This window comes from Nonomuraea sp. NPDC050478, from assembly GCF_044458265.1.
Taxonomy (GTDB): Bacteria; Actinomycetota; Actinomycetes; order Streptosporangiales; family Streptosporangiaceae; genus Nonomuraea; species Nonomuraea ferruginea.
This window is the reverse complement of the sequence record NZ_JBITHT010000001.1, coordinates 1,150,932-1,260,552: the sequence shown is the minus strand read 5'-3', so window position 1 is coordinate 1,260,552 and position 109,621 is coordinate 1,150,932. Positions and strand designations below refer to the sequence as shown.

Genomic DNA, 109,621 nt, shown 5'->3' with positions numbered 1-109,621 from the left:
GTGGAGACTCGGTTATGCGGCGATGGTCTCCTGAGACCTCGCCTTGGTGGCTGCTCGCGGGCCAGCCGGTCCATCTGCACCCAGTTGGCCAGCGTGCCCGCATTGATGCCCAGGTCTTTGGCGACCTGCGCGACGGCGTCATGAAGCGCGGCACTACCTGGTCCTACGTGATCAGAGTCCGAGACCCCGAAACCGGCGAGAGCAAGCCGAAGTGGGTAGGCGGCTTCCTCACCGAGGACGATGCCAAGGCGGCTCGTGACGAAGCACGGGTGAAGGCTCGGCGCGGTGAGTACGTGGACCGCAACACGATCAACGTCCGGGAGTACCTCGACGAGTGGATCGAGGCGCACGCCGTCGAGATCAAGCCCAAGACTCTCGCCGACTACCGGCATATCATCGAGCGATACATCAAGCCCAACATCGGCACTCTGCGGATGCAGGCCGTTCGGGCTTCCGCGATCACCAAGCTGTACCGGGACCTGCGGGCCGGCGGCGGCAAGAACGGGCGGCCACTCTCCTCCCGCACGGGCGACTACGTCCACGCGGTGCTTCGGAAGGCGTTCCGCGACGCCGTACACGTCGACGAGATCCTGTCTTCCAGCCCGGTCGAGAAAGCCAAGCGTCCTCGACGGGAGATCAGCGAGCCCGGCACGGTATGGACTACAGAGCAGCTCAAGACGTTCCTTCCTGCTGCTCGCGATCATCGGCTCTGGCCCTTCTTCCACGTCGCCGCCTACACGGGCGCGCGGCGCGGTGAACTGCTCCACCTGCGCTGGTCCGACGTAGATCTTGAGGGGAAGCAGATGACCATTCGAGGGTCGGCCTCGTTCATCAGCGGCGAGCGCGTCGAGGGCACCACCAAGAGCGGCCGTAAGCGCGTCATGAGCCTCGATGCGCGGACCGTCCAGGTCTTCCGCGCACAGCGCTCTCAGCAGGCTGCAGACAAGCTCCAGCTCGGCCCGGAATGGCGGGGTGCTGACGACTACGTGTTCACGACGGGATGGGGTGAGCCCGTGCACCCCGACACGCTCAGCTCGCTCTTCCCGATCCTGATCAAGCGGTACAACCAGGCGAACCGGCGCACGCCGCTACCGCACGCTCGCCTTCACGACCTCCGGCACATCCACGCCACGACCCTGCTCCTGGTCGGCGTCCCCGTCCATGTCGTCGCGGCCCGTCTGGGTCATGCCGACCCCTCGATCACTCTCCGCGTGTACGCACACGTGATCCGCGCCGCCGAAGCCTCGGCAGCCGACATCTTCGCCGAGTCGGTCGGCGAGGGGAAGAGGGCGCTTGTTAGCAGAGGTGTTAGCAAGATTCCAAGATTGTCCTGACAAACACGAAGGCCCACTCCCAGGAATCCCTGGTAGCGGGCCTTGATGCTGTGCGCGGCCGAGAGGACTCGAACCCCTAACCTTCTGATCCGTAGTCAGATGCTCTATCCATTGAGCTACGGCCGCTCGCTGCGTAAGCAAGCATAGCGGGTTCTGAGCGATGCCTCGAACCAGTTACGGCTTTCATGACCCCGCCGGTTCCTCCTTCTTGGGCCACAGTGTGTAGCTGACCGGCCAGATCAGGGCGATCAGCGGGACCTTGGCCGCCTGGCCGAGGAACATGTACAGCTCCCCCATGCTCCCCGGCTTCCCCACGAGCCAGCCCATGACCAGCACGACCGCCCAGGCGATCCCGTACGCGAGGACGATCCGCAGCCAGAAGATCCACTCGGAGCGGGTTCTGGCTGAGCCGGCCTCGGGCGGACGGGGCGGTGGGGGGCCGCCGGCGTAGCGGTGGTGGAATTTGGCGTCGGCCCACTTGAGGGTGCTGTGGCCGAACACGATCGAATAGGCCAGATACGCGGCCGCGAGGCCGTGTTTGAAGTCCACCGGGGCGCCGCCGCGCATGTCGATGACCGCCGCCGCGAGCAGGATCACGTCCAGCAGGGGGACGCTGATCAGCAGGATGTTGCTGAGGGTGCGGCGGTTCCACAGGTAGCGGCAGGCGAGGCCGAGACCGAGCAGGATCCAGAAGCCGATCTCGCAGGCGATGATGACGGCGACAATCACGATGTCCAGTCTTCCGGCTCGTACAGGGAAAACATCCTCTTGGGGAACGGGCTGTGGATACATCGAAGTGTGTATCCACAGGCCGTCCCGCGAAGGATCGAATTCGCCGCGCGACGTGGTGGGATGTGGGCATGAACCGCGTGGCGCTGGGTGCGGGCCTGGCCTTTCTCGTGGGCCTGGCGCTGATCGAGTCCGGGGCCCGCATCGACCGCGGCGTGCCCGATTGGGTGCTCGCCATCCCGCTGGCGATCACGTGTCTGGCCGTGCTGCTGCGTTACCGGTCGCCGCTGGGCTCGCTCGGGCTGGGCACGGTGGGAGTCGTCCTCGACCTGTTCGTGGGGCCGTCGCTGGGCACGGTGCTCGTCTACACCGACAATCTGTACGCGGCCGCGCTCTACGGGCCGGCCCGGTTCTCCCGCTGGCTGCTGGTGATCACGACGGTGGCGGCGGTGGGGACCGGGGCGGTGACGGGGTTTCTCTGGGCCGACTGGCGGGCGCTCGCGCTCACCGTGGTCCAGCTGGGGCTGATCTTGGTCACGCCGGTGACCACCGCCCACATCCTGCGCCAGCACCGCGACCAGGCGGCGGCCGAGCGGGCCAGGGCCGAGCAGGTGGCGCGGCTGGCGGAGCTCGACCGGCAGGCGGCCATCACGTCCGAGCGGACGCGGATGGCGCGCGAGCTGCACGACATGATCGCTAACCATTTCAGCGCCATCGCCATCCAGTCCACCGCGGTGCTGTCGCGCAAGGACCTCGATGCGGCCACCGTGCGGACGATCATGGAGTCCGTACGGGAGAACAGTGTTCAGGGCCTGGCCGAGATGCGTTCCATGATCGGGCTGCTGCGGCAGGAGGGCGACGAGGGCGAGGCCCTGAGACCTCGGCTGCGCGACGCCGAGGGCCTGGTGGAGCGGTCACGCCAGTCCGGGCTGGCCACCGAGCTGAGCGTCGACGGCCCGGCCCGCGATCTGCCCGCCCCCATCGACCTGGCGGCCTACCGGATCCTCCAGGAGGCGCTGACCAACGCGCTCAAACACGGCGACTCCCCGGCCAGGGTTCATCTGGTGTACGAGCCGGACCAGGTGTCGATCACCGTCGACAACGCGGCGAGCAGCCGGGACGACCGGCTGCCAGGGGCCGGTGCGGGCCTCGTGGGGATGAAGGAGCGGGCCGGTCTCGTGGGCGGGACGTTCGAGGCCGGGCCGCACGCGGACGGCTGGCGTGTCTCGGCGACGCTTCCGGCGCCGGGCCGGGAGGCGACGTGAAGTCCTCCAGGGCGGATGAAGGGCACTGTCGCCTGGACGGACGGTGGCGACGCGGCATACGTCAAGGGGATCGCTGGGCGAGCTCGCAGCCCGGCACACGTCGGTGAGACCGGTGGACGAGGTTGCAGGGCGGCATACGTCGAAGGGGCCGGTGGGGAGATTGCAGCGTGGCATACGCCGGTGGGTGAGCTGGTGAAAGGCGAGGTGGGCCGAGTGGGCATCAAGGTGCTGGTGGCTGACGATCATGCCGCCGTGCGGGCCGGGATCGTGCTGATCCTGGATGGCGACGAGGACATCGAGGTGGTCGGGGAGGCGGCCGACGGCGTGGAGGCGGTCGCCATGGCCAAGGAGCTGCGGCCCGACGTGGTGCTGATGGACATCCGCATGCCCAGGATGGACGGCATCTCGGCCACGGCGGAGCTGGCGGGCATCACCGATGTGCTGATCCTGACGACGTTCGACGTGGACGAGTACGTGTTCGGCGCGTTGCGGGCGGGGGCCGCCGGGTTCCTGTTGAAGAACACGGACGCGGACGCGCTGGTCGACGCGGTGCGCTTGGTGGCCGGTGGTGACGGGCTGATCTCGCCTGGGGTGACGCGCAGGCTGATCAAGGCGTTCGGGGAGCAGGCGCCGGCGCGGCGGGAGCCGGTGGATCCGAAGACGCTGACGCCTCGGGAGCGGGAGGTGCTGGCGTGCATCGGGCGGGGGCTGTCCAACGCGGAGATCGCCGAAGAGCTCGCCATGGCCGAGGCGACGACGAAGACGCACGTCAGCCGGGTGCTCCACAAGCTGGGCCTGAAGAGCAGGGTGCAGGCGGCCATCTACTACTCAGAAGGGGAGATAGGGCCGTAATGTGGGCGTCGTGTCCATGCCGCCGCCTCAGCAGCCACAGCAGCCCCGGTCCACCGGCGTGGTCGTGGGGCTCGCGGTGGTCGGGCTCTTCGCCTACATCGTGGTCAACGTCTTCGTGGGGGTCGTCGCCGTGTCGATGGCCACGAACGTGGTGCTGGCACTGGCGGCCGGTTTCCTGGCCGTCGGCGCGCTCGGGGGCGGGGTGGTGTTGCTGTCGCTGCGCAGGCCGTGGTCCAAAGGGCTGGGCCTGGGGTTGATGATCGGCTGGGGGTTGGTGTCGATCGTGTCGGCCGGCTGGTGCACGGGGCTCAATCCGGGGTTGTACGCCTGAAAGCGGACGTCAACCGGCGGGTTCCATCCTGTTCGTCGGCCAAGAGGGAGAGGGATGACGACACCACCGCCGGACGATCCCGGCAAGCACGATCCGGGCCAGGAGGGGCCGACCCGAAACTTCCGTGACGGGCTACCAGGACAGGTTCCGCCGCCACCGCCGCAGGGAGCGCCGTGGCAAGCGCCGCCCCCGGAGGGTCCTCCCTGGCAGGGCCCGCCGCAAGGCCACGCGCAGGAGCCGCCGCAGGGTCCTCCCTGGCAGGGCTCACCGCACGGCCCACCGCAAAGCCCGCCGCACGGTCCGCCCCATGGCCCGCCGCCCGGGCCCCCGTACGGTCCCGGGATGGGCGGTTGGGCGCCGCCCCCTCCCCCGCCGTCCACCGGCGACAAGGTCGGGATCACCATCGGGATGGCATTCGTAGGCTTGACCGTCTACAGCGTCATCAACGCGATCCTCGGCTTCTTCGTCTTCCTCGGCGCCATCAGCACTCCCGAACACAGCCGGCCCATGCTCATCGCCGGCACCGCGACGCTGGTGGGCCTCGGGCTGGTCGCGGGCCTCGTCCTGGTGCTGATCCGCAGACCCTGGACGCGCGGGATCGGGATGGGGCTGATGATCGGCTGGGCGCTCTGGTCGATCTGCACGGCAGGGCTGTGCACGGGGCTGAACCCTGCACTGTACGGCGCGTGACATGCCGCTGCACGAGATCTTCGTCGGCCTCGGCGTCGCGGTCGCCTCGGTGGTGTTCTTCTACGAGGCCCGCAGCAGGGGCGCGCTCAACGAGCAGTCGCTGGTGGCCGTCACCGGCGCGCTGGTCGGCGGCGCCATCGGCATGCGCCTGGCCGGCTGGCTGGAGACGCTGGACCTGCAGCAGCTGTGGCTGTACGGCTCACGCAGCGTCCTCGGCGGGCTGGCGGGCGCGTACGTCGGAGTCCTGGTCGCCAAGCGGATCATCGGCTACAAGGAGCGCACCGGTGACCTGTTCGCGCCGGCGGTGGCGCTGGGCATGGCGGTCGGCCGGATCGGCTGCCACCTGACCGAGGCCCCGGGCCGGCCGACCGGCCTGCCGTGGGGCGTCCACGCCCCCGCGAGCACGCCCGACTGCCCCGGCTGCCTGACGGGGCAGGCGATGCATCCGTCGTTCCTGTACGAGATCGTCTTCCACCTGGCCGCGTTCGCCGCCCTGCTGTGGGCGCGCAAGCGGCTGACCCGGCCCGGTGAGCTGTTCACGTTGTATGTCGCGGCGTACGGGTTCTTCCGGTTCTGTGTGGAGTTCACCCGGGCCAACGACATCCTGTGGCTGGAGCTGACGGGCCCGCAGTGGTTCCTCCTGCCGGGGATGCTGCTGCTCGGGCTGAGGCTCGCGTACGGGTGGCGACGCGGCTACTACGCTGCCCTCTTCAAGCGAAAGGTCATGACATGAGCACGGGGATGGGTCTCCGAGGCGACCGCATCGTCCGCTACGTGAACGCGTTCTGCCCCCACTGCCACGGCCGCGACCTCGACCGGATCGAGCGGCTGAGCGGCTACCTGGCGGTGCGCGACGGCAAGGTGTGGCTGGAGCGGGGCTGCCGGGAGCACGGGCTGGTGCGCACGCTCTACGACGAGGACCCGGAGATCCTCGCCTACCTGGAGGAGTGGACCGCTCCAACCAAGCAGCACGTGCCGGATCTCGCGGGCAACTTCGATCCGGTGCCGGCGGCGTACCTCAAGGGGCTGCCCGAGCTGCAGACGCAGCACACCTGCATCCTGCTGGAGGACATCGCGGAGGCGTGCAACCTGCGCTGCCCCACGTGCTTCGCCGACAGCTCGCCCGAGCTCAACGGCGTGGTGCCGGTCGCCGAGGTGCTGGCGAACGTCGACCAGCGGCTGGCCAGGGAGAACGGCAAGCTCGACGTGCTCATGCTGAGCGGCGGCGAGCCGACCCTGCACCCCGAGTTGAAGACGCTGCTGCACGAGCTGGCCGCACGCCCGATCACCCGCATCTTGATCAACACCAACGGCGTGCTGATCGCCCGCGACGACGCCCTGCTCGACCTGCTCACCGAGCACCGCGAGCGGGTGGAGGTCTACCTGCAGTACGACGGCTCCTCGGCGGAGGCGTCGAGACACCACCGCGGCGGCGACCTGCGCAGGCTGAAGCGGCAGGCCGTGGCGCGGCTCTCGGAGCGGGAGATCTTCACCACGCTGGTGATGACGGCGGCGCTCGGCGTGAACGACGGCGAGATCGGCGACGTCGTCAAGGTGGCGCTCGACACCCCGTTCGTGGGCGGCGTGTCGCTGCAGCCGCAGTTCGGCTCGGGCAGGTCGGGGACGATCGACCCGATGGACCGGCTGACCCACACGGGCGTGCTCAAGCGGCTCGGCCCGCAGACCGGCGGGCTGGTGACGTGGCGTGACCTGACCGCGCTGCCGTGCTCCCACCCGCACTGCTGCTCGGTCGGCTACCTCATCCGCGACGACTCGCAGCGGTGGCGCTCGCTGGTGGCGCTGATCGGCCACGACCGGCTCAAGGAGAACCTGGGCCTGGTCGCCAACCGCATCGCCGACTCCGAGATCCCCCGCGAGCTGCGCCTGGCGGTGCAGGAGTCGCTGCTCGACCTGCTGTCGGAGCAGTCGTCGCTGTCGCATCCGCAGATCGGCGAGCTGTGGCGCAACATCTGCGAGAACTGCGACCTCGGCGTCTCCACGCTGCTCACGCTGGCCTCGTCGGCGCTGCCGGGCCGGCGCAAGAAGCTGCGCCGGATGATGGGCGAGCGGGTGGTCCGGATCACGATCAAGCCGTTCATGGACATCTCGACCATGATCGAGGAACGGCTCACGCAGTGCTGCGTGCACGTCGGCACACGGTCGGCCCAGGACCAGTGCGCGCCGTTCTGCGCCGTGCAGGCGTGGCCGCAGCTGTCGGCGCAGCGACTGTCGGCGGTGGCGTCCGAACCGCGGCTGCGGCTCCCGCTGGAGGTGCTCCCGTGACGACTCCACCAAGCACGCCGTACGATCCGCTCCGGTTGTGCGTGTACGCGACGATCGCGCTCCTGGCTTGGGTGTTCGGGCCGTGGGCGCTGCTGGCCTTCGCCGGGCTGGGGTTCGCGGGTTACTGGAAGGCGCGGCGGGCCGGGCTGACCCGGAGCAAGTGCCTGCTCCGGGACACCCGGCTGGTCCTCGCCTACCTGGGCGTGCTCGCGCTGGCGGCGGTGACGGCGATCGTGCTGTCCTTCACATGACGGCGAGCAGGTTCACCACGGTCAGGTTCGAGCCTTCCCGCCAGGAGAAGACCGTGGGGACGCCGCCGCCGAACTCGGCCTCGTCAAGGCCCACGACCTCTTCGGTGGTGAGGTCGTACAACGCCTGGATGACCGGCCCGGAGGACAGCCGGCCGAGCACGAACCGGTCGGCGGGCAGGCCTTCGAACACCAGAGGGCGCAGGTCGGCGGGGATCGGCCGGCGGTCCGATCCGTCGGGCCGCTGGCGGAAGGGGCCGCCGTCGAGCACGCCCGCGCACCACTGGATGCCGCAGATCAGACCGCGGGCTCCGCTCGGCACCGAGACGTCGGCCGACCGGCCGGTTTCCAGGTTGACCGTGCGGTTCTGGTTCCGCTCGTGCGACTCGCCCGCGGTGTAGCCGGCGGCCAGCGGCCATGACCTGAGATGGAGGCCGTCGGTGCCCTTGATCTTCTCCGGCTTGCCACCGGTCAGCGGGAGCCGGTAGACGCCGCCCCGCTCGACGGAGAACACGATGTGGTCGCCGGTGATGTCGACGGCGTCCACCTGGGCCAGCTCTCCGGTCAGCTTGGCGACGTGCCCGGACTCGCCGCCGGCTCGCGGCACGTACCAGAAGTCGGCCCATGCGCCTTCGCCGGCGTGAGGCGTCTCGCCCCACCAGACGATGTGATTGTCCCTCGCCTTGACGTCGCGGAAGCGGTAGCCCGGCACGTTGGGCTTCGGCATGCTGGTGACCGTCCGGAACTGCCTGATTCCGGTGTCGAACACCTCCAGGCGATCCGGCTTCACGCCGGGTGCCACGGCGCTCACCAGCACCTCGGCCGGGCTGATCGCGGCCATCGGCTGGTATTCCCGGCCGTCGACGGCCGTGCCCGGCACCGTGAACATCGCCTCGGGCCAGACCTCGGCGGCCTGCTCGACGCCCCGGGTGACCTCGGCCGCCGGTCGCGCCCGCCCGCCGCCGTCGGACAGGACCACCGTCGTGCCTCCCGCCACCAGCACCACCGCGGCGGCGGCCAGCGCCGTCCGCGCCCACCCCTCACGCCGGCGCGACCTGCGGCGGGCGGCCACCGAGGCCGCCAGCGTGGGCTCCGGCTCGGCGTGCCCGGCGGCGGTGTGCAGGGTGCGGATCAGGTCCTCTTCGCTTCTCATCGCGCCTCCTCCAGCGCATGCGTGATCCGGAGCTTGCCCAGGGCGCGCGCGGCCTGGCTGCGCACGGTGCCGCGGGAGACGCCGAGGATCTCCGCGATCTCGTCGTCGGGGAGATCCTCGTAGTAGCGCAGCACGAGCACGGCGCGCATCCGGCGGGGCAGCCTGCCCAGCTCGGCCCAGAGGTCGGCGTCGTCGTACCGGTCGAAGTCGCCGCGCTCGGGCACGGCCGCGACGAGGTCCTCGCGGTGGCGGCGCCGCCAGGCGTTGATGTGCAGCCGCACCATGGTGGTGCGCACGTAGCCTTCGGGGCTGTCCTTCTTGCGCACCCGCGACCACGCGTTGCCCAGCCTGGCCAGCGCCTCCTGGACGAGGTCGGCCGCGTCCTCGGTGTTTCCGGTCAGTACGTAGCCGTACCGGAGGAGAGCGTCACCCCTGGCTCGGACGAACTCGTCGAACGATTGGTCCACGGATCCAAGGACCGTGAGAGGGGCGCTTCTGTTGCATCACTCGGCGGGCACGTGCAGGGAGAGGGTCTCGGCGACGCAGGCGGGGCGGCGCTCGCCCTCGACCTCGATGGTCATCTTGAGCGCCGACAGGTAGCCCGCCGGGGTGCCCTTGACGCTGGTCAGCTCGGCGACGGCGCGGACGCGCGAGCCGACCGGGACGGGGCGGGGGAAGCGGACCTTGTTCAGGCCGAAGTTGACGCCCATCTGGATGCCCTCGACGCGGATCAGCTCGAACATGAACGACGGCAGCAGCGACAGGCTCAGGTAGCCGTGGGCGATCGTGCCGCCGAACGGGCCCTCCTTGGCCCGCTCGGCGTCGACGTGGATCCACTGGTGGTCGTCGGTGGCGTCGGCGAACAGGTTGACCCTGTCCTGGGTGATCGTGCGCCACTCGGTGGGGCCGAACGTCTCGCCGACGCCGTCCTTGAGCTCCTGGATGTTCGCGAAGGTCCGCATGGGCCGAACGCTATTGGGCAGGTGGGACGGCTGCCAAGTTGAGCACCCGGAACTCGTCCGGCTTGTCCCCCTTGGTCGCTCCCCAGTAGAGGATCGTGCTGGGCTCGGACGAGGTGCCGGTGCCGTACCAGTCGGTCGGCTCGTCGAGGCGGCCCAGCTTGTCCGTGGCGAGGTCGTACACGTCGCTGTCGACCAGGAAGCGCTCCAGCGCGGGATAGGCGTGCATCCTGACGCCGCGGACCTGACGCGACCGCGGCGTGCCGGTGCCGTCGGCGCGCTGGATCAGCAGGCCGTCGTCCCTCTGGCCGTGGCACCAGACGGGGCCGCACCTCCAGCCGGTCACGCCCGGCGGCGCGGCCGTGGTCCGGGTCGTGCCGTCGGCGAGGTTCACCAGCCGGGTCTGGTTGTGCTCGAAGCCCTCGGGGCCCTTGGCGACGTCGGCGGCCCAGGGCCACGCGATCAGGTGGAGGCCGTCGCCGCCGGGGACGCGCTCCGGGTCGCCGCCCGCGAGCGGGACGCGCCACACGCCGCCGTCGGTCTCGGACCAGACCACGTGGCCGCCGCCGATGGAGATCCCGTCGAGGTCGGCGTCCTCGCCGGTGCGGGTGGCGAGGAGCCTCGCCGCGCCGCCGGCCAGGGGGGCGGTCCAGATCTCGCGTACGGGGGTGCCGTCAGCCCGTTCGCCGGATCCGGACCAGGCGATGTCGGCGGGGCCCACGGTCGCGGACTGGGGGAAGTACCTCTTCAGGCCCCTGCCTCTCGGCACCTGGGTGACCACCCTGGCCGTCCCGGTCCCGGTGTCGTAGATCTCGAACGTGCCGGCCTTCTCGAACGAGGACTCGGCGGCGAGCAGCACCTGAGTGGCGCTGAGCGCGGTGACCGGGCGGTAGCGCCAGCCGTCGGCGTTGGTCGCCGGCATCGTGAACAGCGCCTGCGGCCACAGCTCCGTCACCGTCGCCGCGACGGGGGCCACGGTGACCATCGCGGTGGCCGCCGGCCGGGAACCCTCTCCTTCCCCCGGGCCGAGACCCCTGACCACCGCCGTGCCCGTACCCGCCACCGCGATCACCGCCGCCGCGGCGAGCACCTGGACCCGCCGCATGGTGCGCCTTCGGCGGAGCCGTGCGACGCCTGCCAGCAGATCCGTGTCGGGCGCGCCCGCCGCGCCTTCGCGCAGGGCCCTGACCAGCTCTTCCTCGGTCCTCACGAATGCCTCCCCTCGAAGACGGCCGGCCGTACCCGGAGCGTGTTGAGCGCACGGAAGGCCAGGCTCCGAACCGTTCCGCGTGAGATGCCGAGGATGTCGGCGATCTCCTGGTCCGACAGGTCCTCGTAGTAGCGCAGCACCAGCACGACACGCTGCCTGCCCGGCAGCGTGGCCAGTTCCCTCCACAACTCACCGGTGGAGTGGGCGTCGGTGTACGAGCCATCGGGGACGTCGTCCGTGATCCGCTCGCGCCGCCGCCTGCGCCACCAGCTCACGTGCTGCCTGGCCATGGTGATGCGCACGTACGCCTCGGGGTTGTCCTTGTTGCGCACCCGCCGCCAGGAGTCGCCCAGCTTGAGCAGCGCTTCCTGTACGAGGTCGGCGGCGTCGTCGGGGTTGCCCGTGAGCACATACCCGTAGCGCAGCAGGGCCGGCCCGCGGGCGCGGACGAAATCCTCGAACTCCACACTTCCATGACGCACGGGGGCGCGGAGCTGTTGCGAAGATCTTTACCTGAAATCATCGCGCACCTGTTCGAGTCCGCGCTACAGTCGTACCAGCGCGAATCGAACAGAGGTTCGGCCTGGTGAGAGGGGGTGTGTCCGGTGACGGTGCTCGCGATGCCCCCTGCTCGGACACGCCATCACACTTTCTTCCCGAATCTAAGACGCCCGCTATATGGCGCAATAAAGTCGGAGAGCGTGGACCCCGTGCGCAATCCTTACGCCCCCGGAGCCGGGCAGCGTCCGCCGGAGCTCGCCGGGCGCGACCGTGAGCTTCAGCAGTTCGAGGTCGTGCTGGAGCGGGTGGCCCGCGGGCGGCCCGAGCGCAGCATGGTCATCACCGGCCTGCGCGGCGTCGGCAAGACCGTGCTGCTCAACACGTTCCGCTCGATGGCCATCCAGCGGCTGTGGGGCACCGGCAAGATCGAGGCCAGGCCCGACCAGTCGATCCGCAGGCCCGTCGCCGCCGCCCTCCACATGGCGATCCGCGAGCTGGCGCCGCGCCACCGCGCGCCGGAGCGCATCGAGGAGTTCCTCGGCGTGCTGAAGGCGTTCGCGATGCGCGACCCGTCCGCCGCCAAGGGCACCTCCCACTGGTCGCCCGGCATCGAGGTGCCGGCCACGCGTGGCCGCGCCGACTCCGGCGACCTGGAGATCGACCTCACCGAGCTGTTCGTCGACGCCGCGGGCGTCGCGACCGACCTGGGCGTGGGCATCGCGCTGTTCATCGACGAGATGCAGGACGTCCAGTCCGCCGACATCTCGGCCCTGTGCGCCGCCTGCCACGAGCTGTCGCAAACCGGCGGCCCGCTGATCGTGGTCGGGGCAGGGCTGCCGCACCTGCCGAGCGTGCTGTCGGCCAGCAAGAGCTACTCCGAGCGGCTCTTCCGCTACGCCCGCATCGACAAGCTCGACCGAGAGGCCGCCGACCTGGCGCTCATGCTGCCCGCGCGCGAGGAAGACGTCGAGTTCACCCAGGAGGCGCTCGACGCCCTCTACGACGCGGCCGACGGCTACCCCTACTTCGTGCAGGCCTACGGCAAGGTCGCCTGGGATCTCGCGCCGCGCAGCCCGATCACGCTCGACGACGTCCGGGTGTCGGCGCCGGAGGCCGAGGAGGAGCTGGCCGTGGGCTTCTTCGGCAGCCGCTACGAACGCGCGACCCCGGCCGAGCGCGACTACATGCGAGCCATGGCCGAGATCGGCGACGAGCCGGTGGCGACCGCCGACGTGGCGGAGTCCCTGGGCCGCAAGCCGTCGAGCCTGTCCCCCGCCCGCGACAGCCTGATCAAGAAGGGTCTGATCTACAGTGCCGAGCGCGGGCTGATCGCGTTCACCGTGCCGCATTTCGGGAGGTTCCTGCGTGCCCAACCGATCTAGACGGCACCCCTAGACCTCTATTGGGTTGTCTAGAGGGGAAGCTAGATAGCCCAATAGAGTTAAATCGTCATGCCCGTCGAAGGGAATCTAGCCCTCTCTAGCGTCAGGCCGATACTGGCGTATACGAGGGCAGAGACTCGCTGTCCGCCTCGACCACCGCCACCCTGACGGCCGGTCGGCGGCCGGCCATGAAGACGGCGAACACCACGTCGTCCTGCTGGTGGTTCTTGAACGCGAAGAACCGCCAGCACAGCTCGCGCCAGCTGTCGTAGGGCTCGGCCGTGGTCAGCTCCGCCCGGTGGGCCCGCCACGTGCCGCTCGACCGCAGCCGCGCCAGCATGATCCCCTCGGCGGGCCCGCGGCGCTGCTCACACGGCGCCCGGTGGCGGGCCCGCTCGATCAGCTCGTCGATCTCGGGCGAGAGCACGGCCAGCACCAGCAGCCCGGCCAGCGCGAACTCCCATGACGGCTGGGCGAAAGCCACCCAGCCGGGCACCGGCGCCCACACCGTCACCACGGCCATGCCGGTCAACGCCATGGTCCTGGCGATCGACCGTACCCCGACCGGAGCCGAGCTGACCTCGCCGAAGCACCCGCAGCCCGCGTCGGGCCGGCGCCTGCGCAGCTCCAGGAGCACGTACGTGGACATGGCGAAGAACGCGACCGTCGCGAAACGGAAGATCGGGTGCGTGGTGAGCAGCAGCCCGGCGGCCAGCACCAGCTCCGCCGCCCCGCACGCCAGCAGAGCCGGGGCCCGGAAGCGGCCGGGCACCAGCACGGCGGGGCCGAGCCTGGCCAGCGCGTTCGGCTCCCTGCCGGACCGTATGACGGCCACCTTCGCCGCCGTGCCGAGGCACAGCAGGACGATCAGGACCGGCAGCTGCGATGCCAGCATGTACCTCACCCCAAGCCGATCTGCGCGTTGAAACACCCTTTGACCAGGTCGCCGCCGAGTTCGACGTACGAGAGGGGCGACAGCTCGGCGATCCGCCCGCGCGGCGAGGTGTCGCACTCGACGCAGCGGTCGCAGAAGCGCCCGGCCAGGCAGCCGCACGCGACGATCGGCACGTTCACCGAGCGGCCGTCGCACACATTGTGCACCTGCAGCAGCGAGCCGATCGCGAGGTAGGGCAGCCCGGCGCAGGACACCCCGGCGTCCGGGCAGCCCGCGTCGGAGCGCTCCACCATGGGGTAGGCCGCGCCCCGCTCGTCCTCGTCGAAGGCGTCGGCCCAGGTGACGGTGCCGGAGATGCGGGAGGTCATGCCGCCGTAGGCGGGCGGCGGCGCCGGCACCGACCGCGCCGGGTAGGCGGGCTGGGAGGTGGCGGGCAGCATGGCCAGCGCCGTGCCGTCCTTCCTGATGCCGATCGCGTCGAACAGGTAGCCCGGCTCGAACTGGGGATGGCGCACCCGCAGCCTGCCGGTCGCGCGGTACGGGATGAGAATGGTCCGGCGGCCCCGGTGCGGCCCGCAGTCAAGCTCGACCGTGACGTCCTTGCGGCCTTCGACGGACATGATCGTGCCGGTGATGCGGATCGTGTCGGCCCAGATGCGCTCGACCACGCGGCCCTCGCGCGTACGCATGACGACCCTGGCCCCGACGGGCAGGTCGGCGGGCGTGACGTCGGCGCCGTGCCAGGCCTTGGCCCACGGCGCGATGACCAGCCGCTCGCTCCCGCCCTCGGGGGTCTCGACGAGGATGAGGTGCGGGCTGACGTCGCGGATCTGCCCGGTGACCGCGCGTAGCGGCTCCCCCTCCGGGCCCGGGCCCGGAACTCCCGGCTCGCGGCCCAGCACCGCGGCGGCCAGCACCCGCCTGCGGTCAACGCTCGGATACGCCATGCGTTCTAGGGTCACACGGCCGGAAGAGAGGTCGCGCCGTACGCCGCAGACAAGAGCAAAATACGCATCCCCCAGTGAAGGAGATGACATCCGGCGTCGAACAATCTGCCACCGACCTTGACGGACCTTTGTCGTCGGCGGGCCGAATCCTGGATTGCGGGTCAGCCTGATCAGGGCTCTGGGCTGCGATTCTGGCCACGATGCAGACGGCCAGGGTGGAAGAAGAGTTCCGCGAGTACGTACGAGCGCGCGGTCCGGCGCTGCTGCGTGCCGCGAACCAGCTCACCGGGCACCCGCTGGACGCCGAGGATCTGCTGCAGAACGCGCTCACCAAGACCTATCTGGCCTGGGACCGCATCCAGGACAGGGCCGCGCTCGACGGGTACGTGCGGCGGGCCATGGTCAACATCAACATCTCGCAGTGGCGGCGCCGGAAGCTGGAGGAGTACCCGTCGGACGAGCTGCCCGAGACGGTCATCGTCACGGACAGTGCCGGCGGCGAGGTGCACGAGCGGCTGGAGCAGGCGTTGCAGGGGCTGCCCGCGCGCATGCGGGCGGCGGTCGTGCTGCGGTACTACGAGGACATGACCGAACCGGAGATCGCCAGGAGACTCGGCATCAGCGTGGGCACGGTGAAGAGCACCGTGTCGCGGGCGATGGCCAAGCTCAGGACTGAGCTGTCACCTCTACAGCCCCCGCCGTAGCGCAGGGCCGCACGACGCTCCGGATCTTGCGGAGCGCGGCCAGGAACCCGTCCAGCTCCTCCCCGCTGAGCAAGCCCGTGAGGAGCTCGTCGACGTCGGCCAGGTGCTGGGGCAGCACCTCCTCCAGCTTCTCCCGGCCGGCCGGGGTGAGCGTGGCGTACGAGGCGCGGCGGTCGGTGGCGCACGCCTCGCGGATGACCAGGCCGTCACGTTCCAAACGATCGACCACGCGGGTCACCCCGCTCGTGGACAGGCCGGTCTGCGCCGCCAGGTCGGTCATGCGCAGCGCCTGCCGGGGCGAGCGGCCGAGCCTGATCAGCGTCTCGAAGTCGATCTCCGACAGGCCCGCGGCGTTGAACACCGGCTGCAATCTGGCCGTCAGCCCTGCGTAAACCTCCGTCAGCAGCCCGATGGCTGTCAGCCGAGGGTCGTTCATGTTGGTCACATCCATACTGTAGACGACGTTAGTTGACGGAGGGAATATTCCTCGTGTAGATGTTTGTTGTCGCAACTGTCCGCACAACAAGCACACTCCTGAAGGACTTCTTCTCATGACCACTCGCACCTGGAACGGCCTGACCATCCCCGTCGCGGGCACCTACGCTCTCGACGTCGCCCACACCCGCATCGGCTTCGTCGTCAAGCACATGATGGTCAGCAAGGTCCGCGGCAACTTCTCCGAGTTCTCCGGCAGCATCACGATCGCCGAGGACCTCCTCCAGTCGACCGCCGAGCTCACGATCAAGACCGAGAGCATCAGCACGGGCGTCGGCGACCGCGACGGCCACCTGCGCAGCGACGACTTCCTCTCCGTCGAGAAGTTCCCCGAGATCACCTTCCGGAGCAAGCGCGTCGTCGCCGACGGCGGCGACGAGTTCAAGGTCGTCGGCGACCTCACGATCCGCGACGTCACCAAGGAAGTCGAGCTCGACGTCGAGTACGGCGGCGTCGGCACCAACCCGTGGGGCCAGCCGGTGTGGGGCTTCTCGATCAGCACCGAGGTGGACCGCGAGGAGTTCGGCCTGACCTGGAACCAGGCCCTGGAGACCGGCGGCGTCCTGGTCGGCAAGAAGGTCAAGATCGAGATCGAGGGCGAGGCCAACCCGGCCGCCTGAGTCCTGGGTTATCCACAGGCTTGAGCCCGCCCTCGACCAGGGGCGGGCTCTTTTCCACAGCCCGTTACCCACAGGCTGTGGATGACTCGCCCCCATGGTGGACGGGTTACCGCTTTGCTGCCTGGGCCGAAGGCCGGTACTCTAACTCTGGCCACACGGCTCCCGAGGAGGATTCGCCTAGTCAGGTCTATGGCGCCGCACTGCTAATGCGGTTTGGGTTTACCGCCCATCCGGGGTTCAAATCCCCGATCCTCCGCTCTTCGAAGGCCCTCTTCCCCTGGACGGGGAGAGGGCCTTTTCGATCTCTGTTGCGGACATCGAAAGCTAGCCAGCCTCGATTCCCGGCAATCGGTCATACCCACGCCCCTGATGGACGGCGGCCATCACCACGCAGCCATCGGCGCGGTCCGCAGCGCAGCCGAACACCTCACCGAGCCCACCCCCGACGATCTGTCGATCTACGGATTTCTGCTGCTCCGCAGAGCCACACCTCCCGCGCCTTCCTCATGTCGAACCGGCACGACAAGGCCCTGCGCATCCTGCGCGCCGCACCCCACAGGAAACCGCCCGCCGCCCCGCTGCCCTCCGGCTGGTACGTGACATCCTGGCAACAGCCCCGATCAGTGTCCGCCGCGAAGCCCACGACTACGCGGCAACCCTGGGAGTCATCGCGTGACCCGACCCGGCCAAGTCCTGTACATCATCGTCTGCGCCGCAGGACCAGCCCCAGACGTCGGGCGCCTCGTCACCCTCGCCCAAGCCGCCGGCTGGACCGTCCAGATCATCGCCACCCCGTCGGCACTCGACTTCATCGACGTTGCCGAACTGGAGAAGCAGACCGGCCGCCCCGTCCGGAGCCAGTACCGCAAGCCGCACGAGCCCAAGTCACCGCGCGCCGACGCCATCATCGTCGCCCCGGCCACCTACAACACGATCAACAAGTTCGCCCAGGGCATCGCCGACACCTACGCACTCGGTGTCCTGTCCGAAGCCCCAGGGCTTGGCATCCCCGTCGTCGTCCTGCCCTTCGTCAACACCGCCCTGGCCACACGCGTCCCCTTCCAGCGCAGCGTCGACCAGCTCCGTACCGAAGGCATACGCGTACTGCTCGGCCCCGGCCAGTTCGAGCCACACCCGCCAAGCTCCGGAGCAGAACGCATCGAGGACTATCCGTGGTCACTGACCTTGGAGAACTTGCCGCATTAATCTCTTATGGATCAAATGGCGGCGCGGCGCACCACCGTACCCCCGGCCCTCCGCCCGCCGGCCGGGCGTGCGACCTGGGGGCCAGTCCCGGACGACGGCGGGACACCGGGCCGGGCAGCGCATGCCGCCCTCCGCCGTACCGACCGAACGCACCGGGTGGGGGTTGCCGCGCCGCAGCCGCACAAATGCAGCCCAAAAGGGCTTAGTTCTCTCAGCCCCGGCCCACCGGATGACGTGGAACTCTCCGTGCTGTCTAGATGATCAATTCCAAGGGGTGCCTGCGGAGGGTGTGGGGGTGGGCGGTCAGGCGTCGGGGTCGACTTCCGGGCGCGTGAACCGCACGGACTTGCCCAAAGACCGGGCGTAGGCGATTTCGGCTCGGGCGCTGTCTCCGATGTAGTCGCCGACTACGAGCACCTCATCAGCGAGCCGGATCTTCGCTCGGTGCAGATCGTCGAGTCGAACCTTCAGCGCCTCGGCCTCGGCAGGATCCGACCAAAGATCGTGCGGCGACTTCATGTCGAAACCCGGCTTGACGACAATCTTCCCGGCCTTGATCTCCCGCAGATCGGCCTCGGTCATCTCGGTCATGAAACGGGTGGAGCCGCAGATCACGACGATACGCGGGAGGCTCAGCTGCTTTTTCGCGTCGGCGAGTTTCTCCTCGGGGGTGAGCGGTTGCCGGCCTGACACTGGTTCCTCCTGGTGGTGCGGTCCAAGGGGTGCCCGCGGACACGAGAACGAGGGTGTCCAATCCTGTCCAGTGCACATCGCAGACGGGCGCCGGCCCCGCCGTACCGACCGAACGCCCCGATCAATGCCCGGTCGCTGGGTCAGCGGTGTCGCCCGTACTGCAGATAGACGATCCCGTTGCTAGAGGCGGTGCTGGAGACCAGGTCGAGCTGGTAGGACTTCGGGACACCGTCGAACAGCCGGGTGCCCTCGCCCGCGACGTAAGGGAACATGCTCACCTGGAACTCGTCGATCAGGTCGAGCCGCATGAGCGACTGCCAGAGGCTGACGCCGCCCCAGACCACGATGTGGCCGTCACCGCCCAGCCTCAGCTTGTCGATCTCTTCTGCCGTGTCACCGGCGGCGACGGTGGTGTTGGCCCAGTCGGCCGTCTTCATGGTCCTGGAGAAGACGACCTTGCGCCCGGCGTTCAGAATGTCGGCGAACGGGTGGTCGGTGGTCGTCATGGCCCGGGCCATGCCTTCGTACGCGGTGCGGCCCATGAGGTGCGCGTGGGCGCTCTGGAGAAAGTCGAGATGCGCCGGGTCGTCGGGCTCGCGGTTCTCGGGCAGGCCGAAGCAGAACTCGAAAAACTCGGTGCCCTCGTCGGCGAGGAAGCCGTCGAGGGAGTAGTTGAACACTGTCGCTATCAGCTTCCGCATGATCAGAACTCCGTGGTCTCGGGTCGTCTAAGACCCACGGGCCGCAACTCTCGCGGGGGCGCGGCGTCCGTGGCCTGTCGCTGATGCTGTAGACGACGCCGCCGCCCGGAATTCATCGGTGCCACGGAATGTCAGGTGGCGGCGGGCGGTGCCGGCTGCGACGGGGTGCGTGGGCTTTGCTGTGCCGGGGCGAACCACGTTTTCGCCGGAGGAAGCAGGAGGAGAGTCACGATGAGCGCGGACCAGGGTGCGGTGAGGACCCACCCGAGGGTGTCTGAAATCAGGAAGTCGATGAAGTCGAGCAAGGGGATGGTGAGCTGAACTGCGATGGTGGCGTGACGGACCCACGGGCGACGGGTGTGCCACTGGTTCGCCAACCAAGCGGCGGCGAGTGGTGGAAGGTAGAAGGGGGCATAGGACAGTCCTTCCACGGATTCACCGGGTTCTAAGACCAGGCCCATAATGAGCAGGACAATGCCGAGCAGGGTGATTGTCGCCTGGAACCAGATCAGGTTCCGCGCGACTTTTACAGACAGGGGCATGCTGGGGTCCTCTTTCAGAGAGTGTTTCGGTGGTTCCGTGCTCCGTGTCCCCTTGACCGTCCCGCGCTTGGCGTCGTTTCGCCGGATGACACTGACCGGAGTGGAAGGCCCAGATCTCGGAGAGAAGCACTGGCCAGCTTAATGACATGCGGCTGTGATCATCGCCGGGCAGGATGGCCACTCATGAAACTTGTGATCACTTTCGTGGCCGGCGCGGCCCTGTTCCTCGCGCCGTTACCCGCACAGGCCGAGTCCGCCGCCAAGAATCCCGTGTCCGCGCTCAAGGCACAGCTCAAGGCCGGGAAGGGCGTCCGGTTCACCGACGCGAGCGCGTTCGTCGGCAGCATCAACAAGGACCCGCTGGTACGCCGTAAGGGTGTCGTCCAGTTCGGCAAGAAGGGCATCGTCGCCTCCGACGTGCGGGGCACGTTCGCCTCGCCGTTGTTCGAGGGGCACACCACCAAGCCCGAGCGGACGATCATCATAGGCAAGGACGCCTGGCGGTCGGGCGGGAGCCTGGCCGAACGCCTCCCGAAGGGCAAGACCTGGTACAAGACCTTCAGCCTGTTCAACATGGGGACCGTCAGCAGCCTGTTCGGCCAGGTGGTGAGCCCGCTCGAACCCGCCACGCTGGCGGAGCTGGTGAAGCGCGGCAAGCGCAGCGGCTCCTCCTACACAGGGACGATCACCTTCGAACGGCTCTCCAACATCTCCCCCTGGTTCAGGGAGACGATTGGGCTGACGCGGTCGACCGAGGCCACCGTCGCCTACACCCTCACCGTGGACCGCAGGGGCCTGCCGAGCAAGCTGAAGACCTCCTGGGTGGCCACCGACCTCGCCGCCATCCCCTCATGGGAGGAGAAGACGGTCGTGACCGAGACCCGCTACACCGGCTGGGGCGCCAAGGTCTCGATCAAGCAGCCGCCCAAGAGTCAGGTCACCAGCAAGCTCGAGGACTGATGCACAGGCCCTCACCCCCCGTCGCGGGGAGAGGGCCTTATCAGTCGCAGTTGGTGCGCGTCTTCTTCACGGTCGTCGAGCCGATGGTCCCTTGCCAGCTCATGCAGGAGCCCATGGCGTACATGTACACCGCTCCGGATCATGATGCGTCCCCGGCTTCCAGAGCGGCTTCTGTGGCTCTGGTCAGCGGATGCTCCGCTCCGAGCTTGCCCCGTTGTAGACGCAGCACCTCGCGGAACTCGACATCGGCGGCCTCAAGGCTGCCTGACGACCTCAACACAGCCGCCAGACTGCGCCGAATGATCAGCGTGTTCGGATGGTCTTCGCCATAGACTCTGGTCGCCATGGTGACCAGGTCACGCAGTTCCGCCTCGGCTTGAGCGAAGTCTCCTTGGTGACGCATGGTTTCCGCGAGTTCGAATCGGATGTCCAGCGTGGTGAGGTCGTCTGCGGCGTGGGCTTGCCGCCAGTCAGACAGGACCTGGCGGTAGACGGCTTCGGCCTCCGCGAAGCGGTCCTGCAACCGGAGGCAGACCCCCAGATTGAGTGCCGTGGCTATCGTGTCGGAATGCTGTTCGCCGAGCACCCGACGGCTGTCGTCCAGCAGGGCTCGCAGTTCCGCCTCCGCACCGGCCACGTCGCCGCTTTCCCGAAGCGTGCGGCCAAGGTTCAGCCGGATGCCGAGGACCGTCGGGTGGTCACTGCCTAGCGCGCCCAAGGCGGCGGCCAGAAGCTCGCGGAGCATGGCTCTCGCTCGTGCGTTGTCGCCGCCGTCTCGTATGGCCCGCGCGCGGTTGTTGCCGATCGACAGAGCTTCGGCGCTGGCTGGGCCGATGGCCTTCTCGGCGACATCAAGGAGTAGTGCGTAGTCGATGGATGCCTGCAGGTAGTGACCGGCCATGTATCTGTACCAAGCCGCCCTCTCCGCCGCCGGCAGGAAGGTGCTGACGAGGCCGGCATCGCGAATCTCCAGTTGCGCCATCAGTTCGAGGGGGGCGGTGCAGTGGCTTGCCAGGAGAGACCACCTGGGCCAATGGTGGGCGTTGTCCGGGACGATCGTGGCCGTCACCTTGTCCAGCGCCACGGCGAGAACCGCCAGGTAGTCCACCAGCACGCCCTGACGCTGCAAGTTCTGTCGCGTGACAGTGCGTACGAGCGGATGCATGGTCAACCGTGATTCCCAGGGATCCGCATTCTCTCTGTGGACTTGCGTTCGCGGTGCGAGATCCAGCGAGATCAATCCCAGGCCGTCGAGCGCTCGCAAGGCGCTCCCTATCCTGTGTGCCGTCGGCCGGGGGAACAAGGTGGTGTCCGCCAGCACTTCCGGCCTGATGACGGCTCGGTAGGGAACAGGTGACACACCACAGCACGAAAGCAGCCGGAGCAGCGGCCGGGCGAGGTCATGACCTTGACGCTCGAGCAGGTCAAGCGAGATCTCCCATGTCGTCGTCAATGCGCGTCTGGCCGACTCCCCCGAGCTTCCTGCTGGCATGTCCACATGTCCCAGTCGTGTGTCGAAGTTGATCCGGTAGGCGTTGAACGATGTGTGGGTGTCTTCACCGGGGAAGGGATCCGTCGCCGCTGCCGCCAGGTAGCGGCCTGCGAGTTCCAGGGCCAGAGGCACTCCTCCCAAGGCGCCGGACAGAGCCACCGCTTCCTGTTCGTCACCTGCGCGGGGAGCGAGATCGGCAAGGACCCGGGCCCCGGCCTCCGAGGTAAGGGGAGGGACGTGGCACATGCGAATCCATGAGGCCCAGCGTTCCGGCCTGCCGTTACGACTGGAAATGATCACGCCGTTCCTGTGCGAAGCGGGCGGTCGCAACCACTGGGTTCCTTCTTGGACACCGCCGCTGGAGCTTCCGAGAGCGGCCGGATCGTCGGCGTTGTCTATGACGAGCAGCCAGGCGTGATCCAGGGAGTTGAGGTATCGCCACAGGACGTCAGAGGGGTGCGCGTGATCGAAATCCTCGTCTCGCGCGCCGAGGGAGAACGCGAGCGCATAGAGCGCGGACCGCATGCTTTCCACGTCGTCCGCGGGAACCCACCAGACCTGGTGGTTGGCCCGGATCGCGCGGTGAGCGAGTTCCAGCGCCAGAGTGGTCTTGCCGACGCCACCAAGACCGTAGAGAACCATGACCCGCGGCTCGGAGGCGACTCCGGGGCGCGGCATGCCGATGAAGTCACCCGCGTGTTCCAGGAGTTCGGCGCGGCCGCGCAGAGCCTGCGAGGCGATCTTCAATTGTGGAACCACGATCGGTGGTGCCGTGGCGGCGACAGAGCGGGCCTGATCCGCGCCGATGAAGATGTTGTACTGGATACCCGATTGCTGCGCGGCCTGCTGGGCCTGATTCAGCGCGTGTGAGGACTGCACGACATGCGGCGACGCCGGTCCACTCTGTGGACTTCCGCCGCGATCACCGTCGGCCCGCATCTTCTGAATTCACTGCCTGTGGGAGTTGTTGGTCTTTTCTGATATTCGGCTGATAGAATTCAAGTATATTGAGCTTTGCATCATGGGCACCGATTTTTCCATGAGCTCGTCGGTCACCGCCGCGTACGCATGAACCAGTTCAGCGTCTTCCACAAGGCGCGCCTCACGCAAGGACGCAGAACGCTTATCATAAATCAACGCAATCACGCGTTCGCGGTCGAACAGCACGAAATCAGAAATGCCCGTCTCATCCAAGAGCGGACGCACGTCGACAGCCTCTACCAGGCGGATTTCCTCACCACACTCGATGTCCGCGAGATAGGCCGCGAACTCGTAATGTTCAAGATAAGGGCTCAGAGGTAGCTCGCACACACGTATGCGAGTCATGGCGATGCCATGTTCGACGGCGTGACCATAGAGCTCTCGCTGACCCAAGACCATCTCACGCACACGCCTCGCCGCCTCATCGTAGTCACCATTCCTGAAGGCATCGTACGCGGAAAAGCCCGACTCGTCGTATTCCTGCAGACATTCGACCTTTACCCAGCTTCTTCGCAGATCCCGAAAGAAGGCCATGAAATCATCCACGCCGCCGGCTGTGGTAGCCAATCGGCGATATTTAGTGGGCGGATATAGCGCCATATATGCTGCCCCTCCCGATCGCAAGCCATACGCGGACGCGCTGGCTGATACGCCGCCAGCGCACTTCACTGTATCGATGCGGGTGCGCTGGCATCGCGCACTTGAGACGCAAAAGCAGCGCTTATTCCTGCGGAATGTTCTCGCGTGCTTTTATCAGGACATGCCGGGGCAGCACTACGATTCCTTCGCCGGGGTCGAGAAACGCGTCGGATGGCAGGTGCGGACGTAACTGCGCGGTCCGCTCCATCCCGATGACCGCGAAGTCACCCGATTCGAGCTCCCAGATGTCGGGACAACTGTTGGCCGCGGCGCTTCCATTACCGCCACCTTCATGTGGAGGCGGGCCGATACGTCTTTTGAACATGGATCCTCCAGACTGCGGTCACGTGAATGCGAGTCTTTTTCATATTAACATCAATCCATTGTCCACGAAAGCCACAGATGGCTTACGCGCTTTAGGCTGAGCTGCCAGCACCATTAAGTAAGGCCTCGAAGCCTATATACCGACAGAGGCCACATGTACCGGGGGCACTATTTCGACCACGCCAGGAGGAGAGCGCGGCGGGGTTCATGACTATCTAGGTGCTGCACGAGTGGCCGGTGGCATCGGCTGCCTACTCGCTCGACTTGTGGAAGGTGTTGCTTTGGTACCCATGCCCCTGGACCGCCTGCTGCGCGTTATCAACGGCCGAGGCGATGATCGTGAGCGTTGCGACAGGTGCTGCGGAGTCTCTTGCGACTGCCAGGAAACCCCGAATATCCTGAATCAATGCGGCGTCCTGCCGCATCACCTCGCGGATCAGCACATGCAAAGTCATCTGGAGATCAGCATCGTCAGGCCGGTCAGCCAGATCGCGCACGGGTGCGGGGGCGTCATGCTCGTCCCGCGTTCCAAAAATCCGCTGAAGCATCTTGCGTCCCCATGCGACGCCGGCCTCGGCGCTTTCGTCTTTGGCCTTATCCAGCACCGCCGCGCCATACGCCGCCACGGCCGCTGTGACGTAGGGTGAGATGTCGCCGACCAGCTGCGTTATGTCCTCGGCCATGTCTCTCCCGCGGCTCGACAGGTCGGATGACGCGACTCGGGTCAGCATCAATGTAACCGGCCTTTTGCTATCAGTCACCGTCAGCCGGAAGGCTTCCTACGGATTTCTGGTCCAGGATTCGGCGAATACGTCTCATGTCGATCACGCCGAACCGAGCCGGTGCAGACCAGCGGCAAGCGCTTGGCCCGCGCCCGCAACCTCACGGTGACCAGGCCGAGATCAACAGTCGCGGATGATGGTCGCATGAGGAGCTCATGCGCGCTGCTGGGCGTCGTGTCCCTGTTGCTCACGTCACCGCCGGCAACCGCCGCTCACGCACAGACTCGTGGATCTCCGGCTGCGGCGATATCCGCGTTGCAGGGCGAGTTCGCCCGCAGGAGCGGCGTGGTCTTCTCGCAGAGAATCCGCCGAGGTTCTGGCGAGGGCGCCGTCCTGACAGTGGCGCACGGCAAACGCCGCTTCGTTCCCAAGACAGGCATGTACGCCGTCGATGTCTCGACGTGCTCCACCTTCGCCCGAGGCGGCGACCCGATCCGCTCGCGAACGGTCCAGGTCGGCCGTGACATCTACTCCCAAGGCGACTGGACCGACGTCCCTCAAGGCAAGAAGTGGGTTCACAGGGAGGACACTGATGCCCTCCGCTGGACTCGGCACCTGATCGAGCCCCTGAACCCGGAGTTCCTGCGATTGATCTCCCCGGGCGCCAAGAGAATATCCACCCGGGACCGTTACGACGGCGTACGCACGACCCGCTATGACGGCTCGGTGCAGGTCGACCACCTCAGCTCTTACTGGGCCGGCCACCTCTACGGGACGGGAGCATGGACAGGAGGCCGCATCAGGTGGAAGCTCTGGCTGGGCCCGGACGACCTGCCCAGGCGTTTCCAGGCCGAGATCATCACCGAACCCTACGGCCCTGAGGAGAAAGCGGACGCCGTACGGATGAACGTCCTTTACAAGGGCTGGAGAGCGCCCGTCCGCATTCAGATCCCGCCCGAGAACCAGGTGGCAGAAGCCGAGTAGAACTACCCGTGGGCATCGGTGGACTCGATGCCGTTGAGGATGATCTCGACGGCGTCGAGGAACTCGTCCTCCCCCGTCGGCTGGTCGGCCTCCAGGACGGCCAGCACGCGGGTGAACGCGGAGTCCCCGCCGAACACCCGGAGCCGGGCGGCGAGGAACTGCGTGCTGTGACCGTCCGCGGCCGCCGCGAAGTGCGCGCTCTGCTCCACGTCGCCGCGCGTGTAGGTCCACAGCAGGGTGAGCACGGTGATCGCGCGCGGGCCTGACAGGTGCAGGTCGCCGAGGCACTCCAGCCCCGTTTCGAGTCTGCGTACGTACGAGGGCAGCAGCGGTTCGGTGGCGACCGGCACCGCCGTCAGCCAGGGGTGGTCCTGGTAGACCCGGCGCAGGTCGAGCACCCAGGCGCGGAGCCGCTCGCGCCAGGTGGCGCCGTCCGGCCGGGGTGGGGTGCCGAGCGCGTGGTCGGCGGCGAGGACGACGAGGTCTTCTCTCGACTCGACGTAGCGGTACAGCGACATCGTGCCGCTGCCGAGCTCTTTCGCGAGGCCGCTCATGGAGATCGCGTCGATCCCGCTGCGGTCGCCGAGTCTGACGGCGGCGTCGAGCAGTTGCGCGAGCGTCCATCGGGGTTTCGGGCCCTTGGTCGTGGCCGGCGCGAGGTTCCAGGCCAGCAGGACCGCTTTCGGGACCCCGCGGAGTTCCGGCACGTCGTCGTGCGCGCTTCCCATGCGGCCATATTACTGCGTAACCCTTGCGCAGCTATACTGCGTAAGCATTACGCTGTACGTATGACAGCACCGCATGCGATATCGGTCCACGACATCCACAAGCGCTACGGGGATCGCGACGTGCTCCGCGGCGTCAGCTTCGACGTCCCCCGAGGTCAGGTGTTCGCCCTGCTGGGGCCCAACGGGGCGGGGAAGACCACGCTCATCCGCATCCTCACGACCCTGATCCGCGCCGACTCCGGCACCGCCCACGTCCTCGGGCACGACCTCGCCCGCGAGGCGCCCCGGGTACGCGAGCTCATCAGTGTGACGGGTCAGTACGCGTCCGTCGACGAGGAGCTGACCGGTATGGAGAACCTGGTCATGATCGGCTGGTTGCTCGGCCGTACCAAGAGCGCGGCGAGCGAGCGCGCCGGGGAGCTGCTCGCGGAGTTCGGGCTGACCGACGCCGCGTCACGTCGCGTCGGCCACTACTCGGGCGGCATGCGGCGGCGGCTGGACCTGGCCGCCGGTCTCATCGACTCGCCGCCGGTGATCTTCCTGGACGAGCCGACCACCGGCATGGACACCCGCAGCCGGGGCGCGCTCTGGGACGTCGTCACCCGACTCGCCGGGCAGGGCAAGACCGTCTTCCTCACCACCCAGTATCTGGAGGAGGCCGACGTCCTGGCCGACCGCGTCGCCGTGCTCGACGCCGGCGCCATCGTCGCCTCGGGCACCGCCGCCGACCTCAAGCGCCAGGTGGGCAGCGAATCGATCGAGCTGGTCCTGGACGACGGGACGACCGTCCGCGAGGTCACCGACGGCGACCCCGAACGCGTCAGGGAAGTGCTCAACCGCCTCCACCACCGGGGCCGGGTCGTCCGGACGTTCTCCGTCCAGGCTCCCACCCTGGACGACGCGTTCCTGGCCCTGACCGGACACACCACCACCGATCGGAAACTCCCCTGATGAGCACCGCGGAACTGGTCTTCACCAAGCGCAGCGTCATCCACTCGCTGCGGAACCTCGACAGCCTCGTCACCGCGATCGTCGCGCCTGTCGCCATCATGCTGCTGTTCGTCACGGTCTTCGGCACCGCGCTCGGCGGCGCCGTCGGCGGTGCGTACGCCGACTACGTCACGCCGGGCGTCATGCTGCTGTGCGCCGGGTTCGGCGCCGCGCTCACCGCGACCTCCGTCCACACCGACGTCTCCAAGGGGTTCGTCGAACGGCTGCGCACCATGCCCATCCGGGCGTCCGGGGTGATCTTCGGGCATGTCCTCGCCAGTGTCCTGCGCAACCTCGTGTCCACCGCCATCGTCATGCTCGTCGCGGTGGCGCTCGGGTTCCGCCCCACGGCCTCGCCGGTCGGGTGGCTCGGCATCGCGGCCCTGCTCGCCGCCTACATCCTGGTCTTCACGCTCATCGCGGCGGCGTGGGGGCTGGCGGCCAGGTCCGTCGACTCGGCCGGCATGTTCAGCTTCGTCGCGCTCTTCCTGCCGTACCTCTCGACCGCGTTCATCCCGGCCGGGAGCCTCCCAGGCTTTCTCCAGGGGTTCGCGGCCCACCAGCCGGTCACCCTCGTCACCGAGTCCCTGCGCGGGCTGGCCACCGGTGCTCCCGTCGCGGAAACGCTGCTGTGGTCGGGTCTCTGGCTCGCCGCCCTGGGCGGCGGCGCGGCGTTCCTCGCCGCGGCGCTGTTCCGGCGCGCGGCGGGGGGGGGGGGGGGGGGGCGGGGCCCCCCCGCCCCCCCCCCCCGGGGGGCGGCCGGCGGGGCTGGGGGGCCCGCCCCGCCGGCCGGACGCACAACCCCCCGGGGGGGGGGCCCCGCGGGGGGGGGGGGGGGGGGGGGCCGGGCGGGGGGGGGGGGCGGGGGGGGGGGGGGGGGGGGGCGCGGGGCCGGCCCCCCCGCCGCGCCGAGGTCAGCGGGCCAGGCCGCCGAGGATGGCGGCCACGTCCGCCGGCCTGAACACGAATCCCGCGTGTGACGTGTCAAGGGTGTGCACGTCGTACGGGTTGCCGGGGGTCAGCGCGTCCGCCTCGGCGATCAGCCTGTCCTGCATGGCCAGGGGAATCGACCGGTCGCCGGTGAGCCGGATGTAGGAGCGGGCGATCGTGCCCCAGGTACCGGCCTGGACGCGGGCGTCGGCCGTCATCACCGCGATCGACTCGTCCGGCTGCAGGATGTTGAGGAAGGCCAGAAACTGCTCGTCGGTGACGTCCGCCAGGGTCGCGGCCTTGAGGTCGGCGAGCAGCTTCGGGTCGGCGGTGCGGTAGTTGGCCCGGCCGGCGCCCACCTCGGCCGGGTCGCCGACGTTGAACGCGGCGAGAGGCGCCATCAGGTTGTCCGCGAACTCGGGCTCCCCCATGTACGCGACGGGGTTGGCCAGGCGGACGCACGACCAGGCGGAGATGTAGACGAGCCGGTCCACCAGCTCGGGGATCGCGTTGCCCACGCCCGAGATGGTGACGCCGCCGAGGCTGGCGCCGACCAGCACCACCGGCCCGTGCTGGGCGGCGCGGCGCACCACGTCGGTGACCAGGTCGACGTTGTCCTGAAGCGTGACGCCCGCCAGTGTCGACGGCTCGGCCGCCCACGCGTCGAGGTCCTGCGGGGCCTGGTAGGCGACGGGGTACTGCGCGTCGAGGCCGTGGCCGGGCAGGTCGACGGCGAGGCTGCGGTGGCCGAGCAGCGCGAGCTCGCGCTGGATGGAGGTCCACATGAACGAGTTGGAGCCGGAGCCGTGGACCAGCACGAAGGTGTTCGATGACATGTTCAGTCCGTTCGCGTTGAGCTGAGGCGGACGCGCGCTGCCGTACGGGCGCGCCGAGCCGCCGATGATCACGGTGGCGGCGCTGAGAGCGCGGCGACCACCGGGTGTGAGAAGCCGACGGGACGGGCGACGGGCGGCTCGCGAAACGCGACGCCACCATCAGATCGCCTCGATGGGGAAACCCGTCTCAGGCAGTGCGCGAACGGATGAACTTCTCAAGCATGATCCTGACCCTATACGAGGAAGCCCCGCCGATCCGGGGCGGGGCTTCTGCTCGTTCACTCCGTGCGCAACGTCTTCCAGTGCGACGGGGTGCCCTCGTACATCACGTCGTTGCAGTCGCAGCTTCCGCAGCCGGGGGTCATCGCGATGCTCCTCCTCGCCCTAAGAGATGGGGCCTTCGTACCCGCAGTGACGATCCCGGACGCTTACGTGACGGTGACGGTCACCGGACCACGGGCCGCCGGGGAATGCTGGAGGCATGGATTCCGAGACGGCACGGCGGATGTTCGCGGGCGCGCGGGTCGCCCGGCTGGCGACGGTGGGCGCCGAGGGCAGGCCGCGCCTCGTCCCCGTAACGTTCGCCGTCCTCGGCGACCGGGTGGTGACGGCCGTCGACCACAAGCCGAAGCGGACCACCGACCTGCGGAGGCTCCGCGACATCGGCGACAACCCGAATGTCGCGCTGCTGGCCGACCATTACGAGGACGACTGGACGCGCCTGTGGTGGGTGCGGGCGGACGGCCGCGCCGCCGTCGCGCCGGACGGCCCGGAGCGGGCCGCCGCGCTGGACGCGCTCGTGGCCAAGTACGACCAGTACCGCGAGCGTCGGCCGGCGGGGCCCGTGATCCTCGTGGACGTCAACCGCTGGTCGGGATGGCGGTACTCCGGGGGGTGAAAGCGCTCAGCCTCGCTCGCCCGGGCGGTCGACGATCACCGACGACAGCAGGGCCGTGCGCCACACCGCGCCCTTGGGCAGGCGGGAGTCGCGCAGCCAGACCGTCGCGGTGCCCAGGTAGCGGTAGGTGTCCGGGTCGAGGATGTCGTACCGGCGGACGTCGCCGCCTCCTTCCCGCCAGATGCCCAGGCCGGCGCGGCCCGCGGCGTCGGTCACGCCGTGTTCGATCCGGACGCCGGGGATGAGGGCCAGGGCCTGGAACATGGCCGCCTCCAGCCGCGGCGGCATCGTGCCGTACCTGCTCAGGTAGAGCGTGATCACGCGGTAGGCGCGGGCATCGGGTGGTTCGGCGTTCCGCGGGACGCCCTTCTCCTGCGGGAAGTCGATCCAGTGGCGGTCGCCCGTGACCTTGGCCAGCAGTTTCCTCGGGTCGGTCGGCAGCCCGCGGAGCTTGGCGTCGTACTGCCCCGGCGCCAGGTCGTCGTCGCCCGGGTCCGGAGGGACGTCGGTGACCACCAGGTCGCCGTTCTCGCCGAAGCCGGCGGTCTGCTTGCCGTCGTAGCGGATCCACCTCTCGTAGGTCTGGGCCGTGTCCGAGGTCGGCTGCTTGTCCATGGACCTGGTGTAGTGCCACTGGGTCGGCGCCGGCCGGGGGGCGTCGCCGCGCTCGCTCGCCACCTTCGCGGCCTGGGCCAGCACCAGGCCGGGGTCCAGCCGCACGGCCGACGACGGGGTGACGGCCGGTTCCGTGACGGAGGGCTCGGACGGCAGGGCGACCACGGCGAGCACGGCCACGGCCGCGCCGGCCGCCCCGACGGTGATCAGGCGGTGCGCCCACGTCCACCTGCGCCGCCGGATCCGGGTCAGGAGCCGCCGCCGCTGCGGGATGGACCACTCCTGGTCCGGCTCGGGCACCTCGGCCCGCCACTCGCGCAGCGATCGCAGGTCATCCATCCAAAGACTCCTCTCGCGTCACGGTGGGGTCGGCTCCGCCGAGCGCCTGGCGCGTCCGGGCTCTGGCCCGGTGCAGGCGGGACCGGACCGTGCCGATGGGGATGCCCAGCGCGCGGGCCACGTCCTCGTAGGACATGTCGGCCCACGCCATGAGTAACAGCACCTCCCGGTCGCCGGGCGACAGCTCGGAGAGGGCCGCCGCCAGCCCGGCCTGCTGCGCCGAGACCCGGTTGTCGACGCGGTCGGCGTACGGCTCGGTGATCTCGTCGACACCGGTGCGGACCAGCGCGCGGTAGAACCGGATCTCCACCCGGCGTTGCCGGCTGACGAGCCGGGCGGCGATGCCGTACAGCCACGGGCGCGCGTCAGGGTGGCTCGTGTCGTAGCGGTGGCGGCGCCGGAAGGCGGTGAGGAAGACGTCGGAGACGATGTCGTCGGCCAGGGACGGGCCGAGTCGCCGGGCGACGTAACGCCGCAGTGCGGGGGCATGCCGGTCGAAGAGTCCGGCGAAGACCTCCGGGTCGTGCCGCGAGCGCCGTATGAGGTCGGCGTCGGCCGTGCCAGACTCTTCGGCGATCACCCGGTGCTCCCGTTCGCTGCGCAGTGCATTCGACGGCTTTCGCCCGTACGACCACCGCGAGTTCGCGAAAAGGAGTGTGAACTACGTCACATACTTGGCTCAGATGCTCAGCGGCACGTGGTGGATCTCGTCGGCCGGATGGCCGGCGCGTTCGTGGATGCGCAGGACCGCGTCCGCCGTGGGCGCCTCCGAGAGGCAGTAGATGACTCCTTCCTCCGGGTCCGCCCAGGCGTGCTCGAAGGTCACTCCCTCCTCGTCCTGGATCTCGACGTCGGCGGAGTGTGCCCGTTTGAGCTGGTCACCGGTGATGCCCGCCATGCCGCGGTGCATGTCGAGGAACTTCGCCATCACTGCCTCCCCACAGGCAAGCTGTCTCCTCCAGCGTAGGTTCGCCCCCGCAGCGGGCACACCAAGTGGGACCCAAGAGGGCGTATCGGGCCACTCGTACAAAACAGCGTGCCCGGCGACGTGGGCCGGGCACGCTGGGTTCGGGTGGGAGATCAGCCGGTTCTCAAGGTGAGGCCGTACGCCGACAGGATCTCGTTGACGGGCTGGTGGTACGTGGTCCCGCCGATGCTGCAGTTGCCGGAGCCGCCGGAGGTGACGCCCTGGGCCTGGCTGCCGGAGATGAACGAGCCGCCGGAGTCGCCCGGCTGGGCGCACGCGCTGGTGCGGGTCAGGCCGGAGACGGTGCCCTGCGCGTAGCGGACGCTGGCGTTGTGCTGCTGGATGGTGCCGCAGCGCCAGCCGGTGGTGGAGCCGGAGCGGCAGATGGACGCGCCGACCGACGCCTGCGTGGAGCCGCGGACGGTCACGAGCGCGCCGCCGGAGCCGCGCACGTACGGGGTGGCGTTGTGGCCGGGAGCGGCGACCCAGGCGTAGTCGTTGCCGGGGAAGGACGAGCCCTGGAAGGTGCCGGTCGGGTTCGTGGTGCGCGAGCCGGCGCGGCCGCAGTGGCCGGCGGTGACGAAGCCGGGGGTGCTGCCGCGGGTGACGGAGAAGCCGACGCTGCACCGGCTGGAGCCGATGTAGAACGCGGAGCCGCCGATGATGTCCATGAACGGCTGCGGGCTCTCGGTGGAGACGGCGACCTTGACCACGCCCTTGTCGACGCCGGCCGCGGCGGCGAGCGCCTCGCCGGCTTCCTGGGTGGCGGCCAGGATGACGACGCTGTTGGTGGTCACGTCGACGTACCAGAGGGAGGCGCCGGTCTTGCCCTTCTGGGCGGCCAGGTCGAGCTGGTCCTTCACGGAGGTCAGCTGGGCCAGGGTGCGGCCGACGACGACCGGCTGGGCGCCCTTGGCCTCGATGGCCGGGGCCTCGGCGGCGTCGGTGGTGGCGACCATGAGCTTGGAGGCGTCGGCGTTCAGCCAGGAGCCGCCGTAGGAGTCGCCTAACGAGGCGGTGAGGGTGGCCTCGGTGGCGGCGGCGCGCTGCTCGTTGGCCAGCCGGGTGACGACCTGCCGCTCGGTGAGCCCGAGGTCGCGTTCGAGCGCGTCGATCACCGACGGCGGGGTTGCCGGGTCCGCCATGGGGGCCGGGTCGGCCATGGCGGGGACGGCGAGGGGGAATGCCAGGCAGGCCACGATGGTGGCTCCTGCCAGCGCACTGCGTTTACCCAACATGCGCACTCCTTGGTGGGGGGTGCTGTCAAGTTATCGGCTGGCGCTGGCAACGACACGTCCTCAAAAAGGCCGTATTTCGGTCTTATGGTTCATGTCCTGAAATATCTAGACACACGGTGAACATTGCGGTCAGCCGGTCCACGTCCGCCGGAGTGGGCGGCTCCGGGCCGAGCGCGCGGCGGACCCTGGTGATGCCGGTGAGGAGCGCCGCCGCGGTGCGCGCCCTGGCCATCGCGTCGGGGTCGTCGCCCAGGAACTCCGCGAGCGGGGTGATGATGGCCGTCCGCAGGCGCTCCCGTACGAGCTCCTGGATCTCCGGGTCGTCGGCGGAGTGGGCCAGGGCGCGCAGGATGCGGCTCTTCGGGTCGGCGTGCATGCGGCGGGCGGCGAACTCCGCGAGCCGGCGCGGCAGCCCCGCCCGGTCGCCTTCGAGGACGACCCGGATCGTCGGCTCGTCCCGCAGGACCTCGCCGAACAGGCCCGCCTTCGACCCGAAGTAACGCCCCACCAGAGCGATGTTGGCGTCCGCCGCCGAGGCGATCATGCGTACGGTCACGCGCTCGTACCCATACTCGGCGAACAGCGCCCTGGCGGCGTCGAGCAGCCGCAGACGGGTGGCCGCACGGTCCCGGGGGCGGGCCTCAGCTCTCATGCCCGGGAATATATCGGCTTGCCGAAACACTAGTAAACAGGCGTATACTTCCATGCGGAATACGAGGGGATGTGGTGACTTGGCGGGCCAAGCGGCGGCCGCAAGCCCCCAGAAGCAGTACACCCACCGCGAGGTCCTCGAGGTCATGGCCGGGCTCATGCTCGCCATGCTCACCTCGATGCTGTCGACGTCCGTGGTGGGCACGGCGCTGCCGACGATCGTGGGGGAGCTCGGCGGCCAGGACCAGTACTCGTGGGTGGCCTCGGCGACCATCCTGACGATGACGGTGTCCACACCGCTGTGGGGCAAGCTGTCCGACGTGTTCGGCCGCAAGCGGCTCTTCCAGGTGGCGCTGGCGGTGTTCGTCGGCGCGTCGCTCGCCGCGGGGCTCTCGCAGAACATGGGCCAGCTCATCGCCGGGCGCGCCCTGCAGGGCGTGGGCGCGGGCGGCCTGGGCGCGCTGGCCCAGGTCATCCTGGGCGACATCGTCTCCCCCCGCGAGCGCGGCCGCTACTCCGGCTACATGGGCGCCGTCTTCGGCGTCTCCACCGTCGCCGGGCCGCTGCTCGGCGGGTTCCTGGTCGACGCCGAGATGCTCGGCTGGCGCTGGTGCTTCTACGTGGGCGTGCCGCTCGCCGTGGTCGCCGCGGTCGTCGTGCAAAAGGTGCTCAAGCTGCCGCACGTCAAGCGCGACACCCGCATCGACATCTGGGGCGCCACCACCATCACGGCCGGCGCGACCTCGCTGATGCTGCTGCTCACCCTGGGCGGCACCGAGTTCGCGTGGAACTCGCCGTGGACCTACGCCCTGGCCGCCGTCAGCCTCGTCTCGCTGGCCCTCGCCGTGCTCGCCGAGCGCACCGCGGGCAACCCGATCCTGCCGCCCCGGCTGTTCCGCAACCGCACGTTCATCCTGACCAGCCTCGGATCGCTCTTCGTCGGCGTGGCGATGTTCGGCGCGATGATCTACCTGCCGCAGTACCTGCAGGTCGTCCAGGGCATGAGCCCGACGGACTCCGGCCTGATGACGCTGCCCATGGTGATCACACTGTTCCTGTCCGGCGTCATCTCCGGCAAGACCGTCACGCGGACCGGCAGGTGGAAGATCTTCCCGGTCGTCGGCATGCTGCTCGTGACCATCGGGCTGTTCCTGCTGTCGCGGCTGCACGTCGACTCCAGCCCGTGGGTCATCGGCCTCGACATGGCGGTGCTCGGCACCGGGCTCGGCCTGACCATGCAGATGCTGATCCTGGCCGCGCAGAACGGCGCCGAGGTCCGCGACATGGCCTCCACGACCTCCGGCGTCTCGTTCTTCCGCTCGCTCGGCGGCGCCATCGGCGTGGCGGGGTTCGGCGCGATCCTGACCAACCGGCTCTACGCCGAGATGCCCGCGGGGAGCGCCAGGCCGTCGCTCGGCAGCCCCGACGAGATCCAGGCGCTGCCCGAGCCGGTCAAGCACCTCGTGCTGGAGGCGTTCACCCGCGGCCTGGAGACCGTCTTCCTCGTGGGCGTCCCGATCGCCCTGCTCGGCTTCCTCGCCGTGGTCTTCCTGAAGGAGCTGCCGCTGCGCGGCGGCGCCACTCCCCCGCCCGCCGCCCCGCCACCCAGCAGGGACGACCTGGTGCTGGCCGGCCTGCTGCTCGAACTCGTCGCCCAGCGCGTCGAGCGCGTGAACGGCCGGCCGTCGGCGCTGCTCACGGCCGTGGCCAAGATGGCGCCGCCGGACGACCGTACCGAGAAGGAACGCGCCAGGGCCGTGGCGCGTGACGTGCTGCGCCCCACCTCGCGCGCGCTCATCGCGCAGGCGGCGCCGCCGGCGCCCGCGAAAGATCTCGTGACAGGAGGGATCCCGCAGTGATCCGCAAGTTCGTCGGCGCCGTGCTGGCCGCGCTGGCGGCCATGGCCGGGTTCTGGCTGATGGTCGCGCCGTTCGCGCTCGGCACCCAGCCCGAGGGCGCGGCCTGGAACTCCGCCACCACGTCGGAGTTCTTCACCGGCCTCGGCGTCGCCGCCGTCGGCCTCGCGGGCGCCGCCGCCTTCGCCGCCGCCATCCACGCCGAGCTCGCCGCGCGGGGCCTGGTGACGGTACGCGAGCGCCAGCGGGAACCGGAGCCCGCCGCTCCCCAGACCTCGTCCGCCGAACTGGCCGCCCTGCTGGCGCCCCTGGTCGAGGCCCTGCGCGAGGACCTCGACGCGACAGACCGCGAGCGGCGGCAGAACGGATCCACGACCCTGGTCGCGTCGGAGGACCAGCGATGAGGGCCAAGCTGGGCGTGACCGCGCTCGCGCTGCTCTTCCTGGCCGGGCTCTGGCTCGTCGCCGCCCCGTTCGTGGTCGGCTACCAGCCCAGGGGCGCCGCGCTCACCGCCGCTACCGTGAACGACCTGTGGATCGGCGGCGCGCTCGCCGGCGGGTCGTTCCTCAGCCTCGTCTGGTACGCGGCCGACCTGTTGCACGAGCTGACGACCCGGCGCGGCAAGCTGCGTCGTAGCGGCTGACCTGCTGGAACGTGTCGTATCGTGGCGGGATGAAGCGTGCTGCCACCCTGGCGCTCGTGGTGCTCGCCTCCGTGGCGTGCGGCGGGCAGAGCCCGGTCGCGTCCACCGGACCGGTGCCGCCGACGACCTCCGAGACGGAGCCGGCGACCTCGGAGCCGACGCCCACCGCCACCGAGCCGCCCTCGTTCGACGCCGAGGTGAGCCAGGTGACCCGCGACCAGTTGCGGTATTCGTGGCGTGAAGGCTGCCCGGTCCACTACCGCGACCTGCGCCTGATCAGGATGACCTACTGGGGCTTCGACGACAAGCCGCACACCGGTGAGCTGGTCGTGCGCAAGACCGTCACCGACGACATCGTGCAGGTCTTCGAGAAGCTGTACGACTGGCGCTGGCCGATCAGGCGGATGGAGCTGATCGACGTCTACAAGGGCGACGACTACGACTCCATCGACGCCGACAACACCTCGGCCTTCAACTGCCGCCAGGCCACGGGGTCGAGCAGCTGGTCCAAGCACGCCTACGGCGAGGCGCTCGACATCAACCCGCGCGAGAACCCGTACGTGACCGCCGACGGCAGGACGGCCCACTCCAACGCCCGGAAGTACACCAAGCGGCCGATGAAGGGCAAGGGCGTGATCAACCCCGGCGACAAGGTGGTGCGGGCGTTCGCGCAGGTGGGATGGCAGTGGGGCGGCAACTGGTCGGGCACCAAGGACTACCAGCATTTCAGCAAGGGCGGCGGCTGAGAGAATCGAGACATGGCTGACAAGGACGGCGACGGCTGGACCGAGTGCGGGCGAGGACACCGCCACTGGGGGCTGCACGGCGCCTCGGGGCTGCTCGCCGTGCACCACGACGAGCTCGGGGTGCCTCACGTGCTGATGCAGAAGCGTTCGGCGTGGAGCCACCACGGCGGCACGTGGGGGCTGCCCGGCGGGGCGCGCGACAGCCACGAGGACGCGGTGGCCTCCGCGCTGCGCGAGGCCCGCGAGGAGGCGGCGGTGGCCAGCGACCTGCTGCGGGTGCAGGGGGTCTACCGCGACGACCACGGCGGATGGGCGTTCGAGACGGTGATCGCGGAGTCGGCCGAGCGGCTGGCGGCGGTCTGCGCGAACGGCGAGAGCGACGAGCTGCGCTGGCTGCCGCTGGGCGAGGTGGCCGCCAGGGAGCTGCACCCCGGCTTCGCCGAGACGTGGGGCACGGTCAGCGGTGCGATCAGCCCGGAGACCCTGGTGCTCGACGTGGCCAACATCGTCGGCGCGCGGGCCGAGCGCGGCTGGTGGAACGACCGGCTGGGGGCCGCCACCCGGCTGCTGGAGGAGGTGTCGGGGCTGCGGCTGTCGCATTCGGTGCTGGCGCAGTGGTATCCGCGGATGGTGGCGGTGGTCGAGGGCGCGGCCAGGGAGGTGCCCGACATTCCCGGGATGCAGGTGGTCGCGGCGGCCGGCAGCGGCGACGACGCGATCGTGGACGTGGTGCGCCGGGCCAAGCCGTGGGAGCGGGTGCTCGTCGTCACCGCCGACCGGGAGCTGAGGGAGCGGGTCGCCGAGCTGGGGGCAGAGACGGCGGGACCCAAGTGGCTGCTGTCACAGCTGCGCGGGTAACACGTCGTCGAAGACGGCCTTGAGCCCGGTCACCTCCAGCACCCGCTGCAGGACCCCGTGCACGCCGGTGAGCCGGAGCGTGCCGCCGCGCCCGCCGACGGCGCGCTGGTGCTCGACCAGCGCCCACAGGCCGCTGGAGTCGCAGAACTCCAGCCCGGAGGCGTCGATCACCACGTCGAGAGGTCCTTCGGCGGCGAGGGCGTCGAGCCGCTTCTTGAAATCGGGAGCCGTCAGCTTGTCCAGGTCACCCCGCAGGCGCACGGTGGCCGAACGCTCCGCCCGTGCCACCTCGATCTTGAGATCCGCCACCACCTGAACGTACACCGGCGTCACCGCAGCCGCTATCGTGGTGTCGCACTGGAGGGTTCGCATAGTGGACGAGTGCAGCCGCCTTGAAAGCGGCCAGGTCAGCGATGGCCTCGTGGGTTCGAATCCCACACCCTCCGCTTCCCGACGAAACCCGCTCACCGGCCGGTGAGCGGGTTTCGTGCCGTCTACCGGCCGGCTCCGGCGAAACCGTCTCCGATGCTGGCGGCGAGCTGCAGGTAGGCGTCCCTGGTCGCCTCCTGCAGCCGGTCCAGGTCGATCTCCGCGCCCTCCTCCAGATGCGGGTCGTACGGCACGCGCACGACGGCCCGGCACCGGGCGGCGAAGTGGCCCTCCAGCTTGTTGATGTCGACGGCCGACTTCGACCTCGGCCTGACGCTGCACAGCACCACGGTCGCGTCGCGTACGAGATTCTCGTAGTGGTGGGCCTCCAGCCAGTCGAGCGTGGCCGAGGCCGCCCGCGCGCCGTCGACCGACGCGGAGCTGACCAGCACGATCTGGTCGGCGAGGCCGAGCACCCCGCCCATCGCGGAGTGCAGCAGGCCGGTGCCGCAGTCGGTGATGCAGATGGAGTAGAAGTTCTCCAGCACCTGCGAGACGGCCTGGTAGTCGGCGCCGCTGAACGCCTCCGACACCGACGGGTCGCGGTCGGAGGCCAGCACCTCCAGCCGCGACGGCGCCTGAGAGGTGAAGGCCCTGATGTCGACGTACCTCTTGACCTGGTCGGCCTCGTTGAGCAGGTCGCGGACGGTGGCCGAGGTCTCCAGCTTCAGCTTGTCGGAGAGCGTTCCACGGTCGGGGTTGGCGTCGACCGCGATCACGCGGTCGCCGCGGATCTGGGCCAGCGTGGCGCCCAGGCCGACCGTGGTCGTGGTCTTGCCGACACCGCCCTTCAGGCTGAGCACGGCGACGCGGTGGTGGCCGGTGGCGACGGGCGTGCGCGCCCTGGCCATCAGCGCGCGGCGGCGCCTGACCTCCGGCGGCTCGCCGGGCTTGATCCAGCCGCCGGACGCCTTGTAGACGATCCGGCGCCAGCCCTTGGAGGGGGCGTTGCGGCGGCCGCGCAGCAGCGTGTCGGGGTCCAGGCTCTCGGCGGTGGGCCTGCCGGTCGCCGGGGGCCTCGGCGGGGCGTTGAAGACGGGCACCGGGGCCGGGCGGTGGCGCGGCTCGGGCTGCCTCGGGGGCTCCTCGGCTCTCGGGGGCGCCTCCTCCGCCGGGCGCGGCTCCTGGAACCTGAGGTGCTCGTCGAACGTGCGGGCCTCCCGGCCGGCGCGGGGCTCGTCGAAGGCGCGCTGGGACGGCTCGGCGAACGGCGGGCTCGGCTGGTCGAAGGTGCGTTGCGGAGGCTCGGGGAAGGCGTGCTGCGTGGGCTCGGGGAGCGACGGGGGCGGCAGCGACGGGAGGGACGGGAGCGTTTCGTCCGGGGTGTGCTGGGTCGCCTCCTCGCGCGCCAGCTCGGCGGCGGGCTCGGGCGGGGCGGGCGTCTCACTGGCCCAGGCCGGTGGAACGGGCCAGGAGAGGTTCTCCTCGGTCTTCTCCTCCACCTTCTCCGGCTCGGGGAAGGACGCCAGCGCGTAGCTGTCGGTGTCGTCCGGCCGGGGCAGCGGCTTGAGCGGGGCGAGGAACGCGTCGTCGATCGCCGGTTTGGTGTCGGCGCTGTCATCAGCGGGCGGATCGTCCCCCGTGTCGGCCTTTGTGTCGGTCTTGTCGCGCGTGCTCGCCTTGTCCAGCCACTCCCCCGCCTCGCTCTCGGTGGCGGGCACCGCCTCCGACCCGTACACCGAGTCGACCGCCGCGCGGAAGAGCGGCGGGGTCGGCGTGTCGTGCTGCGGCACCGACGCCCACGGGTCCTGGGGGTAGGGCGAGACGACGGCGGTCTCGTCGGCCGGGACGCCCGGGCCGGTCTTGGCGCTCACCTTGACCGGCGCCTCCTCGGACTCCTTGATGGCGTCGAGCCAGGCGAGCTGTTCCTCGAGAGATTCTTCTCGATCGTGTCTTGCCACCGTGTTCCCCCTCGGGCGGGTCTAAAGGGGTGGTAAATATCTTGCAGATTAACGCCAAGCGCTCCGGGGAAGGCCGGCAACCCTCAACTTCTCTGCCCCGTTACCGTGGTGCGCATGCGAGCCATCGAGATCACCCGCAGCGGCGGGCCAGAGGTGCTGGAGTGGCGGGAGGTCCCCGACCCGGAGCCCGGGCGCGGTGACGTGCTCATCGACGTGGCCGCCTCGGCGGTCAACCGGGCGGACGTCCTCCAGCGCCAGGGCAACTACCAACCCCCGCAGGGCGCCTCGCCCTATCCGGGGCTGGAGGTGTCCGGCGTGGTCGCGGCGGTCGGCGCGGACGTCGAGCACTTCAAGGCGGGCGACGAGGTGTGCGCGCTGCTGGCCGGCGGCGGCTACGCCGAGCGGGTGGCCGTGCCGTGGCAGCAGGTGATGCCGGTGCCGCGGGGCGTCCGGCTGGAGGAGGCCGCCGGGCTGCCCGAGGTGGCCTGCACGGTCTGGTCCAACGTGTTCATGCTGGGCCGGCTGCGCAAGGGCGAGACCCTGCTGGTGCACGGCGGCGCGAGCGGCATCGGCACGTTCGCGGTGCAGCTCGCCAAGGCGTTCGGGGCGAACGTCGTGGTCACGGTCGGCTCGTCCGGCAAGGGCGAGCGGGTCAAGGAGCTGGGCGCCGACGCGTACGTGAACTACCGCGAGGAGGACTTCGCCGAGCAGGTCAAGGCCGATGTGATCCTCGACATCATGGGCGCCAAATACCTGGCCGGCAACGTGCGGGCGCTCAAGACCGGCGGGCGGCTGGTGGTCATCGGCATGCAGGGCGGCCGCAAGGCCGAGCTCGACCTGGGCGTGCTGCTGGCCAAGCGGGCCTCGGTGCACGGCACCACGCTGCGCGCCCGCCCGGTCGAGGAGAAGGGCGCGATCGTCCGGAGCGTCGTGGAGAACGTGTGGCCGCTGATCGACGCCGGGGCGGTGCGGCCGGTGGTGTTCGCCGAGCTGCCGATGTCCGACGCGGCCGAGGCTCACCGTATGGTGGATTCCGGCGACCACGTTGGGAAGATCCTCCTAGTACGGTGAGACTTATGAATGCTGAGGACAACAACTCGCCTCACATCGTGGTGGTGGGCCCCGACTTCCAGGGTCATGACGATAACGGCGAAGACGAGCGCTCGGTGGCCAACCTGGTCGAGCAGCCGGCCAAGGTCATGCGCATCGGCAGCATGATCCGGCAACTCCTCGAAGAGGTGCGGGCCGCTCCGCTCGACGAGGCCAGCCGCAAGCGGCTGAAGGACATCCACCAGTCTTCGATCAAGGAGCTGGAGGACGGCCTGGCGCCCGAGCTGGTGGAGGAGCTGGAGCGGCTGTCGCTGCCCTTCACCGAGGACACCGGCACCGCGCCCAGCGACGCCGAGCTGCGGGTGGCGCACGCCCAGCTGGTGGGCTGGCTCGAAGGGCTGTTCCACGGCATCCAGACGACGCTGTTCGCCCAGCAGATGGCGGCCCGCGCCCAGCTGGAGCAGATGCGCAGGGCGCTGCCCGGCGGACGGCCCGAGGAGCACCCGCGCCCGCCGGGCGGCTCGGGGCCCTACCTGTAGAGCTCCTCGAGCACCAGCGCGACGCCGTCCTCGTCGTTGGCCGCGGTCACGTGATCGACCGCGGCCAGCACGCCGGGGTGCGCGTTGGCGACCGCGTAGGAGGTGCCTGCCCACGTCAGCATGGGCAGGTCGTTCGGCATGTCGCCGAACGCCACGACCTGCGACTGCTCGATGTCGTGCCGCTCGGCGAGCGTGGCCAGGGCCGTGGCCTTGGTGACGCCGATCGCGCTCATCTCGATGAGCCCGCGGCCGCTGGAGTGGGTGGCGGTCACCAGGTGCCCGACCAGCTCGTGCACGGTCGCGTGCAGCTCGTCAGGGCCCAGCTCGGGGTGCAGGGCCAGCAGCTTGACGCAGGCCCGCGAGGTGAGCGACTCGCCGCGCAGGCGCGCCCTGCCCGTGGTGGCGCCGTCCCAGGTGCCGAAGCGGAAGTCCGACTCGTGCGCGTGGCCTCCCTCGTACTCGACCGAGAACGAGAGATCGGGGACGTTCGCTCGAAGCTGAGAGACGACTTCTTCGAGCACCTCCGGGTCGATGAGGTGAGACTTCACCACCCGCTCGGTGTGCATGTCGTAGATCAGCGCCCCGTTGGCGCAGACGGCGAGGCCGCGGTGCCTCACCGCCCCCGCCACGGGGTGCATCCACCGAGGCGGGCGGCCGGTGACGAACACCAGCATGGCCCCTGCGTCCTCGACTCTGGCGAAGGCGGCGGCGGTGCGGGGAGACACGGTTCCGTCCGTACGGAGGGCGGTGCCGTCCAGGTCGGTGGCCACCAGGCGGGGTGCGCGTAGGTTGTGCATAACACGTTCCAGTTTGCCCGCTGATGCGCCCAGCCAGAAATCTTCGTTCGACGGGAACACCAACGCGCCAGAATGGTGTTAGATGTGGAGGCGTTGTATTAGCTATCCCGTAGTGAAAACCAGCATGACATTGTCTGAGCCACCCCGGGTGCTTGCTGTACGACACACCGGGATCCACGAGGTGTGGGTCCCATAGATTCACATCCTGAGGGAGAGCTTTTATGGCTCAGGGAACCGTCAAGTGGTTCAACGCCGAGAAGGGCTTCGGCTTCATCGCCCCGGACGGCGGCGCGCCGGACGTGTTCGTGCACTTCTCCGAGATCGTCGGCAACGGCTACCGCAGCCTTGAAGACGGCCAGCGGGTCGAGTTCGAGATCACGCAGGGCCAGAAGGGGCCGCAGGCCTCCCAGGTCCGCTCCATCTGACCTGTAGCAGCGAGACAGGCCGGGGTTCGCTTCCAGCGGACCCCGGCCTTTCGCGTTTGTTATGGCCTTGACCGGCCGTTGTCACGGGTGTGACTCGATTCACAGGCCAGGCGAACCCCCGCACCTTTCCGCACATCTAGCGATATATGAGGTACGCCTGGTTATGTCACCCCGTAACAGTGACCTCCGTGATCGTCCTGTTACTCAACGATCACATCCTCAAGCACGCCTGGCCCGGGTTCGTCACGGGCAAGCTGAGTGACCTCGCCGGACTCGTCGTCGCACCGCCCCTGGTGGCGCTCCTCCTGCTGCGCCGCGCCGATCTCGCGGCGACCATCCTGACCGGCGCCCTCTTCACGGTCGTGAAAACGACGGAGACGGGCGCTGAGGCCGCCTCCCAGATCTGGACCACCCTGGCGGGCTCCTCGCGCGTCCTGGCCGATCCTGGGGACCTGCTGGCCCTTCCTGCGCTCCTCCTGGCCTGGTGGGTGCGGCAGCGCAGTCGGCGGGCGGTGGCCGCGCGGTGGCGGGTGCTCACCGCCGTCCCCCTGGCCGTCCTCGCCGTGACCGCCACCGCGGGCCACCCCGGCATGCCCGCCGCCGAGGTCGTCGACCTCAGGGACGGCGTCCTCGTGCTCGACTCCCGGTACGCGTCGCACGACGGCGGCGCGACCTGGGAGACGTACGTCGCCTCCGACGCCTACGCGGGACCGGAGCGCGAGTACCTGCCCGGTCAGCGCGCCGCCTGCCTGCGCGAGCACTGCTACCGGCTCGTCCGGCATCACGTGAAGGTGCTGCGCTCCGGCGACGGCGGCCGCACCTGGGAGCCCGAGTGGGAGATCCCTCCAGGCCGGGTCACCATGCTCGAACGCGAGCTGGTCGGCGGGCGGCCCGACGAGGACCCCATCGTCTCCAGGACGCTCGTGGTCCAGGACCGGCCGGGCGGGCACGTCGTGGTCGTCGCCAACGGACGGGACGGCGTCGCCGTGCGCGGCGTCGACGGGACGTGGCGGCGGTTCGGCTTCAGCGCCGACGGCCGTCTGCTGGAGTCGGCCGCGATCCCGCTCGACCGGCCCGCCGACGACGACGCGGAGATGCTGGTCGCCGGGCTGGCCGCCGCCTGGGCGACCCTGCTCGGCCTGGCCGTTCAGTCGGTGCGGGCACGCCGCACACGCCCCTGGCTCGTCGTCGTGCTGGGCGGCCTCGGGGCGCTGCTGATCGCGCCGTTGCCGTACGAGCGAGTGTTCGGACCGCACCAGAACGTCATGACGGACTGGAGCCCGCTGCCCCCGCTCCTCGCGGCGCTGGGCGCGGCCCTCCTGATCTGCGTGGTCGTCGTGGCCTGCTCGCTGGTTTCGGACGGCGGCGTCGGGTCGCGGGGCGCGGTGGACGCGCTGGCGCTCGGCGTGGCGGTCGGGCTCTGCGTGGCGGGACCGTTCAAGGCGTGGAGCACGGGCTGGATCGACCACGGCGCGGCGCTGGCCGTCGCCGTGGTCGCCGCGCCGCTCGTGTGTCTCCTCGGGGCGCTGGCGCTGCGCCCCCGCGGCTACTTGACCGGCTCCAGCACGTCGAGCCCCACGTAGGGGCGGAGCGCCTGGGGGACCACCACGGAGCCGTCGGCCTGCTGGTGGTTCTCCAGGATGGCGACGATCCACCGGGTGGTGGCCAGCGTGCCGTTGAGCGTGGCGGCGTACTGCGGCCTGCCGTCCTTGTCGCGGAAGCGCACGCCCAGCCGACGGGCCTGGAACTCGGTGCAGTTGGAGGTCGAGGTCAGCTCGCGGTAGCGGCCCTGGGTCGGGATCCACGCCTCGCAGTCGAACTTGCGGGCCGCCGACATGCCGAGGTCGCCCGCCGCCGTGTCGATCACGCGGTAGGGCACCTCGATCTTGGCCATCATCCGCCGTTCGTACTCCAGCAGCCGCTGGTGCTCGGCCGCCGCGTCCTCTGGCCGGACGAAGGAGAACATCTCCACCTTGTCGAACTGGTGGACCCTGATGATGCCCCGGGTGTCCTTGCCGTAGGAGCCCGCCTCGCGGCGGAAGCACGACGACCAGCCCGCGTAGCGCAGCGGGAGCTGGTCGGCGGGCAGGATCTCCTGCGCGTGGTAGCCGGCCAGCGACACCTCGGAGGTGCCGACCAGGTAGAGGTCGTCCTCGGGCAGGCGGTAGATCTCCTTGTCGTGCGCCACGTGGAAGCCGGTGCCCTGCATGGTCTCCGGCTTGACCAGGACCGGGGTGATCATGGGCACGAAGCCTGTCTCGATGGCCTGCTGCATGGCCATGTTGAGCAGGCCGAGCTGCAGCCGGGCGCCCTGGCCCTTGAGGAAGAAGAACCGCGAGCCGGACACCTTGGCGCCGCGCTCCATGTCGATCGCGTCGAGCCGCTCGCCCAGCTCCAGGTGGTCCTTCGGCTCGAAGTCGAACGTGCGCGGCTCGCCGTGGGACTCGAGCACGACGTAGTCGTCCTCGCCGCCGGCGGGCGCGTCGGCCTCGACGATGTTGGGCACCGTCTGGAGCAGCCCGTCGAGCTCGGCGGCGAGCTTCTCCGCCTCCGCCTCGGCGGACCGCACCTGGGCGGCGAGGTCCTTGGCCCGCTGGAGCAGCGCGGCCTTCTCCTCGCCCTGCGCCCTGGAGACCTGCTTGCCGAGGCTCTTCTGCTCGGCGCGCGAGGACTCGAACGAGGTCAGCGCGGAGCGGCGGCGCTCGTCCAGGTCGAGCAGCGAGTCGACGACCGAGTCGTCCTCGCCGCGGGCACGCTGCGACGCCCGCAGCCGGTCGGGGTCCTCACGAAGGGTACGCAGGTCGATCACAAGGAAAGGCTACCGGCGCGCGGTGAGCACCCGCTCCCCGATTATCAGACCTGACCGGCGCGGATCCTGGCGAGCCACTCCTTCGCCCCGGCGAACTCGGGGTCGCCCGTGCCGCGCTTGATCTGCGGAGCCACCCCGTCGGCGCGCGGATAGCTGCCCAGGAAGCGCACCTCGCCGCAGATGCGGTGGAGGCCCGCGACGGCCTCGCCCACCCGCGCGTCGGCCACGTGGCCCTCGAAGTCGAAGTGGAAGAAGTAGCGGCCGATGCCCTGGCCGGTGGGCCGCGACTCGATGCGGCTCAGGTTGACGCCGCGCACCGAGAACTCGGTCAGCATCTCCAGCAGCGCGCCCGGGTGGTCGTCGGCCAGGAACACGACCAGGGTGGTGCGGTCGCTGCCGGTCGGCTCGGGCAGCGGGCCCGGCCTGGTCACGCGTACGAACCTCGTCACGGTGTCGGACCGGTCGCCGATGTCGCCCCGCAGCTCGACCAGGCCGTAGTGCTCGCCCGCGATGCGGGCGGCGATCGCGGCGTCGTACGGCGAGCCGGGCAGCGACACCTCCTGCGCCGCCGCCGCCGTCGACGGGGCGGACACCACGACCGCGTCGGCCAGCTCGCGATTGAGGAACCCGCGGCATTGCGTGATCGCGGCCGGGTGGGTGTAGACCCGCTTGACGTGCACGATCTCGGTGTCGGGCCGGGCCAGCAGCGAGAACCGCACCGGGAGCAGCAGCTCGGCGGTGATCAGCAGCGGCTCGCCCCAGGCGAACTCGTCCAGCGTCGTCGTGATGCCGCCCTCGAGCGAGTTCTCCAGCGGGACCACCGCGGCGTCGGCCTCGCCGGCGCGCACGGCGTTGAGCGCGGCGGTGACCGTCGCGCAGGGCAGCCGCTCGGCTTCGGGCTCCAGGAGCGTCAGGGCCTCTTCGGTGAAGGTGCCCTCAGGGCCGAGGTACGCGGTTCTGGACATGATTACAGGGTATCCGCAGGTTGACGTGCTAGGTGGGGCATTCGGGACTCCTCGGCACGTCGCCCCGGCAGCCAGTGCGCCAGCAGCCAGACGAGGAAGATCGCGCCGAGGCCGAAGCCGTTCTGCACGATCTTGCCGAGCACCGGGCTGACCACCGGGATCTCCGCCGCCTTGATCGCCACGCCCCACCAGGGAACCGGCACCACGTAGTACAGCCACACCCCGGCGGCCACCCGCAGCCGCACCGGGTCGCGCCCGTCGCCCACGATCGCCCCCAGCACCACGACCACCCAGGCCAGATGGTGGATCCAGGCCACCGGCGACAGCAGCACCGCCATCAGCCCCACCAGCGCCACCGCCGTCAGCGTGTCGCCGCGCCGGTACGCGTCGCGCGCGCCGCGGAACCCGTACCAGCCGACCGCCGCGACCGCCGCCAGCCAGATCGCGGTCGTCAGCAGGTCGGGCAGGTAGAGGCGGATGAGCATGCCGCGCATCGACTGGTTGGTGGTGGCGGCGTTGGCGCCCAGCCGCTCGGAGTCCAGCAGCGCGCCGAACCAGAAGTCCACCGCGTCCTGCGGGATCACCGCGAACGGCAGCAGCGTCAGCAGCGCCGTCACCAGCGAGGCCATGAACAGCGTCCGCCACTGCCGCGTCACCAGCAGGTAGATGAGGAACACCCCGGGCGTCAGCTTGACCGCCGTGGCCAACCCGATCAGGAACCCGCGCGGCCACCACGGCCGCCGCGCCACGCAGTCGGCCAGGCAGAGCGCCACCAGCAGGATGTCCACCTGCCCGAACCGCACCTGGTCGCGGATCGGCATCAGGAACGTGCACGCCACCATCAGGAACGCGAACACCCACGGCGCGTGCCGCCCCAGCGACTCCCTGAACGCGAACCCCACCGCCACACCCAGCGCCGCGAAGATCCCCGCCGTCCACACCCACTGGGCGGTCACCCACGACATCGCCGCCAGCCCGCTCGCGAACAGCGCCGCGACCGGCGGGTAGGTGAACGGCAGCAGCTGCGGCGCCGGCGTGAAGAACCCGTAGACCGGACGTCCGTCGAGCACCATCTGACCGCCGGTACGGTAGACGTCGAGATCGACGAGACGCTGGTCGCCGGGGTTGGTCAGCCAGTGCTCGACCAGCGGCCACACCCCGGCGGCGACGACCACCGCCGCCAGGGCCCACGCCCACCATCGCCGCCGCATCGGCGTCTCGACACCCGTCACGCTGTGGCAGGCTACCGTGGCGGTTGACCGAAGGGCGCGCCGACTCAGGGGGTTCAGCACGATGCCGCACAGGTTCCGCTCCCTGTTGCGGCTGGTGGTCGTCGGGCTGCTCACGGTCATGGGGGTCGCCGTCCCGGCCTCCGCCGCCGTCCAGGGACGGGTGGCGGTCGTCGGCGTGCCGGGGCTCGAGTGGAGCGACATCGACCAGACGCGTACGCCCAACCTGTGGAAGCTCGCTGGGCAGGGCGGCACTGCCTCCCTGTCCACCCGCGCCGTCCCGCCCCCCGGCCGGGGCATCACCTGCGCCGTCGCCGGCTGGCTGACGGTCTCGGCGGGCCAGCGCGCCGGCACCCCTGGCGAAGGCTGCCCTGAGACCCCGGCGCCGCAACGCGCCGACGACCAGGGCTCCCCCGAGGACCCCGGAACCGCCACTCCGGAAAGCCCTGCTCCCACCGACACCTCGCAAGGCCCGACCCCGCGGCCGACCGGGACCCCGGCCCCGGCGCCCACCGGCGATCCCGGGGCCCCCGGACACCCCGTCACCGTGCCCGGCTGGGCGGAGCTGGTGGCTCACCAGGCCGGCACCGGCTACGACGCCCGGCTCGGCACCCTCGCCCAGACGGTCATCGACGGCGGCGGGAAGGTCGCCGCCGTCGGCCCCGGCGCAGCCCTGGCCGCCGCCGACGAGACCGGCCGCGTCGAGACGTACGCCGACGCCCCGGCCCGGCTCGGCGACCTCTCCTCGTACGCGCTGATCGTCATGGACGTCCCGGACCTCGCCACCGCCTGGGCCGCCCAGCCTCGGGACGAGTACGGAGTCCCCACCGGCATGCCGCAGGACGTCCGGCAGGAAGCGGCGGCGGCGGCCGACCGGCGCGTCGGCGAGTTCCTGGCCGTCCTCCCGAAGGACACCACCGTCCTGGTCGCCGGGATCTCCGACGTCTCTCCCGGGGCCCACCTCCACGTGGCCATGGCCACCGGCGGGCGCTACCCCGCCGGACACCTCACCGCCACCTCGACCAGGCAGGACGCGCTGGTCGCGATCCAGGACCTGACGGCCACCGCCATCCACCTGACCGGCCTCGAACCCCCGCGGCAGGTCGTGGGCCGCCCCTGGCAGCCGGGCGGCGCGACGGGCCCCGCCACGCAGGAGACGGTCGCCGAGCTGGCGGACGCCGACCTGGCCAGCCAGGTGCTGCGCGAGGTCCGCGGCCCCTTCTTCGCCGTCTTCGTCGCGGTCCAGCTCCTCTTCTACGCCTTCGCGGCCCTGGCGCTGCGCCGCCGCAGATCGGCCGCCCCGCCGGACGCGCGTCCCGCCGGAGCCGGCGACACCGCTGTGTCTCCCGGAACCTCCACCGGCCCCACCTCCTCTGAGGCCGGTGGAGCCGGGGGGATCGACGTGGCCGGGGCGTCGCGGTTGCTGGTCACCGTGCAGGTCGTCTCCGTGATGAGCGGCGGCATCGCCGTCGCCACGTTCCTGGCGCAGCTCGTGCCGTGGTGGAGCCTGCCCGCGCCGATGGCCGCGCTCATCGTCACGATCGTCGCCATGGCCGGGCTGATCACCGGCGTGGCCTTCGCCGGTCCGTGGCGCGCGCACGTGCTCGGCCCGCTCACCGTGGTCGCGCTGGTGACCTCCGTGGCGATGCTGGCGGACGTCATGACCGGCTCCCACCTCCAGGTCAACGCCGTCTCCGGGTACGAGCCCGTGACCGGCGGACGGTTCTACGGCTTCAGCAACATCGCCTTCGCCATCTACGCCACCGGCACCGTCCTCGGCCTCGCGGGCATCGCCCAGTGGCTGCGCGGCAAGGGCGCGCCCCGGGCGGCGGTGATGACGGTCTGCGTGCTGTACGGCGGACTGGCGGTGTTCGCGGACGGGTCGCCCGCGTGGGGGGCGGACTTCGGCGGCGTGCCGGCGTTCGTCGCGGGCCTGTCGGTCTTCCTCATCCTCCTCTCCGGCGGTCGGGTGTCGTTCGTGAAGCTCCTGGTCGTCGGCCTGGTGGGGGCCGTGCTCATCGGCGCCATCTCGGTCGCCGACTGGGCGCGCCCGGCCGGGCAGCGCACGCACCTCGGCACGTTCGTGCAGCAGGTCATCGACGGCCAGGCGTGGACCGTCGTGGGCCGGAAGTTCGGCGCGATGGTCGGGGTGACCGTGGGGAACTGGTCGCTCACCCTGCTCTCGCTGGTCGCGCTGGCGTTCTTGTTTCTGGTGCTGGCGCGGCCGTCACGCTGGGGGGCGTCGGCGCTCGGGCAGGCGTACGCGCACGCGCCCGCACTCCGCGCCGGCCTGATCGGCGCGCTGACCTGCGCCTTCATCGGCTTCCTGATGAACGACTCGGGCATCGCCATCCCCGCCATGGCGCTCACGGTGGCGGTGCCCCTGACGCTGGCGTCGTGCGTACGCGCTCTGCAGCTCGCCACGCCCACCACAGCAGGGCCGCCGTCAGCGCCAGCAGCAGCCACGGAACGACCTGACTCCGCACGACGGTCGTGAGCCACCCGAGCTCGGGCGGCTGCCCGGCGACCCGCGCGGGCAGGTAGGCCAGCGACAGCACCAGCAGGTGGGCCACCATGAACCGGTCCAGGGCGGACGCCGCGGCCAGCGCCAGCACCCCGAAGGCGAGCCCGTCGTACCAGGGCAGCACGTACGGCGAGGCGAACAGGTAGGCGACCACCATCACCGCCGCCACGGCCACGGCCGCCTGGCCGCCTTCGCCCTTGACGGCGAACCACCCGCGCCCAGGAGCCGGGGAGGCCGTGAGAAGGGAGCGGGGGATCGCGCGGAAGAGGGCCCAGGCGATGAGGGCGAGCAGGAGCAGGGAGCCCACCTGGATCTCGCTGCGGTAGGCGTGGCCCATGCCGACGACCGACTGGAGCCAGCCCTGGACGAGCTTCCAGAACGAGGCGTTGGAGATGGACTTGCTGGTGCGGGCCACCGGGGCCAGGGCGTCGAGGCCGGCGGCGGCGTAACCGGCGGCCACCACCGCCAGGGCGACCCCTGCCGTCAGCGCCAGGCGGCGGGGGTTTCTGCGCAGCTCCCAGGCGGGGCCGAGAGCGACCAGGCCGGCGTTGAGCTTGATGGCGACCCCGAGCCCGAGCAGGGCGCCTCCGATGACAGGCCGCGACCGGGCCAGGAGGGCGGCGACCATGCAGGCGACCGCCAGGGTGTCCACGTGCATGCCGGCGACGAGCTGGTAGAGCAGCAGCGGGTTGGCCGTCCACAGCAGCGCGCCCCGCAGCCGCGCGGCGGGCTCGCCACGGGCGAAGCGGTCGATCAGGAGGCCGGTGACGATGAACGCCGCGACGTTGACCAGGGCCAGCAGGAAGATCGTCAGGCGGACGGAGTCGCCGGCCAGCCAGCTCGCGGCGGCGTGTGTGGCCGTGGCCACCGGGCCGTAGACCGAGGGCTCCTCGCGCCACGGCGCCTCGACGGCGTCGGTGACGGGATCACCGGGAAGGTCGTCGGCGCCGTGGGTGTAGGGGTCGATGCCGAGCGAGGCGAGGCGGCCGTAGCCGGCGTAGTTGAGATGGTCGCCGGAGCCCGACGGGGGCAGGAACGCGAGCAGCACGGCGGCCAGGCAGCCGAGCAGCACGAGCGTGCGCGGCAGGCGTGCGGGGAAGGACGCGGGCGGCACGGCCAGGGCGCCGAGGAGACCGAGCCCGCCGAGCACCAGGGCGGCCACGGCCAGGGAGATCACCAGATAGGGGTGAGGACCGGCGGCCAGCGAGTAGGGCGGTTGCCAGCCGGGCCCCGACAGGGCCGGGACCATGGCGGACGGGCCGAGCACGCCGATGAGGGCCGTCAGCAGGATCGAGGCGGCGATGCAGGCCAGAGCCGGCCACATGAGCCGGTGGGGGGAGCCGGCCCGCGTCTCGGAAGTCACCCGCAAATTCCAGCACACCCGCCACAGGGCTCCGTCCGCCCGTCCCCAGCCTGTGGACAACCCCGTGAAGGGTCAGCGTCTGGGGCGGAGCTTCGCGAGGTTGTCGGCCACGAGGGGTTCGCGGGTGGCCAGGGCCAGGGCGACGTCGCGGAGCTGCCTGGCCCGGTGGAGCTGGGAGCGCCAGTCGGAACCGGTCGCCCGGTGCGCCATGTCGACCTCGACCTCGACCACGCGGAACCCCTTGCGGATCAGGTCGATGGTCAGGGCGGTCTCCACGCCGAAGCCGTGGGCCAGCGGGCGGGCCGCCTCGAACGCCTCCCTGGTGAGGCAGCGCTGGCCGTTGAGCGGCTGGGTCGCCTCGAAGCCGGTGGCGCGGCGGATGCCGTCTCTCGACAGCCGGACGACGATGCCGTGGCCGGCGAGCTTGACCCGGTTGGTGAAGGCGGCGATGGTCATGTCGGCCTCGCCGGCGCGCACGGGCCCCGCTAACGCGGCCGCGGCCTGGGCGCTGCCGGCCAGGTCGGCGTCCAGGAAGAGCAGATGGCGGGCGTCGCCGTCGAGAAGGCGCACGGCCTCGGCGCCCGTCTCCATGGCGGCCGCCTTGCCGCGGTTGCGGCTGTGGCGGACGACCTTGGCGCCCGCCGCGCGGGCGACCCGGCCCGTCTGGTCGGTCGAGCCGTCGTCGACCACGACGACGAGGTCGACGCCGGGCAGGCCGAGGGCCGAGGCGACGGTGAGGCCGATGCGATCGGCTTCGTTCTTGGCCGGGATGACGACCGCGGTGTCGCCCGCCGTCATGACTTCTCGGAGAGAAGGAACTCCTGCGGCACCTCGTCATGCACGGTGAACACCGAGTCGAGCCCGGTGACCTGCAGGATCTTCTGCACGGCGGGGCGCGGCGAGGCCACTTCGAGAGTGCCGCCCTGCTCCTTCATGCGCTTGAGTGCCGACAGCAGCACGTTCATCCCCGTGGAGTCGCAGAAATCCACGGCGGACATGTCTATGACCACGCGGCCGGGCCCCTCCTGGAGCAGCCGGGTGAACTCCGACTGCAGGTGGGGTGCCGTATAGAGGTCGATTTCACCGGCAATCACGACAAGTGCGTGGCCGGCATGTGATCGAGTCGAGACCTTGAGCTCCACAGAGGCAGGCTAGCGGCGTGAGGGCTCCGGGTCACGTTGTCACGCCGATACGTGAATGACGGCATGGATTCCGGGTGGCGACGAGAGTGGCCATTTGGGCTCCACGAAGACGGAGAGTAGGCGAAACTTGACGGTGCGCCACCATGGCGGCCGGAGAGGGGGCGGGCCTGAGCTCCGGATCCGGTCACCACTTCACAGGAGGAGGCTGGGCGAGCTCACGGGCCCGATGACCTATGAACACAGACCAACCGGAAGATCCTCAGCGTCGGAGAATCCGCGAACAGCTGGAAGCCATTCTCATCCGCAGCGAGAAGGCGACCTCGTGGCACGACGAGGCGGCCCGCCTGCGCGGGCTGGTCAACCACGAGGGTTACGTCCCCGTACGCACCAAGCTGGCCGGGGAGGACCTCGACTTCCTCTCCGGGGCCCGCGACGAGCTGCTGATGTTCTCCGAGCTCGGGTTGCGGCTGCTCGACCTGCATCAGCCGCGTGACGCGGGCGGCATCACCAGCGACGCCGCGCACCCCATCCTGCGGTGCCGGAGCTGCATGTGGAGATGGCCCTGCCCGACATTTCGTGCAATGTCGGAGTCGTTCGGCTCCACCTGCGAGTCCATCCTCCCGGAGACCGCCTGATCCACCCCGTCATCCGAGAGGGAGGCGGATCTCGAACCGGCAGCCCGGCCCCTCGTTCACCACGCCGATCACCCCGTCGTGCGCCTCCACGATGCCCCGGGCGATCGCCAGCCCCAGCCCGGCCCCGCCGTCCGCCGTCGGGGTCCGGGCCGCCTCCCCACGGAAGGCCACCTCGAACACCCGCGACAGCTCCTCCTCCGGGATGCCGCCGCAGCAGTCGCTGACCGACAGGCAGGCCATCCCCGACTCCACCCCGGCCCGCATCACCACCGGCAGGTCCGAGGGCGTGTGCTTGACGGCGTTGACCACGAGGTTGCGCAGGGCCCGCCCGAGCGCGCCCGCGTCGGCCTCGACCGGCACCGACGCCGCCGCCTCAGCGGTGAGCACCACGCCCTTGGCCCTGGCCAGCGGCTCGGCCCCGGCCAGCGTGTCGGCGACCAGGTCGGCGAGCCCGATCCTGGCCCGCGACAACCGCAGCGCCCCGGCGTGGATCCTCGACAGCTCGAACAGGTCGTCCACCATCGCCGACAGCCGGTCCACCTCCAGCTTGATCTGGCGGTGGTAGCGGCCGACCGTCTCGGGGTCGGCCACGACGCCGTCCTCCAGCGCCTCCGCCATGGCGCGCATCCCGGCCAGCGGGGTGCGCAGGTCGTGGCTGACCCAGGCGACGAGCTCGCGCCGGGCGCCTTCGAGTGCGCGTTCGCGCGCGTACGCCTCCTGCAGCGCGTCGGCGATGGCCTGGAGCTCGGCGGGCAGCCCTCGCGGCGCGGTGAACGGCGGCTCGCCGACCGCGGCCACCAGCCGCCTGCTCTCCGCCACGACCCGCCTGGCCACCACGAACGCCACACCGAGCCCGACGAGGCCGCCGACGGCGATCACGCTGAGCACGACGTCCCTGGCGGGGCCCTCGATGATCATCCGCATGGTGATCGCGACCACGCCGGCCAGGGTGGCGGCCACCGCGACGACCACCACGATCGCCATCATCACACCGATGGAGCGGGTGCGCAGCCACCACATGACGGCCAGGCCCGCCGCCGCCACCAGCAGGCCCAGGCCCGCGGTGACCACGACGATCATGCCGAGGCTCACGCGGGGCCCTCCAGCGGTTCGTACCGGTAGCCGACCCCCCAGACCGTGACGATCCTGCGCGGGTCGGTCGGATCGGGCTCGATCTTCTCCCGCAGCCGTCTGACGTGCACGGTCACCGTGGAGGAGTCGCCGAACGACCATCCCCACACCTGGTCGAGCAGCGCCGCCCGGCTGAACGCCTGCCTGGGGTTGCGCATCAGGTAGGCCAGCAGGTCGAACTCACGGGCGGTCAGCATGATCTCCGCCCCGCCCAGCCGTACCTCGTGGGCGCCCACGTCCACCGTCAGGTCGGCGTCGCGGAGCACGCCGGTGCCGCCGGTGACGGCCGCGCCGCGGGCGCGGCGCAGCACCGACCGCACGCGCAGGGCCAGCTCGCGCGGGCTGAACGGCTTGACCACGTAGTCGTCGGCGCCCGTCTCCAGGCCGACCACCCGGTCGATCTCCTCCCCGAGCGCGGTCAGCATGATCACCGGCACCGGCCAGCGCTCCCTGAGCTTCCTGCACACCTGCAGCCCGTCGAGCTGGGGCAGCATCAGGTCGAGCACCATCAGGTCGGGCGGCCTGGCCAGCGCGCGGCGCAGCGCCTCCGCGCCGTCGCCCACGCACTCGACCTCGTGCCCGTCGCGCTCCAGATAGCGTGCGACCACCTCGGACACGTTCGGGTCGTCGTCGACCACCAGGATGCGGGTGTTCACGCCATCACGGTACGGCGCTGCGGCACGGGCGAGGCGATCACGTCATCGCTTCGTAAGCCTCGCACGCGGCACCGGCACGACGTACGGTGGCGTCATGGGTCGAGTCATCATGCTCGTGGCGGGTGCCGCGCTGGCGCTTTTCGTGCTGTTCACCTTCATCATCCCCATGGTTCTGGGGCTGCTGAAGATCGCGCTGATCATCGGAGTGATCGCTCTGCTGGTCTTCGTCGTCGTCACGCTGGTCGGTAAGTCGTCCTCGCCGCAGTGACGGCCTTCCTGTTCGATCCCTGGCTCATCGCCGTCACCATGGTGGCGGTCCTGCTGCTGGTCTCGTGGGCGGCCAGGCTGCTGCCGGCCTGCGGCGGTGAGCCGTCCGGGTTCCCCCTGGTGTACGCGCGGCGCACGGCCTTCCAGCGCCAGCGCGATCCCGACGCGGCCGGGAGACCGAGACCGCGAGCTCCTTCACCGCGCCCCGCTTCCTGTTAGGCGGGGCTCGGACCCGAGCCCTGGAAGTCTCCATGGGAGAAGGGCTCATGATCGATTCGCTTGTCTCGTTCGTCATCGGCGTCTCCGGGGGCCACGCCGCCCTCGGCATCGTGCTGTTCACCCTGGCCGTACGGCTCCTGCTGCTGCCGCTGGGCATCCGCCAGGCGCGCAGCGCCCGCGTCAGGGAACGCCTCGCGCCCAGGCTGCGCGAGCTGCGCAAGAGGTTCGGGCGCGACCCTGAGCGGCTGGCGAAGGAGACGTCCGCGCTGTTCGCCAAGGAGGGCAGCTCGCCGTTCGCGGGGATCCTGCCGGGGCTGGCCCAGTTGCCGTTCATGTGGCTGATGTTCCGGGTGGCGACCCACCCGACCGCGCTGGCGGGCCACGACCTGTTCGGGGCTCCGCTCGGTCAGCAGGTCGCGGCCGTGCTCGCACATTACGGTCTGTTCAGCGGCCCATTTTCGGTCTTCGCTTTGGTGCTCGTGCTGATGGCCGTGGTGGCATGGCTGTCTTCCCGTACGGTGAAGTCGGCGCTCACCGACGACCAGCCGGAGCTCATCCGAAGGGTGACACCGTTGCTGCCGTTCGGCTCGGTGCTGGCCGCGGCGGTGCTCCCCCTGGCCGCCGGGCTCTATCTGCTGGTTTCCACGGCGTGGACCGTGGGAGAGCGCGCCGTGCTCGCTACCCGGCCTCTTTGAGCGCGTGAACCTGCCCGTTCATCTGCTTCTGAGGTGCGGGCAGGATCGCCCACACCGTTGTCGTGTCGCCGTCATGCCGCACGCCCCAGCTCTCCGCCACATACTCGACGATCCCCAGCCCGCGGCCGCCCAGCGAGGACAGGGCCGGCCGGCCCGCCCTCGGCTCGGTCGCCGCTCCCCCGTCGCTGACCGCCACCTCGATGTGACCATCGTTACGCAGCCAGGACACCCTCACCATCCCCGAAGGCAACGGGTGGGCGTGCCGTAGCGCGTTGCTGAGCAGCTCGCTCACCACGAGTACGGCATCGTCGATCGCGGGATCGAAGACCCCGCAGTCCTGAAGATCGTTGCTGAGACGCTGGCGGGCGACGGCGACGCTGGACGGCGCGTACGGCAGTAGCACCACGCTTGACACACCCACCTCCCCGTCTCCCAGTGCCCCCCGCGGAAGCACCCCCGGTACGACCGAAATGCCCCGTTACTCGATCCCAGAAACCGCATCTCGATCACAGCTTGTACACATCGGACGATAGATCAGCGCAACCGTGACCACCTCGTTACCGCACCGGTGTGTCGGATCCGATAGTAGAAGCGGACCTGAGCTGGAGCTTCATCCGGGTGCCGCCACCGGGGCGCGGATGCGCGCTCACCTCGCCGCCCTGCGCCCTGGCCAAGCTCCGCACGATGTAGAGGCCGAGCCCGACGCCGCCGAACCTCCGGCGGTCGCCGGTCTCCACCTGGACGAACCGTTCGAAGATCCGTTCCCGGTCGGCCGGCGCGATCCCCACGCCCTCGTCGTCGACCACCACGACCACCCCGCCGTTCTCGCGCCAGGCGCCGACGCTGATCAGCCCGCCCTGCGGCGAGTACTTGAAGGCGTTCTCCAGGAGCTGGCCGAGCACGATGTCGGTGGCCAGCGGATCGCCCATCACCCACGGCAGGCCCACGGCGATGCCGACCTCGATGCGGTGCCGGTCGGACAGCACCGGCAGGCCGAGCGTGGCCGCGTGCAGCCGCTCGGCCAGGTCGAACGGCTCGTCGCCGACCACCTGCTCCTCCGCCCCCGCTCTGGCGCCGAGCAGCAGGTGGTCCATGAGGCTGCCGAGCGACTTGGCCCGCTCGGCGATCGTGTGCACGGCGGAGCGGCGCTCGGCGTCGCTCAGCTTGTCCCAGCGGGCGTCGAGCGTGCCGGCGAAGCCGCGGACGACCGTGATCGGGGTGCGCAGCTCGTGGCTGGTGGTCGCCAGGAACAGGTCCTTGGCCTCCTCCAGCTCCTTGGCGGCGGTGACGTCGCGGAAGTCGACGACCAGCTCGCCGGTCTCCTCGATGCGCGCGCACACCACGTCCAGCCAGCGCCCGCTCGGCAGCTGGTGGGTGACCTTCTCCCCAGGGCCGGGCAGCGGGAACGGCGGCGGGCCGCCGATGACCTCCTCGGCGCTGACGGCGGTGAGCTCGGCCGCGGCCGGGTTCCACCGCAGCACCCGGCCGTCGCCGTCGAGCACCGCGATGCCGTCGGCGCTGGCGTCGAACACGGCCCGCTCGTGCGCGCGCTGCCGCACCGCCTCCTGGTAGGCGACCGCGTTGCCGACCGCGATCCCGGCGTGCCCGGCCAGCAGCTCCAGCAGCTCCAGCTCCAGGTGGCCGGGCTTGCGCTTGGCGAACAGCGCGTAGAGCGCGCCGTACGGGCGACCCCCGACGGCGGCGAGGCCGAGCGCGATCGTGTGCAGACCCTTCAGCCGCGCCCACACCAGCCGGTCCAGCCCGGCGGACTCCAGCAGCACGGTCCTGCCGGTGCGCAGGAGCGTGCCGACCAGGCTGGTGTCCAGGTCGGTGGTGGCCTCCTTCAGCGAGTCCGGCAGCCGGTAGGTGCTGACCAGGCGCAGCCGGTCGCCCTCGATGAGCACGAACCCGCCCGCGTCGGCCCCGGTCAGCTCGGTGAGGCTGGCCGAGATGCGGTCGAGCACGGCGGGCAGCTCCAGCTCGGCGTTGATGTCGCCGACCACGTCGGTGAGCCTGCGCACCAGCCTCGCGCGGCGCGCCAGGCGGCTCTTGGCCGCGTGGTCGGCCTGCACCAGGTGGTAGACGCAGACGTATCCGGCCGTCGCGCAGCCCACGCGCAGCGCGCTGATGTCGGCCCGCACGTCCAGCACGCCGCCGTCGGCGCGCGCCCGCTTCGTGCGCAGCGACACCTGCCCGCCGGTGCGGACCCGCTCCAGGGCCGCGTGGTGCTCGGCCGCCAGCTCCTCCGGCACGATCGGCGCCCTGCGCCCGAGCACGTCGGCCGCGGGCCAGCCGAAGAGCGCCTCGGCGGCCGCGTTCCAGACCAGGACCGTCTGGTCCCGGTCGATCGCGACGACGGCGTTGGGTGAGCTGTCGAGCACCGCGCGGACCATCTCGTCGTCACTCGCACCCCTTGGGTCCCCCACGACTCCATAGTGCCCGCGGCGTGGCGCTCGCGTCGGGCGATCCGTCCGATACGCTGCGGTCACGGCTTTTTCATGGCGGGTGGAGGTGAAGGCGTGTCGGGCGACCTCGAGGCCCTGCTGCGGGTGACGTCCGACACTTATCGGGGTGACGGCCAGCTCGACGTCGCGCTCGGCACCTACGACGGCGCGGTCGGCAGGCTGGTGCTCGCGGTCACCGCGCGCGGCCTCGTCGCCTGCAGCTACGAGGACGAGCACGTGGTCTTCGAGCGGGTGTCCAACCAGGTGGGCAGCCTCATCGGCACCGACGCCCGGCGGCTCGACCCGGTCCGCCGCGAGCTCGACGCCTACTTCTCCGGCCGGCTCCGCGCCTTCTCCACCCGGGTCGACCTGACCCTCGCCACGCCGTTCGCTCGTACGGTCCTGCAGAAGACGATGGCGGTCCCGTACGGCACGACCACGACGATGGGCCGGATCGGCGAGCTCATCGGCAGGCCGCGCGCGCTGCGCGCGGTCGGCAACGCGCTCGGCGCCAACCCCGTGTGCGTGATCGTGCCGTGTCACCGGGTGGTGCGCGACGACGGCGAGCCCGGCGACTACGCGGGCGGCCCCGCCGCCAAGCGCCATCTGCTCACCGTCGAGCGACGCGGCGCGTGACCAGCCCGATCAGCAGCGTCGCCAGGGCCGCGACGATGGCCGCGCCCAGCGCGCCGTTCATCCACGGCTCCCTGGTGAAGCCGATGACCTCGCGCACCCCGGCCCAGAAGCCGTCCCACGGGGCGACGGTGGGGGTGGAGGTGGTCAGCCAGTACGCCGCGAAGCCGAGCGCCCACGGCACCAGCATCGACCAGCGGGCGGGGGCGTCGGCGTCGGTGTTCCACCGGGCCGCGCCGCCGAGCAGGAAGTAGTCGACGGCCAGCACCGCGAACATCGGCACGAACACCGCGCCGATCACGCCCAGGAACGCGCCGTAGGAGGTCACGTCCACGACCAGCGCGATGGCGACCGTGAGCAGGCCGATGAGGGTGCTGATGATCCGCCGGTCGACGCGCGGCATGAGGTTCTGCAGCGAGACGGTCGTCGAGTAGACGTTCGCGAACGACTGGTCGGCCTCGCGGAGCACCAGGATCGCGAAGAACAGCGCGCCCAGCGGCACCGCCACGAACGGCCCGAACACCGCCGTGCTGTCGGCCGCCACCGCCTCGGCCCCTGCGATCGCGACCGCGTACACGCCCAGGGCCAGGCAGGCGACCTGGGCGAGCGTGTAGCCGCCGACCACGCCGGTGAAGGCCGCCCGGCTGGACCTGGAGTGCCGGGCGAAGTCGGCGGCCAGCGGCACCCACGACACCGACAGCGCGATCACGTAGTCGACGGCCGGGGCGAACGCCTCCCAGGACCCTCCGGTCCGCGGCTGCGCGTCGCCCAGGAACTGCACCGCGAACCAGATCATCGCGATGATCACCAGAACCGTGATGTAGCGCCTGATCAGCCGGACCGCGCCCAGCGGCCAGACGGTCAGCACCGTGGTGATCACCCCGGCGACGATCACCCACACCGCGTACGGGACCGTGTCGCCGAAGATGGCCAGGGCGCCCTGGGCGATCACCCAGAGCTCGAACGCGCCCCAGCCGATCATCTGGATGATGTTGAGCACGGTGGGGAAGTACGACAGCCGCGCCCCGAACAGCCCGCGCAGCAGCACCATCGCGGGCTTGCCGGTCTGCGTGCCGGGGATGGCCGCCAGGCCCACCATGGTGGTGCCGATCAGGCTGCCGACCACGGTCGCGACCAGGGCGGCCGTCACGGTCAGCGGCGCGCCGCCGAGCGGGTCGATCAGGAACAACGCGCCGGAGAAGCCCAGCAGGCTGACCGCCAGGTTGGCCCAGAGCGCGCCCTGGTCGAGCACTCCGAGCGTCTTGGGGGGCTCGCCCTCCAGGGTCAGCGGAACTTCCTCGCCATGGATGGCATGCGACATCGCGCACTCCCTACGCCGGCATTACCCGGACAGGTTCATGCGGTCGGCAGCGGCGTAGCTGCCCTCTCAGCCCGGTTGGCCCCGAGCTCCCGCGGTGGGTCGTCAACAGCCGGAGATCAACTCCGGCTGCCGCCCCCATGATGCACTATTGGTCCCGTTTCGGCCAGTCGGGGTCAGGCGACCATCGGCGGCCGGCCGGTCTCGCTGACCATGGGACGCTTGTCGAGCTCCCAGGCCTGCATGCCGCCGCCGACGTTGACCGCCTCGCGGCCCAGGCGGTTGAGCCAGGCCGCCACCTGCATCGAACGGCCGCCGACGCGGCACACGACGTAGACCGGACAGCCGGAGGGGACCTCGTCGACCCGCGCCTGGATCTGCGTCATCGGGATGTGGACCGCCTCGGGGGCGTGGCCCGCCACCCACTCGTACTCCTCGCGCACGTCGAGCAGGTAGGCGTCGTCGGGCACGTCGCGGACCTCGACCTCGGGAACCGTCATGCGCCCATTCTTACCTGCCGCGCGTCGTGCTCGGCACGCTACTTGAGCAGCTTGGACATGCGGCGGTCGGCCAGCGGCTTGCCGCCGGTCTGGCAGGTGGGACAGTACTGCAGCGAGGAGTCGGCGAAGGACACCTCGCGGATCGTGTCGCCGCAGACGTCGCACGGCTGGCCGGTGCGGTTGTGCACGCGCAGCCCCGACTTCTTCTCCGCCTTGAGGTCCTTGGCCGCCAGGCCGCGCGCCCGCTCGACCGCCTCGCGCAGCGTGGTCACGATGGCGTCGTGCAGGTCGGCGATCTGCGCGTCGGTCAGCGTCGCCGCGACCTTGAACGGGGACATCTTCGCGGCGTGCAGCACCTCGTCGGAGTAGGCGTTGCCGATGCCGGCGACGACCTTCTGGTCGCGCAGCAGGCCCTTGATCTGGGTGCGGTTGCCGCCGACGATGCGTTTGAGCGCGGCGACGTCGAAGGACTCGTCGAGGGGGTCGGGGCCGAGCGCGGCGACACCCGGCACTTCGTCCGGATTTTTCACGACATAGACGGCCAGGCGCTTCTGCGTGCCCGCCTCCGTCAGCTCGAACCCCGGCGCCAGCCCGTCGGCGTCGGGCGCGAGCCGCACCCGTACGGCGAGCGGGCCCTTGCCCGGACGGACCGGCCTGGCGCCCGACAGGTCGTCACGCCAGCGCAGCCAGCCCGCCCGGGCCAGGTGGATGACCAGGTGGAGCCCGTCACAGTCGAGGTCGAGGAACTTGCCGTGACGGGACACGCCCGTGACGGTCAGCCCGCCCAGCGCGGTCACCGGCGGGTCGAACGTCTTGAGCGCCTGGAAGGCCACCACGTCGACGCCCGCGATCGTGCGGCCGACCGCCCGCTCGCCCAGGAACGCGGTGAGCGACTCCACCTCGGGAAGTTCAGGCATGCTCTCCAGACTACGCGGCGCTACGGCACGTCCCAGAACGCCAGCTCGTGCGCCATCCCCTCCGTGAACATCGCCTCCGCCCGGTCGGGATCGACGTCCGTCTCGTCGATCATCTGGGCGATCCGCTCGGCCAGCGCGGCGAACCCCGGGTCGGCGTACGTGTCGACCCAGGCCCGGTAGCGCGGCTCGGCGGGCGGGTTCTCCGCCAGGATCCGCCCCAGCGTCGAATATCCCCACATGCACGGATACAGCGCCGCCAGCCCTTCCCCGTACGAGCCCGCGGACTCCAGCAGGAAGTCCGTGTACGCGACGCAGGCCGGCCCCTTCACCGCCCCTTCCAGATCGGCCCCGAACTCGGCCGACAGCGAACGGTGCAGATCCAGCTCCTCGTGATAGGTCGAGTGCGCCAGGTCCACCAGGTCGCCGACGTGCGCGTCAGGAGCCTGCCAGGCCAGCTTGGCGAACACCCGCACGTAGTCGAGCAGGTAGAGGTAGTCCTGCTCCAGCCACGACCGGAACACGGGCTCGGGCAGATCGCCCCGGCCGATCCCGGCAACGGTGGGATGGGCCAGCTGAGCCTCAAGCAGGGGACGGCCGACAGCGTGCAATTTTTCCGAGATGGTCATGCTCGCACGTTAGTGTCAGAGGATGAGCGTGACGATCGCGGAGGAGATCCTCCTTCTCGCCTTCGGCGAGGACGACGGCAGGCAGCTGCTCTCCACCATCCAGCTCGACCCCGCCGTGGCCGGCGCCCTCCTGGCCGAGCTGGCGATCAGCGAGCGCATCACGCTGCGCGACAAGAAGGTGACCGTCCTGGACCCCGCGCCGCTGGGCGACGACGAGCTCGACGCCGCGCTCGCCCGCATCGCCGGCAGCCCGAAGGAGCGCGGGCCCGCCTGGTGGGTGCAGCAGCTGCAGTCGGGCAAGCTCCGCACCCGCCTGCTCACCCGGCTCGCCGCCGCGGGCGTGCTGGCCGAGGAGCGCGGCCGGGTGTTCGGCGTCTTCCGCACCACCCGCTGGCCCGAGCTCGACGGCAGCGTCGAGTCGCGGGTACGCGAGCGGGTCGCGGGCGCGCTGGGCGGCGCCGAGCCCGACCCGCGCACCGCCGTGCTCATCGCGGTCATGCACGCCGCCAAGCTCGACCGCAAGGCGTTCCCCGGCGCCGACAAGGGCCGGGTCAAGGAGATCGCGGCCGGCGCGTGGGAGGCCGAGGCCGTGGCGCAGACGATCGCCGCGATCAACGCGGGCATCTCGATCGCCGTCACCACGGCCGCCATCACCGCGACGGGCTAACCCGCGTCGAGGATCTCCTTCGGCACCGGCTGGTCGGCGGCCAGCGCCTCGAACAGGGCCAGCGCCTTGGCCCTGTCCCACTTGACGGCCTCGCCGCCCGCGACGTTCTCGGTGCCGCCGAAGGGCACCACCGTGGTCACCGGGCTGTCGCCCATGGCCAGGCCCAGCGAGAGCATGTCGAACACGCCGGTGTCCTCGTCGACCGCCACGGCGTCGGTGGCGCTCATCGCCAGCGGGATCGAGGTGAACGGGTTGATCAGGGTGCCGGGGCTGGCCGCCTTCTTCACCACCGCGCTGAGGAACTGGCGCTGCCGCTTGGTGCGCTCGTAGTCGGGCAGCGCCCCGCCCTTGCGGGTGCGGACGTAGCCGAGCGCCTGGGCGCCGGTGAGGGTCTGGGTGCCCTTCTTGAGCTTCAGGCCCGCCTTGGGGTCGTTGACCGCGGCCCGCACGTTGATCTCGACGCCGCCGACGGCGTCGACGATCTCGACGAAGCCGGCGAAGCCGATCTCCATGTAGTTGTCGACGCGGATGCCCGTGACCGTCTCGACGGTGCGGACCAGGAGCTTGGGCCCGCCGATCGCGTAGGCGGCGTTGAGCTTGTTGCGGCCCTGGCCGGGGACGGTGACGGCGGAGTCGCGCGGCAGGCTGACCAGCGTCGGCCGGTCGCTCCCCTCGGGCAGGTGGAGCAGCATCATCGAGTCGGTGCGCTGGCCCTCGCTGTTGCCGGTGGCGAGCTTCTTGCGCTCGCGGGCCGACAGGCCCTTGCGGCTGTCGGAGCCGACCAGGAGCCAGTTGGTGCCGGGGGTGTCGGCCGGGCGGCCCTCGTAGTCGTCCAGGATCCCGGCGGGCAGCCCGCCCAGCCGCCCGTCGATCCAGAAGAGCATGCCGGCGGCGGTCACCACCAGCGCCACCAGGAGCGCGAGAATGATCTTGAGAACGGTGCCGCCCTTGATCCGCCGGCGCGGCGGCCGTTGTCCGGGCGGCGGGGGCGGCCGGTCGGAGGTGCTCCGCATGGGCCTGACGGGACTGCTGCCCGACCGGCGCTTGCCGTACACCCGCGAGCTGGACCGCGGCACGTCGTCGGCGACCGGCTGCTGCGGGGGCTGCGGGAAGTGGTGCGCCGGGGCCCCCGCCGCACGCGGCCCGTCCTTGCTGGAAGGCAGCGGGCGACGCTCGCCCGGCGAGCGCATGGCCCGCGTCCGGTCGTCCTCAGCCACGTGGCTCCTTCTTCCCCTTGCTTGACATAGTCGCCCTGACATAGAAGCTACGTCCAACACTTCGCTCAGTGCAGTCCACCGGCCATTGTTCCGCCACGGAAAAGTACGTAGAACCAGGCAGATAAGACCACCGGAAACACAGAGGCCATCCGCATCGTTAGTTTTATGGACCAGCTCTAAAGAAGGGATGATCGTGTCCACTGCGGACCCATGGAGTAGCCGCCCGTGCACATGCACGGGTTCCCCTGAGAGCTCGCAGCGGTGAGCGCCTATCTGGGCCTGATGGCCCTCTTCCTGCTCACAGCCGCGACGGGCTACTTCGTCGCCCAGGAGTTCGCCTTCGTCGCCGTCGACCGGGCCGTCCTGCGCGAGCAGGCCGCGGCCGGTGACCAGGCCGCCGAGAAGGCACTCCGCGTGACCTCACGCCTCTCGTTCATGCTGTCGGGCGCCCAGCTCGGCATCACCGTCACCGCCCTGCTGGTCGGCTTCCTGGCCGAGCCCGCCATCGCCGTGATCGTGCGGCCCTGGCTGACGGACGCCGGCCTCTCCGACGCCCTCATCACCGGGCTCTCCGTCGCCATCGGCGTGGGCGTGGCCACCGTGGTGCAGATGGTGCTCGGCGAGCTAGCGCCGAAGAACCTCGGCATCGCCAGGCCGGAGCAGGTGGCGAAGTTCCTGGCCGGATCCACCCTCGTCTACCTGGCCGTGGTCGGGCCGGTGATCCGCCTCTTCGACTCGGCGGCGACCGGGCTGCTCAGGAAGGTGGGCATCGAGCCCGTCGAGGAGGTGGAGCACGGCGCCACCCCCGAGGAGCTCTCCCGGATCATCGAGGAGTCCACGGAGGCCGGTGAGCTGCCGCCTCGCCTGTCGGAGCTGCTGGAGCGCGCCCTGGAGTTCGGCGACCACACGGCCGAGGAGATCATGGTGCCGCGGCCCCGGGTGGTGGCGCTGCGCGCCGCCCAGCCGATCTCCGAGCTGCTGGAGACCATGCGGCAGTGCGGCCACAGCCGCTACCCGGTGCTCGGCGACGACGGCGACGTGGCCGGCGTGACCGGCGTGCGCGAGCTGCTCGCCTCCGGGATCGAGGAGGGCGCCGTGCGCGACATCACCCGCCCGGCGCTGCTCGTGCCCGACTCGCTGCCGCTCCCCGCGGTGCTCGACCGCATGCGCGTCGCCAAGGACGACATCGCCTGCGTCATCGACGAGTACGGCGGCCTGGCGGGTGTGATCACCGTCGAGGACCTCGCCGAGGAGCTCGTCGGCGAGCTCGTCGACGAGAACGACCCGGACCCGGTGGGCGCCGTGCGGCAGCCCGGCGGCGTCTGGGAGGTGCCCGGCAGGCTGCGGCTCGACGAGGTCGAGCGGGCCACCGGCATCGCGCTGCCCGAAAGCGACGACTACGACACGCTCGGCGGCCTGATCCTGGCCGAGCTGGGCCGGATGCCCGAGCCCGGGGACACGGTGACGGTGCCGACCGTCGTCGAGGCCGACCCGTTCGAGTACGACGACGGCGGCGACCGCCACGTGGCCGAGCTGACCGTGATCTCGCTCAACCGGCGCGTGCCCGAATGGGTGCGGCTGGCGCCCGCCCAGCAGCCCGCGGAGGCGACCCGATGACGATGATCATGATCAGCGTCGCGCTGCTGGCGTTCAACGCGCTGTTCGTCGCCGCCGAGTTCGCCTTCGTGTCCTCCCGGCGGCACCGCCTGGAGGAGATCGCGGCGGGCGGCAACCGGCTCGTCAGGATCGCGGCCAGGTCGGCCGCGGGCGGCAGCCGCCAGCTCTCCCTGATGCTGGCCGGCGCCCAGCTCGGCATCACGCTGTGCACGCTGGGCCTCGGGTACGTGACCGAGCCGGCCATCGAGCACTACCTCGAACCGGTGTTCGCGGCCATCGGCGTGGCAGAGCCGCTGCGCATGCCGATCGCGCTGACGCTCTCGCTGGCCCTGGTGACGTTCCTGCACATGGTGGTGGGCGAGATGGCGCCCAAGTCGTGGGCGCTGACCCACCCCGAGCAGGCGGCGCTGCTGCTCACCCTGCCGTTCAGGGCCTTCACCTCGGTGATGCGGCCGCTGCTGTCGTCGCTCAACGGCCTGACCAACCTCGGCCTGCGGCTCTTCGGGGTGCAGCCGCGCAACGAGCTGGCCACCACCAGGACGCCGCGCCAGCTCGCCATGCTGGTCGGCGAGTCCGGCCGGATGGGGCTGCTCGACCGGGAGGAGCACGACCTGCTGACCCGGGCGCTGCGGTTCGAGGCCGAGGGCATCGAGCGCCTCATGGTGCCGATCGGCCGGGCGGTCACCGTACCCCCGCGGGCCGGCACGGCCGAGATCCGGCGCGTGGCGGCCGGCAGCGGCCACCTCAGGCTGCTCGTGAGCGACGGCGGCGAGGTGGCGGGTGTCCTGCACGCCCGTGACGCCCTGCTGGAGCCCGGACGTACGGCGAGCGAGCTCGCCAGGCCGGTGCCGAAGCTGCCGAGCCTCACGCAGGTCCCCGAGGCCGTGGCGGCCCTCCAGGAGGCCCGTGCGCACCTGGCGCTGGTCACCGGGGGCGACGGCGCGGTCATCGGCATGGTGAGCCTCACCGACCTGCTGGGCCAGTTGCTGGACACGCGCAAGCTGGCGGCCTGACCTCGGCTTCGCTCTGAGCGAAAACAATGGGCCCCGGCCGGAAGCGGTTTGAAAGCGAGCTGCAACCGGCCGGGCGTACCTTTCGCCCGGCGGTACGGCCAGGAGGCCGCAAGCGGACAGGATGTCGAGGAAAAGATGAAGCCCCGGCTCTTGCGAACCGGGGCTCTTCTTCGCCAGGGTGGGTCTGCCGATTTTCATCGACCCTACCGAGGTGGGCGAGGAGGGATTTGAACCCTCACGTCCTTTCGGACACACGGACCTGAACCGTGCGCGTCTGCCGTTCCGCCACCCGCCCTTGTGGGTGCGGAGAAACACTAGCACGTAACAGCCACTGGTACTGAACCCGGATACGATCGCATAAGACACGGGAGCGGAGGAGCTGGGCGCGAGTGCCTCAGGAGCGCCGGGGGCCGCCGCCTCGTGGTTCGAGCGGAGACCGGGCGCCACGCGCGCCGGGGGGCCGCGATCATATGCACGGAGGAAGGGAGGTACCCGGTGGGAGTCCTTCAGCGCTTCGAGCGACGGCTCGAAGGCTTGGTTGAGGGGGCCTTTGCGCGGGCGTTCAAATCTGACCTTCAGCCGGTCGAGGTCGCCAGCGCGGTGCAGCGGGAGATGGACGAGCGGGCGGCGATCGTCGCCCAGGGCCGTACCCTCGTCCCGAACGACTTCGTGGTGGAGCTGTCCACGACCGACGCCGAGCGGCTAGAGGTCTACGCCGACAGCATCAGCCACGAGCTGGCCAACCTCGCCAGGGAGTACGCCAAGGAACAGGGCTACTCCTTCGTGGGACCGGTCCGGGTCCGATTCGAGACGGCGGGCGACCTGGCGGTGGGCTTGTTCCGCATCAGGTCCGGCGTCATCCGGGGCGCGACGGTTGAGCAGGACGAGATCCGCCAGCCGGCGAGCGACCTGCCCCCGTCACGTCCCAACGCGTTCGGCGGGCGGCCCCGGCTGCTCGTCAGCACCCAGGACGATCCGCAGGGCGACCGCTCCTACGAGCTCACCACGCCGGTGACCTTGCTGGGGCGCGGCACCGACTGCGATCTTCGTCTCGTCGACCCCGGCGTCTCCCGCCACCACGCGGAGCTGCGCGTCGAGGGTCAGCAAGTCGTGCTGGTCGACCTCGGGTCGACCAACGGCACTTTCGTCAACGGCCAGCCGGTACGCAGAATCGAGCTCCAGAACGGCACGCGAGTGACGCTGGGGCGCACGACTCTGGTGTTCCGGCGCGATTAGAGGTAGACAGACGGTCCATGTCCGAGCTCACGCTGCTGCTGATCCGGCTCGCATTCCTGGCGGTGCTGTGGTTTTTCGTCATTGCCGCAGTCGGCGTGATCCGGACTGACTTGTTCGGGTCACGTACGGCTCCCGCCGGCCCGGGCAAAGGGGCCAAACCGGCCAAGCCCGCGCCCAAGCCCAAGAGCAGGAAGGGGGAACCCCGCCAGCTCATCGTGACAGGTGGCCCGCTGCAAGGCACCACCATTAATCTCACGGAGACGCCCATCACCATTGGCCGGGCGAACGACGCCACGCTGGTAGTCAGCGACGACTACGCATCCAGCCGGCACGCCCGGCTCTTTCCCCAGGACGGTCAGTGGATCGTGGAAGATCTCGGCTCTACCAACGGCACGTATCTCGACCGCTCGAAAGTCACCCGCCCGACCCCGGTGCCGCTCGGTGTTCCGATCCGTGTCGGCAAGACAGTCATTGAATTGCGCAAATGACCATCGCACTCCGCTACGCCGCCCGCTCGGACGTCGGCCTCCTCCGCGAAGGAAACGAGGACTCGGCGTACGCCAGCGGCCGCCTGCTCGCCGTCGCCGACGGCATGGGCGGGCACGCACACGGCGAGGTGGCGAGCTCCGTCGCCATCGCCGCGATGGCCTCTCTCGAAGAGGCCCAGCAGGGGGGTGACCTGCTCAACGCCATCGAGGCAGCCGTACGCGACGCCAATCGCAAGCTGCACGAGATGGTGGGACGGGATCCCAGCCTCAAAGGCATGGGCACCACGCTCACCGCCATGCTCTGGAACGGCACCCAGGTCGCGCTGGTGCACGTCGGCGACTCGCGCGCCTACCTGCTCAGACGCGGGGAGCTCTACCAGATCACCCATGACCACACGCTGGTCCAGCAGCTGGTCGACGACGGGCGCATCACGCCCGAGGAGGCCGCGACGCATCCGCAGCGCTCGATCCTGCTGCGGGCGCTCGACGGCAGCGGCGAGGTCGACCCCGACCTGACGCTGCGCGAGGCGCAGGTGGGCGACCGCTACCTCCTCTGCTCCGACGGGCTGTCCGGGGTGGTGAGCGCGGAGACGCTGCACGCCACGCTGACCAACCTCGACGATCCCGAAGAGGCCGTACGCCAGCTCATCGACCTGGCCAACCGCGGCGGCGGGCCCGACAACATCACGTGCGTGATCGCCGACGTGCTGGAGATCACCGACGGCCAGCAGGTGCCCGTCGAGGCCTCCGTCGTCGGCGCCGCGGGCATGACCCGGCTGCACGGCGGCGAGGAGCCGGCGCCGGGGCGAGCGAGCGCGGTGACCGCTCCCCAGCCGGCCATCACCGATGACGACTACGACGAGCCGGTCGCGCGAGCGTCCCGCAAGTCGGGCAAGCGTCGCCGGGTGTGGCCCGTGCTGGTCACCGTGCTGTCCGTGGCCGCCGTCGTCACGGGCGTCGGCGGCTATTTCGGTTGGAAATGGACGCAGGACCAGTTCTACGTCGGGGCCTGGGCCGACGAAGTGGTCGTCTTCCAGGGCATCCAGCAGGAGGTGGGCCCCGTTCAGTTCTTCAAGGTGGCCCAGCACACCGGCAAGGCCCTGTCCCGGCTCTCGCCGCCCGACCAGGCCCTGGTCAAGGACGGCATCGAGGTCGGCGACGTGGCCGAGGGCCTCACCAAGATCAACACGATGAAGTTCGCGGAACCCACCCCCACCGCGAGCGCGTCGCCATCTCCCACTCCCACAAGGACGAAACCTCAATAGATGAGCGAAGTGGCCGCAGCCCCCGTGCCCATGCCCGCCAAGCGACGCATGGCCCAGCTCGTCATGCTCGCGTTCGCGGTCGTGATCACGATGGGCGCCTACGCCAACGTCGGGCTGGCGATGGACGGGGCGATCCCCTCGGGCATGCTGACGTACGGCTTGAGCCTGGGCGGCCTGATGCTGGCCGCCTACCTCGTGCTCGCCAAGTTCGCGCCGTGGGCCGACCCGCTGATCCTGCCGCTGGTCACGCTGGTCAACGGTCTCGGCCTGGTGATGATTTTCCGGCTGTCGGAGACCGACTCCACGCTGCCGTCGGCCACGCTCGCCTCGCCCAACACCCAGCTGCTGTGGACGCTCATCGGCATCGTGCTGTTCAGCGTCACCCTGATCTTCCTGCGTGACCAGCGCGCCCTGCAGCGGCTCACCTACACCGCCGGCGCGCTGGGGCTGCTGCTGCTGGTCTCGCCGCTGATCCCGTTCCTCGGCCAGGAGATCAACGGCGCCCGCATCTGGATCGGCATCTCCGGGCTGGGTCAGATCCAGCCCGCCGAGTTCGCCAAGCTGGCGCTGGTCGTCTTCTTCGCCGGCTACCTCGTGGCCAAGCGCGACGTGCTCGCCCTGGCCGGGCGGCGGCTGCTCTTCATCGACCTGCCGCGCGCCCGCGACCTCGGCCCGGTGCTCATCACCTGGGGCGTCAGCCTGGGCATCCTGGTCCTGCAGAAGGACCTGGGCTCCTCGCTGCTGCTGTTCGGCACGTTCATCGCGATGCTCTACATCGCCACCCAGCGCATCTCCTGGGTGATCATCGGCATCCTGCTCTTCCTGGGCGGCGCGATCCTGGCCGGCATGGTCTTCGACCACGTCCAGCAGCGCTTCGAGGTCTACCTCGACCCCGCCAACGAGGAGCTCTACAGGGCGGTCGGCGGCAGCGAGCAGCTCATGCAGGGCCTGTTCGCCATGGGATCCGGCGGCATCCTCGGCACCGGGCTCGGCCAGGGCCACCCCGAGCTGATCCCGCTGGCCTTCTCCGACTTCATCTTCCCCGCCACCGGCGAGGAGCTGGGCCTGACGGGCCTGATGGCGATCCTCGTGATCTACGCGCTGATCGTGCAGCGCGGTCTGCGCACCTCGCTCGCCGCCCGCGACCCGTTCACCAAGCTGCTGTCCGCCGGCCTGTCGTTCCTGCTGGCCTGGCAGATCTTCATCATCGTCGGCGGTGTCACCAACCTCATCCCCCTGACCGGCCTGGTCACCCCCTTCATGTCCCAGGGTGGCTCGGCGCTGCTGTCCAACTGGATCCTCATCGCGCTGCTCGTGCGCATGTCCGACGCGGCGCGCAGGCCGCCGCCCCAGGCGATCCAGAACGAAGGAATGACGCAGGTGTTCCAGCGATGAACCGGACTATCAAGCGCGCCGCCGTGGCCTGCCTGGCCATGTTCGGCCTCCTGATGATCAACGTGAACGTCCTCCAGGGCGTCCGCGCGCAGAGTCTGAGCGACGACGCCCGCAACACCCGCAACTTCTACGAGCGGTACGCCGTGCAGCGCGGGCGCATCACCGCGGGCGGCAAGGTCATCGTGGCCCAGTCGAAGGAGACCAAGGGCGACTTCCGCTTCCTCAGGCAGTATCCCGAGGGCCGCCTGTACGCGCACGTGACCGGCTTCTTCTCGCCCGAGAGCGAGTCGGCCATCGAGCGCAGCGAGAACGACCTGCTCGACGGCTCCAGCGCCGACCTGCTGCTGCAGCGCGGCATCGACCTGTTCACCGGCGAGCCGACCAGGGGCGCCAACGTCGACCTGACGATCAACCCCGAGGCGCAGAAGGCCGCCTACGACGCGCTGCGCGAGAGCGGCAAGCGCGGCGCCGTGGTGGCGATCGAGCCGAAGACCGGCGGCATCCTCGCCATGGTCTCGCTGCCCACCTACGACCCGGCCGAGCTGTCGGGCACCAACAAGTCCGAGGTGTTCGGCCGCTACGACGAGCTGGCCAAGGACAAGAGCCAGCCGCTGCTCAACCGCACCATCGAGAACACCTACCCGCCGGGCTCGACGTTCAAGGTGGTGACCGCCGCCGCCTTCCTGGAGGACGACTCCAGCCGCGGCGCCGACACCACCGTGGACGCCCCGCAGGTGCTCGACCTGCCCAACACCACCGCCGACCTGCCCAACTACGGCGGCGCGGCGTGCGGCTCGGGCCAGGTCACGCTCCGCTTCGCGCTGGAGAGGTCCTGCAACACGCCGTTCGGCAAGATCGGCATCGACCTCGGCCACGAGGCGATGGGCGAGCAGCTGGAGAAGTTCGGCGCGGGCAAGCCGCTGGCCGTCCCGATGTCGGTGGCCAAGAGCGACTTCGGCCCCAAGGAGGACGCGGCGGCCGTCGCCCAGGCCTCCATCGGCCAGCGCAGCAACCAGATGACGCCGCTCCAGATGGCGATGATCGCGGCCGGCATCGCCAACGAGGGCGTGGTCATGAAGCCGTACCTCGTCAACAAGATCACCGACCCCAACGGCGACACGATCGACGAGGCCGACCCCGAGGAGTTCAGCGAGGCGGTCAGCTCCGAGACGGCGGGCGAGCTCACCGACATGATGATCAGCGTCGTGGCCAACGGCACCGCGAACCGCGCGCAGATTCCCGGCGTCCAAGTAGCTGGGAAGACCGGAACCGCCGAGACCGCTCAGGGCCAGCAGCCGCACGCCTGGTTCATCTCGTTCGCCCCCGCGAACGACCCGAAGATCGCGATCGCGGTGATGGTCGAGTCCGGCGCCGTGCGCGGCGGCGGGGAGGCGACGGGTGGCGGAACGGCCGCGCCCATCGCGAAAGCGGTGATGGAGGCGGTGCTGAAGTAATGGACGGTAACGTGCTGAATCATGCGGCTCGGTAACCGCTATCTCCTGATCTCCCGCATCGCCGCCGGCGGCATGGGGGAGGTTTGGCGTGCCCGCGACGAGCTGCTCGGGCGCGAGGTGGCCGTCAAGGTGCTCCACAGCCACATCCACGCCGACCCCGCGTTCCGCGGCCGGTTCCGCAACGAGGCGCGCATCACCGCCGGCCTCGCCGACCCCGGCATCGCGCAGATCTTCGACTACGGCGAGCAGGCCGACCGGGCCTATCTGGTGATGGAGCTGGTGCACGGCGAGCCGCTGTCGACCATCCTGGTCCGCAACGGCCCGCTCGGCGCCGAGGTCACCCTCGACGTGCTCCACCAGACGGCCAAGGCGCTGCACGCCGCCCACTCCTCCGGCGTGATCCACCGCGACATCAAGCCGGGCAACCTGCTGGTGACGCACGAGGGCACGATCAAGGTGACCGACTTCGGCATCGCCAGGGCCATGGAGGCGGCTCCGGTGACGCAGACCGGCACCGTGCTCGGCACCGCCCAGTACGTCAGCCCGGAGCAGGCCCAGGGTCTGCCGCTCACGCCCTCGACCGACCTCTACTCCCTGGGCGTGGTGGCCTACGAGTGCCTGTCGGGCCGGGCCCCGTTCCACGGCGACAGCGCGGTGGCGATCGCGCTGCGCCACCTCGGCGAGCAGCCGCCGGCGCTGGGCGTCGACGTGCCCGCCCCGGTGCGCGAGCTCGTGGCGGCGCTGCTGGCCAAAGATCCCGCGCATCGGCCCGGCTCCGCGCGGGAGCTGGCCGATCGCGCGTACGTGCTGCGCGAGTCGCTGTCGGCCGGCGGCGCCGACCTCGGCTCGCTGACCGACCCCTCGGGCTTCCCGATCCGTCCCCGCCAGGAAGACCGGACGGCGGACGGGCCCGCGGCCATGGGCGCCGAGCCGGTCACGGAGCTGCAGGAGACGCCGCCGCGGCGCCGGTTCGGGCGGGTGCTGACGACGGCGGCGGCGGCCGGGACCGTCGTGGCCGTGGGTTTCAGCGCGTGGGCGCTCACCCCCGCCCCTCAGACTCCGCCGCTCGTCGTTCCGGAGACGACGACGCCTCCGCTGCCTGCTTCCGACAAGCCCCGGCAGAAGCCCTCACGGACCAAAACCGAGACCCGTCGGCCTCCTGTGGTTACGGTCAAGTCGTCGAGGCCGGTAGCCTCGCCGTCGGCTACGGTAAGCAAGTCGGCTACGCCGACGACGCAGCCGACGCCGAGCCCGACCCCGACCAGGACCCGTACCCCGACCCCCACGCCGACCCCGACCCCCACCACGACGCCGACGACCCCGACACCTTCCGCCTCGCCGGACCCGGGTGACTCGAACCCGCCGAAGGAGGAGACGTGACGCGCCAACGGGTCGATGATGGACACCGGCGGCCGCCCCCCGAGCAGGCCGGCACCAAGATGAACGGTAAGGGACAGTGCAGGAAATGACTCAGCCTCGGCTTCTCGGAGGTCGCTACGAGCTCGACGGTGTCGTCGGGCGCGGCGGCATGGCCGAGGTGTATCGCGCCAGAGACATCCGGCTGGACCGGATCGTCGCGATCAAGACCCTTCGGTCGGACCTGGCCCGTGATCACACCTTCCAGGCCCGTTTCCGCCGTGAGGCCCAGTCTGCGGCGTCGCTGAACCACCCGGCCGTGGTCGCGGTCTACGACACCGGCGAGGACGTCACCGACGGCGCCCCCGTGCCCTACATCGTGATGGAGTACGTCGACGGCAGGACGCTGCGCGACCTGCTCCGCGCCGACCGGCGGCTGATCCCGGAACGCGCGACCGAACTGGTCGACGGCATCCTGCGCGCGCTCGACTACAGCCACCGCGGCGGCATCGTGCACCGCGACATCAAGCCGGCGAACGTGATGATCACCACGGCCGGCGACGTCAAGGTGATGGACTTCGGCATCGCCCGCGCGATGGCCGACTCGGCCGCCACGATGACGCAGACGGCCCAGGTCATCGGCACCGCCCAGTACCTCTCGCCGGAGCAGGCACGCGGTGAGCGCGTCGACGCCCGCAGCGACATCTACTCAACCGGTTGCGTGCTCTACGAGCTGCTCACCGGCCAGCCGCCGTTCACCGGCGACTCCCCCGTCGCGATCGCCTACCAGCACGTCCGCGAGGAGCCGATCCCGCCGTCGCAGATCGACCCGGAGATCCCCCAGTGGGCCGACGCGATCGTGCTCAAGGCCATGGCCAAGGATCCGGCGCACCGCTACCAGAGCGCGGCCGAGATGCGGGCCGACATCCAGCGCGCCATGTCCGGCATGCCGGTCGACGCCCAGACCATGGCGATGAACGGCTACGGTCAGGGCACCCGCATGATGACGGCCACCCAGGCCGCCACCGGCCCGGCCACCCAGCACTCCAGCGCCGTCCCGCCCTACGAGTACGACGAGGGCGGCGGCCGGGGCGGGCGCCGCCGGGCGAACAACGGCGGCGGCAACGCGGTCAAGACCGCCCTGTGGATCATCATCCCGCTGCTGGTCATCGGCGCCTTCATCACCTTGGGCTACGTCATGTTCAGCGGCGGCGGCAGCCCGACGGCCCCGACCACGGTCAAGGTGCCGGGGCTGGAGGCGAAGACGCGTGAATACGCCGAGAGCCAGCTGAAGCAGCTCGGCCTCACGGCGGAGGTCACCGAGGAGTTCAGCGCCGAGTACGACAAGGACACGGTCATCGAGACCGATCCGGCCGAGGGCACCGAGGTGGAGAAGGGCGCCACGGTCAAGGTCGTGGTCTCCAAGGGCGCGGAGAAGGTGAAGGTCCCCGCCGACCTCATCGGCATGACCACCGAAGAGGCCAACGCCAGGCTGACCGAGCTGGGGCTCAGCAGCACGATCAAGACGCGCGCGTCCAGCCAGCCGGAGGGCAAGGTCTTCCGCACCGATCCCAAGGCCGGCGCCTCGGTCGCCAAGGGCGACACGGTGACCCTCTTCATCCCGAAGGAGGCCGTGGCCGTACCGAGCGTCCAGGGCATGACCGAGGAGGAGGCCCGCCGCACCCTGGAGGAAGCGGGCTTCAAGGTCAAGGTCGTCACCCAGCCGAGCGACCAGGCCCAGGGCACGGTCATCCAGCAGAACCCGGGTGAGGGCGCCAAGCTCCAGCCCAACATGACGGTCACGATCGTCGTGTCGCAGGGCCCGGCAGCCCCCACCCCCACCGAGCAGCCGTCGGACGACTTCCCGACCGACGACTTCCCGACGGACGACGTCCCGACCGACGACGGCGACGACGGCTTCCCGAGCCAGGACGAGCCCCCAGGCGACGTAGGCGACGGCCTAGGCTAAGAAAAGGGCCGCCATCCCCAAAAGGGGCTGGCGGCCCTTTTCACGTAAGGACCCCTCCGCCCCACCATTCGAAGGACCGACTCCAGTGCCCGACCTCCGTACAGGGAAGGTCTTGCGAGGAGCGCCGGTGTCTGGACTGAGGAGAGAGGGAGCGCAGCGACCGAACGACGAGGGAAGACACCGGATCTGAGCGACGAGCCGGCGATCCGAAGGATCGCCAATAAAGAACGCCCCCGCCGCTCGGGGGCAACGGCGGGGACGCTCATCTGTCTGTCGCTCTGAGGCTCCGGTTCGTTACAGCGTTTTCTCCAGCCAGTTTCCGAGCAGCCGGTGGCCGTGCTCGGAGAGCACCGACTCGGGGTGGAACTGGACGCCCTCGACGGGCGCGGCGCGGTGGCGCAGGCCCATGATGACACCGTCGCCGGTGCGGGCGGTGACTTCGAGCTCCCCGGGGACGGTCTCGGGGAGCACGGCCAGCGAGTGGTAGCGGGTCATGCGCACGGGCGAGGGCAACGTCGCGAACACCCCCTTGCCGTCGTGGCTGATCGCGCTGGTGCCGCCGTGCACGAGGTCGGGGGCGCGGGCGACGGTGGCGCCGTAGGCGTGCGCGATGGCCTGGTGGCCGAGGCAGACGCCGAGCAGCGGCTGCCCGCGCCGGGCGGCGTGGCGGACGAGCGGGACGCTGACCCCGGCGGCTTCGGGTGTGCCGGGGCCGGGGCTGATCAGGACGCCGTCATAGCCGTCGGCGTCGTCCACCCGCACCTCGTCGCGGGGCCGCACGTCGCAGCTCGCGCCCAGCACCTTCAGGTACTGGACGATGGTGTGCACGAAACTGTCGTGGTTGTCCACGACCAGCACGCGGGTCATCGGCGCACCGTCACCTCGTCGAGCGTCACAGCGGGTTCCAGGAGCGGGAACACCGAGAACCAGAGTACGGCCATCGCCGTGGCGACCAGCAGGGCGGCCCACAGCAGCCGCCGTCCTGGACCGCCGGGGAGCCTGCGCCACAGCCAGCCGTACATCGTCATGCCTTCCTGGGCTCGGTGTCCTTCAGCACCCCGTACACGATCAGCCGTTGCGCCGCCGAGTACTCGGGGTGGCAGGTCGTCAGCGTGATGTACGCCCGGATGGGCCGCAGGCCCGGCATGCCGGGCACCGGGGCGAGCACGTCCACCTCGCCGGGCTCGACGATGTCCTGCGAGGTGACCCGGTAGGTGTAGCGGGCCTCGCGGGCCTCGACCACGAGCTCGTCGCCGCGTTCGAGCTCGTCGACGCGGTTGAACGGGGCCGCGTACGTGGTGCGGTGGCCGGAGACGACGAAGTTGCCGACCTGGCCGGGCATGGCGGTGCCGGGGTAGTGGCCGGGGCCCTTCTTCAGGTGCTCGGCCCGTACGCCCTCGACCACCGCGTAGCGGAAGTCGTGGCCCAGCCTGGGGATGCGCAGCAGCGCCACGGCGTCGCCCAGCTCGACGGCGGGCGGCCGGGCGGCGTTCTCGGCGGCCAGCGCGCGCTGCAGCAACAGCTGCTGGCTCGCCGTGTAGGCGCCGGTGCCCCAGAGCAGATAGGCGCAGAAGAGCGCCAGAACCAGGCCGGCGGTGATGCTCAGCTCCCCCGTGGTCCGCAGCACGATCCGCACCCGACCAGGGTAAGCGGGACGACTCCGGGCGCCGGGGATCGCCATCCCGTGCGCGTGGCGACTATCCTGGGGCTCGCTACCACTACCCTTTACGCAGAGCCTGCGGACGATCCGGAAGCCCAGGCCCTCAGCAGGAGTCATCCAGTGCCCAAGCCCAAGACGCGCAAGAAGGCGGTTTACACCCCGCCGCAGAAGACCCAGCAGATCAAGGTCAGCCCTCGCTGGCTGGCGCCGACGATGGTCGCCTCGTGGATCATCGGCATCCTGTGGATCGCCACCTACTACGTGGCCCCGCGGGCGCCCTTCATCGGCGATCTGCAGAACTGGAACCTGCTGATCGGGTTTGTTTTCATCATCTTCGGTGTGGTTCTTTCCACCCGCTGGCGCTAGTTCTTTTCCACAGCTTTTCCACAGCTGGGGACGTCAGCCCAGGAACGCCATGGTGATCATGGGAATTCTGACGACCACGAGCACGGCGAGCAGCACGACGAACCCCGCGACCGCCGCCACCTGCCACACGGTGCGGTTCTCCCGGGGCGCGTAGGCCAGCGCCGCCGACAGCGCTGCCCCGGTGACCAGGCCGCCGATGTGGCCGGTCCAGCTGATGCCGGGGACGATGAAGGTGATGGCCAGGTTGATCGCGATCAGCACGGCGATGCCGCGCACGTCCAGGTTCAGCCTGCGCCCCACCACGAACACCGCGCCGAACAGGCCGAAGATGGCTCCCGAGGCGCCGACGGTGAGGATGCGCGGGTTGTCCATCCACAGCCCGAGGACCGACCCGCCGAGCGCGCTCACCAGATAGAGCGCGACGAAGCGGACGTGTCCGAACGCCCGCTCCAGGTAGGGCCCGATCACGTAGAGGGCCCAGCTGTTGAACAGGATGTGGAACATCCCGCCGTGCACGAACGCGGCGGTGATCAGCCGGTAGTACTCGTCGCCCAGGGCCACGAAGAGGGAGTTCATGCCCAGGAGGCGCTGGATGTCCGGCACGAAATACTGTGCGACGAAGACGAGCACGTTGGCCGCCAGGATCGTCCACGTCACGTAGGGAGCGCGGACCACCGCGCCGCCGAACGTCGACTTCGCCTGCCGGATCCCCCGATTGCCCTCGGCCACGCACTCGGGACATTGGAACCCCACTGCCGCGTCGCGCATGCAGTCGGGGCAGATGGGCCGGTCGCACCGCTGGCAGCGGACCCACGTCTCCCTGTCGGGGTGCCGGTAGCACGTGGGGACCGTCTCCGCGGGCTGCTCGGGCTGCGAGGGCGGGAGGGGCGGCTGGCTGGTCATGCCCGCAGCCTAAAGCCTGCGGGCCACTCCCGCGTCCGCTGCTCGGACGGGGTGACGCCGCCTCCCGCGCGCCGGGCCGGCGCGGCCCGGCTTCCGGGAAGGGGGGCCTGCAGAGCGCAGGAACCCGGAAGGCCGGACAGGCGGCCGCGCGTCAGGCCGGGACGCGGTCGATGGTGACCGACTCCAGGACGACTTCCTCGACCGGCTTGTCGTTACGCCCGGTCTTGGTCTTGGAGATGGCGTCGACGACGTCCTGCCCCTCGACGACCTCGCCGAAGATCGTGTGGCGGCCGTTGAGGTGCGGCGTGGGCACGGTCGTGATGAAGAACTGCGACCCGTTGGTGCCCTTCCCCATCTTCTTGCCCGCGTTGGCCATGGCCAGCAGGTAGGGACGGTTGAAGTAGAGCTCGGGGTGGATCTCGTCGTCGAACTCGTAGCCCGGCCCGCCGAAGCCCTCACCGAGCGGGTCGCCGCCCTGGATCATGAAGTTCGGGATGACACGGTGGAAGATCGTGCCGTCGTAGTAGCGGTCGTTACTCTTCTCGCCGGAGCCCGGGTGGGTCCACTCGCGGGAGCCTTCGGCCAGCTCCACGAAGTTTCGCACCGTCTTGGGGGCTCTGTTGGGAAAGAGCTCGACCTTGATCATGCCGCGATTGGTCTGCAGATTCGCAATCAGCTTCTCAGCCACGAGACAGCTGCCTTCCTCTATGCACAGGGTGGAATTGTGGTGTTTTGACAACCATGGCCCTAAGGCCTCCGCCGCCATCCTCCCACGGCGGGCCATGATTGAGCCGCTTTGTATCGGGAAGGTCACGCGCGGGGCCCCAACGACAGGGGAGGTAGTCGTGTCCCTGACACTGAGAAGACGACGCCGCGTGGTCATAGAAGTGCCCACCACGTGGCAGGGCCGGATGAAGGCCCAGGCCATGAAAACCGGCGCGCGCATGGCGCCGATGGCCGACCAGGCCAAGCTGGCCGCCAACAGGCGGGTCGACGACGCCCGGATGTGGGCTGCACCCAGGCTGAAGAAGGCCGCCCACCGGGTCGAGGACCAACTCGCACCGGCAGTCAGCTCGATGCTGAACGACGCCGCGATCCGGGTCAGCCCGGTCCGGCGGCAGCAGTCGCGGCGCTGGCCGACGGCCGTCCTGGTGACCGGTCTCGCCATCGGCGCGGCCGGCTTCATGTTCTACCGGCGTAACGCCCAGCAGTGGACCGAGCACATGAAGGACTCCGCGTCCGACGCGTCTCGCTGGGCACACGAGCGGTCCGACAGGGCCGTCCAGTCCACGGGCCCGGCCGGCGCGCCGGTGGCCGAGACGACGGATGAGGCATCTCACCGGATGCCATGATCCGCGATGAAGGCGCGCCCCCGGTTTCGGGGGCGCGCCTTTTCGTCTGCTCGTACGTGACATTCATCACCATATTGGGCCTTATAGGGTCATTCTCATGCTGTACGGCCGAGCCACCGAGATCGCCGCGATCCAGGGTGTGATCGACGCGGCGCCGGCCGGTGCGGGAGAGGCCCTGCTGCTGCGGGGCGAGGCCGGCATCGGCAAGTCGGCCCTGCTCGATCTGGCCGCCACCCTGGCCGGGCCGCGGCTGACCGTCCTGCGCGCGTGGGGCGTCGAGGCCGAGGCCGACCTGGCGTTCGCCGCGCTGCACCAGCTGCTGCGGCCGGTGACCGGGCTGCTCGACGCGCTCCCGGCGCCGCAGCGCCAGGCCGTGGCCGGGGCGCTCGGGCTGGCGGCGCCGGCCGAGGACCGGTTCCTGGTGGCGGCCGGGGTCCTGTCGCTGCTGGCGGAGGCGGCGGAGGACGGCGGCGTGCTCTGCCTGGTGGACGACCTCCAGTGGCTGGACCGGGCGTCGGCCGACGCGCTGCTGTTCGCGGCCCGGCGTGTCCGCACCGAGCGGGTCGGGATGCTGCTGGCGGTCCGGGGTGACGGCGTCCACAAGGGTGTTCCCGAGCTGCGACTGCGCGGGCTGGACGACGAGAGCGCGGCCACGCTGGTGGACTCGCTGGCCCCGTCGGCGCCCCCGGTCCGCGCCCGCCTGGTGTCGCTCACCGGCGGCAACCCTCTCGTCCTCGGCGAGACCCTGGCGTCCCTGAGCCCCGACCAGCTCGCCGGCCGCCTCCCCCTCCCCGACCCCCTGCCGGGCGGCGCCCAACTCTTCGGCGACCAGGTGACCCGCCTCTCGGCCCCGGCCCGCCGCGTCCTCCTCGCGGCATCCCTGGAACCGGACCTCACCCTGACCCTCCGCACCGCGTCCCTCCTGGACTCACCCGTACGGACCCAGCACGAGCAACCACCGACCGAGACGGAGACCCCCGCAGATGCGCCGGCGCGCGCAACCACCCCACCCGAGATGGAAACCGCCGCGAGAGCGCGGCCGAACGAGACCACGCCGTCCGTGGCGGAGACCGACGTACGGGCATGGCCGAACGGGGATGGTCCGTCCAGGGAGGCACCCGCGAGGGCGCGTGTGACGGAAGCGTCGGTGCGGGCACCCGCACGGGAGCTGCCTGCGGCGGTGAGCCTGCGCGAAGAGGTTGCTCTGGCCGGGCTCTATGAGGCGGAGAAGGCAGGGCTCGTGGTGGTGGACGGGGCGGCGGTCCGGTTCCGGCATCCTCTGGTGCGGTCGGCGGTGCACGGGGCGGCGGGCCCGGTGGAGGTACGGCGGGCGCACGCGGTGCTGGCCGAGCTGGTGGAAGGTGACAGGCGGGCCTGGCACCTGGCGGCCGCCGCCATGGGGCGGGACGAGCCGGTGGCCGCCGCGCTGGCCGCCGCGGCCGACGGAGCCCGAGCCAGAGGCGGGTACGGCGACGCGGCGACGGCACTGGGCCGTGCGGCGGAGCTGACCCCCGACCCCTGGACCCGCGCCCGCCGCTACACGGACGCGGCCACCGCAGCCTGGCTCGGCGGCCGTCCAGGCCAGGCCCAGACCTACCTCGCCGAGGCCCACGCCCTCACCCAGAACCACCCCACCCACACCCCCACAGAACCCCTCCACGAGACAACACCCGCACACCAGAAAGAAGGCTCACCCCTCACGCCCCCGAACCACCCAACGCCCCGTCCCGCACCAGAGACCGGCGACGAGAGACCACTCGCTCACGAGCGGGAAAGGGCGCCGGAGACGGAAGCCACATCCCCTTACACAGTGCACCGTCCCTCAGCGGACGCCCGGGACGAGACGACCGCTGGCAGAACGCCCACCCGGGAACAAGAAGGGCCGCCGGCAGCCACCCCCTTGACCCGGTTCCCGACCGGCGGGAGAACACCCGCTCGGGGAGAAGGGCCGTCCGAAGCCGCGCCCTTGACCCGTACCCCGGAGGAGACCCGCGCTGAGACCGCCCGTGGGAGGGCGCCCGTCCAGGAGGGGGAAGGGTCTGCGAAGGCGGAAGCCACATCCCCTCACAGAGCGAACCGTCCCCCAGCAGACGCCCGGGACGAGACGGCTGGAGGGAGGAGCGGTCCCAAGGGGTTCGATGGGTTGCGGCGGGAGATCAGGCAGTTGCGGGGGCGGTTCGAGTTGAACTCCGGGGACGCCGCGGAGGCCGTGCGGATCCTCGCCGGGGGCGACAGCATGGAGATGCTGGCCGACGCCGCCGAGGCGGCGAACTACGTGGGCGACATCCCGGCTCTCGTGGAGATCGGGCGCAGGGCGCTGGCGCATCCGCCGGGGTTCCTGCGGGACGTGGTGGCCGGGATCGGGGCGCGGCTCGACGACGGCGGCGGGGCGGAGCTGCTGCGGGGTGCGCTGGCGAGGACCGGGGAGCTGCGGGAGGCGGCCGAGTTCCTGTGGGCGTCGGCGGCGGCGAGCTATCTGGGCGAGGCGGACGTGTCGGCCGAGCTGGTCGGGCGGGCGGGCCGGGTGGCGCGCGTGTCCGGCATGGTCGGGCAGCTACCGGTGGTGCTGGAGTTCGTGTCCACGGGCGAGCGGCTCAGGGGCAGGCTGGCCGAGAGCGAGGCCGTAGCCGAGGAAGGGCTGGCGCTGGCCAGGGAGGCCGGATACACCAACAGCGAGGCCGCCCATCTGGCGAACCTGGCCGTGGTGGCGGCGCTGCGCGGCCAGGAGGAGTCCTGCCGGGAGCACGCGCGCCGGGCCCTGGCGATCGCGGTGCCGCACCGGGTGGGGCTGCGCGCGGGCGTGGCCTCGTACGCGCTGGCGATGCTCGATCTGGGGCTGGGCAGGTACGACGCGGCGCATGCCCGGTTCACCGCCCTGGCGGCGGCGGGGCATCCGACGGTGGTGTGGCGGACAGCGCCGGACCGGGTGGAGGCGGCCGTGGCCGCGGGTGAGCCGGAGGCGGCCCGCGAGGCCCTGGACGGGCTGGAACGGTGGGCGGCGAACGCCGGCACGCCCGAGTCGCGGGCGTCGCTGCTGCGCTGCCGGGCGCTGGTGGACGGGGACGCGGCGCTGTTCGAGGAGGCGGCGCGGCTGCACGGGGAGCCGTTCGAGGCGGCGCGCACAGCTCTGCTCCACGGCGAGCGGCTGCGCCGTACGCACCGGCCAGGGCAGGCGCGGGGGCGGCTGCGTTCGGCGCTGGAGACGTTCACCCGGTTGCGCGCGGAGCCGTGGGCCCGGCGCGCGAGCGGGGAGCTGCGCGCGGCCGGGGAGGCGGCGGGCGACGTGCCGGAGGCCGACCCTGCGGCGGCCCTGACGCCGCAGGAGCTGCGCATCGCGCGCCTGGTGGCCGAGGGGGCGTCGAGCAAGGACGTGGCGGCGCGGTTGTTCCTCAGCCCGCGCACGGTCGAGTATCACCTGTACAAGATCTATCCCAAGCTCGGCATCACCAGTCGTACTGAACTCGCCCGCCTTCTGTAGTGCCCAGTAGTCCTACGGAAGGCACCGGCGCCGGTCGGGGCCAAGCTTGGAGGCATGACAGAGAACCTGATCAACGTGGACGGCGTCGAGCTCTGGACGGAGGAGTTCGGCGACCCTGATCACCCGCCCGTTCTCCTGGTGATGGGGTCGATGTCGCAGGGCGTGCTGTGGCCGGAGGAGTTCGTCGGCAGGCTGGTGGCCGGCGGGCGCAGGGTCATCCGCTACGACCATCGCGACACCGGCAGATCGGGCACCGTCGACTTCGACGCGAACCCGTACACCTGGCTCGACATCAAGGACGACGTGCTGCGCGTGCTCGACGCGTACGGGCTGGAGAGCGCGCACCTGGTGGGCCACTCGGCGGGCGGGCTGCTCGGGCAGCTGGTGGCGGTGGAGCGGCCGGAGCGGGTACGCACGCTCACCGTGATCGGCTCGTCGCCGCTGGGCGGGCACGAGGGTGAGGTGCTCATGCGGGCGCTCACCGGGCAGCCGCAGCCGGAGGGCAGCCTGCCGCCGCCCACGCCGGAGTTCACGGCGTTCTACACCGAGGCGATCCAGAGCCCGCCGCCGGCCACCCGGGGCGAGCAGATCGACCGGATGATCGCCGAGGCGCGGGTGCTGAACGGGACGGCGCTGCCGTTCGACGAGGACGCCGAGCGGCGGCTGGCCGAGCGGGTCTTCGAGCGGGCCAGGGACCTGGCGGCGGTGGTCAACCACCGGCGGGCGGCCGCCGCGAACCCCGGCTTCGAGCCCGAGGGCGTGCTCGGCCGGGTCGAAGCGCCGACGCTGGTCATCGAGGGCACGCACGAGCCCGCCAAGCCCGGCCACGGCGCGCTCATCGCCGCGGCCATCCCCGGCGCGGAGCTGCTCATGGTGCGGGACATGGGGCACATGCTGCCGGCTCAGGTCCGCGACGAGGTGGCGGACGCGATCCTGCGTCACACGGCCGAGCCCACCGCATGAGACCACCAAGATCCCGGACGACCCTCCACGAACGCGGGCGGCACGGACGGGGGCGGAGTCAGGTGATCCCCAAGCGCGGGACGGGCGGGGTCAGGTGAGTGCGGAGATCGCGGCGAGGGCGTCGACGATCTGGCGGGAGTCGGGAGTGCTGTCCGGGTCGAGCAGCCATTGGATCATCAGCCCGTCGGAGATCGCGATCAGCACCGAGACCAGGACCTCGGGCGCGACCGGCAGCTCGACGCCCATCTCGGCGGAGGCCCGCCGCAGCATGCCGACCCCCGCCTCGCGGGCGTCGCCGTACGCGGCCGCGAGGCGCTCGCGCAGCGCCTGCTCGCGCAGCGCCGCGGGGTAGCCCTCGACGCAGCCCATCAGCGTCGGCCGCATCTCGCCGAACACGTCGACCAGCGCGGCCATGGCGCGTTCGAGCAGCTCGCGGGGCGTGCCGAGGCCGCTGCTGAAGATGGCCTTCTCGACCCGCTCGGTCCACCCCTCGAAGCAGGCGATGATGGCCTCGTTGAGCAGGGCGTCCTTGCCTCCGAAGTGATAACCGATGGAGGCGAGGTTGGTGCCCGACGCCGCGACCAGGTCGCGCGCGGTCGTGCGGGCGTAGCCCTTCTCCTGCAGGCAGCTCACCGCACCGGCGAGCAACCGCTCGCGAACCTCTTTCCGTGACACGGCATCCATGCTATCGATATATACAAGCGTCTATGACATACGTACGTATCGGAGGACCTGTGATGCTCCCACCCGGACCGCGACTGCCCGCAGCCGCCCAGACCGCCTGGATCATGCTCGACCCCGCGGGCGCGTTCGACAGGCTGCACCGCGAGTACGGCCCGATCTTCACGGTGCGCTACTTCGGCTTCCCGCCCGAGGTGTACGTCACCACCGCCGAGCTGGCCGAACAGGTCTACCGCACCGACCAGGGCGGCGGCCTGGCCGGCGCCGCGCGGCGCGACTTCCTGGAGCCGATGGTCGGCGCCCACTCGGTGCTGACGCTGGACGGCGACGGCTGGTCACGCCACCGGAAGGCGCTCACCCCGCCGTTAAGAGCCAGGCAGGTGGCCGGCTACCACGACGAGATCGCGGCCATCGCCGCGGAGAAGATCGCGACCTGGCCGCTCGGCGTGCCGATCGCGCTGCGCGACCGCATGCAGGAGATCACCCTGGAAGTGATCATCAGGCTGGTCTTCGGCATCCGCGACGCGGAGCGCCTCGGCCGGCTGCACGCGCTGCTCCCCCGCCTGATCCGGCTCGGCGGCGCGACGTCGGTCGTCATGCTCCCGGCCCGCCTGCGCGAGCGCGCCAAGGGAGTGCCGTTCCTGCCGTACGCGCGCTTCCTGAAGGCACGCGCGGGCGTCGACGCGATCCTGTACGAGGAGATCGCCCGCAGGCGGAGCGCCGGGGCGGACGGCACGGACGTGCTGAGCAGGCTGCTGGAGTCGGGCTTCGACGACCAGGAGATCCGCGACGAGCTGATCACCCTGCTGATCGCCGGTCACGAGACCACGGCGACCAGTCTGGCCTGGGCGTTCGAGCGGCTGCTCCGGCTGCCGCACGTCCTGGAGCGGCTGCCCGACGACGAGCCGTACCTGGACGCGGTGGTGAAGGAGGTGATGCGGGTCAGGCCCGCGGTCTACGAGGCTCCCCGGCTGCTCGACGCCCCGCTCCGGCTGGGTGAGTACGAAATACCGGCCGGATCGTACGCGGGACCGTTCATCCCGCTCGTGCACCGGGACCCGGCGGCTTTCCCGTCACCGGAGGAGTTCAGGCCGGAACGCTTCCTCGATGGTCAGCAGAGCAGGGCCTGGATGCCGTTCGGCGGCGGCCGGCGCTTCTGCGTCGGCGCTCAGCTGGCCCTGCTGGAGATGCGGGTGATCATCAGGGAGGTGTTGCACCGCCTGGATCTCACGGCGCCGGATCCGGCGCCCGAGACCAGGCGGCTCACCAACGTCACCCTGAGTCCCGCACGACTCACCCGCGTTATTGCGCGCGCCCGGTCTCTTGATCGGACGACGTAGCGGGGTGCATGTCGTCACGTCGTTCGTCGGCGCCCAACTCCTCGCGGAGGCGGTCGTAGTCGATGTGATGGCTGGTGTACTTCAGCTGGCGAGCGACCTTCGTCTGCTTCGCCTTGGCTCTTCCTCGGCCCATGGCTCAACTCCCTAGTCCCCGCTGCCCATGCTATCCGACAACGTTACGACTTGAAGAATTATGCAACTGCGCTGGATTAGTCTGTCACTATGCACGTGGAGGTCAACCAGGCCAAGGCGGATTTGTTCCGGACTCTCGGCCACCCCGCTCGCATCAGAGTGTTGGAGCTACTCCAGGAAGGGCCACTTCCCGTCAGGGATCTCCTGGCCCAGATCGACATCGAGGCGTCGAGCCTCTCACAGCAGCTGGCGGTCCTGCGCAGAGCGGGCATCGTGACCGCCATCCGTGAAGGCAGCACCGTGGTCTACACACTGGCCACACCCGAGCTCGCCGACCTGCTGCGGATCGCCCGCCGCATCCTGACCGACATGCTCGCCGACCAGGGCCAGCTGCTCGCCGAGCTCCGGGCGGAGGTCCCCTGACCGGCCCGTGGGCCGGAGCCGCCACCCGGTAGGCTTCGGCCCATGGTCTCCGAGCTGTTCGATCCCAAGGCGTGGCAGGAAGTCGAGGGGTTCGACTTCACCGACATCACCTACCACAGGGCTGTCGACCAGGGCACGGTGCGCATCGCGTTCAACCGCCCGGAGGTGCGCAACGCCTTCCGCCCGCAGACCGTCGACGAGCTCTATCGCGCGTTCGACCATGCCCGGCAGACCACCGACGTCGGGTGCGTGCTGCTGACCGGCAACGGCCCCTCGCCCAAGGACGGCGGCTGGGCCTTCTGCTCCGGCGGCGACCAGCGCATCCGCGGCAAGGACGGCTACCAGTACGCCGACGGCTCGGCCGCGACCGGGCGGCTGCACATCCTCGAGGTGCAGCGGCTGATCCGGTTCATGCCCAAGGTGGTCATCTGCGTGGTGCCCGGCTGGGCGGCGGGCGGCGGCCACAGCCTGCACGTGGTGGCCGATCTCACACTCGCCAGCGCCGAGCACGCCCGGTTCAAGCAGACCGACGCCGACGTGGCGAGCTTCGACGGCGGCTTCGGCTCCGCCTATCTCGCGCGCCAGGTGGGCCAGAAGTTCGCCCGCGAGATCTTCTTCCTCGGCGACACCTACAGCGCGGCCGACGCCCACCGGATGGGCATGGTCAACGCGGTCGTGCCGCACGAGGAGCTGGAGGCCACGGCGCTCGACTGGGCCCGCAAGATCAACGCCAAGTCGCCGACGGCGCAGCGGATGCTCAAGTTCTCCTTCAACCTGATCGACGACGGGCTGGTGGGCCAGCAGGTGTTCGCCGGTGAGGCGACCAGGCTGGCCTACATGACCGACGAGGCCGCCGAAGGGCGCGACTCGTTCCTGGAGAAGCGCGAACCCGACTGGTCGCCGTACCCCTATCACTACTGACGCCCGCTCCCCGCGCGAGGCCCTGACCTCCCGAAAACCGGTTGCCCGGGCGGCCAGACTGGTGGCATGGAGATCGTGGTGCCGCCGGCGTTGACCGAGTCGCATGTCAAGTGGGAGGGCGAGGCGGGACGGGCCTGGTCGGCCGGGCTGCCCGCGCTGGCCAAGCGTTATCTGGAGGAGTGGGGGCTGCGCCTCGACGGCGCGTCCATGCACGGCGTGGTCTCCCTGGTGCTGCCCGTGGTGCGGGCCGACGGCACGCCCGCCGCGCTGAAGCTGCAGCCCGTCACCGACGAGAACGCGACCGAGCCCGTGGGGCTGCGCGCCTGGGCCGGCGACGGGTCGGTGCTGCTGCTGGAGCACGACCCGGCGACCGGGACGATGCTGCTGGAGCGGCTGGACGAGAGCCGGTCGCTGTCGGCGGTGCCGGACGACATGAAGGCGATGGAGATCCTCGCCGAGCTGCTGGCCCGGCTGGTGGCGCGGCCCGCTCCCGAAGGGCTGCGGCGGCTCGGCGACATCGCCGGGCAGATGGTGGAGGACGTGCCCGCGGCACTGGCGAAGCTGCCCCGGGAGGAGGACCGGGCCTGGCTGCGCCGGTGCGCCGCGGCGGTCGCCGAGCTCGTCCCCGAGCCCGGCGACCGGCTGCTCCACTGGGATCTGCACTACGACAACGTGCTGGCCGCCGAGCGGGAGCCGTGGCTGGCGATCGACCCGAAGCCGCTGGCCGGCGACCCCGGGTTCGACCTGCTGCCCGCGCTGGACAACCGGTGGGGCGAGGTGGTGGCCTCCGGTGACGTGCGCGGGAGCGTGCTGCGGCGCTTCGACCTGCTGGTGGAGGCGCTGGAGCTGGACCCGGCGGGGGCGGCCGGCTGGACGCTGGGACGGGTGCTGCAGAACTCACTGTGGAGCGTCGAGGACGGCGAGGACCGCCTCGACGATGTCCAGCTGGCCATCGCCGAGGCGATGGTTCACCGCTAGTAGGCCCGGCGGCCGGGGGTCAGTCCGACAGGCCGCGCAGGAAGTCGCGGGTGAGGGCCGCGATCTGGGCGAGCCGGGTCTCCAGGGGGAAGTGGCCGGCGTCCAGCAGGTGGATGCGCGCGTCCGGCACGTCCCCGGCGAAGGCGCGCGCGCCGTCCGGGCCGAAGATCTCGTCGTTGCGGCCCCACACGGCCAGCACGGGCGGGCGGTGCGTGCGCAGATACTCCTGCCACTGCGGGTAGAGGGCGACGTTGCCCCCGTAGTCGAGGAAGAGCGCGAGCTGGATGTCGGCGCTGCCCGGCCGGTCCAGCAGCGCCTGGTCGAACAGCGCCTTGTCCGGGTTGACCAGCGTGGTGTCCGGCACGCCGTGCGTGTACTGCCACTGGGTTGCCTCCCAGGTGAAGTACGCCCGCAGCGCCGCCGTGCCGGCCTGCGGGTCTGCCCAGGCCTTCTTGAACGGGTCCCAGAACGGGGTCAGCCCTTCCTCGTACGCGTTGCCGTTCTGGGTGACGATGCCGGTGATCCACTCGGGATGCCGGACGGCGAGCCGGAAGCCGACGGGTGCGCCGTAGTCGTGCACGTAGAGCGCGTAACGCCGCACGCCGAGCGTGTCCAGCAGCCGGTCCACCACGTCGGCGAAGCGGTCGAAGGTGTAGCCGAACTCTCCGGCGGCGGGCGCCGAGCTGTGCCCGAAGCCGGGGTAGTCGGGCGCGATCAGGTGGAACTCGTCCCGCAGCTCGCCCATCAGCTCCTGGTAGGCGATGGACGAGGTCGGGAACCCGTGCAGCAGGACGAGCGTGGGCGCGGACGGGTCACCCGCCTCCCGGTAGAAGACGTCGAGCCCGTCGATCCGGACGGTGCGGTAGCGGATGGTCACGGCGAACCTCTTAACCGTTGAAAGTGTTTTCGGTGGTTAAGTGGTAGCATGATGATCTGCAACCGGTCAAATCGACTTCAGGGGTTAATCACTGTGAGACTGCGTCCGCTCAGGACCGAACCCGTGGGGCTGGACCTGGTCGACACCGTGTGGATCGACAACGCCACACTGGTCGACCAGTTCGACGATCTCGACGGCGTGCGGGCCTGGCTGGCGGATCACGATCTGCCCGGCGGCGACGACCCGGAGCGCGCCCGCGACCCGCTGGTCCAGGCCCGCGACGCGATGCGCGCGCTGCTTGAGCGGGGCGAGGCGGCCCCGCTCAACGCGGTGCTGGCCCACGGCGCCCGCCGCCCCCAGCTGAGCGGCGCCGAGCCGTACGAGGTCGTCGTCCTGGACGATCCGGCCTGGCACGCGGCCTGGGTGGCGGCCGCCGACCTGGCCCGGGTGCTCGGCGAGCGCCCGGAGCGGGTGCGCAAGTGCGCCAACCCGCGCTGCGTGCTCTGGTTCTACGACGTGAGCAAGAACGGCGGCCGCCGCTGGTGCTCGATGGACGTGTGCGGCAACCGGGCCAAGGTGGGCCGGTTCAACCAGCGGCAGCGCGTCCGTTCCTAGGAGACCGTGATGACGATCTTGCCGGCGCCGTGGCGGGTCTCGATCTCGCGGTGCGCGTCCGCCGCACGCTCCAGCGGGTACGTCCTGCGTACCGGGAACTTGAGCCGGCCCTCGGCGTACAAGGCGGCGTAGCGGGCCAGGCGCTCGGCGCTGCGCGTGCCCCGGGTGACCTTGATGCCCAGCTCGGCGGCCTTGTCGTGCTCGACCAGCGTGAGGATGCGGTCGCGGTCCTTGACCAGCTCCAGCGACACCTCCAGCGCGTCGCCGCCCGCGCCGTCGAGCGCGGCGTCCACCCCGCCGGGGGCGAGGGCGCGCACCCGGTCGGCCAGGCCCGCGCCGTAGGCGACCGGGATGGCACCCAGGTCGCGCAGGTAGGCGTGGTTCTCCTCGCGGGCGGTGCCGATCACGGTGGCGCCGCGCATCCCGGCGACCTGGACGGCCACCGTGCCGACCGCGCCCGCGGCGGCGTGCACGAGCAGCGTGTCGCCCTCGGTCACGGCGAGCCCGTCGAGGGCCAGCTCGGCCGTCTGCGCTCCGGCGGTCAGCGAGCCGGCCACCTCCCACGGCATCGAGGCCGGCTTGGGGGTCACGTCGCCCGCGTCGACCACCACGTACTCGGCGTAGCAGCGCAGCAGCGAGAACCCCAGCACCTCGGCGCCCGCCGTCACCCCGGTCACCTCCTCCCCCACCTGGTCCACCACGCCGGCGAACTCGTTGCCCGGGATCCGCGGCAGCCCGCCCGTCACCCCCGGCGGGGTCCAGCCGGCCCGGACGGCCGCGTCGAACGGCTGCACCCCGGCGGTCCTCACCCGTACGCGCACCTGGCCGGGGCCGGCCTGCGGAGCCGGCAGCTCCATCACCCGCAGCACCTCGGGGCCGCCGAACTCGGCGAAGGCCGCGGCCCGCATGATCTCGTCGTTCATGCGGCCAGCCTGCTTCCTCAACCGAGGTTGAGGTCAAGCGGGCTAACCGCGCGCAACATATGCCTAACCATTCGGGAACTTTTCGCTTTACTCGTTCTTTATCTGTATATAGTCCGACATGACGAGCACCGGGGGACGGGGCATCGGGTATTGACTGACTTCTTGCGGGTTGCGCTGAGCTTCCCGACGGCCGTTTTCAGCTTCCTTCTGATCGTGGTCGTCGGGTACTGGATCGTCGTGATCACCGGGATTTCCGACCTTGAGGGCGACGCCCCCTGGCTCGGGTTCGGCGGGGTGCCGACCGGCATCACGATCTCCCTGCTCGTCGCCCTGGCGTGGCTGCTCACGCTGATCGGCAGCCAGTTCGCCGCGGGCCCGCTGCTGTGGGCCGTGCCGGTGCTCGCCCTCGGCGGAGCCTGGCTCGCCACCCGCGTGCTGATCGCCCCCCTGCGGAGGCTGGTGCCGGACGGACCACAGCCCTCACGTGGGGATTTCGTCGGCCAGCGGTGCGTGATCCGCACCGGGCGGGCGACCCCCGACTTCGGCCAGGCCGAGGTCACCGCCGCGGACGGGTCCTCCGCCGTCGTCCAGGTCAGGACGACCGGCCAGGACCGGCTCACCCGCGGCCAGACAGCCCTGATCTTCGAGTACGACGCAGACGGCGAGTTCTTCTGGGTCATGCCTTACGAAAGTGAGCAGTGAATGGATGTGATCTCCACCGGCGTCGGCGTGTTCATCGCCGTCGTCCTTGTGATCCTCATCGGCCTGCTGATTCTCATCAGCCGCCTTTTCCGCAAGGTCGAGCAGGGCAAGGCGCTGATCATCTCGAAGGTCAACAAAGTCGACGTGACCTTCACCGGCGCGGTGGTGCTCCCTGTCGTGCACCGGGCGGAGACGATGGACATCTCGGTGAAGACCATCGAGATCGAACGCACCGGCCGCGAAGGGCTGATCTGCCGCGACAACATCCGGGCCGACATCAAGATCACATTCTTCGTACGGGTGAACAAGACCGCCGAGGACGTCATCAAGGTCGCCCAGGCCATCGGCACCGAGCGGGCCAGCGACGAGAAGACGCTGCAGGAGCTGTTCAACGCGAAGTTCTCCGAGGCGCTCAAGACCGCCGGCAAGCACCTGGACTTCGTGGACCTCTACACCAAGCGCGACGAGTTCCGTGACGAGATCGTCCGGCTCATCGGCACCGACCTCAACGGTTACAGCCTTGAGGACGCGGCCATCGACTACCTGGAGCAGACCGCGCTGCACCAGCTCGACAAGAGCAACATCCTCGACGCGCAGGGCATCCGCAAGATCACCGAGCTGACGGCGATCGAGCACGTCCGGACCAACGAGTTCCAGCGCACCGAGGAGAAGGAGATCACCCGCCAGAACGTGGAGGCCCGCGAGGCCATCCTCGAACTGGAGCGCCGCCAGGCCGACGCCGAGATCAAGCAGAAGCGCGAGATCGAGACGATGAAGGCCCGCGAGGAGGCGGAGACCTACCGGGTGCAGGCGGAGGAGCGGCTGCGCGCCCAGAGCGCCGCGATCAAGACCGACGAGCAGCTCGGCGTGCAGCAGGAGAACCGCAACCGCGAGGTGGCCGTCGCGGAGAAGAACCGCGAGCGCGTGATCGCCATCGAGTCCGAGCGCATCGAGAAGGACCGCCTGCTGGAGGTCATCGCCCGCGAGCGGGAGACCGAGCTGTCGCGCATCGCGAAGGACAAGGAGGTCGAGACCGAGAAGCGGTCGATCGCCGAGGTCATCCGCGAACGCATCGCCGTCGACAAGACGGTGGCCGAGCAGGAGGAGTCGATCAAGCGGCTGCGCGTGGTCGAGGAGGCCGAGCGGACCCGCCAGTCCGTCATCATCGCCGCCGAGGCCGAGGCGCAGGAGAACCTGGTCAAGGACATCAAGGCGGCCGAGGCCGCCGAGGCCGCGTCGAAGTTCAGGGCCCGCGAGGAACTGGTGCTGGCCGAGGCCAGGCAGCAGGCGGCCGAGCTGGACGCCCGGGCCAAGATGCGGCTCGCCGAGGGTCTGCAGGCCGAGGCGGCCGCGTCCGGCCTGGCCGAGGTCCAGGTCAAGGAGCGCGACGCCGAGGCGATCGAGAAGGTCGGCAGGGCCGAGGCGCTGGTGCTGAACGAGCGGCTGCAGGCCGAGGCCGAGGGCGCCAGGGCGATGGCGCTGGTCGAGGGCGAGCGGCTCAAGGCGCAGGCTGCGGGCGAGCAGGCGATGGCGCTGGCCAACGCCGCGGCCGTGGGCGAGAAGCTCAAGGCCGAGGCCGAGGGTCTCACCGAGAAGGCCGCCGCGATGGCCGCGCTGGACGAGGCCAGCCGGGCGCACGAGGAGTACCGCCTGCGCCTGGAGGCCGACACGGAAGTGCGGCTCAAGCAGATCGACGTCACCCGCCAGGTGGCCGAGTCGCAGGCGAGCGTGCTGGCCGCGGGCCTGGCCAAGGCCAACATCGACATCGTCGGCGGCGAGACGATGTTCTTCGACAAGGTGGTGGGTTCGATCACCGCCGCCAAGACGGTCGACGGCTTCATGGAGCACTCCGAGGTGGCGGGTTCGCTCGCGGCTCCGTACCTGAACGGGAGCGCCAGCCTGATCGAGGACCTCAGGGGCGTCGTCGGCGGGGTGAGCACCGAGGACCTGAAGAACCTGACCGTCTCTGCGCTGCTCCTGCGGCTCATCCAGCGGGGCGGGCCGGAGTCGGGGCCGCTCGGCGAGCTGCTGGACACGGCCCGGCGGCTGGGCGTGGCCGACCAGCCGGTGGCCGCGCTGGCAGCGGCGAAGGTCTGACGCGTGACGGAGCAGGTCGACCTGGAGGCGGGCACCTACGAGGTGCTGCGGAACCGCCTCGGCGCCCAGGCCAGGGCGCTGGCCGCGGCCGCCGAGGCGGTCAACGCGGCGCGGCTGGAGGTGTTCGGCGGGGCGGAGCTACGGCTGCTGGGCACCGAGCGGATCCGCACCGAGAACAACTGCGTCCCCAGGGACATCGTGTCCCTGGGTGAGGTGATGCTGTTCGGCTACAACGTCTTCATCGGGCTCAAGCCGGAGACGTCGGTGTCGGACGTGTTCGCGGTGCACCGCTTCGCCCGGGAGGGCGACGGGTTCCGGTTCGAGCAGGGCAAGCTGGAGGCGCTGGACGACCCGGCGTTCAGGAAGGACTTCGCCGAGCTCTACCGCTACTACAAGGAGACCCGGCTGAAGCAGCTCCGGCGGGTCGAGGGCAAGCTGCTGGCGGTGTTCAGGACCGGGCCGGCCGACATCCGGGTGCTGCGCTGGGCAGTCAGCCCCACCGGAGTCACGAAATATCTGGACAACAGGGGGGAGCGCGACCACGTCTTCCCGCCGTCCCACGACTTCGAGTGGACCCCGGCCACCCGCGACGACCACGTGCTCGGCCGGCACCCGCACATCGACATCCAGGGCGAGGTGTTCGTCGAGACGCTCGGCGGCGACCTCACCATCAAGATCGAGAACAACACGGAGACCGGCGAGGGCATCTACGCCGAGCCGGTCGCCGAGCCGCTGCAGAGCCTGGCGGACGCCGACGTCGAGCACGCCCGCGTCGGCCCGCTCATCCTCATGCGGATCAGGCCGTACAAGGAGGACGCCTGGCGGCACCTGGTCTTCAACACCCGCACCAAGGCCGTGACCAGGCTCGACGGCATCGGCCAGGCCTGCCAGCGGCTGCCCGAGGACCAGGGCCTGATCTTCCCGGGCGGCTACTACCTGACCACCGGCGCCAGCAAGACGTTCGACACCGACGTGGCGGACCTGGAGTTCGAGCGGGTCGTGCGCGCGCCCAACGGCGAGGACGCGCTCTACGTCTTCCACGCCAGGGACGACGGCCGCTCGCTGCTGCTGCCGTACAACGTGATCAGGAAGGAGGTGGCCAACCCCATCGTCTGCCACGGGTACTCGCTGTTCGACGACGGCACGATGGTGGTCTTCCGCGCCACCTCCGAGGAGCCGACGCGGGTGCACCCGATGCAGGTGTGGCAGACGCCGTACGTCTCCGACACCTTCGCGGCCGCGCAGCCCGCCGGCACCGGCCCGCTGGAGCGGATCGGCAACGCCGAGCTGGTCCGGGGCATCTCCGACTGCCTGTCGGTCACCCGCATGGTGGAGGAGATGGCGCCGTCGGCCGCCACGTTCGAGGCGCTGATCGCCGCCTGCACGCGCTCCTTCGACAGCTACCACTGGCTGGCCGAGCACGGCCTGAGCGAGCCGCTCGCCGACGTCCGTGCCACCGCCGAGCAGGTGCTCGACGAGTACGAGCACGTCGAGCAGCTCACCGCCCAGGCCGCCGCCACGCTCGCCGAGGCCGACGAGGAGGTCACCCAGCTCGTCAGGCGGGCCGGGGCGGACGCGCCCGGCACCGCCGACGGGTGGGTGAGCCTGCTGGCCACGCTCCGCCGGGCCCAGGGCCACCTGGTGACGCTCCGCGAGGTGCGCTACATCGACACCGGCCGGCTGGACGAGCTGGCCGGGACCTTGGCCGGCGAGCTGGACGAGGCGGGCAGGCGGGCCGTGGCCTTCTTGGAAGGGGAGGACGCGTTCACCGGCTACCACGCGGCCGTCGAGGCGCTGGCCGCCGACGCGGCGGCGATCGCGACCGCCGCCGAGGCCGAGCCCGTCGCCGGCCGGCTCGCCGAGCAGTCCGAGGGCCTGGAAGTGGTGACCGAGGTGGTCGGCTCCCTCGACATCGCCGACGCCACCGTGCGCACCGCCATCCTGGGCCGCATCGCCGAGGTGCTCGGCGGGGTCAACCGGGCGCGGGCGGTGCTCGACGGCCGCCGCCGCGAGCTGCTGAGCAGTGAGGGCAGGGCCGCGTTCGCCGCCGAGTTCGCGCTGCTCGGCCAGGCCATCACCGGCGCGCTGGCGATGGCCGACACCCCCGACAGGTGCGACGAGCAGCTCGGCCGGCTCATGCTGCAGATCGAGAACCTGGAGTCGCGCTTCGGCGAGATCGACGACTTCGCCGAGCAGCTCGGCGGCAAGCGCGACGACGTGTACGAGGCGTTCTCGTCGCGCAAGCAGGCCCAGCTCGACGCCCTCGCCCGGCGCGCGGACCGGCTGTTCGCCTCCGCCGACCGCATCCTGGCCAGCGTCACCCGCAGGATCGCCACGCTCGGCTCCCCCGACGAGATCAACACGTACTTCGCCACCGACCAGATGGTGACCAAGCTCCGCTCGGTGGCGGCCGAGCTGCGCGAGCTCGGCGACTCCGTACGGGCCGAGGAGCTGGACGGGCGGGTCAAGGCGGCGCAGCAGGAGGCCGGGCGGGCGCTGCGCGACCGGCTCGACCTGTTCGCGGACGGCGGCGAGACGATCAGGCTGGGCCGTCACCGGTTCGCGGTGAACACCCAGCCCGTCGACCTCACGCTGGTGCCTCATGACCAGGAGATGCAGCTGGCCATCACCGGCACCGACTTCCGGTCGCCGGCGCCGGCCTCGTTCGCCGACACCCGGCCCTTCTGGGAGCAGCTGCTGGTGTCGGAGACGCCCGAGGTCTACCGGGCCGAGTACCTGGCGGCCTCGCTGCTCGACCGGGTCACGCCGGGCGACGACCTGGACCGCCTGGTCCGGGAGGCCGCCGCGGCCCGCTACGACGAGGGCTACGAGCGGGGCGTGCACGACCACGACGCCGCCGCGATCCTCGGCGCGCTGATCCGGCTGCGCGACGGCGCGGGCCTGCTGCGGTACCCGCCCGAGGCGCGGGCCGCGGCCCAGCTCTTCTGGGCGCACGGCGTGGACGAGGTTTCACGTAAAACATTGGCCACCAGGGCCGTGTCGCTGGTGCGGGCCCGCGAGGTGTTCGGCCCCGGGCCCGCGCTCGCCACGCTCTCCGCCGAGCTGGGCGCGCTGATCGCCGCCTTCCTGGCGACGGCCGGCCTGCCCGACACCGACGCCGCGCTCGCCGGTGAGTATCTGGTGGAGGAGCTGGCCGGCAAGCCTGCCGGGTTCGTCACCGGCAAGGCGGCCCGCGACCTGCTGGAGGGGTTCCACCACACGCTCGGGCCGGTCAGGACACGCGAGTTCGAGTCCGATCTCAAGGCGGTCGCCCTGCCGGAGCAGGTGCAGCTCGCCCGTGCCTGGCTCGGCGCGTACGCGCAGGGGCCCGAGCTGGCCGAAGCCGTCGCCGTGCAGCTGTGCGACCTGCCCAGGCACGACTCCGGCGCCACCGTCACCGCCACCGTGGAGAACCTGCTCGGCTCGCACCCGCGGATCGCCGGCAGGAAGCTGGAGATCCGGCTGGACGAGCTGCTGGCCAGGACCAGGCGGTTCGCGGCCGAGCGGGTGCCGGGCTTTCGCGCGTACCAGAAGCGGCGCACCGAGCTGGTCGCCGCCGAGCGGGAGCGGCTGCGGCTGGAGGAGTACAAGCCCAAGGTGATGAGCGCGTTCGTGCGCAACCGGCTGCTCGACGAGGTGTACCTGCCGCTGATCGGCGACAACCTGGCCAAGCAGCTCGGCTCGACGGGCGAGGGCAAGCGCACCGACCAGATGGGCCTGCTGCTGCTCATCTCGCCGCCCGGCTACGGCAAGACGACGCTGATGGAGTACGTGGCCAGCCGGCTCGGGCTGCTGTTCGTCAAGGTGAACGGGCCCGCGCTGGGGCACGACGTGACCTCGCTGGACCCGGCCGAGGCGCCCAACGCGACCGCCAGGCAGGAGGTGGAGAAGATCTCGTTCGCGCTGGAGGCGGGCAACAACACGCTGCTGTACCTGGACGACATCCAGCACACCTCGCCCGAGCTGCTGCAGAAGTTCATCTCGCTCTGTGACGCGCAGCGGCGCATCGAGGGCGTCTGGAACGGCCGCACCCGCACCTACGACCTGCGCGGCAAGCGGTTCGCCGTGTGCATGGCCGGCAACCCGTACACCGAGTCGGGGCAGCGTTTCCGGATCCCGGACATGCTCGCCAACCGGGCCGACGTGTGGAACCTGGGCGACGTGCTGTCGGGCCGGGACGACCTGTTCGCGCTCAGCTACGTCGACAACGCGCTCACGTCCAACCCGGTGCTCGCGCCGCTGTCGGCCCGCGACCGGTCGGACGTGGAGCTGCTGGTGCGACTGGCCAGGGGCGACGCCTCGGTACGGCCCGACCAGCTGAAGCACCCGTACACCAAGCCCGAGCTGGACCAGCTGCTCAGCGTGCTGCGCAAGCTGGTGCGGGTGCAGGAGGTGGTGCTGGCCAACAACCGGGCCTACATCGCCTCCGCCGCCCAGGCCGACTCCTCGCGCACCGAGCCGCCGTACCGGCTGCAGGGCTCGTACCGGAACATGAACAAGCTGGCCGAGCGGATCGTCCCGGCGATGAACGACGACGAGCTGGAGGCGCTCGTCGACGACCACTACCTGGGCGAGGCGCAGACGCTCACCGCGGACGCGGAGGCGAACCTGCTCAAGCTGGCGGAGCTGCGCGGCCGCCTCAGCCCGGAGCAGGCGGCCCGCTGGGCCGAGATCAAGGCCGCCTACCTGCGGGACAAGGCGCTGGGCGGCGACGCCGACGACCCGATGGGCCGGGCGGTCGGCGCGCTGGGCCTGCTGGCGGACCAGGTCCGTGACGTGGGCTCGGCGATCAGGAACCGCTGACGGGTCAGGTTTCCTGCCGGGTCAGGGCGGCGGTGGCGTCGCGCTGGATCGCCGTGGCCCGGCCGAGGAAGTCGAGGATGAGCTCCAGCTGCTCGTCGGTGTAGCGCTCGTACAGGCCGGCCAGGCCGGTCACCAGCGGCACGAACAGCTCGTCGAAACCGGCCAGCCGCTCCCAGTCGACCTCCACGATGACGCGGCGCCGGTCCTTGGGGTGGCGGGCCCGCCGCGCCAGCCCTTTGGCCTCCAGCCGGTCGATCAGGTTGCTGACGGTGGCGGGGGCCAGGCCGGTGTGCCGGCAGATCTCCCCCGCCGTCAGCGGACCGAGGCGTTGCAGCAGGTCGATGGTCTTCTCTTCGCTCATGCCGAGGCCCAGCCGCTCGCCCATGGCCGTGTGGTACATGACGGCGGCGTTGCTGTTCTCCCGCCCGGCCGTGGTCAGGGCGTCGAGCAATTTCTTTCGGCGATCCGAAACATCTCTGGCCATACGACCTCGCCTCGGCATATATTTCGTTCGGACGAACGAAAGGTTATCACGATGAAGGCTCTCATCACAGGGTGCGGGATCGGCGGCCCCGCCATCGCCATGGCGCTGCGCGAAGTGGGCATCGACGCCGAGATCCACGAGGCGTACGACGCCGGGGCCGAGGGCGTGGGCGCGTTCCTCAACGTCGCCTCCAACGGGATGGCCGCGCTGCGCGTGCTCGGGCTGCACCACGAGGTGGCGCGCGCCGGCATCCCCACCCCCGACATGGTCATGTGGAGCGGCACGGGCAAGCGCCTGGGCCGGGTGCCCAACGGGATGGCGCTGGACGACGGCACGGTGAGCCACACGATCCTGCGCTCGGACCTGTACCGGATCCTGCGGGACGCCGCCGCCGCACGGGGCGTCCCGATCGCCTACGGCAAGCGCATGGTCTCCTTCGACGACACCGGCTCCCAGGTGGTGGCCCGGTACGAGGACGGCACGAGCGCGACCGGCGACCTGCTGATCGCGGCCGACGGCGTGCACTCGCGCACCCGGCGGCTGCTCGACCCCGAGGCGCCCGAACCGCGCTACACCGGCCTGTACAACTGCGGCGGCATCATCAAGGACCCGAACATCACCGGCGAACCCGGCGTTTACCACATGATGTTCGGCAGGCGCGCCTTCTTCGGCTACACGGTGACCGGCGACGGCGAGACGTGGTGGTTCGCGAACCTGCCTCGCGCCCTCGGCGACGAGCCGGCGGACTGGCGGCCGGTGCTGGAGGAGGCGTTCGCGGACGACGCCGGCATCGCCGCCGGTCTGGTCCGGCGCGCCGATCTGGGCCAGGTGCTCCCCATCCACGACCTGCCGCCGGTGCCCGTGTGGCACCGCGGCAGGGTGGTGCTCACCGGCGACGCCGCGCACGCCACCTCGCCCAGTTCGGGGCAGGGCGCGTCGCAGGCCGTCGAGGACGCCGTGGTGCTCGCCCGCTGCCTGCGCGACGCCGCCGGCCACCGGGAGGCGTTCGGCCGGTACGAGAGCGAGCGGCGCGAGCGGGCCGAGCGGGTGGTCGCCTACGCCAGGAGGATCAGCGACAGCAAGGCCGCCGGGCCGGTCGGCCGCATCTTCAGGGACGCGCTGCTGCCGATCATCCTGAGGCGTCAGGCGAACCAGGAGTCACTCGCCTGGATGTACCGTCACCAGGTCAGCCTGTGACACCGACTCCGCGCTCGCGGGAAGCAGCGGCAGCCGCACGTCGGGGGTGGGGATGAGACCGCGGGCGTGCAGCACGCCCTTGATCACCGTCGGGTTCGGCTCGGCGAACAGCGCGGCCGACAGCCGGGCCAGCCGGTGCCCCAGCGCCCTGGCCCTGGTCACGTCGCCCGCATGCCAGGCCGTGACCAGCTCCGCGAAGGCGTCCGTGGCCAGGTGCGCGGAGGCCAGGATGCCGCCGGACGCGCCGAGGGCGAGCAGCGGCGAGATGAACGCGTCGTCCCCGCCCAGCACGTCGAACCCGTCCGGCAGGTCCCCGAGCAGGTCCACCGCGTCCTGGTCGACGCCCCCCGCCGCGTACTTGACGGCGGCCACGCGCGGATGGGCGCCGAGCCGCCGCAGGGTCGCCGCGCTCACGGCCTGCCCGGTCCGGTAGGGGATGTGGTAGATGACCAGCGGCACCGGCGTCTCCTCGGCCAGCGCCTCGAAGTGCGCGATCACCCCGCGCTCCGACGGCCGCAGGAAGTACGGCACGGTGACGAGCGCCGCGTCCACCCCGCCGGGCAGCTCCTTCAGCGCCTGTCCGACCGAGCGGGTGTCGTTGCCGGCGACCCCGACGGTCAGCGGCACGCCGCGCTCCCGGCAGGCGGCCGCGCAGGTCTCGATCACCCGGCTCCGCTCGTCCGGCGTCAGGGCCGCGACCTCTCCCGTCGTGCCCAGCGCGACCAGCCCCGAGGCGCCCTGGCCGAGCACGTGGTCGGCCAGCTTGCCGAGCGCGTCGAACGCCACCTCGCCGTCCGGTCCGTACGGAGTGATCAGCGGTACATGGATGCCTGTCAACATGTCTCCAGCCTGGCCCGGAAGGACACGTAAGGTCCAGCGACGTTTTCTAAGCTGCATCGTAAGATGAGCTGATGCTCGACCCTCGCAAGCTCCACCTCCTGCGCGAACTGTCCCGGCGCGGCACCATCGCGGCCGTCGCCGAGGCCGCCGCTTTCACCCCGTCGGCGGTCTCCCAGCAACTCAGCGCGCTGGAGCGGGAGGCGGGCGTGCCGCTGCTCCAACGCACCGGCCGCACTGTGGCGCTCACCCCGGCGGGCCGCCTGCTCGTCGAGCACGCCCAGGCGGTGCTCGAACAGCTCGAACGCGCCTCCGCCGCCCTGGCCGCCGTCCGGGGCGGACCGTCCGGCCCGCTGCGCGTCGGCGCGTTCCCCACCGCGGCCCGCGTCCTGCTGCCGCCCGCGCTCGCCACGCTCGCCGCCGCCCACCCAGGGCTGGTGCCGATGATCTCCGAGATCGACCCCGCCGACGTCTCCGCCGCCCTGCGCGCCGGGGAGCTCGACGTCGCGCTCGTGCACGAGTACGACTTCGTGCCGCCGGTCACCGACGACGCCCTGGAGACCGAGCCGCTCTTCGCCGAGCCCATGTACCTCACCGACCGGCCCGCCATCGCCGCGGCCGCCGGCGACCCGTGGATCGCCGGCACGCCCGGCACCCTGTGCCACACGATGACGATCAGGGCCTGCCAGGCGGCCGGGTTCGAGCCGGACGTGCGCCACCACATCGACGACTTCGACACCGTGCTGTCGTTCGCGGCGGCCGGGCAGGGCGTGGCGCTGGTGCCCCGCCTCGCGGCCCTCTCCCCGCCGTCCGGGGTGCGGCTCACCCCGCTCCCCCTGCACCGCCGCACGCTGGCGGCCTTCAGACGCGGGTACGGAGAGCATCCGGCGATCCAGGCGGCCATCGCCGCCTTCCACGAGGCCCTCGCCGGCCTCAGTCTCTGAGTACGGCGTCCAGCACGGCCGCGGTGCCGGGCCGGTCGAAGACGTCGTAGTCGCCGGCCGTGACCGCCACCACCAGGTCCCGCGACGGGATCACGAGCAGCCGCTGGCCCCCGTTTCCTGAGGCGCTCACGGCCGGCGTCGCGCCCGTCTCCACGTACCAGTGATAGCCGTAGTGGCGGTCCCCGTCGATCGGCACCCGCGGCCGGAGCGCCTCCCGGAGCCAGCCCTCCGGCACCACGCCGTCGCCCCCGCGCAGCACCATCACGCCGATCGCCGCCAGGTCACGGGGCGTCAGGCGCAGCCCCGCCGCCGCCAGCGGCACCCCGTCCGCCCCCTTCGTCCACTCGAACGCGCCGATGCCCAGCGGCTCGAACAACACCTGCCTCGCGTACTCGTCCAGCGGCCTGCCGGTGCCCCGGGCGATGATCCCGCCCAGCAGCGCCGTCGCCCCGCCGCAGTAGGACCACCGTGTGCCCGGCTCCTCGACGATCGGGCGCTCCAGGACGTAGCGGTAGCGGTCGGGGGCCTCCTCCATCGCGATCTCGCTGTTCGCGGCGCTCGTGTACGGCACGCTCTCGTCCCATTCGAGGCCGAGGGTCATGGTGAGCGCGTGCTCGACGGTGAGAGCAGCCCTGGCCGGGTCGTCCGCCAGGTCCCGATGCGCGGGGAACTGGTCGAGGAGCCGCTCGCCCGGATCCGGCACCAGGCCGCTCTCCAGCGCGATCCCGTACAGCAGCGCCACCACGCTCTTGGTGATGGACCGCACGTCGTGCGGCGTGCCGGCGTCGAACGTGACGTGCCCCAGCGGTCGCCCAGCCGGAAGTCCTGCCCCGCGCCGTACCGCTCCAGCACCTGCTCGCCGCGCTGGACCACCACGATCCCGTGCAGACCGGGCGCCTCCCCGGCGTTCAGTACGGCGTCCAGCCGATCCACCATGCCCGTCATGGCCTCCATCCTGGTCTAATTCCTGACACCGTGTCAGGCTCGATCGCGTGGGTAGCTGGAGAACGCGCGCGGGCGCCAGCACCCAGGGCAGGTGACATGCACAAGACAGACCCCTTTCCCTTCGAACTTTCGGTGACGGTCAGCGAACGGACCCCGGCGGCCATCGAAGCGGCCGCCTATCCCCTGGCGGAACGGTTCTTCGGCAGCGACGCGGAGGTCCACGTCGTCAGCGCCAAGGTCCAACCGGACCCGGACCACCACGACCGCTTCACAGCCACCGTCGTCTTCCGCCGAACCATCACCTAGCGGCGTCCCGTACGCCCTGGGCCGCGGTGCGGTAGAACGCTCACGTACTGTTCGGCAGAACGCCCACAGGAGTACCGGCAGAACGACCACGCACTACTGATGACCTGCACGGCCACCGACGTCTTCGACCAACTGAACGCCTGACGCTGCCCGTACCAAAGGGCTCGCCCAACCAGGCGCTCCGCGCCCCTCGCAAGCTCGGCGTGCTTCCCGGGCCTCCGGCCCTCATTGTGCGGGGGCAAGCCCTCGCGCTGTTGTCCGGGGAAGACGGCGGCAGAGCGCTGTCACAGTCACCGGCAGAACGCTCACCAACCCATCGGCAGACCGACCACGTGACCTCCGGCAGAACGCTCACGCGCGTCGGAGTTGGTCACGATGGTCCAGTTGGATGGGACGCGTACCCCGAACGGCTCACGTGACTCGCGCGTCTTGCCCAATCACCCTCCGTAAGGCATGATGAGGACTGCCGCACCCCCTGGGGTGCGGAAGTGAGGCCGGGCCTCCCGATGGAATCGGGCGTCCGGCCTTTGCGTTTCCCGCTTCATCCGACGCATACCAGGCGTGTCTTCGGCGCGAGCATCTCATAGCAGCCTGTTCGGTCGTCCGGCCACCACGTCGTAGCGCCCACTACGGCGTCTGCCGCCCACAGAAGCGGCTCGCTGACGGATGGCTGCCGTCTGACCACCAAATCGTGGGGAAGGGTTCGCGCGCGACGCATACCCGTCAGGAGGCCCCGATCGAGGTGATCCTGTTCGGCGGAACGAGCTTCGATGACAACCTCGGAGCACCCCGCCAGGCTGACTTCGCCGAGAAGCCGTTCGAGACATCGGCGGCGCGCGCGTTCGGTGCGAACGGCGCGATCGTGGATGTAGATCGTGACGATTCCGTGGATGGGCATCTCTGTGAGCCGCTGGGCTATGGCGAACTGCCGCTTGACGGGCTCGTCACGCCAATGCAGGCGAGGGCTCTTGCCGACCCGGAGCGATTCAAGTGCGACACAGATGTCATCCTGGTCGACGGAATCGATGTCGTCGCCAGGGCGCCGGGGAAGACTCTCATCAACAGCTCACCGAACGCGCCAGTCCTCCTTGCGGGGCGGGTAGGCGAAGGTCTGGGTGTCGGCCCAGTCCTCGCCGACGTTGCGGTAGGCGTGATCAGCCTCGCCGGCCGGGTGCTCGCGGCCGATGTCGACCTCGTCACTGATCGACCAGACACCGTCCACCTGCTGCTCAACGGTGTAGTAGAACTCGTTGAAGCCCGATGAGGACACCGAGGTGTTGACGATGGTGAGCGAGCTCCGCCCGGCGGTCAGCTCCGGTGGCAGCTCGACGACCTGGTCCCGCCACTTGTAGGTGCTCTCGCCGAGCAGCGGCCGCCATTCCGCCGCCGGCCGGCCGTTCACCGTGATGGTGGCGTGCTGCAGGGCGACGCCCACGTCCAGGCGGCGGATCAGCCGTACGGCGGTGTGGGCGGGATCGACGGTCACGGTGAACCGGCTCCACCCGCCGCGGGGGAACGCGCGGCCGTCGTCGGTGACGAGGTGGCCGGGGTCCATGGTGCGGACGGGCAGGTCTTCGGGCACGCCGTGGCGGGACCTGACCGACAGGGCGATGACGGCGCCCGAGACCACGACCGCCACGAGTGCGGCGAGCAGGACGGCCCGCTGCCGGCTTCCTCCGGACCCGCGAACCGTCACCGCCACGGCGGTCCCCTGATCCGCGAGCGGCGCGCCGGCGGGAGGTTCGCGGTCCTCCCCGATGGCCATCCGGGTGATCCGCACCCGCTCCCACGCCCGTTCCCATGCCGGGATCTGCTGCTCGGGCACCCGGCAGGCCCGCAGGAACGCCAGCATCACCGCCTTCTTGGGGAAACGCCGCCCGGCCAGCATGTCGGCGCACGTCGCCCGGGGAAGCCGGGCCCCGCCCGCCCGGTCGGCCCGCGACTCCAGCTCGCGCAGCGACACGTCGGCCCTGGCGAACTGCTCGGCCAGCACCCTCACCAGCTCCGCGTGAGAGCCCACCCGTTCCAGCGCCTGATCGACAGACCGAAGATCTGGGCCCTCTTTGGGGTTCTCGTTCATCGTCGCGCAGAACCTTGCCCTCTCCCGACCAAGGGATGTCCACCAAGTGACTCCAAGTGTAAGAGCAATTACCGAGAGCGTCCGATGCCGACCGCCGGACGTCCCGGCGCGATCGAGTCCGGCCGAATCCGTCCGACGCGCTGTTGGACACCCCCGCCGCCCGGCTTACCTGAGTGCCGAGGCGCCGACCGGCGCCTGACACCACCACACCGGGGAGAACGACGTGACACTCCACACCGAGGAAGACAAGAAGGCGGCGCTGCGGGAGAACCCGGCCGTGACCGAGGTCCTGGCGCAGTTCGGCGACGGCGCCGAAGCCCTGCTGGACGAGCTGGCGGCCGGACTCAGCGCCGAGCAGATCGAGGCGATACCCCCGTCACCCGCCGTACCACGGGACGACGTGGCCATCGCGGCGCTGAACTGCTGGAAGGCCCGGGCCGTGTACGCGGTCTACCAGCTGTTCGGCATGGCGGTCTGCACCATCGTCGGCGGCTACACGGGCGGACTGGCCGCCATCGCGTGCCGCTTGATCAAGGCCGCCGCCGGCAAGGCGATCGACTGGAACCGCCTCTGCTGACGCACCGAGCCCCCGCCCGCACCCGCGCCACGCGGGCGGGGGCCGCGGCGCGATATTGCGGTGCGGACGAGCCGGGATCCGGCCAGACTCAAGCATCATGATGAAGCGCATCAATCCCGACGAACTACATAAGACCCCCGGCTACCACCATGTCACCATCGTGGAAGCCGGCCGAACGGCGTTCCTCGCGGGCCAGTGCCCGCTCGACCAGACCGGCGCCATTGTCGGCCCCGGAGACCTGGACGCCCAGATCGACCAGGTCGCGGCCAACGCCCTCGCCGCCCTCGCCGCGGCCGGCGCGCGGCCTGAGCACGTCGTACGATCCGTGATCTACGTGGTCAGCGGTGACAGCTCCGTGCTCGGCTCCGCCTGGCGGCGTCTCAACGACTCGGTGATCGCACCGGCCTTCACCACCGCCAGCACCCTCCTCGGCGTCGCCCAGCTCGGCTTCTCAGGGCAGCTCGTCGAGGTGGACCTCACGGCGGCGCTGCCCAACTGATCAAGACGGGGAGGCGGTGGAGAGCGGGGCGGCGATGTCTTCGAGGCCGCGCCGTTCCGCCTTCACCCCGAAGATCATCTCCACGATCCCCGCCAGGATCATGAGGATGGCCCCGATGGCGAAGGCCAGCGCCGTGTCCCCCGGCACCCCGCTCGACACCAGCTTGGCGAAGATGAGCGGCCCGGCGATGCCGCCCGCCGCCGTGCCGATGGCGAAGAAGAACGCGATGGCCATCGCCCTGGTCTCCATCGGGAAGATCTCGCTCACCGTCAGATAGGCCGAGCTGGCCCCCGCCGAGGCCACGAAGAGCACCGCCGACCAGCAGGCCGTGAGCGTCACAGCGGTCAGCATCCCCTCGTTGAACAGCCACGCGGTCCCCAGCAGCAGCACCCCCGACCCCACATAGGTCGCCGAGATCATCGGAACCCGGCCGACGGTGTCGAAGAGCCTGCCCAGCAGCAGCGGCCCGAGGAAGTTGCCGACCGCGATGACGGCGAAGTAGTAGCCGGTGTGCGTGTCGATCTCGTAGAACGTCGACAGGATCTGCGCGTACCCGAAGGTGATCGCGTTGTAGAGGAACGCCTGCCCGATGAAGAGCGACAGCCCCAGGACGGTCCGCGTGGGGTAGAGGGCGACCATGGTGTGCGCGATCCGGATGAACCCGATCGACTTGCGCGTGTGGATGGTGATGGCCTGCCGGGGTTCGGGCAGGGCGGCGCCGACCTCCTTCTCGACCTCGCGCTCAACCCCCTGGACGATCTTCTCCGCTTCGTCGCCGCGCCCGTGGATGAAGAGTCAGCGCGGGCTCTCCGGTACGTGCCTGCGCACGAGCAGGATGGCCAGCCCGAGCACCACGCCCAGCCCGAAGGCGACCCGCCAGCCGATGTTGACGGGCAGGTTGTTCAGCAGCGGCACGGTCAGCAGCGCGCCTCCGGCGGCGCCGAGCCAGTAGCTGCCGTTGATGAGGATGTCGATCCGGCCGCGGTGCCTGCTGGGGATGAGCTCGTCGATCGCGGAGTTGATGGCCGCGTACTCGCCCCCGATCCCGAACCCGGTCAGGAAGCGGAACAGGAAGAACCACCACACGCTGAACGAGAACGCGGTGGCCAGCGTGGCCGCCAGGTAGACGAGCAGCGTGATGATGAACAGTTTCTTCCTGCCGAACCTGTCGGTCAGCCATCCGAAGAACAGCGCACCCGAGCAGGCTCCGGCGACGTAGAGCGCGGCGGCGAGGCCGGCGACCTGTTCCTGGGAGATGTCCAGGCCGCTGCCGGGCTTGGCGAGCTGGGCGGACAGGTTGCCGACGATGGTGACTTCGAGCCCGTCGAGGATCCAGACGGTGCCGAGGCCGATGACGATCATCCAGTGCCAGCGGGACCAGGGCAGCCGGTCCAGGCGCGCCGGAACCTTGGTGGTGATCGTGCCGGTCTCGACATCGCTCATGAGCACCTCGGGTTACCCGGCGACCGGCGCTCAAACCTTCAGCGCCTCCACCATGCGGGTCCTCGCC

113 protein-coding genes, 4 tRNA genes, 2 pseudogenes and 1 riboswitch (1 of these 120 running past the window's edge) are annotated in these 109,621 nt (G+C 70.6%); of the genes and pseudogenes, 61 read left to right on the top strand and 58 right to left on the bottom strand.

All coding sequences use genetic code 11. The annotated features are described in order from the left end of the window. Positions 1–14 precede the first annotated feature (14 nt). Complete coding sequence (locus tag ACIBF7_RS06055; RefSeq protein WP_397196547.1) at positions 15–1,334, top strand: tyrosine-type recombinase/integrase; 1,320 nt, start codon at positions 15–17, stop codon at positions 1,332–1,334. Between the two features lie 53 nt (positions 1,335–1,387). Here ACIBF7_RS06055 and ACIBF7_RS06050 read toward each other — a convergent pair. Further along, a tRNA-Arg gene (locus ACIBF7_RS06050) sits at positions 1,388–1,460 on the bottom strand. A 57-nt stretch (positions 1,461–1,517) separates the two neighbouring features. Next, a complete protein-coding gene (locus ACIBF7_RS06045; RefSeq protein ID WP_397196546.1) occupies positions 1,518–2,063 on the bottom strand; it encodes a hypothetical protein in 546 nt (181 codons plus the stop codon). Between the two features lie 131 nt (positions 2,064–2,194). Between ACIBF7_RS06045 and ACIBF7_RS06040 the strand changes: the two genes are divergently transcribed. The 7 genes from ACIBF7_RS06040 (at position 2,195) to ACIBF7_RS06010 (ending at position 7,735) form a co-directional block, all read left to right on the top strand. Continuing rightward, positions 2,195–3,328: a sensor histidine kinase gene (locus ACIBF7_RS06040; protein ID WP_246641034.1), complete on the top strand. Its 1,134-nt coding sequence runs from the start codon at positions 2,195–2,197 to the stop codon at positions 3,326–3,328. 180 nt (positions 3,329–3,508) lie between these two features. Beyond that, positions 3,509–4,180, top strand: a complete 672-nt coding sequence (locus ACIBF7_RS06035; RefSeq protein ID WP_308249186.1) for a response regulator transcription factor — start codon at positions 3,509–3,511, stop codon at positions 4,178–4,180. Positions 4,181–4,190: 10 nt separating this feature from the next. Then, the gene (locus tag ACIBF7_RS06030) at positions 4,191–4,511 is read left to right on the top strand and encodes a hypothetical protein (protein WP_187281569.1); all 321 of its coding nucleotides are present in this window, start codon (positions 4,191–4,193) and stop codon (positions 4,509–4,511) included. A gap of 408 nt (positions 4,512–4,919) precedes the next feature. Next, on the top strand, positions 4,920–5,201 hold the full coding sequence (locus ACIBF7_RS06025) for a hypothetical protein (RefSeq protein ID WP_148036118.1): 282 nt from the start codon (positions 4,920–4,922) through the stop codon (positions 5,199–5,201). Position 5,202: 1 nt separating this feature from the next. Next, entirely contained in the window at positions 5,203–5,934 is a 732-nt protein-coding gene (locus ACIBF7_RS06020; protein WP_397196545.1) for a prolipoprotein diacylglyceryl transferase, read from the top strand. Then, positions 5,931–7,484 (top strand): radical SAM protein, encoded by a 1,554-nt coding sequence (locus ACIBF7_RS06015; protein ID WP_246641035.1) that lies wholly within the window; start codon positions 5,931–5,933, stop codon positions 7,482–7,484. Before ACIBF7_RS06020 ends, ACIBF7_RS06015 begins: the two co-directional genes overlap by 4 nt. Next, positions 7,481–7,735: a hypothetical protein gene (locus ACIBF7_RS06010; protein ID WP_148036115.1), complete on the top strand. Its 255-nt coding sequence runs from the start codon at positions 7,481–7,483 to the stop codon at positions 7,733–7,735. The genes ACIBF7_RS06015 and ACIBF7_RS06010 overlap by 4 nt, the downstream gene beginning before the upstream one ends. Here the strand turns inward: ACIBF7_RS06010 and ACIBF7_RS06005 are convergent. From ACIBF7_RS06005 to ACIBF7_RS05985, 5 genes are read right to left on the bottom strand one after another with little or no spacing between them, the layout of a single operon-like run. Continuing rightward, positions 7,728–8,885 carry a hypothetical protein gene (locus tag ACIBF7_RS06005; RefSeq protein ID WP_271276283.1) on the bottom strand — a complete coding sequence of 386 codons (1,158 nt, stop codon included), beginning with the start codon at positions 8,883–8,885 and terminating at the stop codon, positions 7,728–7,730. The two genes, ACIBF7_RS06010 and ACIBF7_RS06005, sit on opposite strands and share 8 nt — an antisense overlap. Further along, entirely contained in the window at positions 8,882–9,352 is a 471-nt protein-coding gene (locus ACIBF7_RS06000; protein ID WP_148036113.1) for a SigE family RNA polymerase sigma factor, read from the bottom strand. Before ACIBF7_RS06000 ends, ACIBF7_RS06005 begins: the two co-directional genes overlap by 4 nt. Before the next feature lie 36 nt (positions 9,353–9,388). Continuing rightward, positions 9,389–9,847, bottom strand: a complete 459-nt coding sequence (locus ACIBF7_RS05995) for a MaoC family dehydratase (protein ID WP_397196544.1) — start codon at positions 9,845–9,847, stop codon at positions 9,389–9,391. Positions 9,848–9,857: 10 nt separating this feature from the next. Beyond that, entirely contained in the window at positions 9,858–11,054 is a 1,197-nt protein-coding gene (locus ACIBF7_RS05990; RefSeq protein WP_271276282.1) for a hypothetical protein, read from the bottom strand. Beyond that, positions 11,051–11,521 carry a SigE family RNA polymerase sigma factor gene (locus ACIBF7_RS05985; protein WP_271276281.1) on the bottom strand — a complete coding sequence of 157 codons (471 nt, stop codon included), beginning with the start codon at positions 11,519–11,521 and terminating at the stop codon, positions 11,051–11,053. Before ACIBF7_RS05985 ends, ACIBF7_RS05990 begins: the two co-directional genes overlap by 4 nt. A gap of 234 nt (positions 11,522–11,755) precedes the next feature. On the opposite strand from ACIBF7_RS05985, the gene ACIBF7_RS05980 reads away from it, so the two are divergent. After that, positions 11,756–12,937, top strand: a complete 1,182-nt coding sequence (locus ACIBF7_RS05980) for an ATP-binding protein (RefSeq protein WP_148036109.1) — start codon at positions 11,756–11,758, stop codon at positions 12,935–12,937. 103 nt (positions 12,938–13,040) lie between these two features. On the opposite strand, the gene ACIBF7_RS05975 is transcribed toward ACIBF7_RS05980, so the two are convergent. Both ACIBF7_RS05975 and ACIBF7_RS05970 read right to left on the bottom strand, forming a co-directional pair. Beyond that, a complete protein-coding gene (locus ACIBF7_RS05975; RefSeq protein WP_397196543.1) occupies positions 13,041–13,832 on the bottom strand; it encodes a MauE/DoxX family redox-associated membrane protein in 792 nt (263 codons plus the stop codon). 5 nt (positions 13,833–13,837) lie between these two features. Continuing rightward, entirely contained in the window at positions 13,838–14,779 is a 942-nt protein-coding gene (locus ACIBF7_RS05970) for a hypothetical protein (protein WP_148036107.1), read from the bottom strand. Positions 14,780–14,979: 200 nt separating this feature from the next. On the opposite strand from ACIBF7_RS05970, the gene ACIBF7_RS05965 reads away from it, so the two are divergent. Next, on the top strand, positions 14,980–15,483 hold the full coding sequence (locus ACIBF7_RS05965; protein WP_148036106.1) for a SigE family RNA polymerase sigma factor: 504 nt from the start codon (positions 14,980–14,982) through the stop codon (positions 15,481–15,483). Here the strand turns inward: ACIBF7_RS05965 and ACIBF7_RS05960 are convergent. After that, positions 15,446–15,934: a MarR family winged helix-turn-helix transcriptional regulator gene (locus ACIBF7_RS05960; RefSeq protein WP_148036105.1), complete on the bottom strand. Its 489-nt coding sequence runs from the start codon at positions 15,932–15,934 to the stop codon at positions 15,446–15,448. The genes ACIBF7_RS05965 and ACIBF7_RS05960 overlap by 38 nt on opposite strands. Positions 15,935–16,034: 100 nt before the next feature. On the opposite strand from ACIBF7_RS05960, the gene ACIBF7_RS05955 reads away from it, so the two are divergent. The 3 genes from ACIBF7_RS05955 to ACIBF7_RS05945 all read left to right on the top strand — a co-directional run bounded on the left by ACIBF7_RS05955 (position 16,035) and on the right by ACIBF7_RS05945 (position 17,804). Further along, entirely contained in the window at positions 16,035–16,598 is a 564-nt protein-coding gene (locus ACIBF7_RS05955) for a YceI family protein (RefSeq protein ID WP_397196542.1), read from the top strand. A 166-nt stretch (positions 16,599–16,764) separates the two neighbouring features. Further along, a tRNA-Ser gene (locus tag ACIBF7_RS05950) sits at positions 16,765–16,854 on the top strand. 416 nt (positions 16,855–17,270) lie between these two features. Further along, the gene (locus tag ACIBF7_RS05945) at positions 17,271–17,804 is read left to right on the top strand and encodes a flavoprotein (protein WP_397196541.1); all 534 of its coding nucleotides are present in this window, start codon (positions 17,271–17,273) and stop codon (positions 17,802–17,804) included. 303 nt (positions 17,805–18,107) lie between these two features. On the opposite strand, the gene ACIBF7_RS05940 is transcribed toward ACIBF7_RS05945, so the two are convergent. From ACIBF7_RS05940 to ACIBF7_RS05930, 3 genes are all read right to left on the bottom strand, one after another. Continuing rightward, positions 18,108–18,497: a hypothetical protein gene (locus tag ACIBF7_RS05940; protein WP_397196540.1), complete on the bottom strand. Its 390-nt coding sequence runs from the start codon at positions 18,495–18,497 to the stop codon at positions 18,108–18,110. Between the two features lie 140 nt (positions 18,498–18,637). Further along, positions 18,638–19,198, bottom strand: coding sequence for a dihydrofolate reductase family protein (locus tag ACIBF7_RS05935; protein ID WP_148036098.1), 561 nt, complete (start codon positions 19,196–19,198; stop codon positions 18,638–18,640). Positions 19,199–19,329: 131 nt separating this feature from the next. Further along, positions 19,330–19,740 carry a hypothetical protein gene (locus tag ACIBF7_RS05930; protein ID WP_148036097.1) on the bottom strand — a complete coding sequence of 137 codons (411 nt, stop codon included), beginning with the start codon at positions 19,738–19,740 and terminating at the stop codon, positions 19,330–19,332. 183 nt (positions 19,741–19,923) lie between these two features. On the opposite strand from ACIBF7_RS05930, the gene ACIBF7_RS05925 reads away from it, so the two are divergent. Then, positions 19,924–20,700 (top strand): hypothetical protein, encoded by a 777-nt coding sequence (locus tag ACIBF7_RS05925; protein WP_148036096.1) that lies wholly within the window; start codon positions 19,924–19,926, stop codon positions 20,698–20,700. Between the two features lie 139 nt (positions 20,701–20,839). Here ACIBF7_RS05925 and ACIBF7_RS05920 read toward each other — a convergent pair whose 3' ends face one another. From ACIBF7_RS05920 to ACIBF7_RS05905, 4 genes are all read right to left on the bottom strand, one after another. Continuing rightward, on the bottom strand, positions 20,840–23,071 hold the full coding sequence (locus ACIBF7_RS05920; RefSeq protein ID WP_187281567.1) for a tetratricopeptide repeat protein: 2,232 nt from the start codon (positions 23,069–23,071) through the stop codon (positions 20,840–20,842). 69 nt (positions 23,072–23,140) lie between these two features. Further along, positions 23,141–23,719, bottom strand: a complete 579-nt coding sequence (locus ACIBF7_RS05915) for a DUF6879 family protein (RefSeq protein WP_148036094.1) — start codon at positions 23,717–23,719, stop codon at positions 23,141–23,143. 175 nt (positions 23,720–23,894) lie between these two features. Beyond that, positions 23,895–24,137, bottom strand: coding sequence for a hypothetical protein (locus ACIBF7_RS05910; RefSeq protein ID WP_148036093.1), 243 nt, complete (start codon positions 24,135–24,137; stop codon positions 23,895–23,897). A 250-nt stretch (positions 24,138–24,387) separates the two neighbouring features. Beyond that, entirely contained in the window at positions 24,388–24,819 is a 432-nt protein-coding gene (locus tag ACIBF7_RS05905) for a hypothetical protein (protein WP_148036092.1), read from the bottom strand. Between the two features lie 384 nt (positions 24,820–25,203). Here ACIBF7_RS05905 and ACIBF7_RS05900 point away from each other — a divergent pair, with 384 nt between their 5' ends. After that, positions 25,204–25,842 carry a hypothetical protein gene (locus ACIBF7_RS05900; RefSeq protein ID WP_148036091.1) on the top strand — a complete coding sequence of 213 codons (639 nt, stop codon included), beginning with the start codon at positions 25,204–25,206 and terminating at the stop codon, positions 25,840–25,842. 2 nt (positions 25,843–25,844) lie between these two features. On the opposite strand, the gene ACIBF7_RS05895 is transcribed toward ACIBF7_RS05900, so the two are convergent. Further along, a complete protein-coding gene (locus ACIBF7_RS05895) occupies positions 25,845–26,570 on the bottom strand; it encodes a TetR/AcrR family transcriptional regulator (protein ID WP_397196539.1) in 726 nt (241 codons plus the stop codon). Between the two features lie 60 nt (positions 26,571–26,630). Between ACIBF7_RS05895 and ACIBF7_RS05890 the strand changes: the two genes are divergently transcribed. Both ACIBF7_RS05890 and ACIBF7_RS05885 read left to right on the top strand, forming a co-directional pair. Continuing rightward, positions 26,631–27,521 (top strand): ATP-binding cassette domain-containing protein, encoded by an 891-nt coding sequence (locus tag ACIBF7_RS05890; RefSeq protein ID WP_397196538.1) that lies wholly within the window; start codon positions 26,631–26,633, stop codon positions 27,519–27,521. Next, on the top strand, positions 27,521–28,540 hold the full coding sequence (locus tag ACIBF7_RS05885; protein WP_397196537.1) for an ABC transporter permease: 1,020 nt from the start codon (positions 27,521–27,523) through the stop codon (positions 28,538–28,540). The genes ACIBF7_RS05890 and ACIBF7_RS05885 overlap by 1 nt, the downstream gene beginning before the upstream one ends. Here ACIBF7_RS05885 and ACIBF7_RS05880 read toward each other — a convergent pair. Further along, positions 28,475–29,326, bottom strand: a complete 852-nt coding sequence (locus ACIBF7_RS05880) for an alpha/beta fold hydrolase (RefSeq protein ID WP_148036087.1) — start codon at positions 29,324–29,326, stop codon at positions 28,475–28,477. The genes ACIBF7_RS05885 and ACIBF7_RS05880 overlap by 66 nt on opposite strands. A gap of 481 nt (positions 29,327–29,807) precedes the next feature. Between ACIBF7_RS05880 and ACIBF7_RS05875 the strand changes: the two genes are divergently transcribed. Beyond that, the gene (locus ACIBF7_RS05875) at positions 29,808–30,224 is read left to right on the top strand and encodes a TIGR03668 family PPOX class F420-dependent oxidoreductase (protein ID WP_271276274.1); all 417 of its coding nucleotides are present in this window, start codon (positions 29,808–29,810) and stop codon (positions 30,222–30,224) included. A gap of 6 nt (positions 30,225–30,230) precedes the next feature. Here the strand turns inward: ACIBF7_RS05875 and ACIBF7_RS05870 are convergent, their stop codons facing one another. From ACIBF7_RS05870 to ACIBF7_RS05850, 5 genes are all read right to left on the bottom strand, one after another. Further along, on the bottom strand, positions 30,231–31,178 hold the full coding sequence (locus ACIBF7_RS05870; protein ID WP_271276273.1) for a CU044_5270 family protein: 948 nt from the start codon (positions 31,176–31,178) through the stop codon (positions 30,231–30,233). Beyond that, positions 31,171–31,758: an RNA polymerase sigma factor gene (locus ACIBF7_RS05865; protein ID WP_148036084.1), complete on the bottom strand. Its 588-nt coding sequence runs from the start codon at positions 31,756–31,758 to the stop codon at positions 31,171–31,173. Before ACIBF7_RS05865 ends, ACIBF7_RS05870 begins: the two co-directional genes overlap by 8 nt. Positions 31,759–31,857: 99 nt before the next feature. Next, positions 31,858–32,106 carry an SCO4226 family nickel-binding protein gene (locus ACIBF7_RS05860; protein ID WP_148036083.1) on the bottom strand — a complete coding sequence of 83 codons (249 nt, stop codon included), beginning with the start codon at positions 32,104–32,106 and terminating at the stop codon, positions 31,858–31,860. Positions 32,107–32,258: 152 nt separating this feature from the next. Continuing rightward, positions 32,259–33,383 (bottom strand): S1 family peptidase, encoded by a 1,125-nt coding sequence (locus ACIBF7_RS05855; protein ID WP_148036082.1) that lies wholly within the window; start codon positions 33,381–33,383, stop codon positions 32,259–32,261. An 82-nt stretch (positions 33,384–33,465) separates the two neighbouring features. Then, entirely contained in the window at positions 33,466–34,035 is a 570-nt protein-coding gene (locus ACIBF7_RS05850) for a TetR/AcrR family transcriptional regulator (RefSeq protein ID WP_148036081.1), read from the bottom strand. A 79-nt stretch (positions 34,036–34,114) separates the two neighbouring features. Between ACIBF7_RS05850 and ACIBF7_RS05845 the strand changes: the two genes are divergently transcribed. Genes ACIBF7_RS05845 through ACIBF7_RS05825 form a run of 5 tightly spaced genes read left to right on the top strand, consistent with a single transcriptional unit; the run spans position 34,115 to position 38,137 of the window. Beyond that, positions 34,115–35,893 (top strand): MDR family MFS transporter, encoded by a 1,779-nt coding sequence (locus ACIBF7_RS05845; RefSeq protein ID WP_397196536.1) that lies wholly within the window; start codon positions 34,115–34,117, stop codon positions 35,891–35,893. Next, positions 35,890–36,294: a hypothetical protein gene (locus tag ACIBF7_RS05840; RefSeq protein WP_397196535.1), complete on the top strand. Its 405-nt coding sequence runs from the start codon at positions 35,890–35,892 to the stop codon at positions 36,292–36,294. The genes ACIBF7_RS05845 and ACIBF7_RS05840 overlap by 4 nt, the downstream gene beginning before the upstream one ends. Beyond that, positions 36,291–36,533, top strand: a complete 243-nt coding sequence (locus tag ACIBF7_RS05835) for a hypothetical protein (protein ID WP_397196534.1) — start codon at positions 36,291–36,293, stop codon at positions 36,531–36,533. Before ACIBF7_RS05840 ends, ACIBF7_RS05835 begins: the two co-directional genes overlap by 4 nt. Positions 36,534–36,562: 29 nt before the next feature. Further along, positions 36,563–37,279, top strand: coding sequence for a M15 family metallopeptidase (locus ACIBF7_RS05830; protein ID WP_397196533.1), 717 nt, complete (start codon positions 36,563–36,565; stop codon positions 37,277–37,279). A gap of 12 nt (positions 37,280–37,291) precedes the next feature. Beyond that, on the top strand, positions 37,292–38,137 hold the full coding sequence (locus tag ACIBF7_RS05825; RefSeq protein WP_397196532.1) for an NUDIX domain-containing protein: 846 nt from the start codon (positions 37,292–37,294) through the stop codon (positions 38,135–38,137). On the opposite strand, the gene ACIBF7_RS05820 is transcribed toward ACIBF7_RS05825, so the two are convergent. Beyond that, positions 38,120–38,509, bottom strand: coding sequence for an STAS domain-containing protein (locus tag ACIBF7_RS05820; protein WP_148036075.1), 390 nt, complete (start codon positions 38,507–38,509; stop codon positions 38,120–38,122). The two genes, ACIBF7_RS05825 and ACIBF7_RS05820, sit on opposite strands and share 18 nt — an antisense overlap. Between ACIBF7_RS05820 and ACIBF7_RS05815 the strand changes: the two genes are divergently transcribed. Further along, positions 38,497–38,583 (top strand) — tRNA-Ser (locus tag ACIBF7_RS05815). The genes ACIBF7_RS05820 and ACIBF7_RS05815 overlap by 13 nt on opposite strands. Before the next feature lie 48 nt (positions 38,584–38,631). Here ACIBF7_RS05815 and ACIBF7_RS05810 read toward each other — a convergent pair. Continuing rightward, the gene (locus ACIBF7_RS05810; RefSeq protein WP_397196531.1) at positions 38,632–40,467 is read right to left on the bottom strand and encodes an AAA family ATPase; all 1,836 of its coding nucleotides are present in this window, start codon (positions 40,465–40,467) and stop codon (positions 38,632–38,634) included. A 114-nt stretch (positions 40,468–40,581) separates the two neighbouring features. Between ACIBF7_RS05810 and ACIBF7_RS05805 the strand changes: the two genes are divergently transcribed. Continuing rightward, entirely contained in the window at positions 40,582–41,538 is a 957-nt protein-coding gene (locus ACIBF7_RS05805) for an NAD(P)H-quinone oxidoreductase (protein WP_271276266.1), read from the top strand. A 5-nt stretch (positions 41,539–41,543) separates the two neighbouring features. Then, the gene (locus tag ACIBF7_RS05800; RefSeq protein ID WP_271276265.1) at positions 41,544–42,056 is read left to right on the top strand and encodes a bacterial proteasome activator family protein; all 513 of its coding nucleotides are present in this window, start codon (positions 41,544–41,546) and stop codon (positions 42,054–42,056) included. On the opposite strand, the gene ACIBF7_RS05795 is transcribed toward ACIBF7_RS05800, so the two are convergent. Then, a complete protein-coding gene (locus ACIBF7_RS05795) occupies positions 42,047–42,853 on the bottom strand; it encodes an HAD family hydrolase (RefSeq protein ID WP_271276264.1) in 807 nt (268 codons plus the stop codon). The two genes, ACIBF7_RS05800 and ACIBF7_RS05795, sit on opposite strands and share 10 nt — an antisense overlap. 221 nt (positions 42,854–43,074) lie before the next feature. On the opposite strand from ACIBF7_RS05795, the gene ACIBF7_RS05790 reads away from it, so the two are divergent. Together ACIBF7_RS05790 and ACIBF7_RS05785 are read left to right on the top strand one after the other, a co-directional pair. Then, entirely contained in the window at positions 43,075–43,278 is a 204-nt protein-coding gene (locus tag ACIBF7_RS05790; RefSeq protein WP_101787411.1) for a cold-shock protein, read from the top strand. Positions 43,279–43,466: 188 nt separating this feature from the next. Continuing rightward, on the top strand, positions 43,467–44,861 hold the full coding sequence (locus tag ACIBF7_RS05785; protein WP_397196530.1) for a hypothetical protein: 1,395 nt from the start codon (positions 43,467–43,469) through the stop codon (positions 44,859–44,861). Here the strand turns inward: ACIBF7_RS05785 and serS are convergent. From serS to ACIBF7_RS05770, 3 genes are read right to left on the bottom strand one after another with little or no spacing between them, the layout of a single operon-like run. Then, complete coding sequence (gene serS, locus ACIBF7_RS05780) at positions 44,825–46,087, bottom strand: serine--tRNA ligase (protein WP_148036070.1); 1,263 nt, start codon at positions 46,085–46,087, stop codon at positions 44,825–44,827. The two genes, ACIBF7_RS05785 and serS, sit on opposite strands and share 37 nt — an antisense overlap. Before the next feature lie 44 nt (positions 46,088–46,131). Further along, positions 46,132–47,052 (bottom strand): prephenate dehydratase, encoded by a 921-nt coding sequence (pheA, locus tag ACIBF7_RS05775; RefSeq protein ID WP_397196529.1) that lies wholly within the window; start codon positions 47,050–47,052, stop codon positions 46,132–46,134. A 2-nt stretch (positions 47,053–47,054) separates the two neighbouring features. Next, a complete protein-coding gene (locus ACIBF7_RS05770) occupies positions 47,055–48,284 on the bottom strand; it encodes a glycosyltransferase 87 family protein (RefSeq protein ID WP_397196528.1) in 1,230 nt (409 codons plus the stop codon). A gap of 61 nt (positions 48,285–48,345) precedes the next feature. Between ACIBF7_RS05770 and ACIBF7_RS05765 the strand changes: the two genes are divergently transcribed. Continuing rightward, complete coding sequence (locus tag ACIBF7_RS05765; protein ID WP_271276261.1) at positions 48,346–50,778, top strand: hypothetical protein; 2,433 nt, start codon at positions 48,346–48,348, stop codon at positions 50,776–50,778. Positions 50,779–51,064: 286 nt separating this feature from the next. Here the strand turns inward: ACIBF7_RS05765 and mptB are convergent. The 3 genes and pseudogenes from mptB to ACIBF7_RS05750 all read right to left on the bottom strand — a co-directional run. Beyond that, positions 51,065–52,054 (bottom strand): annotated as a pseudogene (gene mptB, locus ACIBF7_RS05760) (polyprenol phosphomannose-dependent alpha 1,6 mannosyltransferase MptB); the annotation flags it as partial. Positions 52,055–52,240: 186 nt separating this feature from the next. Next, entirely contained in the window at positions 52,241–52,966 is a 726-nt protein-coding gene (locus tag ACIBF7_RS05755; protein WP_148036069.1) for a glycosyltransferase, read from the bottom strand. Next, positions 52,963–53,310, bottom strand: a complete 348-nt coding sequence (locus ACIBF7_RS05750; RefSeq protein ID WP_148036068.1) for an STAS domain-containing protein — start codon at positions 53,308–53,310, stop codon at positions 52,963–52,965. Before ACIBF7_RS05750 ends, ACIBF7_RS05755 begins: the two co-directional genes overlap by 4 nt. Positions 53,311–53,543: 233 nt before the next feature. On the opposite strand from ACIBF7_RS05750, the gene ACIBF7_RS05745 reads away from it, so the two are divergent. Continuing rightward, positions 53,544–53,945 (top strand): hypothetical protein, encoded by a 402-nt coding sequence (locus ACIBF7_RS05745; RefSeq protein ID WP_148036067.1) that lies wholly within the window; start codon positions 53,544–53,546, stop codon positions 53,943–53,945. Between the two features lie 9 nt (positions 53,946–53,954). Here ACIBF7_RS05745 and ACIBF7_RS05740 read toward each other — a convergent pair whose 3' ends face one another. After that, the gene (locus ACIBF7_RS05740) at positions 53,955–55,037 is read right to left on the bottom strand and encodes a sensor histidine kinase (RefSeq protein WP_397196527.1); all 1,083 of its coding nucleotides are present in this window, start codon (positions 55,035–55,037) and stop codon (positions 53,955–53,957) included. Then, positions 55,034–55,732 carry a response regulator transcription factor gene (locus tag ACIBF7_RS05735; protein ID WP_148036066.1) on the bottom strand — a complete coding sequence of 233 codons (699 nt, stop codon included), beginning with the start codon at positions 55,730–55,732 and terminating at the stop codon, positions 55,034–55,036. The genes ACIBF7_RS05740 and ACIBF7_RS05735 overlap by 4 nt, the downstream gene beginning before the upstream one ends. A gap of 94 nt (positions 55,733–55,826) precedes the next feature. On the opposite strand from ACIBF7_RS05735, the gene ACIBF7_RS05730 reads away from it, so the two are divergent. From ACIBF7_RS05730 to ACIBF7_RS05720, 3 genes are read left to right on the top strand one after another with little or no spacing between them, the layout of a single operon-like run. Beyond that, entirely contained in the window at positions 55,827–56,000 is a 174-nt protein-coding gene (locus tag ACIBF7_RS05730) for a hypothetical protein (RefSeq protein WP_187281667.1), read from the top strand. After that, a complete protein-coding gene (locus tag ACIBF7_RS05725; RefSeq protein ID WP_148036065.1) occupies positions 55,997–56,218 on the top strand; it encodes a DUF6412 domain-containing protein in 222 nt (73 codons plus the stop codon). Before ACIBF7_RS05730 ends, ACIBF7_RS05725 begins: the two co-directional genes overlap by 4 nt. A gap of 47 nt (positions 56,219–56,265) precedes the next feature. Then, positions 56,266–56,913, top strand: coding sequence for a YidC/Oxa1 family membrane protein insertase (locus tag ACIBF7_RS05720; protein WP_397196526.1), 648 nt, complete (start codon positions 56,266–56,268; stop codon positions 56,911–56,913). On the opposite strand, the gene ACIBF7_RS05715 is transcribed toward ACIBF7_RS05720, so the two are convergent. Both ACIBF7_RS05715 and ACIBF7_RS05710 read right to left on the bottom strand, forming a co-directional pair. Next, positions 56,897–57,328, bottom strand: coding sequence for an ATP-binding protein (locus tag ACIBF7_RS05715; protein WP_261809001.1), 432 nt, complete (start codon positions 57,326–57,328; stop codon positions 56,897–56,899). The genes ACIBF7_RS05720 and ACIBF7_RS05715 overlap by 17 nt on opposite strands. A gap of 142 nt (positions 57,329–57,470) precedes the next feature. Then, the gene (locus tag ACIBF7_RS05710) at positions 57,471–59,306 is read right to left on the bottom strand and encodes a PAS domain S-box protein (RefSeq protein WP_397196708.1); all 1,836 of its coding nucleotides are present in this window, start codon (positions 59,304–59,306) and stop codon (positions 57,471–57,473) included. A gap of 126 nt (positions 59,307–59,432) precedes the next feature. Here ACIBF7_RS05710 and ACIBF7_RS05705 point away from each other — a divergent pair, with 126 nt between their 5' ends. After that, entirely contained in the window at positions 59,433–59,993 is a 561-nt protein-coding gene (locus tag ACIBF7_RS05705; RefSeq protein WP_308249210.1) for a methylated-DNA--[protein]-cysteine S-methyltransferase, read from the top strand. On the opposite strand, the gene ACIBF7_RS05700 is transcribed toward ACIBF7_RS05705, so the two are convergent. The 4 genes from ACIBF7_RS05700 to ACIBF7_RS05685 all read right to left on the bottom strand — a co-directional run bounded on the left by ACIBF7_RS05700 (position 59,968) and on the right by ACIBF7_RS05685 (position 63,351). Then, positions 59,968–61,311 (bottom strand): cytosine permease, encoded by a 1,344-nt coding sequence (locus ACIBF7_RS05700; RefSeq protein WP_148036061.1) that lies wholly within the window; start codon positions 61,309–61,311, stop codon positions 59,968–59,970. The two genes, ACIBF7_RS05705 and ACIBF7_RS05700, sit on opposite strands and share 26 nt — an antisense overlap. Beyond that, positions 61,302–61,414: riboswitch (TPP riboswitch) on the bottom strand. (Overlaps the previous gene by 10 nt.) Positions 61,415–61,484: 70 nt before the next feature. Beyond that, positions 61,485–61,808, bottom strand: coding sequence for a rhodanese-like domain-containing protein (locus tag ACIBF7_RS05695; protein ID WP_397196525.1), 324 nt, complete (start codon positions 61,806–61,808; stop codon positions 61,485–61,487). A gap of 38 nt (positions 61,809–61,846) precedes the next feature. Beyond that, on the bottom strand, positions 61,847–62,725 hold the full coding sequence (locus ACIBF7_RS05690) for a DNA-formamidopyrimidine glycosylase family protein (RefSeq protein ID WP_364233770.1): 879 nt from the start codon (positions 62,723–62,725) through the stop codon (positions 61,847–61,849). Between the two features lie 20 nt (positions 62,726–62,745). Next, positions 62,746–63,351, bottom strand: a complete 606-nt coding sequence (locus ACIBF7_RS05685) for a TenA family protein (RefSeq protein ID WP_397196524.1) — start codon at positions 63,349–63,351, stop codon at positions 62,746–62,748. A gap of 22 nt (positions 63,352–63,373) precedes the next feature. Here ACIBF7_RS05685 and ACIBF7_RS05680 point away from each other — a divergent pair, with 22 nt between their 5' ends. After that, positions 63,374–64,018, top strand: coding sequence for a GPP34 family phosphoprotein (locus ACIBF7_RS05680; RefSeq protein ID WP_397196523.1), 645 nt, complete (start codon positions 63,374–63,376; stop codon positions 64,016–64,018). Here the strand turns inward: ACIBF7_RS05680 and ACIBF7_RS05675 are convergent. Further along, positions 64,015–65,235 (bottom strand): LCP family protein, encoded by a 1,221-nt coding sequence (locus tag ACIBF7_RS05675; RefSeq protein WP_397196522.1) that lies wholly within the window; start codon positions 65,233–65,235, stop codon positions 64,015–64,017. The two genes, ACIBF7_RS05680 and ACIBF7_RS05675, sit on opposite strands and share 4 nt — an antisense overlap. Positions 65,236–65,496: 261 nt before the next feature. On the opposite strand from ACIBF7_RS05675, the gene ACIBF7_RS05670 reads away from it, so the two are divergent. Together ACIBF7_RS05670 and ACIBF7_RS05665 are read left to right on the top strand one after the other, a co-directional pair. Next, entirely contained in the window at positions 65,497–66,852 is a 1,356-nt protein-coding gene (locus tag ACIBF7_RS05670) for a hemolysin family protein (RefSeq protein WP_148036056.1), read from the top strand. After that, the gene (locus tag ACIBF7_RS05665) at positions 66,849–67,865 is read left to right on the top strand and encodes a hemolysin family protein (RefSeq protein ID WP_219550773.1); all 1,017 of its coding nucleotides are present in this window, start codon (positions 66,849–66,851) and stop codon (positions 67,863–67,865) included. The genes ACIBF7_RS05670 and ACIBF7_RS05665 overlap by 4 nt, the downstream gene beginning before the upstream one ends. Before the next feature lie 212 nt (positions 67,866–68,077). Here the strand turns inward: ACIBF7_RS05665 and ACIBF7_RS05660 are convergent. Continuing rightward, a tRNA-Leu gene (locus ACIBF7_RS05660) sits at positions 68,078–68,160 on the bottom strand. A gap of 200 nt (positions 68,161–68,360) precedes the next feature. Here ACIBF7_RS05660 and ACIBF7_RS05655 point away from each other — a divergent pair. From ACIBF7_RS05655 to pknB, 7 genes are all read left to right on the top strand, one after another. After that, positions 68,361–69,101, top strand: coding sequence for a DUF3662 and FHA domain-containing protein (locus tag ACIBF7_RS05655; protein WP_219550775.1), 741 nt, complete (start codon positions 68,361–68,363; stop codon positions 69,099–69,101). A gap of 17 nt (positions 69,102–69,118) precedes the next feature. Then, positions 69,119–69,589: an FHA domain-containing protein gene (locus tag ACIBF7_RS05650; RefSeq protein ID WP_148036053.1), complete on the top strand. Its 471-nt coding sequence runs from the start codon at positions 69,119–69,121 to the stop codon at positions 69,587–69,589. Continuing rightward, the gene (locus ACIBF7_RS05645; protein WP_148036052.1) at positions 69,586–70,854 is read left to right on the top strand and encodes a Stp1/IreP family PP2C-type Ser/Thr phosphatase; all 1,269 of its coding nucleotides are present in this window, start codon (positions 69,586–69,588) and stop codon (positions 70,852–70,854) included. The genes ACIBF7_RS05650 and ACIBF7_RS05645 overlap by 4 nt, the downstream gene beginning before the upstream one ends. Next, positions 70,855–72,249, top strand: coding sequence for an FtsW/RodA/SpoVE family cell cycle protein (locus tag ACIBF7_RS05640; RefSeq protein ID WP_222709256.1), 1,395 nt, complete (start codon positions 70,855–70,857; stop codon positions 72,247–72,249). It abuts the gene before it with no gap. Further along, the gene (locus ACIBF7_RS05635; RefSeq protein ID WP_397196521.1) at positions 72,246–73,703 is read left to right on the top strand and encodes a peptidoglycan D,D-transpeptidase FtsI family protein; all 1,458 of its coding nucleotides are present in this window, start codon (positions 72,246–72,248) and stop codon (positions 73,701–73,703) included. Before ACIBF7_RS05640 ends, ACIBF7_RS05635 begins: the two co-directional genes overlap by 4 nt. Before the next feature lie 21 nt (positions 73,704–73,724). Further along, positions 73,725–75,083, top strand: a complete 1,359-nt coding sequence (locus tag ACIBF7_RS05630) for a serine/threonine-protein kinase (RefSeq protein WP_148036050.1) — start codon at positions 73,725–73,727, stop codon at positions 75,081–75,083. 85 nt (positions 75,084–75,168) lie between these two features. Next, the gene (gene pknB, locus ACIBF7_RS05625) at positions 75,169–77,028 is read left to right on the top strand and encodes a Stk1 family PASTA domain-containing Ser/Thr kinase (protein ID WP_148036049.1); all 1,860 of its coding nucleotides are present in this window, start codon (positions 75,169–75,171) and stop codon (positions 77,026–77,028) included. A 294-nt stretch (positions 77,029–77,322) separates the two neighbouring features. Here the strand turns inward: pknB and ACIBF7_RS05620 are convergent, their stop codons facing one another. Genes ACIBF7_RS05620 through ACIBF7_RS05610 form a run of 3 tightly spaced genes read right to left on the bottom strand, consistent with a single transcriptional unit; the run spans position 77,323 to position 78,664 of the window. Further along, positions 77,323–77,895, bottom strand: a complete 573-nt coding sequence (locus tag ACIBF7_RS05620; RefSeq protein WP_397196520.1) for an anthranilate synthase component II — start codon at positions 77,893–77,895, stop codon at positions 77,323–77,325. After that, positions 77,892–78,056, bottom strand: a complete 165-nt coding sequence (locus ACIBF7_RS05615; protein ID WP_271276250.1) for a hypothetical protein — start codon at positions 78,054–78,056, stop codon at positions 77,892–77,894. Before ACIBF7_RS05615 ends, ACIBF7_RS05620 begins: the two co-directional genes overlap by 4 nt. Then, positions 78,053–78,664, bottom strand: a complete 612-nt coding sequence (locus tag ACIBF7_RS05610) for a class E sortase (protein WP_148036047.1) — start codon at positions 78,662–78,664, stop codon at positions 78,053–78,055. Before ACIBF7_RS05610 ends, ACIBF7_RS05615 begins: the two co-directional genes overlap by 4 nt. 144 nt (positions 78,665–78,808) lie before the next feature. Between ACIBF7_RS05610 and ACIBF7_RS05605 the strand changes: the two genes are divergently transcribed. Beyond that, positions 78,809–79,054 (top strand): cell division protein CrgA, encoded by a 246-nt coding sequence (locus ACIBF7_RS05605; RefSeq protein ID WP_148036046.1) that lies wholly within the window; start codon positions 78,809–78,811, stop codon positions 79,052–79,054. Positions 79,055–79,087: 33 nt separating this feature from the next. Here the strand turns inward: ACIBF7_RS05605 and ACIBF7_RS05600 are convergent, their stop codons facing one another. Together ACIBF7_RS05600 and ACIBF7_RS05595 are read right to left on the bottom strand one after the other, a co-directional pair. Then, positions 79,088–79,957 carry a rhomboid family intramembrane serine protease gene (locus ACIBF7_RS05600; RefSeq protein ID WP_397196519.1) on the bottom strand — a complete coding sequence of 290 codons (870 nt, stop codon included), beginning with the start codon at positions 79,955–79,957 and terminating at the stop codon, positions 79,088–79,090. A gap of 151 nt (positions 79,958–80,108) precedes the next feature. Next, entirely contained in the window at positions 80,109–80,633 is a 525-nt protein-coding gene (locus tag ACIBF7_RS05595; protein WP_148037204.1) for a peptidylprolyl isomerase, read from the bottom strand. 169 nt (positions 80,634–80,802) lie between these two features. Here ACIBF7_RS05595 and ACIBF7_RS05590 point away from each other — a divergent pair, with 169 nt between their 5' ends. From ACIBF7_RS05590 to ACIBF7_RS05580, 3 genes are all read left to right on the top strand, one after another. After that, the gene (locus ACIBF7_RS05590; protein ID WP_345482884.1) at positions 80,803–81,309 is read left to right on the top strand and encodes a hypothetical protein; all 507 of its coding nucleotides are present in this window, start codon (positions 80,803–80,805) and stop codon (positions 81,307–81,309) included. A 97-nt stretch (positions 81,310–81,406) separates the two neighbouring features. Next, the gene (locus ACIBF7_RS05585) at positions 81,407–84,787 is read left to right on the top strand and encodes an AAA family ATPase (RefSeq protein WP_397196518.1); all 3,381 of its coding nucleotides are present in this window, start codon (positions 81,407–81,409) and stop codon (positions 84,785–84,787) included. A 54-nt stretch (positions 84,788–84,841) separates the two neighbouring features. Next, positions 84,842–85,750 (top strand): alpha/beta fold hydrolase, encoded by a 909-nt coding sequence (locus tag ACIBF7_RS05580; protein WP_271277286.1) that lies wholly within the window; start codon positions 84,842–84,844, stop codon positions 85,748–85,750. A gap of 90 nt (positions 85,751–85,840) precedes the next feature. Here ACIBF7_RS05580 and ACIBF7_RS05575 read toward each other — a convergent pair whose 3' ends face one another. Continuing rightward, the gene (locus tag ACIBF7_RS05575; RefSeq protein ID WP_271277287.1) at positions 85,841–86,425 is read right to left on the bottom strand and encodes a TetR/AcrR family transcriptional regulator; all 585 of its coding nucleotides are present in this window, start codon (positions 86,423–86,425) and stop codon (positions 85,841–85,843) included. Between the two features lie 62 nt (positions 86,426–86,487). On the opposite strand from ACIBF7_RS05575, the gene ACIBF7_RS05570 reads away from it, so the two are divergent. Then, complete coding sequence (locus tag ACIBF7_RS05570; protein ID WP_219549912.1) at positions 86,488–87,771, top strand: cytochrome P450; 1,284 nt, start codon at positions 86,488–86,490, stop codon at positions 87,769–87,771. Here ACIBF7_RS05570 and ACIBF7_RS05565 read toward each other — a convergent pair. Beyond that, positions 87,734–87,904, bottom strand: coding sequence for a DUF3073 domain-containing protein (locus ACIBF7_RS05565; RefSeq protein WP_148036040.1), 171 nt, complete (start codon positions 87,902–87,904; stop codon positions 87,734–87,736). The two genes, ACIBF7_RS05570 and ACIBF7_RS05565, sit on opposite strands and share 38 nt — an antisense overlap. Before the next feature lie 89 nt (positions 87,905–87,993). Between ACIBF7_RS05565 and ACIBF7_RS05560 the strand changes: the two genes are divergently transcribed. The 3 genes from ACIBF7_RS05560 to ACIBF7_RS05550 all read left to right on the top strand — a co-directional run bounded on the left by ACIBF7_RS05560 (position 87,994) and on the right by ACIBF7_RS05550 (position 90,225). Further along, the gene (locus ACIBF7_RS05560) at positions 87,994–88,326 is read left to right on the top strand and encodes a helix-turn-helix transcriptional regulator (RefSeq protein WP_148036039.1); all 333 of its coding nucleotides are present in this window, start codon (positions 87,994–87,996) and stop codon (positions 88,324–88,326) included. Positions 88,327–88,368: 42 nt separating this feature from the next. After that, complete coding sequence (locus ACIBF7_RS05555) at positions 88,369–89,247, top strand: 1,4-dihydroxy-2-naphthoyl-CoA synthase (RefSeq protein ID WP_148036038.1); 879 nt, start codon at positions 88,369–88,371, stop codon at positions 89,245–89,247. Positions 89,248–89,313: 66 nt separating this feature from the next. Then, the gene (locus ACIBF7_RS05550) at positions 89,314–90,225 is read left to right on the top strand and encodes an aminoglycoside phosphotransferase family protein (protein ID WP_397196517.1); all 912 of its coding nucleotides are present in this window, start codon (positions 89,314–89,316) and stop codon (positions 90,223–90,225) included. A 19-nt stretch (positions 90,226–90,244) separates the two neighbouring features. On the opposite strand, the gene ACIBF7_RS05545 is transcribed toward ACIBF7_RS05550, so the two are convergent. After that, positions 90,245–91,102: an alpha/beta fold hydrolase gene (locus ACIBF7_RS05545; RefSeq protein WP_397196516.1), complete on the bottom strand. Its 858-nt coding sequence runs from the start codon at positions 91,100–91,102 to the stop codon at positions 90,245–90,247. Between the two features lie 93 nt (positions 91,103–91,195). Here ACIBF7_RS05545 and ACIBF7_RS05540 point away from each other — a divergent pair, with 93 nt between their 5' ends. Further along, on the top strand, positions 91,196–91,717 hold the full coding sequence (locus tag ACIBF7_RS05540; RefSeq protein ID WP_271277290.1) for a CGNR zinc finger domain-containing protein: 522 nt from the start codon (positions 91,196–91,198) through the stop codon (positions 91,715–91,717). Here ACIBF7_RS05540 and ACIBF7_RS05535 read toward each other — a convergent pair. Beyond that, positions 91,714–92,640: an NADP-dependent oxidoreductase gene (locus ACIBF7_RS05535; RefSeq protein ID WP_397196515.1), complete on the bottom strand. Its 927-nt coding sequence runs from the start codon at positions 92,638–92,640 to the stop codon at positions 91,714–91,716. The two genes, ACIBF7_RS05540 and ACIBF7_RS05535, sit on opposite strands and share 4 nt — an antisense overlap. Positions 92,641–92,802: 162 nt before the next feature. On the opposite strand from ACIBF7_RS05535, the gene ACIBF7_RS05530 reads away from it, so the two are divergent. The 3 genes from ACIBF7_RS05530 to ACIBF7_RS05520 are packed head-to-tail and all read left to right on the top strand — an operon-like array spanning position 92,803 to position 100,242. Further along, positions 92,803–93,342, top strand: coding sequence for a hypothetical protein (locus ACIBF7_RS05530; protein ID WP_397196514.1), 540 nt, complete (start codon positions 92,803–92,805; stop codon positions 93,340–93,342). After that, a complete protein-coding gene (locus ACIBF7_RS05525) occupies positions 93,343–95,439 on the top strand; it encodes a flotillin family protein (protein WP_148036034.1) in 2,097 nt (698 codons plus the stop codon). Between the two features lie 3 nt (positions 95,440–95,442). Continuing rightward, positions 95,443–100,242: a DNA repair ATPase gene (locus ACIBF7_RS05520; RefSeq protein WP_397196513.1), complete on the top strand. Its 4,800-nt coding sequence runs from the start codon at positions 95,443–95,445 to the stop codon at positions 100,240–100,242. A gap of 4 nt (positions 100,243–100,246) precedes the next feature. On the opposite strand, the gene ACIBF7_RS05515 is transcribed toward ACIBF7_RS05520, so the two are convergent. Continuing rightward, positions 100,247–100,693, bottom strand: coding sequence for a MarR family winged helix-turn-helix transcriptional regulator (locus ACIBF7_RS05515; protein ID WP_271277293.1), 447 nt, complete (start codon positions 100,691–100,693; stop codon positions 100,247–100,249). Positions 100,694–100,777: 84 nt separating this feature from the next. Here ACIBF7_RS05515 and ACIBF7_RS05510 point away from each other — a divergent pair, with 84 nt between their 5' ends. After that, positions 100,778–101,923 carry an FAD-dependent monooxygenase gene (locus ACIBF7_RS05510; RefSeq protein ID WP_397196512.1) on the top strand — a complete coding sequence of 382 codons (1,146 nt, stop codon included), beginning with the start codon at positions 100,778–100,780 and terminating at the stop codon, positions 101,921–101,923. Here the strand turns inward: ACIBF7_RS05510 and dapA are convergent. After that, entirely contained in the window at positions 101,885–102,763 is an 879-nt protein-coding gene (gene dapA, locus ACIBF7_RS05505; RefSeq protein WP_397196511.1) for a 4-hydroxy-tetrahydrodipicolinate synthase, read from the bottom strand. The genes ACIBF7_RS05510 and dapA overlap by 39 nt on opposite strands. Before the next feature lie 71 nt (positions 102,764–102,834). Between dapA and ACIBF7_RS05500 the strand changes: the two genes are divergently transcribed. Continuing rightward, positions 102,835–103,704 (top strand): LysR substrate-binding domain-containing protein, encoded by an 870-nt coding sequence (locus tag ACIBF7_RS05500; RefSeq protein WP_397196510.1) that lies wholly within the window; start codon positions 102,835–102,837, stop codon positions 103,702–103,704. Here ACIBF7_RS05500 and ACIBF7_RS05495 read toward each other — a convergent pair. Beyond that, a complete protein-coding gene (locus tag ACIBF7_RS05495) occupies positions 103,694–104,470 on the bottom strand; it encodes a serine hydrolase domain-containing protein (RefSeq protein WP_397196509.1) in 777 nt (258 codons plus the stop codon). The genes ACIBF7_RS05500 and ACIBF7_RS05495 overlap by 11 nt on opposite strands. Positions 104,471–104,745: 275 nt before the next feature. Here ACIBF7_RS05495 and ACIBF7_RS05490 point away from each other — a divergent pair, with 275 nt between their 5' ends. Further along, positions 104,746–104,955 (top strand): hypothetical protein, encoded by a 210-nt coding sequence (locus tag ACIBF7_RS05490; protein WP_148036027.1) that lies wholly within the window; start codon positions 104,746–104,748, stop codon positions 104,953–104,955. Between the two features lie 1,066 nt (positions 104,956–106,021). On the opposite strand, the gene ACIBF7_RS05485 is transcribed toward ACIBF7_RS05490, so the two are convergent. Beyond that, positions 106,022–106,975, bottom strand: coding sequence for a hypothetical protein (locus ACIBF7_RS05485; RefSeq protein WP_397196508.1), 954 nt, complete (start codon positions 106,973–106,975; stop codon positions 106,022–106,024). Between the two features lie 283 nt (positions 106,976–107,258). Between ACIBF7_RS05485 and ACIBF7_RS05480 the strand changes: the two genes are divergently transcribed. Together ACIBF7_RS05480 and ACIBF7_RS05475 are read left to right on the top strand one after the other, a co-directional pair. Next, positions 107,259–107,612: a hypothetical protein gene (locus tag ACIBF7_RS05480; RefSeq protein WP_148036025.1), complete on the top strand. Its 354-nt coding sequence runs from the start codon at positions 107,259–107,261 to the stop codon at positions 107,610–107,612. 97 nt (positions 107,613–107,709) lie between these two features. Then, the gene (locus tag ACIBF7_RS05475; protein ID WP_219549882.1) at positions 107,710–108,111 is read left to right on the top strand and encodes a RidA family protein; all 402 of its coding nucleotides are present in this window, start codon (positions 107,710–107,712) and stop codon (positions 108,109–108,111) included. Here the strand turns inward: ACIBF7_RS05475 and ACIBF7_RS05470 are convergent. Next, a pseudogene (locus ACIBF7_RS05470) lies at positions 108,112–109,473 on the bottom strand (MFS transporter). A 111-nt stretch (positions 109,474–109,584) separates the two neighbouring features. Next, on the bottom strand, positions 109,585–109,621 hold the 3' portion of the coding sequence (locus ACIBF7_RS05465; RefSeq protein ID WP_397196507.1) for a class I SAM-dependent methyltransferase. The gene runs 644 nt beyond the window's last position; the window shows 37 of its 681 coding nt (coding positions 645–681); the start codon falls outside the window, past its right edge; its stop codon occupies positions 109,585–109,587.

Coding starts and splice junctions, on each gene's coding strand:
- ACIBF7_RS05790 (WP_101787411.1), top strand. CDS start 43,075: ATGGCTCAGGGAACCGTCAAGTGGTTCAACGCCGAGAAGGGCTTCGGC.
- ACIBF7_RS05800 (WP_271276265.1), top strand. CDS start 41,544: ATGAATGCTGAGGACAACAACTCGCCTCACATCGTGGTGGTGGGCCCC.
- ACIBF7_RS05745 (WP_148036067.1), top strand. CDS start 53,544: ATGAACACAGACCAACCGGAAGATCCTCAGCGTCGGAGAATCCGCGAA.
- ACIBF7_RS05830 (WP_397196533.1), top strand. CDS start 36,563: ATGAAGCGTGCTGCCACCCTGGCGCTCGTGGTGCTCGCCTCCGTGGCG.
- ACIBF7_RS05695 (WP_397196525.1), bottom strand. CDS start 61,808: ATGACGGTTCCCGAGGTCGAGGTCCGCGACGTGCCCGACGACGCCTAC.
- ACIBF7_RS05685 (WP_397196524.1), bottom strand. CDS start 63,351: ATGACCATCTCGGAAAAATTGCACGCTGTCGGCCGTCCCCTGCTTGAG.
- pheA (WP_397196529.1), bottom strand. CDS start 47,052: ATGTCCAGAACCGCGTACCTCGGCCCTGAGGGCACCTTCACCGAAGAG.
- ACIBF7_RS05960 (WP_148036105.1), bottom strand. CDS start 15,934: ATGGATGTGACCAACATGAACGACCCTCGGCTGACAGCCATCGGGCTG.
- ACIBF7_RS05500 (WP_397196510.1), top strand. CDS start 102,835: ATGCTCGACCCTCGCAAGCTCCACCTCCTGCGCGAACTGTCCCGGCGC.
- ACIBF7_RS05885 (WP_397196537.1), top strand. CDS start 27,521: ATGAGCACCGCGGAACTGGTCTTCACCAAGCGCAGCGTCATCCACTCG.
- ACIBF7_RS05700 (WP_148036061.1), bottom strand. CDS start 61,311: ATGTCGCATGCCATCCATGGCGAGGAAGTTCCGCTGACCCTGGAGGGC.
- ACIBF7_RS05895 (WP_397196539.1), bottom strand. CDS start 26,570: ATGGGAAGCGCGCACGACGACGTGCCGGAACTCCGCGGGGTCCCGAAA.
- ACIBF7_RS05955 (WP_397196542.1), top strand. CDS start 16,035: ATGACCACTCGCACCTGGAACGGCCTGACCATCCCCGTCGCGGGCACC.
- ACIBF7_RS05630 (WP_148036050.1), top strand. CDS start 73,725: ATGCGGCTCGGTAACCGCTATCTCCTGATCTCCCGCATCGCCGCCGGC.
- ACIBF7_RS05650 (WP_148036053.1), top strand. CDS start 69,119: ATGTCCGAGCTCACGCTGCTGCTGATCCGGCTCGCATTCCTGGCGGTG.
- ACIBF7_RS05910 (WP_148036093.1), bottom strand. CDS start 24,137: ATGTTCAAAAGACGTATCGGCCCGCCTCCACATGAAGGTGGCGGTAAT.
- ACIBF7_RS05765 (WP_271276261.1), top strand. CDS start 48,346: ATGCCGCACAGGTTCCGCTCCCTGTTGCGGCTGGTGGTCGTCGGGCTG.
- ACIBF7_RS05975 (WP_397196543.1), bottom strand. CDS start 13,832: ATGCTGGCATCGCAGCTGCCGGTCCTGATCGTCCTGCTGTGCCTCGGC.
- ACIBF7_RS05550 (WP_397196517.1), top strand. CDS start 89,314: ATGGAGATCGTGGTGCCGCCGGCGTTGACCGAGTCGCATGTCAAGTGG.
- ACIBF7_RS06040 (WP_246641034.1), top strand. CDS start 2,195: ATGAACCGCGTGGCGCTGGGTGCGGGCCTGGCCTTTCTCGTGGGCCTG.
- ACIBF7_RS05560 (WP_148036039.1), top strand. CDS start 87,994: ATGCACGTGGAGGTCAACCAGGCCAAGGCGGATTTGTTCCGGACTCTC.
- ACIBF7_RS05525 (WP_148036034.1), top strand. CDS start 93,343: ATGGATGTGATCTCCACCGGCGTCGGCGTGTTCATCGCCGTCGTCCTT.
- ACIBF7_RS05835 (WP_397196534.1), top strand. CDS start 36,291: ATGAGGGCCAAGCTGGGCGTGACCGCGCTCGCGCTGCTCTTCCTGGCC.
- ACIBF7_RS05805 (WP_271276266.1), top strand. CDS start 40,582: ATGCGAGCCATCGAGATCACCCGCAGCGGCGGGCCAGAGGTGCTGGAG.
- ACIBF7_RS05510 (WP_397196512.1), top strand. CDS start 100,778: ATGAAGGCTCTCATCACAGGGTGCGGGATCGGCGGCCCCGCCATCGCC.
- ACIBF7_RS05645 (WP_148036052.1), top strand. CDS start 69,586: ATGACCATCGCACTCCGCTACGCCGCCCGCTCGGACGTCGGCCTCCTC.
- ACIBF7_RS05720 (WP_397196526.1), top strand. CDS start 56,266: ATGATCGATTCGCTTGTCTCGTTCGTCATCGGCGTCTCCGGGGGCCAC.
- ACIBF7_RS05730 (WP_187281667.1), top strand. CDS start 55,827: ATGGGTCGAGTCATCATGCTCGTGGCGGGTGCCGCGCTGGCGCTTTTC.
- ACIBF7_RS05890 (WP_397196538.1), top strand. CDS start 26,631: ATGACAGCACCGCATGCGATATCGGTCCACGACATCCACAAGCGCTAC.
- ACIBF7_RS05555 (WP_148036038.1), top strand. CDS start 88,369: ATGGTCTCCGAGCTGTTCGATCCCAAGGCGTGGCAGGAAGTCGAGGGG.
- ACIBF7_RS05690 (WP_364233770.1), bottom strand. CDS start 62,725: ATGCCTGAACTTCCCGAGGTGGAGTCGCTCACCGCGTTCCTGGGCGAG.
- ACIBF7_RS05970 (WP_148036107.1), bottom strand. CDS start 14,779: ATGGCGTATCCGAGCGTTGACCGCAGGCGGGTGCTGGCCGCCGCGGTG.
- ACIBF7_RS05535 (WP_397196515.1), bottom strand. CDS start 92,640: ATGAACGACGAGATCATGCGGGCCGCGGCCTTCGCCGAGTTCGGCGGC.
- ACIBF7_RS05710 (WP_397196708.1), bottom strand. CDS start 59,306: ATGGTCCGCGCGGTGCTCGACAGCTCACCCAACGCCGTCGTCGCGATC.
- ACIBF7_RS05825 (WP_397196532.1), top strand. CDS start 37,292: ATGGCTGACAAGGACGGCGACGGCTGGACCGAGTGCGGGCGAGGACAC.
- ACIBF7_RS05860 (WP_148036083.1), bottom strand. CDS start 32,106: ATGGCGAAGTTCCTCGACATGCACCGCGGCATGGCGGGCATCACCGGT.
- ACIBF7_RS05965 (WP_148036106.1), top strand. CDS start 14,980: ATGCAGACGGCCAGGGTGGAAGAAGAGTTCCGCGAGTACGTACGAGCG.
- ACIBF7_RS05870 (WP_271276273.1), bottom strand. CDS start 31,178: ATGGATGACCTGCGATCGCTGCGCGAGTGGCGGGCCGAGGTGCCCGAG.
- ACIBF7_RS05475 (WP_219549882.1), top strand. CDS start 107,710: ATGATGAAGCGCATCAATCCCGACGAACTACATAAGACCCCCGGCTAC.
- ACIBF7_RS05935 (WP_148036098.1), bottom strand. CDS start 19,198: ATGCGGAAGCTGATAGCGACAGTGTTCAACTACTCCCTCGACGGCTTC.
- ACIBF7_RS05680 (WP_397196523.1), top strand. CDS start 63,374: ATGAGCGTGACGATCGCGGAGGAGATCCTCCTTCTCGCCTTCGGCGAG.
- ACIBF7_RS05665 (WP_219550773.1), top strand. CDS start 66,849: ATGACGATGATCATGATCAGCGTCGCGCTGCTGGCGTTCAACGCGCTG.
- ACIBF7_RS05620 (WP_397196520.1), bottom strand. CDS start 77,895: ATGACCCGCGTGCTGGTCGTGGACAACCACGACAGTTTCGTGCACACC.
- ACIBF7_RS06025 (WP_148036118.1), top strand. CDS start 4,920: ATGGCATTCGTAGGCTTGACCGTCTACAGCGTCATCAACGCGATCCTC.
- ACIBF7_RS06005 (WP_271276283.1), bottom strand. CDS start 8,885: ATGAGAAGCGAAGAGGACCTGATCCGCACCCTGCACACCGCCGCCGGG.
- ACIBF7_RS05585 (WP_397196518.1), top strand. CDS start 81,407: ATGCTGTACGGCCGAGCCACCGAGATCGCCGCGATCCAGGGTGTGATC.
- pknB (WP_148036049.1), top strand. CDS start 75,169: ATGACTCAGCCTCGGCTTCTCGGAGGTCGCTACGAGCTCGACGGTGTC.
- ACIBF7_RS05820 (WP_148036075.1), bottom strand. CDS start 38,509: ATGCGAACCCTCCAGTGCGACACCACGATAGCGGCTGCGGTGACGCCG.
- ACIBF7_RS05600 (WP_397196519.1), bottom strand. CDS start 79,957: ATGACCAGCCAGCCGCCCCTCCCGCCCTCGCAGCCCGAGCAGCCCGCG.
- ACIBF7_RS05930 (WP_148036097.1), bottom strand. CDS start 19,740: ATGCCCCTGTCTGTAAAAGTCGCGCGGAACCTGATCTGGTTCCAGGCG.
- ACIBF7_RS05905 (WP_148036092.1), bottom strand. CDS start 24,819: ATGGCCGAGGACATAACGCAGCTGGTCGGCGACATCTCACCCTACGTC.
- ACIBF7_RS05565 (WP_148036040.1), bottom strand. CDS start 87,904: ATGGGCCGAGGAAGAGCCAAGGCGAAGCAGACGAAGGTCGCTCGCCAG.
- ACIBF7_RS05995 (WP_397196544.1), bottom strand. CDS start 9,847: ATGCGGACCTTCGCGAACATCCAGGAGCTCAAGGACGGCGTCGGCGAG.
- ACIBF7_RS05855 (WP_148036082.1), bottom strand. CDS start 33,383: ATGTTGGGTAAACGCAGTGCGCTGGCAGGAGCCACCATCGTGGCCTGC.
- ACIBF7_RS05795 (WP_271276264.1), bottom strand. CDS start 42,853: ATGCACAACCTACGCGCACCCCGCCTGGTGGCCACCGACCTGGACGGC.
- ACIBF7_RS05580 (WP_271277286.1), top strand. CDS start 84,842: ATGACAGAGAACCTGATCAACGTGGACGGCGTCGAGCTCTGGACGGAG.
- ACIBF7_RS05640 (WP_222709256.1), top strand. CDS start 70,855: ATGAGCGAAGTGGCCGCAGCCCCCGTGCCCATGCCCGCCAAGCGACGC.
- ACIBF7_RS05880 (WP_148036087.1), bottom strand. CDS start 29,326: ATGTCATCGAACACCTTCGTGCTGGTCCACGGCTCCGGCTCCAACTCG.
- ACIBF7_RS05875 (WP_271276274.1), top strand. CDS start 29,808: ATGGATTCCGAGACGGCACGGCGGATGTTCGCGGGCGCGCGGGTCGCC.
- ACIBF7_RS05925 (WP_148036096.1), top strand. CDS start 19,924: ATGAAACTTGTGATCACTTTCGTGGCCGGCGCGGCCCTGTTCCTCGCG.
- ACIBF7_RS05490 (WP_148036027.1), top strand. CDS start 104,746: ATGCACAAGACAGACCCCTTTCCCTTCGAACTTTCGGTGACGGTCAGC.
- ACIBF7_RS05570 (WP_219549912.1), top strand. CDS start 86,488: ATGCTCCCACCCGGACCGCGACTGCCCGCAGCCGCCCAGACCGCCTGG.
- ACIBF7_RS06015 (WP_246641035.1), top strand. CDS start 5,931: ATGAGCACGGGGATGGGTCTCCGAGGCGACCGCATCGTCCGCTACGTG.
- dapA (WP_397196511.1), bottom strand. CDS start 102,763: ATGTTGACAGGCATCCATGTACCGCTGATCACTCCGTACGGACCGGAC.
- ACIBF7_RS05755 (WP_148036069.1), bottom strand. CDS start 52,966: ATGACGGCGGGCGACACCGCGGTCGTCATCCCGGCCAAGAACGAAGCC.
- ACIBF7_RS06020 (WP_397196545.1), top strand. CDS start 5,203: ATGCCGCTGCACGAGATCTTCGTCGGCCTCGGCGTCGCGGTCGCCTCG.
- ACIBF7_RS05635 (WP_397196521.1), top strand. CDS start 72,246: ATGAACCGGACTATCAAGCGCGCCGCCGTGGCCTGCCTGGCCATGTTC.
- ACIBF7_RS05615 (WP_271276250.1), bottom strand. CDS start 78,056: ATGACGATGTACGGCTGGCTGTGGCGCAGGCTCCCCGGCGGTCCAGGA.
- ACIBF7_RS06055 (WP_397196547.1), top strand. CDS start 15: ATGCGGCGATGGTCTCCTGAGACCTCGCCTTGGTGGCTGCTCGCGGGC.
- ACIBF7_RS05850 (WP_148036081.1), bottom strand. CDS start 34,035: ATGAGAGCTGAGGCCCGCCCCCGGGACCGTGCGGCCACCCGTCTGCGG.